Annotated in this window: 91 protein-coding genes, 1 tRNA gene and 1 pseudogene; 50 read left to right on the plus strand and 43 right to left on the minus strand. The window is 38.8% G+C overall.

Features of this window, described 5'->3' with window-relative positions; all coding sequences use genetic code 11:
- Positions 1-24: 24 nt before the first annotated feature.
- Positions 25-98, minus strand: a tRNA-Pro gene (locus tag B3H30_RS21090).
- A 342-nt stretch (positions 99-440) separates the two neighbouring features.
- Between B3H30_RS21090 and rplS the strand changes: the two genes are divergently transcribed.
- The 5 genes from rplS (at position 441) to B3H30_RS21115 (ending at position 6,673) form a co-directional block, all read left to right on the plus strand.
- Positions 441-788: a 50S ribosomal protein L19 gene (rplS, locus tag B3H30_RS21095; protein WP_046671854.1), complete on the plus strand. Its 348-nt coding sequence runs from the start codon at positions 441-443 to the stop codon at positions 786-788.
- A 295-nt stretch (positions 789-1,083) separates the two neighbouring features.
- Positions 1,084-2,169 carry a carbohydrate-binding family 9-like protein gene (locus B3H30_RS21100; protein WP_070563028.1) on the plus strand — a complete coding sequence of 362 codons (1,086 nt, stop codon included), beginning with the start codon at positions 1,084-1,086 and terminating at the stop codon, positions 2,167-2,169.
- A 123-nt stretch (positions 2,170-2,292) separates the two neighbouring features.
- On the plus strand, positions 2,293-3,903 hold the full coding sequence (locus B3H30_RS21105) for a CTP synthase (protein WP_070563031.1): 1,611 nt from the start codon (positions 2,293-2,295) through the stop codon (positions 3,901-3,903).
- Positions 3,904-3,942: 39 nt separating this feature from the next.
- The gene (gene yidC, locus B3H30_RS21110) at positions 3,943-5,769 is read left to right on the plus strand and encodes a membrane protein insertase YidC (RefSeq protein ID WP_070563034.1); all 1,827 of its coding nucleotides are present in this window, start codon (positions 3,943-3,945) and stop codon (positions 5,767-5,769) included.
- 118 nt (positions 5,770-5,887) lie between these two features.
- Positions 5,888-6,673 carry an META domain-containing protein gene (locus tag B3H30_RS21115; protein WP_115046679.1) on the plus strand — a complete coding sequence of 262 codons (786 nt, stop codon included), beginning with the start codon at positions 5,888-5,890 and terminating at the stop codon, positions 6,671-6,673.
- A 114-nt stretch (positions 6,674-6,787) separates the two neighbouring features.
- On the opposite strand, the gene B3H30_RS21120 is transcribed toward B3H30_RS21115, so the two are convergent.
- Positions 6,788-8,137, minus strand: coding sequence for an acyl-CoA dehydrogenase family protein (locus tag B3H30_RS21120; RefSeq protein ID WP_217493514.1), 1,350 nt, complete (start codon positions 8,135-8,137; stop codon positions 6,788-6,790).
- A 354-nt stretch (positions 8,138-8,491) separates the two neighbouring features.
- On the opposite strand from B3H30_RS21120, the gene B3H30_RS21125 reads away from it, so the two are divergent.
- From B3H30_RS21125 to B3H30_RS21140, 4 genes are all read left to right on the plus strand, one after another.
- Positions 8,492-8,716: a hypothetical protein gene (locus B3H30_RS21125; RefSeq protein WP_046671848.1), complete on the plus strand. Its 225-nt coding sequence runs from the start codon at positions 8,492-8,494 to the stop codon at positions 8,714-8,716.
- A 147-nt stretch (positions 8,717-8,863) separates the two neighbouring features.
- Positions 8,864-9,067, plus strand: coding sequence for a hypothetical protein (locus tag B3H30_RS21130; protein WP_070563040.1), 204 nt, complete (start codon positions 8,864-8,866; stop codon positions 9,065-9,067).
- Positions 9,068-9,192: 125 nt separating this feature from the next.
- Positions 9,193-10,542: an adenylosuccinate lyase gene (gene purB, locus B3H30_RS21135; RefSeq protein ID WP_070563043.1), complete on the plus strand. Its 1,350-nt coding sequence runs from the start codon at positions 9,193-9,195 to the stop codon at positions 10,540-10,542.
- A gap of 72 nt (positions 10,543-10,614) precedes the next feature.
- On the plus strand, positions 10,615-11,169 hold the full coding sequence (locus B3H30_RS21140; RefSeq protein WP_070563046.1) for a NifU family protein: 555 nt from the start codon (positions 10,615-10,617) through the stop codon (positions 11,167-11,169).
- Positions 11,170-11,293: 124 nt separating this feature from the next.
- Here the strand turns inward: B3H30_RS21140 and B3H30_RS21145 are convergent, their stop codons facing one another.
- Positions 11,294-13,711 carry a glycoside hydrolase family 3 N-terminal domain-containing protein gene (locus tag B3H30_RS21145; protein WP_083295827.1) on the minus strand — a complete coding sequence of 806 codons (2,418 nt, stop codon included), beginning with the start codon at positions 13,709-13,711 and terminating at the stop codon, positions 11,294-11,296.
- Positions 13,712-13,881: 170 nt separating this feature from the next.
- Here B3H30_RS21145 and B3H30_RS21150 point away from each other — a divergent pair, with 170 nt between their 5' ends.
- The 7 genes from B3H30_RS21150 (at position 13,882) to B3H30_RS21180 (ending at position 19,706) form a co-directional block, all read left to right on the plus strand.
- Positions 13,882-14,730 carry a transketolase gene (locus tag B3H30_RS21150; RefSeq protein ID WP_070563052.1) on the plus strand — a complete coding sequence of 283 codons (849 nt, stop codon included), beginning with the start codon at positions 13,882-13,884 and terminating at the stop codon, positions 14,728-14,730.
- A gap of 1 nt (position 14,731) precedes the next feature.
- Positions 14,732-15,685 (plus strand): transketolase family protein, encoded by a 954-nt coding sequence (locus B3H30_RS21155; RefSeq protein ID WP_046671842.1) that lies wholly within the window; start codon positions 14,732-14,734, stop codon positions 15,683-15,685.
- A 21-nt stretch (positions 15,686-15,706) separates the two neighbouring features.
- On the plus strand, positions 15,707-16,252 hold the full coding sequence (locus B3H30_RS21160) for an RNA polymerase sigma factor (RefSeq protein ID WP_046671841.1): 546 nt from the start codon (positions 15,707-15,709) through the stop codon (positions 16,250-16,252).
- Positions 16,253-16,285: 33 nt separating this feature from the next.
- On the plus strand, positions 16,286-17,242 hold the full coding sequence (locus tag B3H30_RS21165) for a hypothetical protein (RefSeq protein WP_070563055.1): 957 nt from the start codon (positions 16,286-16,288) through the stop codon (positions 17,240-17,242).
- A complete protein-coding gene (locus tag B3H30_RS21170; protein ID WP_231585177.1) occupies positions 17,242-17,661 on the plus strand; it encodes a hypothetical protein in 420 nt (139 codons plus the stop codon). Before B3H30_RS21165 ends, B3H30_RS21170 begins: the two co-directional genes overlap by 1 nt.
- Before the next feature lie 61 nt (positions 17,662-17,722).
- A complete protein-coding gene (locus B3H30_RS21175; protein WP_070563059.1) occupies positions 17,723-18,910 on the plus strand; it encodes an aspartate aminotransferase family protein in 1,188 nt (395 codons plus the stop codon).
- Between the two features lie 34 nt (positions 18,911-18,944).
- A complete protein-coding gene (locus B3H30_RS21180; protein WP_070563238.1) occupies positions 18,945-19,706 on the plus strand; it encodes an SGNH/GDSL hydrolase family protein in 762 nt (253 codons plus the stop codon).
- A 69-nt stretch (positions 19,707-19,775) separates the two neighbouring features.
- On the opposite strand, the gene B3H30_RS21185 is transcribed toward B3H30_RS21180, so the two are convergent.
- Both B3H30_RS21185 and B3H30_RS21190 read right to left on the minus strand, forming a co-directional pair.
- The gene (locus B3H30_RS21185; protein ID WP_070563062.1) at positions 19,776-20,972 is read right to left on the minus strand and encodes an MFS transporter; all 1,197 of its coding nucleotides are present in this window, start codon (positions 20,970-20,972) and stop codon (positions 19,776-19,778) included.
- Between the two features lie 65 nt (positions 20,973-21,037).
- On the minus strand, positions 21,038-22,225 hold the full coding sequence (locus tag B3H30_RS21190) for a class I SAM-dependent rRNA methyltransferase (RefSeq protein ID WP_070563065.1): 1,188 nt from the start codon (positions 22,223-22,225) through the stop codon (positions 21,038-21,040).
- Between the two features lie 226 nt (positions 22,226-22,451).
- On the opposite strand from B3H30_RS21190, the gene B3H30_RS21195 reads away from it, so the two are divergent.
- Positions 22,452-23,225, plus strand: a complete 774-nt coding sequence (locus tag B3H30_RS21195; protein WP_139144922.1) for a hypothetical protein — start codon at positions 22,452-22,454, stop codon at positions 23,223-23,225.
- A 15-nt stretch (positions 23,226-23,240) separates the two neighbouring features.
- On the opposite strand, the gene thrC is transcribed toward B3H30_RS21195, so the two are convergent.
- The 3 genes from thrC to thrA all read right to left on the minus strand — a co-directional run bounded on the left by thrC (position 23,241) and on the right by thrA (position 28,174).
- Positions 23,241-24,548: a threonine synthase gene (thrC, locus tag B3H30_RS21200; protein ID WP_070563071.1), complete on the minus strand. Its 1,308-nt coding sequence runs from the start codon at positions 24,546-24,548 to the stop codon at positions 23,241-23,243.
- Between the two features lie 152 nt (positions 24,549-24,700).
- Positions 24,701-25,639 (minus strand): homoserine kinase, encoded by a 939-nt coding sequence (locus B3H30_RS21205; protein WP_046672011.1) that lies wholly within the window; start codon positions 25,637-25,639, stop codon positions 24,701-24,703.
- Between the two features lie 87 nt (positions 25,640-25,726).
- Complete coding sequence (thrA, locus tag B3H30_RS21210) at positions 25,727-28,174, minus strand: bifunctional aspartate kinase/homoserine dehydrogenase I (RefSeq protein WP_070563074.1); 2,448 nt, start codon at positions 28,172-28,174, stop codon at positions 25,727-25,729.
- 536 nt (positions 28,175-28,710) lie between these two features.
- On the opposite strand from thrA, the gene B3H30_RS21215 reads away from it, so the two are divergent.
- Positions 28,711-29,292: a C40 family peptidase gene (locus B3H30_RS21215; RefSeq protein WP_046671999.1), complete on the plus strand. Its 582-nt coding sequence runs from the start codon at positions 28,711-28,713 to the stop codon at positions 29,290-29,292.
- 105 nt (positions 29,293-29,397) lie between these two features.
- Positions 29,398-29,910, plus strand: a complete 513-nt coding sequence (locus B3H30_RS21220) for a phosphoribosyltransferase family protein (RefSeq protein ID WP_070563077.1) — start codon at positions 29,398-29,400, stop codon at positions 29,908-29,910.
- 9 nt (positions 29,911-29,919) lie between these two features.
- Here B3H30_RS21220 and B3H30_RS21225 read toward each other — a convergent pair whose 3' ends face one another.
- The 5 genes from B3H30_RS21225 to B3H30_RS21245 form a co-directional block, all read right to left on the minus strand.
- A complete protein-coding gene (locus tag B3H30_RS21225; RefSeq protein ID WP_088162916.1) occupies positions 29,920-31,386 on the minus strand; it encodes a LysM peptidoglycan-binding domain-containing protein in 1,467 nt (488 codons plus the stop codon).
- 184 nt (positions 31,387-31,570) lie between these two features.
- Positions 31,571-31,768, minus strand: coding sequence for a twin-arginine translocase TatA/TatE family subunit (gene tatA / locus B3H30_RS21230; RefSeq protein ID WP_088162917.1), 198 nt, complete (start codon positions 31,766-31,768; stop codon positions 31,571-31,573).
- A 93-nt stretch (positions 31,769-31,861) separates the two neighbouring features.
- Positions 31,862-33,175, minus strand: coding sequence for a murein hydrolase activator EnvC family protein (locus B3H30_RS21235; RefSeq protein ID WP_088162918.1), 1,314 nt, complete (start codon positions 33,173-33,175; stop codon positions 31,862-31,864).
- Positions 33,176-33,283: 108 nt separating this feature from the next.
- Positions 33,284-34,087: a DUF4292 domain-containing protein gene (locus tag B3H30_RS21240; RefSeq protein WP_088162919.1), complete on the minus strand. Its 804-nt coding sequence runs from the start codon at positions 34,085-34,087 to the stop codon at positions 33,284-33,286.
- Positions 34,077-35,798: a tetratricopeptide repeat protein gene (locus B3H30_RS21245; RefSeq protein WP_088162920.1), complete on the minus strand. Its 1,722-nt coding sequence runs from the start codon at positions 35,796-35,798 to the stop codon at positions 34,077-34,079. Before B3H30_RS21245 ends, B3H30_RS21240 begins: the two co-directional genes overlap by 11 nt.
- A gap of 235 nt (positions 35,799-36,033) precedes the next feature.
- Between B3H30_RS21245 and rplM the strand changes: the two genes are divergently transcribed.
- The 6 genes from rplM to B3H30_RS21275 all read left to right on the plus strand — a co-directional run bounded on the left by rplM (position 36,034) and on the right by B3H30_RS21275 (position 40,738).
- Positions 36,034-36,477: a 50S ribosomal protein L13 gene (gene rplM, locus B3H30_RS21250; RefSeq protein WP_046671993.1), complete on the plus strand. Its 444-nt coding sequence runs from the start codon at positions 36,034-36,036 to the stop codon at positions 36,475-36,477.
- Between the two features lie 11 nt (positions 36,478-36,488).
- A complete protein-coding gene (rpsI, locus tag B3H30_RS21255) occupies positions 36,489-36,875 on the plus strand; it encodes a 30S ribosomal protein S9 (RefSeq protein ID WP_070563091.1) in 387 nt (128 codons plus the stop codon).
- 18 nt (positions 36,876-36,893) lie between these two features.
- Complete coding sequence (rpsB, locus tag B3H30_RS21260; RefSeq protein WP_075994149.1) at positions 36,894-37,691, plus strand: 30S ribosomal protein S2; 798 nt, start codon at positions 36,894-36,896, stop codon at positions 37,689-37,691.
- Between the two features lie 195 nt (positions 37,692-37,886).
- The gene (gene tsf, locus B3H30_RS21265; RefSeq protein ID WP_075994150.1) at positions 37,887-38,723 is read left to right on the plus strand and encodes a translation elongation factor Ts; all 837 of its coding nucleotides are present in this window, start codon (positions 37,887-37,889) and stop codon (positions 38,721-38,723) included.
- Positions 38,724-38,909: 186 nt separating this feature from the next.
- Complete coding sequence (locus B3H30_RS21270; RefSeq protein ID WP_286834850.1) at positions 38,910-39,773, plus strand: SDR family oxidoreductase; 864 nt, start codon at positions 38,910-38,912, stop codon at positions 39,771-39,773.
- 143 nt (positions 39,774-39,916) lie between these two features.
- Positions 39,917-40,738: a helix-turn-helix domain-containing protein gene (locus tag B3H30_RS21275; protein WP_286834843.1), complete on the plus strand. Its 822-nt coding sequence runs from the start codon at positions 39,917-39,919 to the stop codon at positions 40,736-40,738.
- Here the strand turns inward: B3H30_RS21275 and B3H30_RS21280 are convergent.
- Positions 40,735-40,995: a hypothetical protein gene (locus tag B3H30_RS21280; RefSeq protein ID WP_088162922.1), complete on the minus strand. Its 261-nt coding sequence runs from the start codon at positions 40,993-40,995 to the stop codon at positions 40,735-40,737. The two genes, B3H30_RS21275 and B3H30_RS21280, sit on opposite strands and share 4 nt — an antisense overlap.
- A gap of 194 nt (positions 40,996-41,189) precedes the next feature.
- Here B3H30_RS21280 and B3H30_RS21285 point away from each other — a divergent pair, with 194 nt between their 5' ends.
- The 3 genes from B3H30_RS21285 to B3H30_RS21295 all read left to right on the plus strand — a co-directional run bounded on the left by B3H30_RS21285 (position 41,190) and on the right by B3H30_RS21295 (position 44,188).
- Positions 41,190-41,573 (plus strand): hypothetical protein, encoded by a 384-nt coding sequence (locus B3H30_RS21285; protein ID WP_286834844.1) that lies wholly within the window; start codon positions 41,190-41,192, stop codon positions 41,571-41,573.
- A gap of 157 nt (positions 41,574-41,730) precedes the next feature.
- Positions 41,731-42,507: an ABC transporter ATP-binding protein gene (locus B3H30_RS21290; RefSeq protein ID WP_088162924.1), complete on the plus strand. Its 777-nt coding sequence runs from the start codon at positions 41,731-41,733 to the stop codon at positions 42,505-42,507.
- Position 42,508: 1 nt separating this feature from the next.
- The gene (locus tag B3H30_RS21295; protein ID WP_286834845.1) at positions 42,509-44,188 is read left to right on the plus strand and encodes a hypothetical protein; all 1,680 of its coding nucleotides are present in this window, start codon (positions 42,509-42,511) and stop codon (positions 44,186-44,188) included.
- 92 nt (positions 44,189-44,280) lie between these two features.
- On the opposite strand, the gene B3H30_RS21300 is transcribed toward B3H30_RS21295, so the two are convergent.
- The gene (locus B3H30_RS21300) at positions 44,281-46,197 is read right to left on the minus strand and encodes a peptide-N-glycosidase F-related protein (protein WP_286834846.1); all 1,917 of its coding nucleotides are present in this window, start codon (positions 46,195-46,197) and stop codon (positions 44,281-44,283) included.
- 578 nt (positions 46,198-46,775) lie between these two features.
- On the opposite strand from B3H30_RS21300, the gene B3H30_RS21305 reads away from it, so the two are divergent.
- The 5 genes from B3H30_RS21305 (at position 46,776) to B3H30_RS21320 (ending at position 52,075) form a co-directional block, all read left to right on the plus strand.
- Positions 46,776-47,153, plus strand: coding sequence for an START-like domain-containing protein (locus B3H30_RS21305; protein WP_046671984.1), 378 nt, complete (start codon positions 46,776-46,778; stop codon positions 47,151-47,153).
- 102 nt (positions 47,154-47,255) lie between these two features.
- Positions 47,256-48,740 (plus strand): LptF/LptG family permease, encoded by a 1,485-nt coding sequence (locus B3H30_RS21310; RefSeq protein WP_145327958.1) that lies wholly within the window; start codon positions 47,256-47,258, stop codon positions 48,738-48,740.
- 71 nt (positions 48,741-48,811) lie between these two features.
- Complete coding sequence (locus tag B3H30_RS21315; RefSeq protein ID WP_145327957.1) at positions 48,812-50,026, plus strand: bifunctional 3,4-dihydroxy-2-butanone-4-phosphate synthase/GTP cyclohydrolase II; 1,215 nt, start codon at positions 48,812-48,814, stop codon at positions 50,024-50,026.
- A gap of 142 nt (positions 50,027-50,168) precedes the next feature.
- Entirely contained in the window at positions 50,169-50,564 is a 396-nt protein-coding gene (locus tag B3H30_RS24935) for a thiol-disulfide oxidoreductase DCC family protein (protein ID WP_414713325.1), read from the plus strand.
- A 77-nt stretch (positions 50,565-50,641) separates the two neighbouring features.
- On the plus strand, positions 50,642-52,075 hold the full coding sequence (locus tag B3H30_RS21320) for an NAD-dependent succinate-semialdehyde dehydrogenase (RefSeq protein WP_145327956.1): 1,434 nt from the start codon (positions 50,642-50,644) through the stop codon (positions 52,073-52,075).
- Between the two features lie 21 nt (positions 52,076-52,096).
- Here the strand turns inward: B3H30_RS21320 and B3H30_RS21325 are convergent, their stop codons facing one another.
- The 6 genes from B3H30_RS21325 to B3H30_RS21350 form a co-directional block, all read right to left on the minus strand.
- Positions 52,097-52,978, minus strand: coding sequence for a DUF4476 domain-containing protein (locus B3H30_RS21325; protein ID WP_286834847.1), 882 nt, complete (start codon positions 52,976-52,978; stop codon positions 52,097-52,099).
- 75 nt (positions 52,979-53,053) lie between these two features.
- Positions 53,054-53,623, minus strand: a complete 570-nt coding sequence (locus B3H30_RS21330; RefSeq protein WP_312352403.1) for a CopD family protein — start codon at positions 53,621-53,623, stop codon at positions 53,054-53,056.
- A 141-nt stretch (positions 53,624-53,764) separates the two neighbouring features.
- A complete protein-coding gene (hemE, locus tag B3H30_RS21335) occupies positions 53,765-54,802 on the minus strand; it encodes a uroporphyrinogen decarboxylase (protein ID WP_088162929.1) in 1,038 nt (345 codons plus the stop codon).
- Positions 54,802-55,320, minus strand: a complete 519-nt coding sequence (locus B3H30_RS21340) for a hypothetical protein (protein WP_231585185.1) — start codon at positions 55,318-55,320, stop codon at positions 54,802-54,804. The genes hemE and B3H30_RS21340 overlap by 1 nt, the downstream gene beginning before the upstream one ends.
- Before the next feature lie 10 nt (positions 55,321-55,330).
- Positions 55,331-56,038: a response regulator transcription factor gene (locus B3H30_RS21345; protein WP_070563139.1), complete on the minus strand. Its 708-nt coding sequence runs from the start codon at positions 56,036-56,038 to the stop codon at positions 55,331-55,333.
- Positions 56,028-56,903, minus strand: coding sequence for a sensor histidine kinase (locus tag B3H30_RS21350; RefSeq protein ID WP_088162930.1), 876 nt, complete (start codon positions 56,901-56,903; stop codon positions 56,028-56,030). The genes B3H30_RS21345 and B3H30_RS21350 overlap by 11 nt, the downstream gene beginning before the upstream one ends.
- Before the next feature lie 211 nt (positions 56,904-57,114).
- Between B3H30_RS21350 and B3H30_RS21355 the strand changes: the two genes are divergently transcribed.
- Complete coding sequence (locus B3H30_RS21355; RefSeq protein ID WP_075994164.1) at positions 57,115-57,819, plus strand: YjjG family noncanonical pyrimidine nucleotidase; 705 nt, start codon at positions 57,115-57,117, stop codon at positions 57,817-57,819.
- 32 nt (positions 57,820-57,851) lie between these two features.
- Here the strand turns inward: B3H30_RS21355 and B3H30_RS21360 are convergent, their stop codons facing one another.
- The 3 genes from B3H30_RS21360 to B3H30_RS21370 all read right to left on the minus strand — a co-directional run bounded on the left by B3H30_RS21360 (position 57,852) and on the right by B3H30_RS21370 (position 61,551).
- Positions 57,852-58,661 (minus strand): 3-keto-disaccharide hydrolase, encoded by an 810-nt coding sequence (locus B3H30_RS21360; RefSeq protein ID WP_083663849.1) that lies wholly within the window; start codon positions 58,659-58,661, stop codon positions 57,852-57,854.
- A 67-nt stretch (positions 58,662-58,728) separates the two neighbouring features.
- Positions 58,729-61,170: a TonB-dependent receptor domain-containing protein gene (locus B3H30_RS21365; protein ID WP_286834848.1), complete on the minus strand. Its 2,442-nt coding sequence runs from the start codon at positions 61,168-61,170 to the stop codon at positions 58,729-58,731.
- 99 nt (positions 61,171-61,269) lie between these two features.
- Positions 61,270-61,551: an ATP-dependent Clp protease adaptor ClpS gene (locus B3H30_RS21370; RefSeq protein ID WP_046671971.1), complete on the minus strand. Its 282-nt coding sequence runs from the start codon at positions 61,549-61,551 to the stop codon at positions 61,270-61,272.
- 78 nt (positions 61,552-61,629) lie between these two features.
- Between B3H30_RS21370 and B3H30_RS21375 the strand changes: the two genes are divergently transcribed.
- Positions 61,630-62,676, plus strand: a complete 1,047-nt coding sequence (locus tag B3H30_RS21375) for a 3-oxoacyl-ACP synthase III family protein (RefSeq protein ID WP_286834849.1) — start codon at positions 61,630-61,632, stop codon at positions 62,674-62,676.
- A gap of 66 nt (positions 62,677-62,742) precedes the next feature.
- Here B3H30_RS21375 and atpG read toward each other — a convergent pair whose 3' ends face one another.
- The 9 genes from atpG to B3H30_RS21415 form a co-directional block, all read right to left on the minus strand.
- Positions 62,743-63,642: an ATP synthase F1 subunit gamma gene (gene atpG, locus B3H30_RS21380; protein WP_070563149.1), complete on the minus strand. Its 900-nt coding sequence runs from the start codon at positions 63,640-63,642 to the stop codon at positions 62,743-62,745.
- A gap of 77 nt (positions 63,643-63,719) precedes the next feature.
- The gene (gene atpA, locus B3H30_RS21385) at positions 63,720-65,294 is read right to left on the minus strand and encodes a F0F1 ATP synthase subunit alpha (RefSeq protein WP_070563151.1); all 1,575 of its coding nucleotides are present in this window, start codon (positions 65,292-65,294) and stop codon (positions 63,720-63,722) included.
- 54 nt (positions 65,295-65,348) lie between these two features.
- The gene (gene atpH / locus B3H30_RS21390; protein WP_112375496.1) at positions 65,349-65,891 is read right to left on the minus strand and encodes an ATP synthase F1 subunit delta; all 543 of its coding nucleotides are present in this window, start codon (positions 65,889-65,891) and stop codon (positions 65,349-65,351) included.
- A 29-nt stretch (positions 65,892-65,920) separates the two neighbouring features.
- Positions 65,921-66,421, minus strand: a complete 501-nt coding sequence (locus tag B3H30_RS21395; RefSeq protein ID WP_112375495.1) for a F0F1 ATP synthase subunit B — start codon at positions 66,419-66,421, stop codon at positions 65,921-65,923.
- 96 nt (positions 66,422-66,517) lie between these two features.
- Positions 66,518-66,706 carry an ATP synthase F0 subunit C gene (gene atpE, locus B3H30_RS21400; protein ID WP_021188666.1) on the minus strand — a complete coding sequence of 63 codons (189 nt, stop codon included), beginning with the start codon at positions 66,704-66,706 and terminating at the stop codon, positions 66,518-66,520.
- 34 nt (positions 66,707-66,740) lie between these two features.
- On the minus strand, positions 66,741-67,937 hold the full coding sequence (atpB, locus tag B3H30_RS21405; protein ID WP_239468755.1) for a F0F1 ATP synthase subunit A: 1,197 nt from the start codon (positions 67,935-67,937) through the stop codon (positions 66,741-66,743).
- A gap of 106 nt (positions 67,938-68,043) precedes the next feature.
- Positions 68,044-68,430 carry a hypothetical protein gene (locus B3H30_RS21410; protein ID WP_046671964.1) on the minus strand — a complete coding sequence of 129 codons (387 nt, stop codon included), beginning with the start codon at positions 68,428-68,430 and terminating at the stop codon, positions 68,044-68,046.
- A complete protein-coding gene (locus tag B3H30_RS24940; RefSeq protein WP_112375493.1) occupies positions 68,427-68,642 on the minus strand; it encodes an AtpZ/AtpI family protein in 216 nt (71 codons plus the stop codon). The genes B3H30_RS21410 and B3H30_RS24940 overlap by 4 nt, the downstream gene beginning before the upstream one ends.
- A gap of 83 nt (positions 68,643-68,725) precedes the next feature.
- Complete coding sequence (locus tag B3H30_RS21415; RefSeq protein WP_112375492.1) at positions 68,726-70,951, minus strand: helix-turn-helix domain-containing protein; 2,226 nt, start codon at positions 70,949-70,951, stop codon at positions 68,726-68,728.
- 197 nt (positions 70,952-71,148) lie between these two features.
- Between B3H30_RS21415 and B3H30_RS21420 the strand changes: the two genes are divergently transcribed.
- From B3H30_RS21420 to B3H30_RS21435, 4 genes are all read left to right on the plus strand, one after another.
- Complete coding sequence (locus tag B3H30_RS21420) at positions 71,149-71,646, plus strand: cupin domain-containing protein (protein ID WP_046671961.1); 498 nt, start codon at positions 71,149-71,151, stop codon at positions 71,644-71,646.
- Between the two features lie 238 nt (positions 71,647-71,884).
- Entirely contained in the window at positions 71,885-72,631 is a 747-nt protein-coding gene (locus tag B3H30_RS21425) for a hypothetical protein (protein ID WP_112375491.1), read from the plus strand.
- 10 nt (positions 72,632-72,641) lie between these two features.
- A complete protein-coding gene (locus B3H30_RS21430; RefSeq protein ID WP_112375490.1) occupies positions 72,642-73,751 on the plus strand; it encodes a hypothetical protein in 1,110 nt (369 codons plus the stop codon).
- 34 nt (positions 73,752-73,785) lie between these two features.
- A complete protein-coding gene (locus B3H30_RS21435) occupies positions 73,786-74,781 on the plus strand; it encodes a hypothetical protein (RefSeq protein ID WP_112375489.1) in 996 nt (331 codons plus the stop codon).
- A 71-nt stretch (positions 74,782-74,852) separates the two neighbouring features.
- On the opposite strand, the gene B3H30_RS21440 is transcribed toward B3H30_RS21435, so the two are convergent.
- Positions 74,853-75,962 carry a zinc finger domain-containing protein gene (locus B3H30_RS21440; protein WP_112375488.1) on the minus strand — a complete coding sequence of 370 codons (1,110 nt, stop codon included), beginning with the start codon at positions 75,960-75,962 and terminating at the stop codon, positions 74,853-74,855.
- A gap of 23 nt (positions 75,963-75,985) precedes the next feature.
- Positions 75,986-77,140 (minus strand): SPFH domain-containing protein, encoded by a 1,155-nt coding sequence (locus tag B3H30_RS21445; protein WP_112375487.1) that lies wholly within the window; start codon positions 77,138-77,140, stop codon positions 75,986-75,988.
- Between the two features lie 167 nt (positions 77,141-77,307).
- On the opposite strand from B3H30_RS21445, the gene B3H30_RS21450 reads away from it, so the two are divergent.
- The 3 genes from B3H30_RS21450 to B3H30_RS21460 all read left to right on the plus strand — a co-directional run bounded on the left by B3H30_RS21450 (position 77,308) and on the right by B3H30_RS21460 (position 81,903).
- Positions 77,308-79,161, plus strand: coding sequence for a DNA topoisomerase IV subunit B (locus B3H30_RS21450; protein WP_070563183.1), 1,854 nt, complete (start codon positions 77,308-77,310; stop codon positions 79,159-79,161).
- 37 nt (positions 79,162-79,198) lie between these two features.
- Complete coding sequence (purU, locus tag B3H30_RS21455; RefSeq protein WP_112375486.1) at positions 79,199-80,041, plus strand: formyltetrahydrofolate deformylase; 843 nt, start codon at positions 79,199-79,201, stop codon at positions 80,039-80,041.
- A gap of 83 nt (positions 80,042-80,124) precedes the next feature.
- The gene (locus tag B3H30_RS21460; RefSeq protein WP_112375485.1) at positions 80,125-81,903 is read left to right on the plus strand and encodes a hypothetical protein; all 1,779 of its coding nucleotides are present in this window, start codon (positions 80,125-80,127) and stop codon (positions 81,901-81,903) included.
- 79 nt (positions 81,904-81,982) lie between these two features.
- Here B3H30_RS21460 and B3H30_RS21465 read toward each other — a convergent pair whose 3' ends face one another.
- The 3 genes from B3H30_RS21465 to B3H30_RS21475 all read right to left on the minus strand — a co-directional run bounded on the left by B3H30_RS21465 (position 81,983) and on the right by B3H30_RS21475 (position 84,498).
- A complete protein-coding gene (locus B3H30_RS21465; RefSeq protein ID WP_112375484.1) occupies positions 81,983-82,888 on the minus strand; it encodes a class I SAM-dependent methyltransferase in 906 nt (301 codons plus the stop codon).
- A 107-nt stretch (positions 82,889-82,995) separates the two neighbouring features.
- On the minus strand, positions 82,996-83,754 hold the full coding sequence (locus tag B3H30_RS21470) for an ABC transporter ATP-binding protein (RefSeq protein ID WP_070563195.1): 759 nt from the start codon (positions 83,752-83,754) through the stop codon (positions 82,996-82,998).
- A 9-nt stretch (positions 83,755-83,763) separates the two neighbouring features.
- Entirely contained in the window at positions 83,764-84,498 is a 735-nt protein-coding gene (locus B3H30_RS21475) for an MlaE family ABC transporter permease (protein WP_112375483.1), read from the minus strand.
- A 246-nt stretch (positions 84,499-84,744) separates the two neighbouring features.
- Here B3H30_RS21475 and B3H30_RS21480 point away from each other — a divergent pair, with 246 nt between their 5' ends.
- Positions 84,745-85,692 (plus strand): LiaI-LiaF-like domain-containing protein, encoded by a 948-nt coding sequence (locus B3H30_RS21480; RefSeq protein ID WP_070563198.1) that lies wholly within the window; start codon positions 84,745-84,747, stop codon positions 85,690-85,692.
- A gap of 45 nt (positions 85,693-85,737) precedes the next feature.
- Positions 85,738-87,753, plus strand: a complete 2,016-nt coding sequence (gene ispG, locus B3H30_RS21485) for a (E)-4-hydroxy-3-methylbut-2-enyl-diphosphate synthase (RefSeq protein ID WP_175441961.1) — start codon at positions 85,738-85,740, stop codon at positions 87,751-87,753.
- A gap of 104 nt (positions 87,754-87,857) precedes the next feature.
- Here ispG and B3H30_RS21490 read toward each other — a convergent pair whose 3' ends face one another.
- The gene (locus B3H30_RS21490) at positions 87,858-88,292 is read right to left on the minus strand and encodes a T9SS type A sorting domain-containing protein (RefSeq protein ID WP_070563202.1); all 435 of its coding nucleotides are present in this window, start codon (positions 88,290-88,292) and stop codon (positions 87,858-87,860) included.
- Positions 88,293-88,551: 259 nt separating this feature from the next.
- Between B3H30_RS21490 and B3H30_RS21495 the strand changes: the two genes are divergently transcribed.
- Together B3H30_RS21495 and rlmF are read left to right on the plus strand one after the other, a co-directional pair.
- Positions 88,552-90,498: a KUP/HAK/KT family potassium transporter gene (locus B3H30_RS21495; RefSeq protein WP_046671947.1), complete on the plus strand. Its 1,947-nt coding sequence runs from the start codon at positions 88,552-88,554 to the stop codon at positions 90,496-90,498.
- A 77-nt stretch (positions 90,499-90,575) separates the two neighbouring features.
- Positions 90,576-91,487, plus strand: a complete 912-nt coding sequence (gene rlmF / locus B3H30_RS21500) for a 23S rRNA (adenine(1618)-N(6))-methyltransferase RlmF (RefSeq protein ID WP_070563205.1) — start codon at positions 90,576-90,578, stop codon at positions 91,485-91,487.
- Positions 91,488-91,575: 88 nt separating this feature from the next.
- Here rlmF and B3H30_RS21505 read toward each other — a convergent pair whose 3' ends face one another.
- Positions 91,576-93,270, minus strand: coding sequence for an amino acid permease (locus B3H30_RS21505; protein ID WP_070563207.1), 1,695 nt, complete (start codon positions 93,268-93,270; stop codon positions 91,576-91,578).
- Between the two features lie 80 nt (positions 93,271-93,350).
- Positions 93,351-94,034, minus strand: a complete 684-nt coding sequence (locus B3H30_RS21510) for an ACP phosphodiesterase (protein WP_070563210.1) — start codon at positions 94,032-94,034, stop codon at positions 93,351-93,353.
- A gap of 103 nt (positions 94,035-94,137) precedes the next feature.
- On the opposite strand from B3H30_RS21510, the gene tyrS reads away from it, so the two are divergent.
- Positions 94,138-95,421, plus strand: a complete 1,284-nt coding sequence (tyrS, locus tag B3H30_RS21515; protein ID WP_070563213.1) for a tyrosine--tRNA ligase — start codon at positions 94,138-94,140, stop codon at positions 95,419-95,421.
- Between the two features lie 121 nt (positions 95,422-95,542).
- On the opposite strand, the gene B3H30_RS21520 is transcribed toward tyrS, so the two are convergent.
- Entirely contained in the window at positions 95,543-96,052 is a 510-nt protein-coding gene (locus B3H30_RS21520) for a GNAT family N-acetyltransferase (RefSeq protein ID WP_070563216.1), read from the minus strand.
- Between the two features lie 275 nt (positions 96,053-96,327).
- Between B3H30_RS21520 and B3H30_RS21525 the strand changes: the two genes are divergently transcribed.
- Both B3H30_RS21525 and B3H30_RS21530 read left to right on the plus strand, forming a co-directional pair.
- A complete protein-coding gene (locus B3H30_RS21525; RefSeq protein WP_070563219.1) occupies positions 96,328-99,063 on the plus strand; it encodes an FtsK/SpoIIIE family DNA translocase in 2,736 nt (911 codons plus the stop codon).
- Between the two features lies 1 nt (position 99,064).
- Positions 99,065-99,718 carry a LolA family protein gene (locus tag B3H30_RS21530; protein WP_070563221.1) on the plus strand — a complete coding sequence of 218 codons (654 nt, stop codon included), beginning with the start codon at positions 99,065-99,067 and terminating at the stop codon, positions 99,716-99,718.
- A gap of 97 nt (positions 99,719-99,815) precedes the next feature.
- Here B3H30_RS21530 and B3H30_RS21535 read toward each other — a convergent pair whose 3' ends face one another.
- Positions 99,816-100,628 (minus strand): lytic transglycosylase domain-containing protein, encoded by an 813-nt coding sequence (locus B3H30_RS21535; protein WP_070563224.1) that lies wholly within the window; start codon positions 100,626-100,628, stop codon positions 99,816-99,818.
- Positions 100,629-100,870: 242 nt separating this feature from the next.
- Here B3H30_RS21535 and B3H30_RS21540 point away from each other — a divergent pair.
- A pseudogene (locus B3H30_RS21540) lies at positions 100,871-101,419 on the plus strand (hypothetical protein); the annotation flags it as partial.

Raw genomic sequence — 101,419 nt, forward strand, 5'->3', positions numbered from 1 at the left:
AAATTTGAGACAGCTTCTTTTAAGTCGGGGTGGCAGGATTCGAACCTACGACCTCCACATCCCAAATGTGGCGCGATACCGGGCTACGCTACACCCCGAAAAGGTATCACCTTTGTTTTGTGTGGCACAAATATCGAATCATTTTTTGACTTTGTCAACACCCTATAGAAAATTAATCACTAAACAGCTGATTGATTGCATAATATTTTTATCAAAAGAATATATTCTATTGAATTTAGCAATCAAAAACCCTTTCCATATAGCCTACAAAGGAATATTCAAAATATCTTTAGATTATCCATTTCATTTTCATATCTTTGCATCCGATTTGAATATCAGTCAATAGTTTTTTAAAAAAGTATTTTTATATTCAGAAAATAAGTCGTAATATTGCATTCCGATTTTTACAGGATATAAATCGTTAATAATTACTCGAAATCATGGATTTAGTAAAATTTGTAGAAGAACAAGCGGTAGTAAAGAATGAAATTCCCGCTTTCAAAGCTGGAGATACCATCAGCGTTCATTATAAAATTCGCGAAGGAAATAAGGAGCGTGTACAGGTGTACCAAGGTGTAGTAATTCAATTAAACAGCGAAGGTGCTAACGCTACTTTTACCGTTCGTAAAATCTCAAACGGTGTAGGTGTTGAACGTATTTTCCCTGTAAACTCACCAAACATTGAAAAAATTGAAGTAAACAGCTACGGTAAAGTTCGTCGCGCGAAATTATTCTATTTACGCGGCCTTACTGGTAAAGCTGCTCGTATTAAATCGAAAAGAATCTAATTACGACTACCACGGCATAAAAAAAGGCTTTGAAATCATTCAAAGCCTTTTTTTATACCCTACCACCCGTAGCTTCCAAAACGCAGGTCATACAAACCACTGCTTCTGTAATAAATTTAGGACAATTATATATTGTTTCCTAAAATCACACCCTCCTCTTTGCCGCGCTAAAACATTTTACTTACTTTTAGCTTCGTATCTGAAAGGTAGAATCGTAGATGATCACAATAGTTAAAAACATCCTAATTTTGTTCCATCTTCACTTTGCTGCCGTTAAAAATCAAACTGTATCTTGATGAGAATTATAGCTTTTATCCTTGCTTTTATAAGCTATCCGACCTTTACTTTTGCACAACGGAATCTGAATGAATTTCTTCAGTTACAGTCGCGCCCTGAAACCTATTATGTACACCCAGCAACAGATGCAATCACGATTGACGGAAAGGACGATGAGGCTTCCTGGTCAAAAGCGCCATGGACAGACTCTTTTAAGGATATTGAGGGATTAAATAAGCCTGTTCCTACTTTTAAGACGCAAGTCAAGATGCTTTGGGATAAAGAAAACCTTTATCTTTTTGCCAAGCTTCAAGAACCTCATATCAAAGGATATTTAAGACAGAAAGATACAATCATCTATCATGACAATGATTTTGAGATCTTTCTCAAGCCAAATCTATTCTCTCCGGAATATATAGAGATTGAAATAAATGCATTAAATACAGTTATGGATCTTTTGATGACTAAACCTTATCGCTTTGGCGGTAGGGCTAATCTAAATTGGGACACAAAAGATATTGAAACTGCAGTCTATCATGCCGGGTCCATCAACAATCCACAAGACAAGGATGAATTTTGGACTGTGGAAATGAAAATACCTGTAAAAAGTCTAAAATACTTTGGCGAAGGAAATCAGATCAAAGTAAATGAAACCTGGAAGATAAACTTCTCACGCGTTCAGTGGCATTATGACAACACCGAAACCACCTACAGCAAGAGAAAAGACAATACGGGTAAGACGCTCGCTGAAGAGAACTGGGTATGGTCTCCAATCGGCCTCGTTAATATGCATTACCCCGAGCGATGGGGACATATAAAATTTGTTGATGATGCAAACCATCAACCTATCGACCAGCAATTCCTCGCGCTCGAAAAAGTTACCTGGAATATCTTTTACCTGCAACAGATCTATAGAAACGATAAAAAACGTTATGCAACGTCAATTCAGGAGTTAAGCAAATTATATCCTGAAATTATAAATGAGCAAAAAAATTATGAGATTGTATTTTCAAACAGTATTAATTTCTATCGCATTGAAATCAAGTCAAAAGCACAGCCTACATTAAAGACGACAATCGATAGCCAAGGTAACATCTATTTTTAATTTAATTATTCGAGCGATCTTCAATTCTGATTTTGAATAAAAATTGCTATCTTTGTATCCCGTACATAAAGCAACTATTATTGGTCATTTTGACCACATAAAATTGAAAATCCTTTAATTGTTATGACTAAATATATTTTTGTTACGGGCGGCGTTACTTCGTCGTTGGGGAAAGGTATTATTGCTGCCTCCCTTGCTAAACTTCTCCAGGCGCGTGGCTATAAAGTTACCATTCAAAAATTCGACCCTTACATTAACATCGACCCAGGAACATTAAATCCATATGAGCATGGAGAATGCTATGTTACGGAAGATGGTGCTGAAACAGACCTTGACTTAGGTCATTACGAGCGCTTCCTGAACGTCCCTACTTCACAAGCAAATAACGTCACGACAGGCCGCATCTATCAACACGTTATCCAACAAGAACGTGAAGGTGCATATTTAGGAAAAACTGTTCAAGTGATTCCCCATATCACAGATGAGATAAAACGCAGAATGCAACTGTTGGGTGAGTCTGGTGAATATGACATTATCATCACTGAATTGGGCGGAACCGTGGGCGATATTGAGTCCTTACCTTTTGTGGAGGCCGTAAGACAACTTCGCTGGGAATTAGGAGCCAATAATTCGCTGGTTATCCATTTGACTTTAGTCCCTTACCTAGCTGCTGCAGGTGAGCTTAAAACTAAACCTACGCAACATTCAGTAAAAACATTATTGGAATATGGTGTACAACCAGATATTCTAGTGTGTCGTACTGAACATAAATTATCACAAGAAATCCGTAAAAAATTAGCGCAATTCTGTAATGTCAACATCAACGCCGTCGTAGAATCTATCGATGCGTCGACGATTTATGACGTTCCATTACTGATGCTAAAGGAGAATCTTGATAAAACAGCATTAACAAAGCTAAAACTTTCCAACAAAAATGAGCCTGATTTAGAAAATTGGAAGAACTTCCTTGGCAAACTCAAAAACCCAACTAGTGAAGTGAATATTGCTTTGGTTGGAAAATATGTAGAACTTCCAGATGCTTACAAGTCCATTATCGAAGGATTTATCCATGCAGGAGCAACAAACGAATGTAAAGTAAAAGTAAGCTATATTGCTGCTGAAAGTGTTACAAAAGAAAATGTTGCTGAAAAGCTAAAAGGTATGGATGGAGTTTTGGTTGCTCCAGGATTCGGCGAACGCGGTTTGGACGGCAAGCTAAATGCTATTCAGTATGTTCGTGAAAATAATATTCCGTTCTTTGGTATCTGTTTAGGTATGCAATGTTCGGTTATCGAATTCGGAAGAAACGTGTTGGGGTTAAAAGATGCCAACAGTTTTGAAATGGATGCCAACACCAGCAATCCGGTCATCAATTTGATGGAAGAACAGAAGAATATCACCAATATGGGCGGTACAATGCGTTTAGGTGCTTACGACTGCGAAATTAAAAAAGGAACTAAAGCCTTTGCCATCTATGGTAAAACAAAAATTTCTGAAAGACACCGTCACCGTTATGAATTTAACAATGACTATTTAAAACAATATGAAGCAGCTGGAATGATTGCTTCAGGATTCAACCCGGAGACTGGATTAGTTGAAATTGTCGAATTGAAAAACCATCCATTTTTCGTTGCCGGACAATTTCATCCAGAATTAAAGTCAACTGTTGCAAATCCTCACCCACTTTTTGTTAGCTTTGTAGCCGCTGCTTTGGCCAACAAAAAATCAAAGTAGTAATAGAAGGATACAATTAATTAAGTTTAATTATTAAAAATGGATAGAAATACCCTAATTGGTTTGGTCCTGATGTTTGCTATCATCACTGGTTCATTTTACCTGATGAAGCCTTCAGAATCAGAAATCAAACAAGAACAAGCGAGACAAGAGGCTAAAGCGCGTACAGAAAAAGGACTGCCTGCCGAAAGTGACTCTACCGCTAAAGCCAAAGCAGCACAAACAGCAGTGATTGCTGATTCGGCGGAATTGAAAAAACCTTTTGGCGCGACAAAATTTGGAACGGAGAAAGTCATTACGATTGAAAACGAGAAAATCATTGCCAAAATCAGTACAAAAGGTGGTAAGGTTAAATCCGTAGAACTAAAAGGCGAAAAGAATTTCAATGGAAAACCGTTGATGCTTTTTGATGGCGACGACAACAAGTTTGGTTTTCAATTTAACGCAGCTGGTCAAAATGTGTCAACAAATGATTTATACTTCAGTACAGAGTCTTCGGATATCCAAGTTTCTGCTGAAGGTAAACAATCTGTGAAATTCCGACTAAATTACAGTGCCGATCAATATATTGAATATGTATACTCGATTGCTGGCAAAGGTTATAATGTAGGACTGGACATTAACACAAAAGGGATACAGAATTTAATTCCGCAGAGTCAAAAAACGTTGACCCTGAACTGGAACACCACGTTGAGACAGAAAGAGCAAAACATAGAATCGGAAAGACAGAAATCTACCCTGTATTATAAAGAAGATAATAAAGTAGATCACCTTTCCGAATCAAAAGATGCTGATGAAGCATTGGAGAAAAAAGTACAATGGATTGCATTCAAGCAGCATTACTTCTCTAGTATCCTCAGCACTAAAGATGGCTTTGTCAACGCAAAAGTGGATGTAAAACATGCGTCAGAAACCGATATCGTTAAATTCTACAACACAAACGCGGAATTAGCATTTGATAACCACAAAGACAACAACTATTCCTTAAACTTCTTCTTTGGGCCAAATCAATACAATGTATTGAAGGCTGAAGGAAATGATTATCAATCGATTATCAATATGGGTTGGGGCCCTATGCGTTGGATCAACCAATGGATTACAGTACCTGTATTCAACTTCCTGGATGGTTTCCATATGAGCTACGGTATCGTTATCCTTTTATTGACATTGATGTTGAAGTTGATTCTTTCCCCAATGACCTACAAGTCTTATGTCTCTATGGCCAAAATGCGTGTTTTAAAACCGCAGCTGGATGAGATCAAAGCAAAAGTGGGTGAAGACAATCAAATGTTGATGCAGCAGGAGCAAATGAAATTGTACAAACAGGTTGGTGTGAATCCACTTGGCGGATGTCTTCCTCTTGTCTTACAAATGCCATTTACCATTGCGTTCTTCTACTTCTTTCCAAATTTATTTGAATTGAGAGGACAAAGCTTCTTGTTTATGAAGGACATGTCAACTTATGATACGCTATTCACATTTGCACCTATTTTTGGATCATTCAATCACATCTCTTTGATGTGTATCTTGATGACATTGACAACACTGTTAACGACCTGGTATAACAACGCTACATCTGGTGCTACAGGACAAATGAAATACATGGGCTATATCATGCCGTTGATTTTCTTCTTTGTTTTGAATAGCTTCCCAGCGGGTTTGAATTACTACTATTTCTTAAGTGCATTATTTACGTTCTTAACGCAGTTGGTTATTCGCACTATGGTGAATGATGAGAAAATCTTAGCTAAATTGGAGGAAAATAAAAAGAATCCAAAAGCAGATAAAAAATCGAGCTTCCAAACGAAAATGGAAGAAATGATGCGTGCACAACAACAGGCACAACAAAATAAAAACAAATCGTAAGATTTATCCTACTGATAAAGAAGGCTTCTAATTGGAAGCCTTTTTTTGTTTGTGAACTTTTGTAGCATTTTGTCAAACCAAACGTTAAAAAGGGTGTTAATAGGTTAAAATTTAGAATATGAACTTTAAAAACATCGCCATACTGGCCATCTTAATCGTTAGTCTTGGAAGTTGCTCTGTGATCAAGAAAAACGCGAATGAGCAGAACACAGACAGTAGCCTGTCGTCAGTAATTGGAAAAAAATGGCAATTGATTGAAATCAATGGACAGCCAGTAGCGGCTCAGATCAACGGCAAAATGCCTTACCTCCAGCTGGACGAAAAAAGTTACAGTGCAAGTGGGGGATGTAATGGCATCGGTGGAGAATTGACTTTATCAAAGAATGGAAAGGTTAAATTTGCTCAGGGTATGTCTACGATGATGGCCTGTCCGGATATGTCTATTGAACAAGCCTTATCCAAAAACCTTATTGCTGCAGATAATTATACGGTTAAGGATGGTATTCTTAGCTTAAACAAAGCGAAAATGGCTCCCCTGGCAAAATTTAAACTGATTCAGGACAATAAGCAACAACTTAGTGGAACTTGGGAACTTGATTATATATCCGGCCCACGGATTGCTTTCGACGGCCTATATCCCAATCGTAAACCAACCATGATCTTTGATGCTTCCAGTGGTAAAGTAAACGGAAATAGCAGCTGCAATAACTACAATATGACTTTTAAAACGAATGGAAACACCATCAATTTTGGCCCCATTATGTCGACAAAAATGGCCTGTGAAGGTAATGGTGAAGCAACCTTCTTTTCGACCTTAGAAAAGGTAAATACCTTTAGCATAAGCGAGAATACATTGACATTTATCATGGGAGATATTGCTATTATGCGATTCAAACGGAAATAGAAAATTAGATTTTTGCTCCAAATGAAGTAAAACTGGCGTTGTTACGGAACAACGCCAGTTTTATATATTAAGCGATATTTGGCAACAGAATGCCAAAGACCAGCCTGATAATCCCTAAACAAAGGCACTAAATCCAGTTATACTTCTACCAACAATAAGTGAATTGATTTCTTTTGTCCCCTCATAGGAATAAATGGCTTCAGCATCGGCCAAAAAGCGTGCGACATTATATTCCAACAGAATACCGTTTCCGCCCATGACCTCTCGAGCCTTGGAAACAATATCCCTCGTACGTAAAGAACAGAAGACTTTGGCCAGCGAGGCATGTTCATCTCTTAGCTCACCCTTATCCTGTAATTCAGATAATCTGAAGACAAGCGTTTGCATGGCCGTTAAATTGGACAACATTTCGACCAGGTGATTTTGAATAAGCTGAAAAGAGGCGATTGGTTTACCAAATTGCTTCCTTTTACGTGTATAATCCAAGGCATTTTCATAGGCACCTCTCGCACATCCAACGGCCATCCAAGCAACACCTGCTCGCGTCATCTGAAGAACCTTTCCTGTATCTTTAAAGGAATTTGCATTTTGCAGGCGATCACTTTCTGGAACGATGCAATTCGCTAAAGTAATAAGACCATTCTGTACAATACGCAAAGCCATCTTATCTTTAATTTTCTCAACTGAAAAACCTGGGTTATCTTTTCGTACGATAAAACCTTTAACTTCATCATCATCAAGATCCCTAGCCCAAACAATGGTTATATCCGAAAAGGTGGAGTTCCCGATCCATTTTTTCTGACCATTTAACACCCAACCTTCGGCGGTCTTCTTACAGGTTGTTGTCAATCCGCCCGCTGCTCCCGACCCTACTTCGGGCTCGGTTAGACCAAAAGCACCAATCACTTGCATTTTCTGCATTCTAGGCAACCACTCCTGTTTTTGTTCTTCGGATCCGCATATATAGATTGATCCCATAGCCAAACCACTCTGTACGCCAAAAAAAGTCGCTACAGAAGCATCAACACGTGCTATCTCAGCTGCTATGATCCCTTCCATTAAAGAACTCCCCCCCATACAGCCATACCCATCGTAGGTATAGCCACAAATATTTAAAGCGGCTAGTTTCGGTATAATTTCAAAAGGAAATTCATCTCTTAACCAATATTTATTGACAATTGGCTTGACTTCAGTCTCCATAAATTCCCGCACCTTCAATTGCAATGCACGATCTGAATCGTTTAATTTGCTATCCATAGCATAGAAATCACCATTGATAGGAGGTAATTCCTTTTTTTCTTTTCCTGCACTCAGCATTTTCATTAAGCCATGAAGCTGCTTATCATCCATTTTTGATACGGCATCCATTACTGCTCCCAAGTCCACTTTCTTCGATATTTCTTCCAATTTGCCAAAGTCTATTGATTTTGCCAAATCCATTATATTCTTTACTTTATCAAACATAATTGCAATTTCTTTTTAAGTGTTTACTTTTTAAAATAAGAAAAATAATCGAAAATTGTTTGTTATCAGTACCATCTTATCCCCAGATTGGCTAAAATACATTCACACAAGCTCAGCACAACAAACACACAAGAACGACACAACGATCACCCTTCCTTAGCCCTTGTTAAGCTAAAGGATGACACAAGCCGAGACTTGTGGGATACCATCTTATTCTAAACAAATTAAACAACTTAAATTCAGTCATTTATATATTATTTTAAAAAAAACATATTTTTTGGGTTACCTTTTTTGGTTACGTGTATTAAGAGATGAAAAAGAAAATTATTTCAATTTAAATTAGAAAATTAGAAAATGAAAAACGCATTAAAATTCGGTTTCTTAGGTTTAGCTTTAACTGTAGCTTTCGCATCTTGTAACAATTCAGAGAAAAAAGCTGAAGGTGCTGCAGATTCAGCTTCTGCTTTAGTTGATTCAGCTGCTAACACATTAGATTCAGCTGCTACTAAAGTTGATTCAGCTGCTGCTAAAGTTGATTCGGCTGCTGCTAAAGTTGATTCAGCTGCTACTAAAAAATAATTTAGGACTGAATAGAGCTTTTGGAAGGCCTTTTTTACGAAAGGCCTTTCTTTTTTTTTCAAAAAAAGAAATACAGGGGTTACCTTTTTTGTTTAATGGTATTAACTCCTAAATAACAAGATTTAAAAATATTTTAATTTTAATAAAATGAAAAACGCATTCAAATTCGGTTTCTTAGGTTTAGCTTTAACATTGGCTTTCGCATCATGTGGTGAAACTGCTAAAAAAACTGACGCTGCTACTGATTCAGCTAACGTTGCTTTAGATTCAGCTAACACTCAATTGGATTCAGCAAAATCTGCTGTAGATTCAGCTGCTGCTAAAGTTGATTCAACTAAAGCTGCTCACTAATTCTCTGAAAAGAATTTACACCGTATAGAAAGCTTCCTTCAGCAAGGAGGCTTTTTTTATATCTACACCAATTAAATTGCTAAGCTCCAAGCATTTTTTTACCTTTGCCAAAAATCATTCAATCTATGGCTTTATCATCTTTAACAGCAGTTACGCCTATTGACGGACGCTATTACAATAATACTAATGAACTTTCAGCATTTTTTTCCGAATTTGCCTTAATAAAATATCGTGTACGCGTAGAAGTCGAATATTTTATTGCATTAAGCGAGTCTGGTATCGCTCAATTGCAACAGTTTGACAAAACACTAAATGAAAAATTAAGGGATATCTATAGGAATTTTTCTGAAGAAGATGCCATTTGGATCAAAAACACGGAGAAAGTTACGAACCATGATGTTAAAGCTGTTGAGTATTTTCTAAAAGATCAATTTGAAAAATTAGGATTACAGGACTACCTTGAATTTATTCATTTTGGTTTGACTTCACAAGATATCAATAACACAGCCATTCCACTTTCCTGGAAAGAAGCAATTAAAGAGAGCTATACACCTGCAATCGAAGAATTGCTTCATGAATTGAAATCTTTGGCAACTTCGTGGTCAGAGATCCCGATGTTGGCACGTACCCATGGACAGCCAGCATCTCCAACTCGTTTGGGCAAAGAGTTCTATGTTTTCATTGAACGTATTGAACGTCAATTGCAACTATTACAGCAAGTACCGTATTCAGCTAAATTTGGTGGAGCGACTGGTAATTTTAATGCGCATCACGTTGCATATCCAGCGACAAATTGGATCGATTTTGGAAATAATTTCGTCAACAATATCTTGGGTTTAGACCGTTCACAAACGACCACGCAAATTGAGCACTACGATAACTTTGCGGCAAGTTGTGACGCCTTAAAACGGATCAACAATATTGTCATCGATTTATGCCGTGACATTTGGACATATATTTCGATGGAATATTTTAAACAAAAAATTACTGCCGGTCAAATCGGTTCTTCGGCTATGCCACATAAAGTCAACCCGATAGACTTTGAAAATGCAGAAGGAAATTTAGGTATTGCAAATGCAATTTTCGAGCACCTTGCAGCGAAGTTACCTGTTTCCCGTCTTCAACGGGATTTAACAGATTCTACGGTATTACGTAATATTGGTGTTCCATTTGCACATACCCTAATTGCTATTAAATCAACTTTGAGAGGGTTACGCAAATTGATCTTAAACGAACAGGCATTAGCCAATGATCTTGAAAATAATTGGGCTGTTGTTGCGGAGGCACTACAAACTATACTAAGAAGGGAAGGTTATCCTAAGCCGTATGAAGCTTTAAAAGACCTAACACGTACCAACACACATGTTACGAAAGAAACGATAGCGACATTTGTTGATAATCTAAATGTGTCAGCGGAAGTTAAGGCGGAACTAAAAGCAATCAGTCCTTCGAACTACACAGGTATTACTTTATAAGCTTTTACTTATAGATGACCTTAAGAAAGCTTCTTTTGACCTATATTTGCTTGGAATAAAAATAGATAATACATGGCTACGATTAACGTATATACAGAGTCTACACCCAATCCTTCTACAATGAAGTTCTTGGTCAACAAATTGTTGATCAACGGTAGTGTAGATTATCCAAATAAAGAAGCAGCACAAGATTCACCGTTTGCACTTGAATTATTCAAATTTAACTTTGTCAATGGGGTATTTTTTGCAAGTAACTTCGTGACCATTACCAAAACTGAAGATGCGGAATGGGAAGACATTGAAGCTTTGCTAAAAGACTTTGTAAAAGGTGCTGTAGAGTCTGAACTTGCTGTAAAAACGGTACACCACGATACAGAGGTTAATTTTGAAGGTACTGAAACTGAAGTGAAGATACAACAAGTATTACATGATTATGTGAGACCTGCTGTTGAACAAGATGGTGGAGCAATCCATTATAAATCCTTCAACGAAGGTATTGTGACAGTTGAACTAAAAGGTTCTTGCAGTGGTTGTCCATCCTCGACAATCACATTAAAAGCAGGAATTGAGGGATTGTTGAAACGCATGGTTCCAGAAGTGACTGAAGTAGTGGCAGAGGCCATGTAATCACAGCTATTCGATACAATAAAAAAAGGATTCAGTAGTTAATTTTGCTGAATCCTTTTTTTTATCCCCTAAGTCCTAAGGAATGATTGCCATCCGTCATCTATTTGGTCTGGCAATTTTAAACCTAATTGACCACTTCAAATGAATCCTTAAGCGGAAGATTAACAGAAGAATTACCGATAAATAGTTCAAATTTGCCAGGTTCAACTGTCCAGTTATTGTGCTGATCCAAAAGTTCCAGGTGGGCAGGTAGTATTGTAAACCGTATGGTCCTTTTCTCTCCTGGATTAAGTTCAATTTTTTCAAACCCACGCAAATCCATCTCATATGTCGTTACCGAAGACAGCACATCTTTGATATAAAGCTGAACAACTTCGGCGCCTTTCCTCTTCCCTATGTTTTCAATATCAACCGTAACTGTAAGGGAATCCGTTGGTCTGATCTGTTTCTTCGTGAGTTGTAAATTTGAAAAACTAAAATCTGTGTAGCTTAATCCATATCCAAAAGGGTATAAAAAGCCAACAACCCGACTATTTCCCCACCCATTGGGTCCGACCCCGGGTTGCCCCGCCTGTGCAGCGGGCTTGGTCGGAAAATTCATCTCAACCTGTCCTACAGACTTTGGAAATGAAATGGGCAATTTTCCACTAGGGCTATACCCTCCAAACAGCATTTCGGCAAGAACATTTCCCGACTGATTACTAAGAAACCAACTCTCCACAATTGCAGGTAGATACTTATTTTCCCAATTGACAGTAAGTGGACGACCATTGACAAGTACCAGCACAATAGGTTTACCTGTTTCTTTCAATTTCATTAAATAGTCGCGTTGCTTGCCTGGCAAATTTAGATCTGACCTCGATCGACTTTCACCGACTTCCCGTTCCGACTCGCCCATTACTGCTATGATTAGGTCTGATTCTTTACCGAGACGGACACCTTCGGCCATCTTTTCCAGCTCCTCACTTGACAAGTCTGTTGGAATAATCTCACTCTCAGGCCAGTTTTTATCCACGACATCTACCCCTTTTGCATAATCAACCCGAAGTGCCTTTGTTTTTCCATAGTTTATAATCCCATCTTTGATGGTTGTGATTGGGTTATTGGATGGCCCGTATCGACTTGTCGTATAATTTGTTGCTTCTGCCATTGGTCCCGTAACCAAAATTCGTTTGTATTTATTCACGTCTATTGGAAGAAGATTCTGTTCATTTTTCAACAGAACAATAGACTCCTTATTCATTTGAAGTGATACTTCTTCATCTGCGGGGGTATGCACCTTTTTATCGGCTATCGCTATATCTTCTCTCAATGGATGATCAAATAATCCCAATTTAAATTTCACCGTCAGGACTTCGCGAACCCGCTGATCCAATATTTTGGTATCCAGCCCCCCTTCCTCTATTAGTTCCATTAACGGTGTTAGATAGGTACTCGGTGGATCAAAATTTGTCCGCACATTCAAACCCGCCTCCAATGCCTGTTTAATAGCCTCTTTATAGTTTGCAGCAACATGGTGTTTGTTGTAAATAAACTCTAGGGCCTCGCTATCAGAAACTACATATCCTTCAAACCCATATTCTTTGCGGAGTAAGTCCTGCAAAAAATAACTACTGGCAGATACCGGCACGCCATCATAATCATTATAACTACTCATGACTCCTAAAGGTTTGGCTTCCTTTATGACCCTTTTAAATGGATAGAGGTGAAGCGAATGCATCTCACGAAAGCCAACATGCGGATCCGTTCGTGCATTGCCATCTCTCCCCCCTTTGGGCACAGAATAGACCGCATAATGTTTCAATGTGGATGCGACGCCATTTTTTTGAATCCCCAAAACAACTTGTTTTCCCATTTCGGCAATATGAAACGGATCTTCTCCATAGGTTTCAACCACTCTTCCCCATCGTGGATCTCTAGAAACGTCAAGAATAGGCGTATAAACATTTGTATAGCCAAGATACTTGGCTTCCCTACCAATTATATCACCAGCTTTACGTACCAGCGCAGTATTCCATGTACTTCCAATATTGATTGGTGCCGGCAAGGAGGTAGCCCGATCATGGTTGAGTCCATGAATTCCTTCATTGGTAAAATCAACCGGAATACCAAGTCGTGTATTTTCCACAAACCATCGTTGAACATTATTTAAGGCTTGCGCGTGGCGGCTAAAGGGATACGAAAATGAACTTTTTGCCGACTTATTATAAGCTAAGCTATTCAACATTTCGTCAATATTGGCCAAGCCGTATTTCCAAATCTCTTTGTCCCAAGCGGCAGTGGGCTGTTCATCCTTCAAAACCCGCCCATAACCGTAAAGTGTGACAGTCTGATTGGCCTTTTCTTGAACAGTCATTTGGCGCAACAAATCTTCCACGCGACTGGCTATTTTCTGATTGGGGTCTTCATAAATATCCTTTTTTCCATTTTTGTTAAAATCGATCCAATCCTTATGATAAATGTTGCTGTGCTGGGCAGAAGAATGCAAATATAGGACTGAGAGCGCTGAAATAAAAACGCAGCTTTTGAGTTGATTAAGCATTATGCTGAAAATTGTTGGTTTTATAAAGTGAAGCAAGGTACAAAAAAAATAAAAATCTGCAGGCCAAATACATTGTCAGTCTGGAATAAGTCAATATAAATTCATTTTTTAACAAGCATCTAGCTTAAAAATAGTTAACTTTACGACCAATTGTGAAACCAACAAAAAAAATGAGTGCAGATATTAACAAACTAGAACAAATTGCATCACAGGTAAGACGTGATATCGTACGTATGGTACACGCTTGTCAATCAGGACACCCAGGTGGTTCGTTAGGTTGTACAGATTACTTTGTGGCGCTTTATTTCAATGCAATGAAACGCAATCCTTCCTTTGACATGGATGGAAAAGGAGAAGATTTATTCTTCCTGTCAAACGGACATATCTCTCCTGTATTTTACAGTACATTGGCACGTGCGGGATATTTTGAAGTGAGCGAATTAGCAACGTTCAGAAAAATCAATTCCAGACTTCAAGGTCACCCAACAACGCACGAAGGTCTTCCAGGTATTCGTATTGCGTCGGGATCATTGGGACAAGGATTATCTGTTGCAATTGGAGCCGCACAAGCAAAAAAATTGAATAAAGACAATAATCTAGTTTATGTATTAATGGGTGATGGCGAATTGCAGGAGGGCCAAGTTTGGGAAGCTGCGATGTATGCACCACACAATAAGATTGACAATTTAATTGCTACTGTTGACTATAACAAAGCACAAATTGACGGATCTACAGATCAAGTATTATCTCTTGGGGATCTTCGTGCAAAATGGGAAGCATTTGGCTGGGATGTGATGGAAATTGCTAAAGGCAATGATATGAATGCTGTTGTTGCAGGTTTAGCAGAAGCTAAGTCACGCACAGGAAAAGGTAAACCAGTCATTATTCTGATGCATACTGAAATGGGTAACGGTGTTGATTTTATGATGGGTTCTCATAAATGGCATGGTGTTGCTCCAAATGACGAACAATTGGCGTCGGCATTGAATCAGCTTACAGAAACTTTAGGAGATTACTAGAATGAAAAAATATACTTATACAGAGTCAAAAGATACACGTTCAGGATTTGGTGCGGGATTACTAGAAGCAGGAAAGCAAGATGAGAATGTAGTTGCATTATGTGCTGATTTAATTGGTTCGTTAAAAATGAACGATTTTATCAAAGAATTTCCAGAACGTTTTTTCCAAATCGGTATCGCGGAAGCTAATATGATGGGAATTGCTGCCGGACTTACGATCGGTGGTAAAATACCATTCACTGGTACATTCGCAAATTTCTCAACAGGACGTGTTTATGATCAGATTCGCCAATCGATTGCATACTCGGACAAAAATGTAAAAATTGCAGCGTCGCATGCCGGCCTAACCTTAGGTGAAGATGGTGCAACTCACCAAATCTTAGAAGATATCGGCTTGATGAAAATGTTGCCAGGAATGACAGTGATCAATCCTTGTGATTTCAATCAAACAAAAGCCGCTACGATTGCAGCAGCAAAATATGAGGGACCAGTTTATTTGCGTTTTGGCCGTCCCGTAGTTCCTAACTTCACTCCTGCTGATCAAGAATTTGTGATTGGTAAGGCGGTATTATTAAATGAAGGAACGGATGTTACGATCATTGCTACAGGTCATTTAGTATGGGAAGCTATCCAAGCTGGCGAGAAATTAGCTGAGTTGGGTATCAACGCTGAGATTATCAATATCCATACCATCAAACCTTTGGATGAAGAAGCTATTTTAAAATCTGTTGCGAAAACCAAATGTGTCGTAACGGCAGAAGAGCATAATCGTCTTGGCGGTTTGGGTGATAGCGTTGCTCAAGTGTTAACAAGAGAGTTACCTACTCCACAAGAGTACGTTGCCGTAAATGATAGTTTTGGAGAATCAGGTACTCCTGCTCAATTGATGGAAAAATACGGTTTGAATGCTGCGGCTATTGTGGCTGCGGTTCAAAAAGTAATCAAAAGAAAATAACAAAACTACGCAAGTCAATATATGGATGACGCTTTAATTATAGCAAAATTCGCCGAAGAGAGTACGCGAGAAGAAGCTTTCCGTTTATTGTTGAAGAAATATCAACAGAAGATTTATTGGCATGTGCGAAGAATGGTCATCGATCATGACGATGCGGACGATGTTGTTCAAGATATCTTTGTCAAAGTATGGAAAAACCTTGGGAATTTCCGTGAAGACTCACAATTATACACTTGGCTTTATCGTATCGCAACAAATGAATGTATTACCTTCTTAAATAAGAAAAAGCAAAAGCAGAACGTGTCGTTGGATGACGACACGACTGCTTATTTGGCAGAAACGCTTGCTGATGGCAATTATTTTAACGGTGATAAAGCTCAAATGAAATTACAACAGGCTTTGTTGACTTTGCCAGAAAAGCAAAAATTGGTCTTCAATATGAAATATTTTGAAGATATGAAATACGAAGAAATTTCAGAAGTACTCGGAACAAGTGTCGGAGCGCTTAAAGCCTCTTATCATTTAGCTGTCAAAAAAATAGAGGCATTTTTTAACAACAACGATTAAACCTTTTAGCGAAATTAGGTTCTAACAGATACTATGAAGGAAAATGGCACATATCATGATGGGCTGGAGCCTACAAATCTTCCAGCATCGTTGCGTGAAAATCCATTTGGCTTACCTGAAAATTATTTCAGTGATTTAGAATCAAAAATAATTACGCAAGTCAAATTGGTTGAATGCAAGGAAGAATCCATCTTTGAGGTTCCAGAAGGATATTTTAATAGCTTATCTGACGCCATAATGTGTAAGGTTGCGGAAGATAGTTTAAAAAATCAGGTTACTACAGACGGCTTTGAAATTCCTGAAAATTATGCTTCTGAACTATCTTCAACTATCTTCAACCGAATTTTAGAAGACAAATTAAAAGAAACGATTGCATCGGATGGCTTTACCATGCCTTCTGCTTATAATCAAACCCTTGAAGACTCCATCTTCGCCCGTTTAGCGGCGGAGAAATTGAAGGAAACAGTTCCGACAGATGGTTTTACAGCTCCTGTTGGCTACGAAGAAATAGTTGAATCGACAATTTTTGCTCGTATTGCTGAAGAAAAACTAAAAGAAACGATTGTGACTGCAGGTTTTGATGTACCACAACATTATTTTGAGATTCTTTCGGACAGCATCATTGATCGTGTTCAAATGCTTGAAAAGGATAATACACCGATCCGTCAGATTGGGAAACCTAAAAAATGGTACGCTCGTTATGCGGTTGCGGCATCCTTTGCGGCTATGTTGAGTATAGGCGGATATTGGGGTTATCAATATCAACAGCAAAATACGACTCCTGTAGAAGCTGTTGCAGAAGAGCAGTTAAGCCAGCATTTGTCAGAAATTCCTAAGCAGGAAATCATTAATTACCTTGCGGAGTCGGCTTCTGGTGACGATATGATCTATATGGCCCAGTATACTGACGAAGCAAATCTCCCTACTAAGGGATTTGGAAGTAATATATCTAAACAAGAAATAGAAGATTATCTAAATTATACCTTATAATGATGTTCAATAAAAAATACATATGGATAACATTGTTCTTTAGTATATTTTCTATTGCCTTGGGCTTTGCGCAAGACAAAAATCGATTTCAAGCTATAGAAAATGAAAAAATAGCTTACATTACTAAAGAACTGGATTTAACTCCGAGAGAGGCTCAGCAATTCTTCCCGCTCTATAATGAATACAGCCAAACGCTTTGGGATATCAGGAAAGAAAAATTGAATGGTGCTCCAAAAAATAGTTTTAGAGGTGGCTCCAGAGACGTCTTACAGTATGATGCTAAGGAAGTGGAGATCAAAAAAGAATATCGGGCCAAATTTGCCAAAGTTATTGGCAATGCGCGAGCATCGCAATTTTTTGAAGTAGAACAGGAATTCAGGGAACATCTATACAAATCCCTGCAGAATAGAAGAAAATAATCTCGAAAATAAAAAAGAAGTCTTGAAGACTTCTTTTTTATTTTCGGACATTTGTAAGATCATGTTAAGCAACAGAGAATTATTTTTAATGAATACCGCTCAAACATCTAGCTCACCTAGATTGGTTGAAGTAGTTAAGGCTGAAGGTGTCTACCTTTATGGCCCAAATGGAGAAGAATACATGGATTTGGTCTCTGGCTTCAATGTCAGCAATATAGGCCATCGTCACCCGAAGGTTTTGGAAGCTATAAAATCACAATTGGACCAGTACCTACATGTCACCGTTTATGGTGAATTTGTGCAGGCCCCACAGGTGCAATTTGCTACAGAATTATTAGCAGAACTTCCTCCTAATTTTCAATCGGTTTACCTCACCAACAGTGGAACGGAAGCCGTAGAGGGATCAATGAAAATAGCAAAGAAATATACCGGTCGCAGGCAGATTATCGCTGCAAAAAAGGCGTACCACGGCAGTACACAAGGCGCGCTCAGTCTTATCGGAAACGATGCGTACCGTAAAGCGTATGCCCCCCTCCTTCCCGAAATAGATTTTATCAAGTTTAATGATCTGGACGATCTAACAAAGATTACGGAACAAACTGCTGCTGTCATCCTCGAAGCTATTCAGGGGGAAGCGGGTGTCCGAGTCCCGGATATCGCTTACATGCAAGCCGTCAGAAAACGCTGTAATGAAACAGGTACCCTACTGATCTTTGATGAAATCCAAACTGGTTTTGGCCGCACAGGCCGTCTCTTTGCTTTTGAGCATTTTGCTATCGTCCCAGATGTCCTGATGCTTGCCAAAGGAATCGGTGGTGGCATGCCCCTAGGCGCATTTGTTGCAGCCAAAGAAGTGATGGATGTTATTAAGGATAATCCCATGCTTGGACATATCACGACTTTTGGGGGCCACCCCGTAAGTTGTGCCGCAGCACGGGCTTCACTGGCTGTTATCAAGGAAGAAAAATTGGTAGAACAGGTCGAGCGAAAATCGCTTTTATTTAAAGAAAAACTCCGACACCCTGCAATTAAAGAAATTCGAGGATTAGGTCTTATGATGTGTCTGCAATTGGATTCCTTTGATCAGGTTTACAACGTGAGTAAGTATTGTGCTGAAAACGGGGTTATGATCGATTGGTATCTGCATTGTGAAACAGCACTGCGTGTCGCTCCTCCATTGACTATTACAGATCTGGAAATTGAAAAAGCGTGTAACATCATTATAAAAGGTTTGGAAAAGTATGCTTAAAGTATGTAACTTTAAACATAACAAAAACCTAATAATGAACACAAACCGCAGATCATTTATCAAAAAAAGCATTATTGGTTCCGGTCTATTGACTGGTGCCAATATACTGGGAAACGATGTATTCGCTCACGAATCCACCGCCAGTTCCTCAAAAATCAGTTTAAATAACGACGACATCATTTTATTTCAGGGCGATTCCATTACGGATGTGGGCCGAGATAGAAACAATAGAAATGCCAATGATACCGCAGCACTTGGACATGGTTATGCTCTATTGGCTGCCAGCCAGCTCTTAAATAAATATTCGGCAAAAAAACTAAAGGTATATAATACAGGTATTAGTGGAAATCGTGTGCCCGATCTTCAAAAGCGCTGGCAGGAGGATACACTGGAAATAAAACCCACTGTATTGAGTATTTTGATCGGTGTGAACGATTTCTGGCGAACAATCGACCGCGGAGCACAGACAACGGTTGAGGAGTATAAATCCCAATACCAACAGTTACTACAGGAGACATTACAAAAGCTTCCAAACGTCAAATTGATCATTGGAGAACCTTTTGCAGTAAAGGGCGTAGGTCACATTACTGAAGCGTGGTATCCAAAATTTTTGGCCTACCAAGAATCCGCTCGTGAGGTCGCCAAAGAATTTGGCGCAATTCTAATTCCCTATCAAAAAATATTCGACAATGCCCAAAAGAATGCTCCTGGTGCCTACTGGGCAGCAGATGGTGTACACCCTACCCTTGCCGGCGCACAGATGATGGCCTCAGCCTGGATGGACTGCATCAAATAATAACAAAAAAGAGCGGATATTTTATTGAAATCCGCTCTTTCGTGTTTAACATGCGCCTATATGCCAAATCTAGATTTCTTTGTAAGGTGTTTTTTGTAGATTGGGAAGAAAATAAGCCACAATACCCATCAATGGCAGGTAGGAACATAGGTGATAAATAAACTCGATGGACGTATGATCTGCCTGCCAGCCAAGTACAGCGGATCCAATCCCTCCCATTCCAAATGCAAAGCCGTAAAATAAACCTGAAACCATGCCCAACTTCTTAGGCAATAGTTCTTGTGCATAAACAATAATTGCTGGAAAAGCTGATGATAAAATCAATCCAATAATCACGATTAGTATTCCCGTCATCGTAAGTCCGACATAGGGTAATGCTAATGCAAATGGTGCAACGCCCAAGACGGAGAACCAAATGACATATTTGCGACCAAATCGGTCCCCGAATACTCCGCCCAGTAATGTTCCCACCGCAACAGCTATCAGAAAATAAAATAGATAGACTTGTGCTTCCACTTCATTAATCCCAAATTTCTTGATGGTATAAAACTGGAAATAGTTTGTAATACTTGCTATATAGAAGTATTTTGAAACAATCAGTAAGAGGAGTATAACAACGGTCACGACGATTCGGCTATTGGGTAGATCAGGCACGCGTATTGTTTTCTTCGTTGATTTGGCAAAGCTTTGAAGTCTCTTTTTATACCAACTACCAATATAATAAGATATAAATTGGCCAAGAATCGTAAATAAGCACATCCAGGCGATCGCCTGCTGCCCTCTCGGTAATACCAAAAAAGCGACAATGATTGGGGCCATTGCGGTCCCTCCATTTCCTCCAATCTGAAAAATAGATTGTGCCATACTTCTTCTCCCTCCCGATGCCATATAAGCTACACGAGAAGATTCAGGGTGAAAGATTGAAGAACCAATCCCGACCAGAAAAACAGAAAATAAGATCCATTCATAACTATGTGCTTTCGAAAACAAAAGCATACCGAGAAGGGAAAAAGACATCCCAATGATCTGAGAGTATGGTACAGGATGTTTGTCCGTAAATGAGCCTACAACGGGCTGGAATATTGAAGCTGCTATCTGATAAACCATTGTAATCATCCCAACCTGAGAAAAGCTTAGATGATGCTCTTCTTTGAGCAAGGGATAGGTCGCCGGTATCACTCCCTGAATCATATCGTTCAAAAGATGCACCATGCTCACGGCAAACAAAATAGAAAAAATAGGTCTACTCGTCTTCTCTTGTATCATGACGTTGTTCAAAAATTAAAAAGGTTGATTTGTTAAAATCAACCTAAACTATCTTCATATAATAATTACAATACGCGCACCAACAATCCTTTCAGATACTCGCCTTCTGGGAACGAAGCCCGGACAGGATGATCTTCAGGCTGATGAAATTGTCTGATAAACTGAATTTCCTTACCGGCATCCAGTGCAGCCCAAGCGAGCACCTGTTTGAAGGTATCCATGTCCATCGCACCTGAGCAAGAAAATGTCGCTAATAAACCACCACTATTTAACAACATCAATCCGCGGCGATTGAGGTCTTTATACGCCCTTGATGCTCTTTCCAATGCAGATCGAGAGGGCGCATATTTCGGTGGATCCAAGACAATAAGATCAAATTTTTCCCCTTCATCAATGAATTTACGCAATTGCTTGTTTACATCAGACAATATTGCGCTATGTCGACTAAGTTCAAAACCATTTTCAATAATATTCTTTTCCAGGGTTTCAATAGCCAGTGCAGAACTATCTACAGATATAACTTCTGCCGCCCCACTTTTCAAGCTATTTAACGTAAAACCACCGGAATAGCAAAAACAATCTAGGACGCGTTTATTTGAAACGTAATTGGCCGTCAGCTGGCGATTTTCACGTTGGTCGCAATAAAATCCCGATTTTTGTCCATCAATAATGTTCACCTTATAATGAATGCCATTTTCGATAACGTCGACAAATTCAGATGGAAGTTCTCCAAACAAAAGCCCATTGGTATCAGGTAAACCTTCATGTTCGCGAGATTTCAGATCACTACGCTCATAAATTCCTTTGGGTTGCAGCAAAGCATTCAATTCATCGATAATAACTGATTTGACTTTTTCCACCCCAACTGAATGAACCTGAATGGATATAAAATCCGCGTATTTGTCTGCAATAAGTCCAGGAAGAAAATCTGCTTCAGCAAAGATTAAACGAACCGTATTGGTGACACCTTCTTGCAACAGATGCTGTCTTGCTGCTACAGCCTTCTGAACGCGTGCACGCCACCAATCTGCATCAATCTGTGCTTGAGGGTTCCATTCCAATAAACGAATGGCTACACGCGAGCTATTGTGAAATAGACCATAGGCAATAAATTCACGTTCAGCATTGTAAACGCCAACAACTTCGCCATCTTCAATCTTATCGGACAATGATTTAATTGCTCCAGAAAATACCCAAGGATGCAATTGCCAGGCAGCTTTATCCTTACCCTTATTCAAATAAACTGATTTCATTGTTGCAAAATTAACGTATTAATTGTAAAACCCTGCTTCTTTATTTGTCAAAAAATAAATGAAACAATTATTCTTGTATATTTACAAAATGAATTTAAAACACTTATTATTAACCACAACATTTATTTGTTCGCTTTTTTCGTGTAAAAAATCAGATTCTGAACTCACAATTAAAAATGAGGAGGATCTTGAGCTTGTCGAGTTGTCTAGATTTGAAAAAACAGAAATGAAAGTCAGCCAAGCAATTAAAGCTGAACCATATTTTATGGTAGGCTATGGATATGATGCAAAAGAAAACCTACTTTTTGTCAATAAGGGGCTACGTGCAAAAATCATTGATACCGAAAAATTAAAGGAGTCTTCCTATATTTCTAGAACAACGGGCTTTTCAAGTGGTGGTGCATTTAGCGAAGATATTAATAAGGAGGGACTATTGAGAAGTCTGAGAATACAATTTGATCATTACGGGGAGCAACTCGTTACAACGGAAACAGATGCATTGGCACGCATTCCCTCGGACCAGAAAATGCAACTAACCAACTATTATTCTGAAGGATTTCAATACAGCATGCTTTTCTTTGCAGTAAAAGATCCGAAATTTCAAAATCAAGACTTCATTAATTTTGTTCAGAACAACAGTCCAGAACTTATTGTAAAAAAGTATGGCACACATCTCATTTTGAGTTGCACCAAGGGGGCGTCCGTAAATCTTATAAAATACCTGGACAAAAAAACTGTGCTTGATGACAAAGTCATAAAAGATTGGAAAATTGTAGCGTTTGTTTCAGGTGCCAATCTCCGATTATTTGATATGCACCCGATAAAAAATACCATTGATGTCAGTGCATGGTTAAGTTCATTGACGGAAGAAAATGGAGATTTCATAAGATTTGGGCGAGAGCAACCTATCCCCATCTATGACTTAATCTTAGATAAGGATAAAAAACTTGAATTAAAGAATTATATTGATACTTATCTTGGTATAAAAAAGGGCTCCTAAAGGAGCCCTCAACGTTTAGTTATGGTTGATTAAATATTTTTTGAAGGCTTCGAAATCAACTTTTAAAAGTTCCGCTAATTTTTCTTTTCCTTGCAATGTTTCTGCACCGGCAGGCAACACTATTTTTCCAAATACATCTGCTGCTATTGCGTCGGGGAATTTGCAGGGATGTGCTGTCGATAAGAAAACCGAAGCGTAATGACCTGGATGCTCCTTTGCATAAGCACGAGCGCCAAGCCAGGCGATTGCTGTATGCGGACAGGCGATATAGTTCGATTCTTCATATAATTTTTGCATTCCTTCTTTTGTTTCTTCATCTGTAAATGTATAAGAAGAGAGCATATTTTTTAATTCCTCCACATTTCCGCCAAAAAGATCCTGTATACGCACCCAGTTGCTGGGATTCCCAACATCCATGGCATTGCTTAAGGTTTGAACAGAAGGCAATGGTTCATATTTGCCGGAAGAAAGGAATCGAGGAACGGTATCATTGACGTTTGTTGCAGCTACAAAATGCTTCACTGGAAGTCCCATTTTATAGGACAATAAACCAGCCCCGATATTACCAAAATTACCACTCGGCACTGTAAACACGACCTCATTGATTCCTTGTGACTTCAATTGTGCATACGCATAAAAATAATAAAATGTCTGTGGGATCAGCCGTGCTATATTGATTGAATTAGCGGAGGTCAAACGCAATACAGCATTGAGTTCTGCATCACTAAAAGCTTGCTTTACTAATGCCTGACAATCATCAAAAGTTCCTTCAACTTCAATAGCACGAATATTTTGTCCATTGGTGGTCAATTGTAGTTCCTGAACTTCCGAGACTTTACCTTTAGGATATAAGATCGTCACACGTGTTCCTTCTACGCCCAAAAAGCCCAATGCAACAGCTCCTCCTGTATCGCCTGACGTCGCAACAAGCACGTCCAGTAATTTATCGTCAGTCTTTGAAAAATAGCCCATAACCCTGCTCATAAACCGAGCTCCGAAATCTTTAAAAGCATAAGACGGCCCATGAAATAGTTCGAGCACAGCCGTGCTGTCGGTCAAGAATCTTACAGGAGCATCAAAATTGATGGCATCGTTCACAATCTGTTTTAAATCGCCTTTGGGAATATCTTTTCCCAATAGTGTAGAAGCTACTTCGAAAGCAATCTCCTGCAAGGAATACTGTTGAATATTCTTAATGAATAGCGGGTCCAATTGTGGAATCTCTTCAGGCATATACAATCCTTTGTCTGCAGGGAGAGAATTGAAGACCGCATCTTTAAAGGAGACTTCTAATGTTTTATTATTTGTACTATAAAATTTCATATGTAAATAATTTTGTCAAGGCCATATAAAATATCCTGTTATTTTGATTCGTATTCACTTTAGAATGCGGATATTTCATTTTATTATCTTTTCTGAGCCAATTATCAATTGACCTGAGATTTATAAACCTCGTTTCTGTCCGTAAATAATTTTTAATCTAAAACCCTGGGTCCTTCGACATTGACACGGGAAACATAGCCAAAACTGTCAATTTCATTTTCTTTGAGATGAGTTTGAATTTTGTCGGCGATATCCTTTGCTATTTTTTCGTCCCGTGTTATTGCAACGACAGAGGGGCCTGAGCCAGAAATACCAAAACTCAAGGCACCATTTTTCAAAGCAATCTCCTTCATTTCATAAAACTGGGGAATTAAAATTGCACGTGTTGGTTCAATGAGGATATCTTTCATGCTTCGTGCAATGAGATCGTAATCTTCTTTGAACAATGCAGCGACCAATCCCGCGATATTTCCCCATTGTGTCACGGCGTCTTTCAACAGCACTTTATCCTTTATGAGTTGTCTTGCGTCACGTGTGGGAACATCGACCTGTGGAAAAACCACTGCTGCTACGAGTTCTTTTGGGGAAGGTATAGAAATAACATCCAAAGGTTCATTTCCCCGGATTAATGTGATGCCTCCATAAAGCGCTGGAGCAACATTATCGGCGTGGCCTGTACCGCAAGCCAAACGCTCACCTTCAACACAAAATGGTAATAATTCTTCTTTTGTCAAAGGGTTTCCGAGCATGGTATTGATGGCAAAAAGCCCAGCTACGGTGCTTGCTGCGCTGGAACCTAGCCCAGATCCAATTGGCATATGTTTATGCAATTCGATTTCGACACCTACCTTTGATGAGATATTCAGGGCTTGTAATAGATATTGCACACAGGCAGATACGGTGTTCTTACCGGGATCGAGCGGCAGTCTTCCATCGTCACCAGTTATTTCCCGAATCGTTACTCCAGGTTGTTGCGTACGTCGCATCACCACCTCATCACCGGGTTGCTCAACAGCAAAACCCAATATATCAAAACCGCAGATCATATTTGCGACAGTTGCAGGTGCAAAAACACGAACTTCCGACAGCATGCTGTCTAAATTTATCACCTTATCTTTCAGATACTCCACATTTAAATTATTGGCCATCACGTAATTTTTATTTTCCTTGAATAGTTTTTATGCTCCGACATTTACCAAATCTGCAAATACACCGGCAGCTGTCACCTCAGCTCCCGCACCAGGACCTTTTACGACAAGGGGACGTTCTTTATAACGCTCTGTTGTAAACGATATAATGTTATCGCTGCCTGATAAAGCATAAAAAGGATGGTTTTCATCAACAAACTGAATCGCAATGGATACCTTTCCATTTTCCAATTTCCCGATGTAGCGGATTACTTTATTTTCATTGGCTGCTTTCTTCTTCATTGCTTCGAAATATTCATTTTCCTGTTGCAATTCTGTATAAAAAGAATCTACTGTATCTGCTTTCAAACATGCTGGAGGTAATATTGCACCGAGGTCTACATCTTCGGCCTCAACAGCATACCCCGCATCTCTCGCCAGGATGAGCATTTTACGCATAAAATCTACACCACCTAAATCATCCCTTGGATCTGGCTCGGTGTATCCCAGCTCCTGAGCCTGTTTGACGATATCATAAAAAGAAGCATCTGCTTTAAAATTGTTGAAAATATACGAGATTGTCCCTGAAAGAATAGCCTCTATCTTCAGAATACGGTCACCGCTCAGCATCAAGTCTTTGAGCACCCTGACGATAGGCAATCCTGCACCTACATTTGTTTCATAAAAGAAATCTACACCGTGTCGATGAGCAGTATCGCGTAATGTTTTATATTGCTCGAATTTACCTGAATTCGCAATTTTATTGCAGGTGACGATTGAAATATTGGATTTAAAGATATCTTCGTAGTAGGTTGCAGGTAATTTGCTTGCAGTATTATCGATAAATACACAGTTCGGCAAATTCAGCGCTTTCATTCGATCTATAAACAATGCCAGGTCTGATTCAGTTCCATTTTTAGCAAGTTCATCCGACCAATTATTTAAATCAACACCTTCGGTATTGAAAAGCATTTTACGGCTATTGGAAATTCCAACAACTTTAATTTCAATATCATTTTTATCCAATAGGAAGTCATGTTGATTTTCCAATTGTTTAAATAAAGTTGCACCAATGTTACCGGTACCGATATTAAATACATGCAGCGTTTTCTTTAGCTCTGCAAAAAACGCATCATGTACGGCATTAAGTGCCTTCGCTAAATCTTCTTTACCAATAATTACAGATATATTGTATTCGGATGATCCCTGTGCAATAGCACGGACGTTGATACCGTTGCGTCCTAATGCTGCAAATAATCGACCGGCCATGCCGGGAGTTTTTTTCATATTTTCACCAACGATAGCTAAGACCGACAGGTTTTCTTCGATCGCAGGAACGACCAGTTTATTTGCCTGGATTTCAAGCTCAAACTCCACTTCGATCAATTGTATAGCGCGTTTGGCATCCGATGGATTGACAGCAAATGTGATGCTGTGTTCGGAAGATGATTGCGTGATTAGCACAACATTGATCTGCTCTCGAGCCAATAGCGTAAAAAGCCGCCCGCTAAAACCCGATTTACCGATCATCCCTGATCCACTCAGGTTGATGACAGAAATATCCGAGATCGAAGAAATCCCCTTGATTGGCAGCGCAGTTTTTCCACTATCAAACTGAATCACTGTCCCTGAAAAATCAGGCTCAAAAGTATTTCGAATAACTATCGGTATTTTCTTTAAGAAAGCCGGAATCATCGTTGGAGGATAAATCACCTTAGCACCGAAGTAAGATAACTCCATTGCCTCTGTGTATGATAATACAGGCAAGGAAAACGCTTTCTTCACAATACGTGGATCGGCAGTTAACATCCCATTCACATCTGTCCAAATTTCAATGGCTGTTGCGTCCAGTATCGACCCGAAGATCGCTGCGGTATAATCTGATCCACCTCTTCCCAAGGTGGTAATACGTCCATTTTCATTACTTCCGATAAAACCGGTGACAAACAGTAGTTTATCACCATGCGTGATATACAATGATTTCACCAATTGCTCCGTTAGCATTTCATTTAAATGTGCATTACCAAAATTTGAATCAGTTTTCACATAATGGGATGCATCTACAAATAGAGACTCGGGAATATATTGTTCCATCACCTTAGATACCATATAATTTGAGCAACGCTCACCGTAGCTAAGGATCAAATCTTTACTTTGATTACTCAGCTCCTTTAGTGCAGAAATTCCTTGCAGGAGATCTTCTATCTCATTAAAAAACAACTTTAGCTTTGTAAATACAGGATTTTGATATTTCACAGCCAAGAGCTCTTTGACAACCGTAAAATGCTTATCTTCCAAGGACTTTAGACCATCCGAAAAGGACTTTCCTTCGGCAGCGTCCTCCGCCAGTTGGGTAAGTAAGTTTGTTACACCTGACATAGCTGACAACACAACCAATGGTTTTTCCTTTGCATCGTAAGATTTTTTTACAATGCTTAAGACCGCCTTTAGACTTTCTACCGTCCCGACCGATGTGCCTCCAAATTTTAAAACTTTCATACTGTTTTATACTGTTTGTTTAGATTGATGATTTTTATGCTAAAAAAAGAAGCGCTTTCCTTTGTCGAGGAAAGCGCTTCTAAATATTGTGTCTACAATTATATACAACGAAACTACTTCCTCCTGAGTTTTATCCCGGTGGTAATAATAATCGATGTAATAATTGTATTTGTGTTCATTGCTATTGCTTATGTTTTGTAAATATAGAACAAATATTATCACTTTACCAAAGAAAATTAATATTTTTTTTTAGATTCACAATGAGAGCCCAAATAGAGTGGCATTCTATCAGATAGACATTTTTTTTAAGTGTAGCAAACAATCTACTTTATGTAGCCGACGATTGACAGAACCATTAATTTTCAATAAGTCTAGGTGGGTCCGATAAAGATGTTAAAATTGTTAAAATTTCGTTAAATACCTTAAAATAAATTTGACCTTAAACTGATATTGTATTATATTCGCAACAGTGCTGTCCAAAATAGATGACAGTGTTGAATTTTTAAAAGTTAAATGTTGTACAAAAAAGCGATTTAATGAAAACAAAGAAATTTATAGCGTCAATGCTATTTATCGGCTTATGTCTAGTGTCGCAGGCACAAACCAACAGAAACTCCAAACCAGAATCAGATCCTGATAACCTAGCGAAAGAATACTTTTCACAAATTATGGGAGTTGCAGTCTCAGCAACAACAAATACCAAACTTTATCAATTTGTTTACGAATGGTTGGGTACTCCATACCGTCTAGGAGGAGATTCAAAAAGAGGCATTGATTGTTCTAAATTTTCTTATGAATTATACGACAAAGTATTTAATACTTCGTTAGGATATAATAGCAGAAATCAATATTCTCAAGTCAAAACTGTCGAAAAAAATGAGCTAAAAGCAGGTGATTTGGTATTCTTTAAAATTAGAAGTAAAAGTATCACCCATGTTGGTGTTTATATTGGCGACAATAAATTTGCACATGCCTCATCTAGCAAAGGAGTTATGATCAGCAATTTAGATGAACCATACTGGAGACGTTATTATTACAATGGCGGTCGCTTACCAGAAGATAATAGATCGCTTACTGCAGAAATATTAAAAGCAGAAAAAGATAATAAATTGAATTAATAAGATCGGTTCGATCTAGGAAAGTCCAAAGCGTTTAACTCGTTTTGGACTTTTTTTATACAATATAATATCCTATTTTTACCCTATAATCATTGGAATACTATTATGTCTTCAAAGAAAACGCTCATCTTAAATAAAGAACAAATAAAACAAAAATCTATTCGGATTGCCTATCAAATTTTGGAAGACAATTTTGAAGATGAAACACTTGTATTAGTAGGAATTGCCGACCGGGGTTATGTATTTGCGCAACGCCTTCAAGCAATTTTACAGGAGATTTCAACGAAAGAAATTCTGCTGATTAAAGTTACCATGAAGAAAACGAGTAGATCACTGAGTGCAAGCACAGACATACCTGTTGATATTGCAAAAGACAAGACCATCATCTTGGTTGATGATGTGTTGAATAGTGGTAGAGCCTTAGCTTATGGACTGGGTGTATTTTTGAACGTTCCACTGAAGAAAATGAGAACGGCTGTATTAATTGATAGAAGCCACCATAAGTTCCCTATATTTAGTGACTACTATGGCACGAAGCTTTCAACGATATTAAGAGAACATGTTACCGTTACTCTTGAAGAATTTGATAAAGAAGAAGATGCAGCATGGTTAATTTAAACCATGCTGTTATTTCTTTGAGACTTTCAATTTCATCCCCGGTTTTATCCGGCTTCCGTTTAAATCATTTTCACTTTTAAGTCGACCGACTGATGTACCATTTTTATCTGCGATATCAGATAAAGTATCGCCTTTCTTCACGACATAGTAAGCTGTACGTGTAGCGCTAGCGGCATGCTGTTGATTCTTCTTTGAAGATCTTTCTGTATTACGAGCTAATTTCGCGTTTACGAAATCATCCTCCTTTTTTATCAGTAAGTTTTGTCCAGGGACAATTTGATTGCCGCGCAGGTTATTCCACGATTTTATATCCTGTACTGTTACTTCAAACTTGTCAGCAATGGAAGCGAATGTCTCACCAACTTTCACTTTATATTTGCCATTTTGTAAAGGTTCACTCAAATTTTCCGTCTGACTAAGAGTTGCGGAAGATATTGGTGTGTTGAGAGCTGCATACAATTCTTCTGAGGCAATCTTTTTATCCAAAACAGGTAACACCAATCGCAATGGAGACTCTTCGGTACCATTTAATACATTTCTTTTAAAACTAGGATTCAATGCACGTAATGTCTCTTTTGAGACATGTAAAGCATCCGCTATTTGGTTCAATGAAATCCGTTTATTGATATCTAATGCTTGAGTTCTTAGTGAAAGTTCAGTATCCGCAGCATTGATATCATTTTCGTCCGCGTATTTCATCGCATATGTCATTGCGATGAACTTAGGGATATAGTTTTGGGTCTGTTGTGTTAGATATGGTGCGATATCCCAAAAAGTAGCATTCTCTTTTCCGGAACGTTGGATCGCACGGCTAACCGCTCCTTTACCACCATTATAGGATGCTATCGCTAATAGCCAATCGCCATATTCATCGTAAGCTTCTTTTAAGATTTTTGCGATGGCATAACTAGAAGCAATCGGATCCATACGTTGGTCGGTATAACTGTCCACTGTAAGATGATAAGTTTTGGCTTCATAATACATCAATTGCCATAAGCCTGTTGCTCCGGCACTGGAGATATCGCGTGGATTTAATGATGATTCGACTACACTTAGATATTTGAGTTCCCGTGGCACTCCAACTTCATCCATGATTTTATCAAACAATGGGAAATAGTATTGCCCTAGTCCCATCATCCTACACATATAAGGGTTATAATTATCCGACGTATATTTAGCAACCAGATCTTTCACTCGCGGTGAGTAGTCCAATGGAACCTCACGTTCTATTGCTTTCAGTTTCCGCACGAGCTGTATATCTTCATCTGTAATTTCAGCATCATGCTTCCCGTTATTTCCGGAAGATTTTATACTGTCAAGGTATTGGTAAATCTCTTGTTTTTCTTTTTCGATACTTTTTTGAAAGAAGGTATGGGCGGCTTCTTTCATGCCTTCTACAGCGCTTTCTTGGGCCATGAGTGGTAGTACATAGCATACCCCTCCTAGTATTGAAATTAACGTCTGTTTTCCGATCATAAATTTACTGTTAAATCCGAGTTTGATTCATCTGCTGAAAAATCAACAATAATCTAAACGTTTAGAAATGGATTTTAGTATAAAAATGGTTTTCGCCCTATTTAGCTGTAGGTCGAGTATAAAACAAAATACGATTTTGTTCCTCACAAAATCGTATCCATGCTATATGGGATCAAAACCTCCCTTATTTGTTATCTTCTATTTCAGATTTTTTTTCAGGTGAAGACTCATCTTTTTGGCCTTCTTTAAATTCCTTAACTCCTTTACCCAATCCGCGCATCAATTCAGGAATCTTCTTGCCACCAAATAATAGTAACAATATTACTACAATGACAATTAACTCTTGCCCCCCGATTCCCATGATTAATAATGATGTTGACATAACTATAATTTCTTGTTTTTCAATTCTTTTAAACTAAAACTTTTCTCTCTCTTTACAAATGTAATGATAATTATTAAATATAGTAATTATTTCTTATCTCGCCAACCATGACATCGGATTCAGCGGTGTTGTTCCTTGTAGCACAGAAAATTCTACCATCGGAACTCCCGTATCCGAGTCCACATCAGCCGTTCCTATAGTTTGGCCCGTGCTTACTTTTTGCCCTTTTGAAACACTTACACCAGCCAAATTCATATACACAGTAAAGTATTCACCGTGTTTAATCATGACAATACGCTGCCCCATCATCGATACTATACTCAAAACTTCTCCATTAAATACTGCTTTCACAGCCGAACCGCTTGATGTTTGTATTTTAACAGTTTCGTGATCCCAATTGACATTTCTACCGACACTTTCCGAACCAAACTCTTGCATAATCTTCGCATTAGAAACAGGCCAAGGTAAACTACCGCGATTAGATCTGAAGTCATTTGAAAGTTTGACTGCTTCCGGTGTGCTACGTAAGACTTCAGAATCTGATTTTCGAGTAGTATTACTGCCTTTCGAACTTGTATTGTTCTTACCTTTTGTAGTTGATGTAGACTCATTCGCTTTGCGGTTACGCTCAGCAGCCGCTTCTGCCGCACGACGTGCCGCCTCAGCCCGTCGACGTTCAGCCTCAATTTCTCTTCTAATGATCTCCTTAATGGCCGCATTAATACGACGCTCCTCTTTTTGCTTTTGGGTAATATCTTTCTTGACACCGCGCTCTGTAACAATCAATTCACTCAATTGTCCAGAATAAACAGATCGCTGTTGAGATATTGTTCTTTTCTCATTTTCCTGCTCTTTCATCAAGGCAACCTGTTTGTTTCGGTCCGCCTGCAATTGAGCTATTTTTTGTTCAATCTGTTTCTTGGTATTTTCGATATCAGCAGCTTTCAGCTTTCTAGAATCATTAAACTGTTGTAAGTACTTAACCCGTCGGAACCCCTGATTAAAATCCTTTGATGCAAAAATAAACATCAATTTATTATAGGCATTTCGGTTTCTGAACGCAAACATCACCATCTTTTCATAGTCACGTTTCATCTTCTCCAATTCAGCCTTCAACTTATTTACGGCAGCGGTATTGGCATTGATATGTTTGTTGATTACAGCGACTTCCGAAGTAATGGTATTTATCTTCTGCTCGCGCAAATTAATCTGCTTACTCAATGCTGTCACTTGTTGTTGGGTCAGTGATTTTTCCTTTGCAATCTCTTTGACCGTATTTTGTAATTCAGCAATTTCGCGGTTGAGTTTCTCACGCTGTTTTTCAAGTTCAGCCCTAGTCTGCGCCGATGAAATCCCAATCATGAATAGGAAAGCAGCTATACCAAGTATTGTCTTTTTAAAGTTCATTTACAGTACTATTTTTTTGTGTTTGCCATCTTTCTATCCTATCAATTCACCCTATACTTTAGCAAACTAATTGCGAAAGTAATAAATCTAAAGGAAATAGACAGCTTCTCATCGGATTACTTTATAACGTGACGATACTGAAAAAGGCATTTCGACCGGTTCATTAAAAGTCACTTTGTTAAAATTTATCTCTGTTTTTATCTCTTGACGACCATCAGAAATGATCATTTTTAAAAGCATCGGAAATTCCTGCCCAGAAGCCATGGCATATTCGCCGTAATTGGCTTCCAACAACTGTTTCTTTGAAAGTTGCGCTAATCTAAATTGATAAGGCCTATTGTTATTATTTAATTTATATAAAAAATCTAGTTCATTCAGTTTGCCATCTAACTGGACAGACATCGAATCCTGCTTAAAATTAACCTGATCAATATCGGACAATAGATTCACCGAAAGATTTGCAAGCAACAAATCTTGTAGGTTCCCGAAAGTTAAATCCGGGCTGGCAAAACGATATAGATAGTCAAATGGCTTAACCATATATTCGCTCTGAAATTTATTTAAGATTTGTACACTGTCTGGAGTTATCAATACCCGGGCAACTTCTATACCCAGTGTGGCAGAAATGGAAATCCAAATCCTTTTATCTTTCTCTATTCTAATAGTGGAAGTGACATCATAATTATCCTTCCCAAGATCGAGACGCATTTTTGCTTTTCCAGAAAAAGTAGAATAATTCAAATTAGTCAAAAAAAGATTACGTAAGCTATTTTTCTTTGCTTCCCTTGTATTATCTTTTATCGTCAACTCATTTTCAGCTTTCAGATCAGCACCTTTTAGTAGCTTCTTCTTAGAACTACAAGAAGAAAGCAGCAACACAACAGCACTAACCCAAACAATTTTATTCCACATAGCTTTTAGTCTCAATCTTCTTTTTCAATTTCAGCTTACTCTCCTCCGTATCAGTCCCCTTTTCTAAAGCCAGGTTCCACTGCTTAACGGCATCTGTTGTTTTCCCTAACTTACTAAGAATGTCGCCGTAATGCTCCAGCAATACAGACGTTTGCGGATTTGTATTTTTTAACGCTTTTTGAATCCACACCAGCGCATCATCATATTTTCCGTTTGCGAAAAGTACCCAAGCATAGGTATCTTCAAAAGTTCCATTATTGGGCTGCAATTTCGTCGCCATTGCTGCATACTTTGTAGCATCATCAAGTCGTTCTTTTCTTAACGACAAATAGTATGCTAAATTGTTCATGGCCGTCACATTTGTACTATCCAATCGAATAGCTTCGATATAAGCCGCATCAGAGGCTTTATACATCTTAAGTGAATTATAAATATCACCTAATCCGCCATAAATATTTGCCTGTAGAAAAGGTGATTCATCCTGTGCATTATTAAGTGCGGCTTCCATAAACTTCCGGCTATTCTCCATGTCTTTCTTCATCAAATAGGCCATGCTTGTAAAATAGAGTATGGTTGCATTATTGGCCACATAGTGTAGCGCTTCCCCACCATGTGCAATGGCTTGATCAAATTCGCCTTTGTCCATATCCAAACTCATCAGCATCCGCCAAGCATCAATTTGATAAGGGTTCATACTCACTGCAACTGCTAGCGAACTTTGAGCGGCTGACTTATCGTCTCTCAACCATAACACTTGTCCCTTTGCCATATGGCTTTCGGCAATACGTGGATGAACTTCAACCAAGATATTGACCAGTTCCAAAAGTTGGTCTTTTGAATAGGGGCCCTTCGGATTCAACAAGGTCATTATAATCCGATTCTTATCTGCAAAGTCAACTTTCTTAGATTGAAATCCTTGTTTAAGTGCATCGAAAGATAATTTCATCTTTTTATCAAATCGATAGAGATCAGCCAAATCGAAATAAAGAAAATCCTCTTTTGTTGTCTGAATTCCTTTATTAATATAGTCCAATGCAAGCTTCGAGTTTTTGGAAAGATTATAAGCTTGTGCTAATTGACCATATACTTGAGCCAGCGAAGTTCCTTTGTCTGCCCAGGGTTTCAAAAGATCAATGACCGCTTTATAATTACCAGCATCATTTAACAAGACACTACCAACCATGTCCAATGTATCAGAAGCGACTGCAATCTCTTTGGTTTTATAGAAATACTCCAAAGCCACATCCTTGTATCCGCCATTGAAAAGGAGCATGATACGCTCCCGTTTTAGTGAGGCTGTATTATTGTCATCTTGATCTATCAACTTATCGAGATAGATTAAAGCACTATCCGCCTCGTTTTTACTTTTAAACGCATCTACGGCAAAACTTAGATATTCAGGCTTAGACTGAATATTCAACGCTTCTTTTATGGCTTCGATTGCTCCATCTTGATTTCTCATCTGTGCAAGAAGGATTGCCTTTGTAAAATAGATATCATCTGCTTGTGGGTAATCCGCGAGTATGGCGTCCAAAGAATCCATCCCTGGACCAATTTTCCCTTGCTTCAATATTTCCTGTACGTTTTTGAATCGTGCATCGTAAGGTTTAGGTTTTTTATCCGAAGATTGTGCCTTTAATGAACCCAGTGCTATTAGAAATACACCAATAAAACTTAAAAAAAATCGTTTATCTAAAAAATTCAATCTCATCTACTTCCGCTATAATAATTTAAAAATTCTTCCTGCAATATACTAACTAATGTAACAATATTCATTCGAGGAAGTTGTAAAAATATTGAGATTAGTGGGGCTCGTTTGAAATTCAACTCGTTTTCAACAAAATAAGCAAAATAGATTTTAAAATATAGAATAATAGATGTACCTTTGCAGACCCTTGAGATAAGGGAAGGAAAAATATTTTAATAAATTATTTAAACAAAAGCAAGTGAATACGTTAAGTTACAAAACTGTCTCTGCCAACAAGAACACCGTTAACAAAGAGTGGATCGTTGTTGACGCTGAAGGAGAGATTTTGGGGCGCTTGGCGAGCAACATCGCGAAAGTAATTCGTGGTAAGCATAAGCCTACATTCACCCCTCACGTAGACTGCGGAGATAACGTGATCGTTATCAATGCGGACAAAATCAAATTGACAGGAAACAAATTAGGCGACAAAGTTTACGTTCGCTACACTGGATACCCAGGTGGTCAACGCTTTGTTTCTCCAAAAGAGTTAATGGCTAAATTCCCTGAACGCATCATTGAAAAAGCTGTTCGTGGTATGCTTCCTAAAAACCGTTTAGGTCGTCAATTGTTTAAAAACCTTTACGTTTATGCTGGTACTGAGCACAAGCATGAAGCACAAAATCCAAAACCAGTTAAATTTTAAGGAGAATCGTCATGTCAACAACTAACACTTCAGGAAGAAGAAAAACTGCTGTTGCCCGCATTTACTTAACTGCTGGTAGCGGAAACATTATCATAAACGGTAAAGACTACAAAGAGTATTTCCCAACATTACCTTTGCAATACATCGCTACACAGTCATTGAACGTAGCTGGTGAATTAGCAAACTTTGATGTAAAAGTAAACGTTAACGGAGGTGGTGTTAAAGGTCAAGCAGAAGCTGTTCGCTTAGCGATCGCAAAAGCTTTGGTTGAACTTAACCCAGAAGTTAAACCTGCATTACGCGCTAAAGGTTTAGTAACACGTGATGACCGTATGGTTGAACGTAAGAAACCAGGACGTCGTAAAGCTCGTAGAAGATTCCAATTCAGTAAACGTTAATCAAAGGAGGATCAAAAAATGGCAAGAACTACTTATCAAGATTTATTGGATGCAGGTGTGCACTTTGGTCACCTTACACGTAAATGGGATCCGAAAATGGCTAAGTACATTTTCATGGAACGTAACGGTATCCACATCATTGACTTGAACAAAACTCTTACGAAATTAGAAGAAGCTGCTTCAGCTATCAAACAAATCGTAAAATCAGGTCGCAAAGTTTTATTCGTTGCAACGAAAAAACAAGCAAAAGAGATCATCGCACAACAAGCAAAAGAGGTTAATATGCCTTTTGTAACTGAGCGTTGGTTAGGTGGTATGCTTACAAACTTCGCTACAGTTCGTAAGTCTATCAAAAAAATGTCTAACATTGACAAAATGCAAAAAGATGGTACATACGATGTATTGTCTAAAAAAGAGAAGTTGATGATTCAACGTGAGCGTATCAAATTAGAAAACCTTTTAGGAGGTATCGCTGATTTGAACCGTTTACCAGCTGCTTTATTCATCATCGATGTGAAAAAAGAACACATCGCTGTTTCTGAAGCAATGAAATTGAACATCCCTACTTTTGCAATGGTAGATACAAACTCTGATCCTTCAAATATTGATTTCCCAATCCCAGCAAATGATGACGCTAGTAAATCTATTAGCTTAATCGCCGGTATCATTGGTCAAGCAATCCAAGAAGGTTTGGACGAGCGCAAACGCGACAAAGAAGAAGAAGCTGAAAAAGATGCTGCTGCTGCTAAAGCAAAAGCTGATAATGGTGAAGCTTCAGAAGCTAAACGTCCTCGCAAAGCGAAAGACGGAGAATAATATTTTTATTCCAAACCGGATGGCGTAGCGTTAGTTTCTGGAAAAGTTTACTTTTCTTGAACTAGCCTCTCTGTCCGGTTTTTTGGTTTAACAACACTTGTTTATCAAGGAATGTTAAACTTCATATTAGCTTAACATGTTTTAAGTTAATATTGTACAAATTTCAGTCGTAAATAATAATAAAAAGAAATAAACATGTCAGTACAAATTTCTGCATCAGATGTAAACAAATTGCGTCAACAAACTGGCGCTGGTATGATGGATTGTAAAAAAGCTTTGGTTGAGTCTAATGGTGACTTTGAAGCTGCTGTAGATTACTTGCGTAAAAAAGGCGCTAAAGTAGCTGCTAGCCGTCAAGATCGCGACTCTAACGAAGGTGTTATCATCGCTAAAGCGACTGCTGATGGTAAATCAGGTATCGTAGTTGAAGTTAACTGTGAAACTGACTTCGTAGCTAAAAACGCAGACTTCGTAGCTTTCGCTGAAAAAATTGCAGATCTTGCATTAAACAATAAACCTGCTTCTTTGGAAGAATTAAAAGGTTTGGAACTTGATGGCAAAAACATCGCTGATTCTTTAATCGAGCAAACTGGTGTAATTGGTGAGAAAATTGACGTTTCTAAATACGAAACTATCACTGCTGAAAAAGTTATTGCTTATATCCACGGGAACTACCGTCTAGGTGTATTAGTAGGTCTTTCTGCTGATGCAGCTGGCGCTGAAGAAGCTGGTAAAGATGTAGCAATGCAAATTGCTGCAATGAACCCAATTGCAATTGACAAAGATGGTGTTGATCAAAACACAATCGAGCGTGAAATTGCCATTGCTAAAGAACAAATCATCGCTGAAGGAAAACCAGCTGAAATGGCTGAGAAAATTGCGCAAGGTAAATTGAACAAATTCTTCAAAGATACAACTTTGTTAAATCAAGAATTCGTAAAAGATTCTTCTAAAAACATCGCTCAATTCTTAGATTCTGTTTCTAAAGGATTGACTGTAACTGCTTTCAAACGCGTACAATTAGGCGCATAAGCATACTTCCATTCCATTCAGAATGGAAATTTTAAAGCAGGAGCTATTCGATGAATAGCTCCTGCTTTTGTTTATATCTCTACCTCCATTTATTCCTGAACTATTTTTATCCGCTCCACCGTGGCTTTTATTTTATCCCAAATTTGTGTAACTTAAGGATACATAAAAACTGGACAGTATATGGGCATGTTAAAGGAAAACGCGTTAAAAGGAAAACGAATTTTGATTACGGGTGGTGGTACAGGTCTAGGGAAAGCCATGACAGATTACTTTCTCGAGCTTGGCGCCTCTTGCCTGATCACAAGCCGTAAAGATGATGTTATACAATATACAGCAAACGAATTATCGGAAAAACATCAGGCAAAATGTCTTGCAGTAGCTGGAGACGTGCGAAATTATGAAAATGTCGAACGCGTCGTTTCCTATGGATATGAACATTTTGGGGGGATAGATATCCTCATAAACAATGCTGCTGGAAATTTTATCTCGCCTACCGAACGTTTAAGCCACCGAGCTTTCGAATCTGTTATTGGTATCGTGCTCCAAGGGAGTATAAACTATACCCTAGCGCTGGGCAAACGATGGATTGAGGCAAATGAACAGAATAAAGCTATACTCAGTATCGTAACAACTTATGCTTGGACGGGTTCGGGATATGTTGTTCCTTCTGCAACTGCTAAAGCCGGAGTTCTTGCGCTAACCAGATCTCTAGCTGTAGAATGGGGAAAAAAAGGAATAAGACTCAACGCTATAGCTCCTGGTCCATTCCAAACTTCGGGTGCCATGGAACGGTTACTCCCGGGCGAGTTAGGCGAACTCCTCTCACCTACCAAACGTATCCCCTTAGGCCGCTTGGGCAAACTGGAGGAATTAGCTAACCTCGCGGCCTATCTAGTATCCGATTATGCGAGTTATATCAACGGAGATGTTATCACGATAGATGGTGGCGAATGGCTTAAGGGGGCTGGAGAGTTCAATGGATTAGATATTATTCCTGAAGATCAATGGGATACTATTGAAAAAATGACCAGAAATGCAAAAAGCACTTGATAACCGTTTAAAACAACGAATGATTTATATTTTATTGTGAATACATAACTGTAATCCATGTAGATTTAAGCGAGGAAAAAGTAAAGTCTTTAATTCATTTTTCTTAGGTTTGTAGCGATTATTTTCCAATAGGGTCTGTACATATGATGAATTTATCTTTCGAATCTCAAAAAATCAAACACAAACAAAAATTAGAACTAAACAAAACAGGTTTTGATTTTGCGTTAGTTTATATATCCGAAGGCACACTCGTATCGAAAGGAAATAACTTAAAATTTTCAAAAGAGAATTTACTTTTTTTGAATAAAGATTTCGAAACACTTGAGACAAAAAAAGATACAACTGCATTTGTACTCTATTTCTCCAACTCCTACTTTAAAGATCTGCACTTTATACAACAAAATTTTAGACTTACTCACAACCCGGTTGATATCTTTAACTCGAAGACATTGTTAAATAAGAGCCTATCCCTTAAAAAGGAAAATAAAAAACTGATCGAGCGGGTAATTTCGCTAATTCAACAATATGAGTGTGAAGATACAGCAGAATCAATTTTTATATTCCACCAGATAATGTCCCTCTTCGCTTTAGTCGAAAATATATTGAAGGATCTGGAGCTACCTATTAACGAGTCATATGAAATGTCTCAAGAAATCGATCAATACATACAGCAAAATATTTATTTCCCGGATAAATTACAAATCAGGTCTATCGCAGATCAGTTCCAAATTTCAGCAAATTATTTTGGGGCATTTTTTAAAAAAAGATATTCAAAAAGCTACAAAGTATATATAGATGATATTCGTATTAAACTAATTGAAGAGAGATTAGCATCCAACAGATACACAATGAAACAAATTGTAGAAGAATTAGGATTTAATGATGAAAGTCACCTAACCAATTTCTATAAGAAGAAAAGAAACATTACACCCAGCTCTTATAAAAGAACTAAAAATAGTGCTTAATTGTCAAGCTGGATTATACCATTAAGATCATGATTTAAGGAGCGTTGAATGGCCTCATCCAAAATAAGAATCTTTTTTCCTTGAAAGGTATCTGCATCATCACTTTCAAAATTTGAGGTACTGGAATTAAAAGAATCCAATTTCATCGGGAAATAAATTGGGTTCTCGTCTTCAGCTCGACCAATGGTCAATAAAATATTGTAGCCTTGTAGGCGTAAACTCTGTAAAGTCTGATAATTTAAACGCTTGAAGATCATAGTCCCTATTTTAAGATAGAACAAACATATAATTACATTGTTTTAATGCTTTAATCATTTTTTGTGTTTTTATCTTTCAGAAGGATATTCGAACCCAGAATCTCTTAATACTTTTGGAATAATAGTTTTGCCGAATAAATTCAAAACTTTTTTTTTTGAGAACTGTTTTACAAATGAATAACATGAGTAGGATTATGTCAAAAAAAGAGCATAAAAATGGGAAAGTCGAAGAAGACTATTCCGATATGGATCAGGACCTTGCTTTCAATGAAGAGCTTGACAGTTATGAAATGGATGTCGATGATAATGACCCAGATTATGACCACCCCGCCGACTATGATACAGTAGCTGAGGGCTCAATTGATGATGATTCAACATACGATGATTCTAATCCATTTGTCGGAGATGAATATGCAACACAAGATGAGCTCGAAGAAGAAGATCTAGATAAAGCTAACATGCGAATTGAGACTTTTAAACATGAACGGCTATCCCCTTTGGACAAGAAATTAGCCGAGAACGAAGAAGATCTGAGAGATGATCTTGATGAAGAGGGATATCCCAAAAACAACAGGTAGTTTTTCCGAAAATAACATAGTTTTGAAGGGACCAAAAGGTCCCTTTTCTATTGATTAAAATAGAGATATTCTTCTCAAGAGTATTAAATATATACTTTTCAATTGGAAACTATAACTCCAATTTTTTATGTAAGTTTACTTTGAAGATTATAATCATATGGAAAGTATATTACCTCTCATCCGTATTGTTGACCTAAAAAAATCATACGGAGTAAAAGAAATATTGAAAGGAATCAACCTTGACATATTCCCAGGTCAAGTTATCGGGTATATTGGCCCAAATGGTGCTGGCAAATCCACTACCGTTAAAATATTAACAGGACTAATCGAAGATTTCACAGGCACTGTAGAAGTTAATGGCATCAATATTCAAGAAGATCCACTTGCAGTAAAAGCACTATTGGGATATGTTCCCGAGAACGCAGAATTATATGACGTCCTGACTCCCATGGAATACTTGGATTTTATAGGTAAACTCTATGGAATGGAAGATAATTTGATTTTAGAACGTTCCTTAAAACTGCTAACAGCCTTCGGTCTTGAATCTAATGCAAATAATAGGATGGATACCTTCTCCAAAGGAATGCGTCAAAAAGTACTTTTAATTTCAGGAATTATTCATAACCCACAAATCATCGTACTGGATGAACCATTGTCTGGACTCGATGCCAATGCTGTTATCTTTGTCAAAGAACTTATCTCATTACTTGCAAAAGAAGGGAAAACAATTTTCTATTGTTCACATATGATGGACGTTGTTGAAAAAGTATCTGATCGGATTTTACTGATAAATCAGGGCAGCATCATTGCGGATGGTACGATTGAGGAACTAAAAACAGATCCTAACGAATCATTGGAGCATATATTTGCTAAATTAACCAATACAGGCAACAGTGCATTAGACGCTTCCAATATCATTACAGCAATTCAATAACATGGAAAAATTTATCTTAAAATTTATCCTTCTTTTTCGTGGGGTTTGGAAAGGCTTGGGCATCAATTATGAACAGTTTAAGATCATCTTAGAAACCAAAGTAATCTTAGAGAACAGAAAGCCGATTAGCTTTAGGAAACGTAGCTCAGGGAAATCCTCTTCTTCGTCATCGATTTTACAATTCTTATTGTATCTCATCTTTGGCCTGATATTCATGGTAATTATTTTTTCTATTCCAGATAGGTACTTAGCCGTTTCGATTATGCTACTCAGTTTCATTAGCATGTTAAGCATTACGTTGGTATCCGATTTTTCTCCCATATTATTAGATACCCGGGATCAGTATATCATTATGCCTAGACCAGTTAATGACAAGACTTTAGCTATTTCCCGAATAACTTTTATTGCAATCAAGCTTTTTAATCAAGTAATTGCGTTGACCTTACCTGTGCTTATTTATGCATTATTCAATTGGGATATCGTCTCCGTCTTTCTTTTATGCCTGCAGCTTATACTAAGCACTTTAATCGCGCTGATATTTGTCAATGGATTTTATCTGATTAGCATCAAATATCTCCCCATCCAAAAGTTTAAAGATGTAATTACTTATATACAGATCGGTCTCTCACTGGTTCTTTTTCTATCCTATTATGTTGGCCCAAATTTGATCCAATCTATTGTGGAATCTCATTTAACGATGGAACAGCTCAGATTTCTTTGGATATTCCCAAGTACCTGGATTGCATCATTCCAACCATTACTCTTTGGTAACCACAATGTACATTTAGTCATCTTATCAACACTGGGAATACTAACTCCCTTTGCTGGTATCTACGCTTGTACTAAGCTGTTTTCACGTGGATTTAATGCAAAAATAGCGGCACTAGCAAGTGCCGACAACCTCCCTAGTGAAACTTCACAATTAACCCGAGATAATCCCTCCAAATTACCGCTATATAAAAGGATCTCTTCGAGCGTTTGCTCATCCCCTGTTGAAGAGGCTGGATTTGGCATTGTATGGCTGATAAGTTCTAAAACGAGAGAATTTAAGCAACAGCTATACCCTTCGTTGGCTTATCTACCTATTTATTTTGTCTTTTTATTTCTACGTACAGGAGATGATCTCCCAATAGCTGGCAAAATCGCGAAACTTCGGGATTCAGGCTTGTATATCATTATGTTTTATCTTTCGTTATTGACCATATTAACCGTTTTCCAGCTTATCACGCAAAGTAATAAATATAAAGCGGCCTGGGTCTACCATGTGACGCCGATACAAAAACCGGGACAACTGATGACTGGAGTTCTCAAAGCATGTCTTATTAAATATGTTTTACCGTTCAACATACTGTTTCTTTCTATCTGTGTACCGCTATTTGGTCTCAGTTCTATTAATGATCTGCTATTATCTTCCGCAGTCGGCGGTATCGAAAGTATTCTGATTATGCTTTTTATTGTCAAAAACTATCCGTTTTCTAAGGCTAGTCAATCCAATTCAAAAGCAATAAATAATCTACTGATATTAGGCCTATTAGGTATTTTGGGATACTTACATAAAACAATTTTCCACTATGAAACTCTAATTTGGATCTTAGCCGGACTTGCATGGGTCGTATTCTTTTTTATGCTGAAGTACCTACAGAGAGAAGACTGGAAAGGCTTAGCTTACGACGACAATTGATTAAACAGATAAAAAAGCTCCATTAATGGAGCTTTTTTATCTGTTTAATCAAAATCTAAGCACAAAATATCTTCGTGCTTTTCTTTATCCGCTTATCTTTTATTTATCCGTCCTTTAAATCGGCTCATACCATCCATCAGAACTTCAACGATTATTCTTCCTGGAGGTAGGTGGCTCAGATCAAAGCTCAGGACAGCTTGTTGAATGGATTTGTATTCATGTTTTTGCCACAAAACGCCATCAACCATAAAAAGCACTATCATCTCACTCTGTTTATTGGACAATACGCTCAGTTGCGTCTTATCCACAACCGACCTTGGATAAAGTGAGAAGGCATATTGCGTTGAAATTGTGTTCATCTCAAATTCACTTTTGGCATTGAAACTAAACATTTCGCCATTTCCACAATCGCTTTCAAAAGCATGAATAAGGTTTCCTTTCAGATCGAAAATCCGTAAATGACCATCACCATTTTCAGGTTGTGCCCAAAACTGCAGTCCGTTACCTGCAGTATCAACCAAAGAGAGTGAGTGATTTCCCTCATTAAGATGTAAAGTATCTCTATACATTGTTGCCGCAGCCAGTTGAGAGCCTGTCTTACAAAAGACCGTATCCTGCTTTGCATTAATTAGAAATATACGATTATCCGCTGGTTTATTATTGGTCGTAAACTCCAAAATAAAATCAGTGGGAAATTTCTGCAGAGCTGTAAAGACGCTTTCCGCCTTATTGTCTGTGGGCCATGCATCCGGCTTTCCATTAGGCTTAAGAAGTGACACCGTGAATACATTCTCCCGATCTTTTTCCTGTATTTCTCCGGGTAGTATAACTTCTGCAACTTGATTAAAAGAAAGATTACCTTTCCAATGGAAAGTTTTGACAGGAAATCCCTTCGTGCCATAAACAATTTCTAGGGATCGAATCGGGTCAGCACCTAAATTTCTGAAAGAGATCCTTGGGCCAGCACTCGCCGGATTTAATCTAGAGAAACGCTGTTCATCACTTGGAACCATTATTGACTCGACTGCAACATCTACCTTTTGTTTAGGGGCTGAATATTGAAACAAGTAAGCCGATATATTTTCGACAGCCTGTACATTGTCTGTCGCTGTATAGGGTTCCATCTGTAAGGCAACTTGATGAGTGCCAACTCTAGTAAATACATCAATAAAATCAGGCTGCTGTAAATCTCCAGGACACCAATATGCGCGGTCATGTACCCAGGTACCGCCTTGTGGATAAAGTGGATTACCTCCACATTTCTTCCACATATCACGTCTGTCTACAGTCTTTCCATCGAAGGTGAGTTCGCGCCATCGGCTACAGAATTCACTACAGCCACGTGGTTTATCCATACCATGCCCTGTATGCTGAATACGTATTCGGCTCAATGCTGCTCCCGGACTCGAGGTATATGTTATTGGTAGTAGATTTTCTGCTATCTTTTCGTTAACATCCCCATATTTATATGCTTTATTCCACAGCGCTGTTATTCCCAATGGGGTAACGACTGGTGGACCTGATAAAATTTCAAAATCTACAGTAAGTGCCCACCCTACAGTCTTGTCCTCAAAACCAGAATGAGTATAGACAATTTCCACGCTATCCCTTAAGAAAGGAGCAAAATCAGTTACATCGACCTGCCATTTCCAACTCCATCCTTTATTGTAGATACTACCATATGGCGTAAGCATTCTTCCTAATTCATAATTTAGCACAGCTCCATTTTTTCCTCCTTTACGACGCAATACGATGTGATCCAAATAATCCCAATGCGCTGTGCGCAAACTATCTGGGCTCCCAAGGGTAACAAACATAGTAACCTTTCTTACAGGATCGTTTTCTTTCGGAAATACCCCCCAAGCTGGATAGGAATTCTCGCCTTTCTGTGCATCACATAGAATGGTTTTCCGTTGATGTGTAACGACATGGCCTATTGTGCCTTCTTGTGCAAAAACGTGATAGCAGATAAAAAAGTAGAATAGGGTTAGTATAGGTCTTATATTCATTATTTAAATATTATCCATAAAACAATACAAAGATAGATGTACTCTTGTGGGCGGCGAAAAAAAGGTAATGCGATAAAAAGGAAATACATACAATCATAAAAAAAGCATCAATCTTAACAGACTGATGCTTTTGGTAGCGGGGAGCAGAATCGAANNAACCATCTGAGCTACCCCGCCGTTTCGGTATGCAAATATACCACTTCGTATGTCAATTCAAAAGATTTTTTTATTTTTTTACCAATTCTGACCTATTTAAAACTCGCATTAAACGCAACAAACTCATTTTTAACTCAATAAATTTATCATTAAAAAATAGAAACAGTAGTTGAAAAAATTGATAGTCCTAAAAACAACATGTTTATCAAAAAACAGGGGCAACTTTTTACAAAAAAACTTGCAATAACAAAATAAATATGTATTATTACAAATAATAAGTTGATGCAGTAAAAAGCAATTTTGGAAGAGATTTGTAGCGGGGAGCAGAATCGAANNAACCATCTGAGCTACCCCGCCATTTTGGGAATGCAAATATAGCTTATTTTTGATTTAAACAAACTAAAATTTAAAAAAACATTTTTATGGCAGATAAAATAAAATTCCAACTAGAATATATCATCAACTCTTCACCTAGAATTTTATTTCCGTATTTGCAAGAACCAAACGAATTGGCACAATGGTTTGCAGATGATGTAAACTATAAAGACACCGTTTATACTTTCATTTGGGATGATGAACCTCACCGAGCAAAAATTGTAGCATCGAGAGAAAATAAATCTGTACGCTTTAAATGGCTCGATGATGATCCCTATTATTTCGATCTGGAGATCGATCAAGACGAGCTAACAAATGATGTTGCTCTTAAAATAACAGATTACGCTAAAGAAGAAGACCTTGAAAATAGAAAGTTAATTTGGAAAAATTCAATAGTCTATCTTCAAAGTGTTATAGGTGCATAAAAAAGCCTATCTTTGCAATATATTTCCACTAAGAGCTCCAGCTGGAGCTCCTTAGTTGGAAGATGCCTTAATGTAAAGGCATCAATTTGCTTTGCGTCACGGATGAAAAAGGTTCATTTACTTATTCTTCAAGCTTTCATAAAACCATTTATTGTCACATTCTTTATTGTGATGTTTGTCTTATTGATGCTTTTCCTATTCAAGTACATTGATGATTTGATTGGAAAAGGATTTGAATGGTATACGATCATGGAGCTAATTGGATATCAATGCGTTGTTCAAATCCAAATGGCAATGCCTTTATCCATGCTCCTTTCCTCCATTATGACTTTCGGAAATCTGGGTGAAAGCTATGAATTAGTTGCGATCAAAGCTGCGGGCGTATCTTTACGTAAAGCGATGACCCCACTATTTATACTCGTTGCAATTTTCGCAACAAGTTCTTTTCTGTTCTCCGACTATATTCTCCCCGTAGTGAATCTAAAAATGGGTACGCTACTTACTGATGTACGTAATAAAAAGGCAGATTTCCTCATCAAACCCGGAATCTTTAACAACACCATCCCAGGTTACTCAATCCGCGCTAAAGGAAAAAATAAAGCGGGAACAATTCTCTATGACTTGATGATTTATGATCATCGTGGCGGTAACACAGCCAATAATGTACTTATGGCGAAAGAAGGGTATATCTATAACTCTCCTGACAACAATTATATGATCCTAAAACTTAAGGATGGTATCCGCTATGAGGAAGCACGGACTAAAAACTCCAAAACCTACGATCCACGTCAGCAATTTACGCGATTTAAGTTCAAGGAAACAGAGCAAAAGTTTGATATGGGAAGTTTTCAACAAGGTAAAACGGATGAAAATCTCTTCAAGAGCCACCACGCCATGTTAAACCTGAAACAGTTAGACATGTACATCGATTCCAACCATATTAAGATAGACAGTATGGGAAAAGCGATCGTCCGTACATTAGACACCCGATATAATATCTATTCGAAATATTTTAGTGCGAATCAACCTGGACAGCCAAAGGTCAAAGAAACTAAGATCAAACCTTTTAAAAATTTGCTTACCGATCTGGTTCCCCAAGAACAACGGGCACAGATCACCATGAATGCATTAAACCAATTGAATTATTTAAAGGAAGATCTGAATGGACGTACACTTGAGTTTAAAGATTACAAATCGAAAGATATACGCTATCGGATTGAATGGCATCGCAAGTTTACCCTAGCTGTCTCCTGTCTTTTACTATTTGCAATCGGAGCTCCACTAGGAGCCATTATCAGAAAAGGTGGACTTGGTCTTCCGGTCGTGATGGCCATCATTTTCTTTCTGATCTATCACATTATCTCCACAGTAGCAGAAAAAACAGCGAAAGATGGTGCCATATCATCAGCCGTAGGCATGTGGATGGCCATTATTGTCTTAACACCATTAGCCGCTTTTCTAACGTACAAGTCGACAACTGATTCTGCCTTATTTGATATTGATCAATATAAATTAAAAGTAGAAGCCGCTTGGAAGTGGATTAAGGAAAAGCTTGCAAAAAAGAATAAATTAAAAGAATCACATTAGATTGTGACAACGCTATTATAAATAAATTTAGATTCTACACTAACTTTGTACCAATTACAATATATCAATAAATGGATTTCAAATTAAACACGATCGAAGAAGCGATCGCTGATATACAGGCAGGAAAAGTAGTAATCGTCGTGGATGACGAAGATCGCGAAAATGAAGGAGACTTTGTCACTGCTGCCCGCAATGCAACTCCCGAAATCATCAACTTTATGGCGACTCACGGTCGTGGACTAGTATGTGCCCCAATTACTAAAGAAAGAGCAGATGCATTACACCTTGACTTAATGGTGGGACAGAATACAGCGGTATATGAAACGAACTTTACAGTTTCCATTGACTTACAGGGATATGGTTGTACAACCGGTATTTCTGCATCGGACCGTTCGAAAACAATTAAAGCAATGATCGATCCTAATATCCATTATGAAGAATTAGGTAGACCAGGACATATTTTCCCGCTCATAGCGAAAGATGGTGGTGTATTACGTCGTACAGGACACACTGAAGCTACAGTTGACCTCGCTCGATTAGCAGGATTTGAACCAGCAGGTGTATTGGTTGAGATTTTAAAAGAAGATGGTGAAATGGCCAGACTTCCGGAACTAATGGAAGTTGCTAAAAAATTTGATTTAAAGATCATTAGTATTGAAGATCTAATTGAATACCGTCTTAAGCACGACTCTTTAATCAATGAAGAAGTCACTGTTAATATGCCAACGCAATATGGTGATTTTAAAATGAAAGCCTTTACACAAAAAGACACTGGCGAACAACATTTAGCGCTTTACAAAGGCGAGTGGAATGAAGATGAACCTATTTTAGTACGGGTGCACAGCTCTTGTGTTACGGGTGATATTTTTGGTTCTTGCCGTTGTGACTGTGGCCCTCAATTGCACAAAGCAATGGAAATGATCCAGCAAGAGGGTAAAGGTGTTATTGTCTATATGAATCAAGAAGGTCGCGGTATTGGACTGATCAATAAGCTACATGCTTACAAATTACAAGAAAATGGTTTGGATACGGTAGACGCCAATGTACAGTTAGGGTTCAAGGCAGATTTAAGAGACTACGGTGTAGGAGCCCAGATTCTTAGAAACCTTGGTGTCACAAAAATGCGTCTTATGTCAAATAATCCGACAAAACGTGCTGGCCTAGTAGGTTATGGTCTTGAAATCATAGAAAATGTACCTATTGAAATAACGGCAAATCCCTTTAATGAAGAGTACTTAAAAACTAAAAGAGATCGTATGGGACATACAATCATGAAAAATCTATAAAAAGGAAGTAAAAAAGGCGGTGTTTCTATTGGAAACACCGCCTTTTTTAACATAGAGAATTAAACCCCAATGATGATAAAATCGCTTCCATTTATGATCTTGTTATGGCAGTACTTTCAATAAATAGAAGTAACTTTATAATATGGAACAACAAGGGAGATATATCATCTTTTTCGATGGTGATTGCTTGATCTGTAATCACTTTGTTCAACTATTATTAAGGATCGATCGCAGAAAGAAATTCTTATTTAGTTCCTTGCAGTCTGAATTTGCCCGGACGGCGCTAACAAATATTCCCAAAAATACTGATTCCATCGTTTTCCTATCTCCAGCTGGTACCTATCTCAAAAGTGAAGCTATTTTAAAGATTTGTAAGCAATTGGGCTTCCCTTACATGACATGTTATTTACTAAAGATTTTACCACTTTCGTGGAGAGATGCGCTTTATGATTATTTTGCTAAAAACCGCTATCGATGGTTTGGAAAAAATGAATTTTGTACGATACCTTCAAAATCTGAGCGAGAAAGATTCATTTGAACAAACAGTAATCTTATTGAAGTGAAGTTTAGTTCAGAAATCTTCTAATTATACTTGTGACAATTAAATTTACATCGATGAAAAATACACTTTTAATTGACAGTGCCTATATCAATGGGAAATTTATCAAGTCAAAACACACATTTGATGTGGTAAATCCTGCAACAGGAAAAGTTATTGCTTCGTTGCCAGATTTAAAAGTAGTTGACTGTACTAAAGCCATAATTGATGCTGACAAGGCATGGAAAAGCTGGAAAAACACAACGGTACTGGAACGTTGCAACATTGTCCGCAAATGGTACGATCTTATTCAACACTATAAAGACGATCTTGCGGAAATCATGACCCTAGAAAGCGGCAAACCGCTAAGCGAATCGAGGGTAGAGGTTGACTACGGTAGTTCTTTCGTAGAATGGTTTTCAGAAGAAGGAAAAAGAGCCTATGGTGAAACCATACCTACCCATAAAAAAGGAAGTAGAATGATAACGATTAGGCAAGGTGTAGGTGTCGTAGCCGCAATTACACCCTGGAATTTTCCTTTAGCGATGATCACCCGAAAGGTTGCTCCAGCTTTGGTGGCTGGTTGTACCGTTGTGCTAAAACCGGCCTCCCAAACCCCATTTTCTGCTATAGCATTGGCTAAACTGGCTGAAGATGCAGGGATTCCGAAGGGTGTTTTTAACGTAATTACAGGAAAAGATAGTGTTGGTATCGGCAAAGAACTAGCTACAAACGACCTGATAAGAAAACTATCTTTCACAGGCTCTACCGAAGTCGGAAAAACACTCATAGAACAATCAGCCTCTAACATTAAAAAAGTATCTATGGAGCTCGGTGGTAATGCTCCCTTTTTGGTTTTTAACGATGCGGATATTGATGCTGCTGTCGAAGGAGCGCTTGCCGGAAAATTTAGAAACTCAGGGCAAACTTGCGTTTCCATCAATAGATTTCTAATACAAGAAGATGTCTATGATGAGTTTTCATTGAAACTTAGCCATGCTGTCAGCAAATTGAAAGTTGGTAATGGACTTGACAAAGGCGTCCAGGTAGGTCCTTTAATCAATGCAAAAGGGCTAGAAAAAGTACAGCATCATGTACAAGACGCATTAAATCATGGTGCCGAATTGGCTACTGGAGGAAAGGTCATCAAAGATCTATTTTTCCAGCCAACTGTGCTGACCAACGTCCCGAAAGAAGCGCTTATATTCCGCGAGGAGACTTTTGGTCCAATTTGCGCCCTTTTCAGTTTCAAGACAGAAGAAGAAGGAATAGCAATGGCCAATACGACTGAATTTGGGCTAGCCTCCTATTTTTATAGTACAAATATAAATCGCTGTTTTCGTGTTGCTGAACAGCTAGAAGCTGGCATGGTAGGTATCAATACAGGCCTTATTTCAAATGCAGCAGCTCCTTTTGGTGGAGTAAAACAATCTGGTGTAGGTCGTGAAGGATCTAAATACGGTTTGGATGAATATATGGAATTAAAATATATCTGCTTTGGCGGTGAATAAAAAAGGAGCAAAATGCTCCTTTTATTTTTTCAAAAAATCCACTAGCTTTTCCCTTGTTGAACTGAACGATAAGGCGTCCCCTACTCTCTCATAATGCTGTTTATCCACACAGGTTGGATAAGCATATTTGGCAAAGGCCAGTTTATTATCATCTCGTATAAAAAGTTCCATTAAATCAACAATTTCACTAACACTTAGATGCATACTTTTTAATTCCTGAGCAGCTACAGCAAGTCTATCCTGATCGTTTTCCTTCTGATTTAATAGATCGTTCAATCGATTGGAATTCGTCTTATTCATTACTCCGGCATCAGACAGATCATTATCTTCATTTTCAGCATATCCTCCTTGATTCGCTACACCGTTACGATAAACCTTAGCGTCTTCGGACTGCCTATATTGATCATTATTATATCCCCCACGATTATTGTTTGGCAAATCATCACGATCTTCCGATTGTCTGTATCGCTCATTACCTTGTTCATTACTATATCCATCCCGGTTATTATACGGTAAATCCTCACGATAATTACCGTTGTTATACCGATCTACAGGATTCATGGATTCCAGGATAATCCCCCTATTTCCGCCTCTGCTACTGACAGAAAATACCACATTCATATACTGTCCATTTCTATTGACAAGTTGCACACCACTGCCATTCAATGTGCGTTGCTGTCTGTCAGCAAATACAATACGCAAATCATAACGACGACTCGTCAAATTGGATACCCTAATATCCGTGGAAGCCCTATTATTATACAAAACGTTGTTGATATAAAGAAAAAATGGGACATCTGTAGAATAGATGTTTAATGCCCCTCCAAAAGGTCTGTATCGCTGCGCAAACCCAGCCGTTGCGACAATAAGCAACGAGACCATAACCAAAATTTTCCTGTACATAATCCGATTCAATTTATAATCCTTCGACTACACAGAATAAAAAAGGATTAAGAAACCAAAGAATTTAACATTTTGTTATGCTTTCTTGTTCCGGTACTTCTTATAAAGTTTTACGGCCATCATTAAAGCAATGGATAAAATTAAGAGTCCCAAAACGCCAAATATCCAGTTCAGTGCCGATTTTAAGACAACAGTAAAAACAATAGCGAATAATAAAACTGTTGCGACTTCATTAAACAAACGGAGATTTGTTGAAGTTAATTTGGATTCTTGACGACTCAATTTGAACATAATCTTCTGGCAGGTAAAATGATAGATAATCATTCCCAGAACGAATGTCAGTTTTACATGCATCCACCCCATGGATAATAAACCAGGAGAATAGCATAACATAACTAGTGCAGAAAAGACAGTGATGTACATCGCAGGAGTAGTAATAACCCACCACAGTAATTTTTCCATCTTACTGAATTCTTTATGCAAAACATCAAACGCTTCTTGACTCTTGTCCTTAGCTTCTGTATGATATATAAAGAGTCGAGGCATATAAAACAGACCTGACATCCAACAAATCACAAAGATAATATGAACTGCTTTTGCATATAAATAGACCATAGTTACAAAAATAAGAAAAGTTAATAGCATTCAATACGTCCAAACATCAATTGCGCAAATCTTACATCCAATATACAAAAGTGCTATATCAACCGAAATAGATTAAATATAGGGCAAACAAAAACGACCTGCGAAAGGCAAGTCGTTTTTGTTTTTGAAGTAGATAGCAAACTAATAGCTAAATTCCTTTACAACCTCAATGGCATATTTTACATTATCAAAAGGAATATCTGGCATGATACCATGTCCCAAGTTAAAGATAAAACCATTTTCACCTCTCATGCGCTCAAATAATTCGATAATCTTCTTCTTGATAACAGGTTTATCTGCATACAAAACAAATGGATCCAAATTTCCTTGAACAGCAATACCCTGTGGCAGAGATTGTTTAATATTTTTTAAATCTGCATTCCAATCGATAGAAACAACATCAGGTTGCGCTTCGACCATCATTGGTGCAAAAACAGAAGATCCTTTACAAAAGGAAATGACAGGAATATCCTTACGGTTCAACTTAGCGATAATCTGCTTATTATAATAATGCGAAAAATCACGGTAATCATTCCAGGATAAAGCCAGGGCCCAGCTATCAAATAATTGAATTGCATTTACTCCAGCTGCGATCTGCATGTTAAGATATTCAACCGTTACATCTGCGATCTTTTGAAGGATCATATGTGCCAACTCAGGCTGATTATTCAACATCAACTTCGTTAACTTAAAATCTTTTGAAGATCCACCTTCAACCAAATAACTTAAAATTGTAAATGGTGCTCCCGCGAAACCAATCAAAGGGATACGGCTGTCAAGACGTTGTTGAATGACCTTGATTGCATCAGCAACATACTGTAATTTATCCAAACAGTTGGTAGACAAATCTTCAGCATCCTTTACAGAACGAACAGGATTAGAAAAACGAGGCCCTACACCTTGTTCAAAGGACAAATCCCCTCCCATGGCTTCAGCTGTAACTAAAATATCAGAAAATAAAATAGCTGCATCAATGCCTAACAAATCTACCGGAAGCATAGTGACATCCGCAGCAATTTCTGGTGTTTTGCACATCTCCAAAAAGGAATATTTATTCTTGATATCCCAATATTCCTTCATAAAGCGTCCAGCTTGACGCATCATCCACACAGGAGGTCTTTCCGTTTGCTGCGAAAATGCAGCTTTAATCAATAAGTCGTTTTGTAAAGTAGTACTCACTATAAATGTTTTGAAATTTCGTTTTCTATTTTTGTAATAATGCTGTTCTGTCTAGCCGTCAGATGTAACTTATTGGCAACATCTGTATAAGCTCTCGCTCTTTCATAATCCAACTTTCGCAGCGCTATATTTGCCAGATTAATCATCACCATACCCTTTTCATTATCTTTTTTCCAAGGCAGACGTGAAGCTAGCTGAAAATGATATTCGGCCTCATCGACACGTTCCTCTTTAAGCGCAATATTTCCCATCATAAATTCATAGAAATTACGTCTGCCTTTACGAAGTGCGTCCGGATTCTTTATCTCAGCTAGCAAATTTTTTGTCTTTTCATAATCTTGCCTATGAAAAGCCTGCGTTGCCAAAAAAACGGACCCTTCTCTAAAATGACTCCAAATCAAGTAGCCTATTCCGCCTGCTATCAGTACAGCAGTTTGATAATGCCCTTGGTATAAGCCATAGCCCAAAAATAATGCAGCAATAAAAATAACGGCTATTCTAGCCCTGATTGTCATCATCTCTTTCTACCTATGCGTTATTGTCGGTAAACTTATAACCAACACCTCTGATAGAATGGAAATAAATCGGATGCTTTTGATCTGGTTCGAAATATTTCCGGAAGGTTAAGATAAAATTGTCGATGGTACGTGTAGATGGGTAAACATCGTAATTCCATACGGTCTCCAATATTTGTTCCCGGGATACGGCCTCATTCCGTCGTTCAATCAACAGTTTCAACAGCATGGTTTCCTTCTTTGTCAACGAAGTGATCGTGCCATCTGCATGATGTAGCTCATACGAATTAAAATAGATCGTTTTATCACCAATTTGATAAGAATTTAGTTCTTTCAAATCGTCTGGTTTCATGCCACGACGCACCAAATTTCCAACACGAAGAATCAATTCTTCTAAGTTGAAAGGTTTTACCAAATAATCATCCGCCCCTTTCTTAAGACCCGTAATTCGATCCTCACTGCTATTTTTCGCAGTTAAAAACATGATAGGAACCTCAGTGTTTTGCAGTCGAATAGTTTCAGCCACTTGGAATCCATCAATTTCGGGAATCATCACATCCAAAACCACCAAGTTGAAACGTTCCTCCTTGAAGACTTTTAGTGCTTTTTTTCCATCAGTAGCCGTAGTAACACGGTAGCCTTCCATTTCGAGATTCAACTTGATAGCTTCTAACAAGTGTTCTTCATCTTCGACAAGTAATATTCTTTGTTTACTTTGCATTTCTTTCAAATGTTACTTCAAAAATACTCCCTTTAGGAGTGTTATCTTTAACTTTTATGGTCGCGTCGTGCTTCTGCAATACGGTTTTCACGATATATAACCCCAAACCTGTGCCTTTGGTTTTTCGTGTTGCCTCACTTCCCACGCGATAAAACTTATTAAAGATAAGTTTTTTCTCTTCATCACTGATACCGATACCATGGTCAGCAACAGAAAAAATTATTTTATTATTCTCCGTATATAATTTCACATCCACCATAGCACATGCCGGCGAATACTTAATTGCATTTTCTATCAGATTAGTAACCACATTACTAATCGCAAACTTATCTGCATGAATAATGATATCCGCTTCCAAATAAGGTTTCAAAACTTGTGAACTACAGGAATTCTTCTGAAGCCTATCTACAACCTGTTCTACCAAAGCAGTAAAATTAAAATCCTCCTTCGGCATACTGTAATTTCGGCTGTCCAACTTGGTTGTCATCAATACATTTTCCACCAGATCATCCAAACGCTCGATATCCTTCAGCGAGTTTCTCAAGAACGTTTGTTGTTGCTCTTTGTCAAGATCACGCCTCAAAATAGTTTGAATATACAATTTGACGGAAGCCAATGGCGATTTAAGTTCATGCGTAATAGCCAAAAGAAAGTTCTGCTGTTGTTGAAGCAGTTTCTGCTCCCTCTCAACCAGCCGCTTCAACCGCCATGCACCCCACAAGAAAATAATCAAGAAGAATATTCCCTCTCCTATGATCATGTTCTTTTTACTCGGATCAAAACGGATAAACATCACCCCCCACCATATCAGTTGCATAACCGCATAGAACAATAGAAAATAAAAGAGTAACAGCGCTTTCTTCATGTGACAAAAATAGGTATTCACCCATGTATTCGGAAATATCCGAAGGATTATGACACAAAGAAGAAAATTAACCGATTCGCAATAAGACTAAAATCACCAAACAGTCATATAAACCATCGGAGACCCGATATCGATAAAAGTGACTTTTAATTTCATCACTAGATAACCTAACTGACTTGGAATTTCAGGTTAATTTGTTTTAATTTTGCATATGTTTAATCACGAGAAAAAAGACATTTTCTTCGACCTAGATCATACCATATGGGATTTTGATAAAAATGCCGAAGAAAGTCTGCACGAGCTATATTTTAAATACAAGTTTGATCACTTGTTTAATCAAGAGTCATCCACTCGTTTTATAGAAACTTATACAGTTAACAATCATCGACTTTGGGGACTCTATCATCACGGAAAGATTTCAAAACCAGAACTCAGGAAAGCTCGCTTTGCAGATACCTTTACCGAGCTCGGTGTGGATCCAGAGTTGTTTCCTGAAGAATTCGAACTGGAGTATCTCGCTATCTGTCCAAAAAAAACAAACCTGTTTCCCCATGCACATGAAACCTTGGCTTATTTGGGTGACAGATACAATCTTCACCTGATATCGAATGGTTTTAAAGAGGCCTGTGAGACCAAACTGGAAAAGAGCAACCTAAACAAATACTTCAAACATATTTTTATTTCAGAAGTCATCGGTGTGAATAAACCGGATCCCCGAATATTTGAGTTTGCTATGACGACTGCTCAAGCGCAAGCCCAGCAATCACTGATGATCGGAGATAACCTGGATGCCGACATCCGTGGAGCCGTAAATGTAGGCATGGACGCCATTTTCTTTAACCCAAATGTTATTGAAAAACCAGACGATGTATCACATATGATTATCGACTTGAAAGAATTACAATCGATACTATAGAAAATAGAAAAAGCAGCTTAAAGCTACTTTTTCTATTTTAGAACCTTAACGGTAATATTCTTAAACCATACATCATTTCCATGATCCTGAAGACCGATAAGCCCCGATTTGCTATCGCCACCAACATGGCTCAACAATTCAAAAGCCAAAGGCCATTTTTCCTCACTGAATTTACTTTTTTGCAATAAATCAATCCAGGACTTATCCCATAATGTATATTCAACAACCTTTACACCATTTTGAAAATGCTCTACCTTGCCATTGTTTACTCTGATCTTAACTTTATTCCACTCGCCATACGGTTTACCATTCTGAGGCTTAGCAGGGATCATATCGTACAATGATGTCGATTTACGGTTTCCATCTACACCCATTTTAGCATCAGGATGGTTCTCATTGTCCAAAACCTGACATTCTGGAGACGAGATATAAATCGGTTGTCCTTCCACTTCCTTCGCTAAAAAGAAGATACCTGAATTTGCTCCTTTAGCAACTTTCCATTCCATCTCCAATTCGAAATTCTTGAAATCATGAGCAAAGACCAAGTCACCACCTTCTTCTTTACCAACATTGGCTTGACTATCAAATTTGATCGCTCCCTCATTAATTACCCATCTTTTTGGCACTACGGTCTTATCATATCCTCTCCAGCCTTCCATGGAAGTACCATCAAAAATAACATAGGCCCCAGCTTTATTCTTTTTAAATTTCTTGATATCTACACGGGGTAAATCTAAGATTTTGTAAGCAGGAACCTCTTTTTTTGCTTGCGCTACGGCAGTATTAAGATGTGCTGAAAAAGCAATCACCGATACCGCAAGAACTGTTTTTAATAACTTCATTCTTTTTAGTTTTAGGTTTGTTTTAAAATTAAATTTAAGCATTTGAGTGTATAAAGAGGAATATTTTTTAATATTCCTCTCCGCCACCCATTTCATTTGTATTCGACACTTTTTTCTTTGATTTGTTTAAATCTTGGCTACCAAACCGATAGGAAAGTGATAAGGTTACCATCCTCTTCATCCAACGGTGCTCAAAATTGGATATAAGTTGAGCAGTCTCCGTCACACCATTCATTTTTCGCGAATTAAATACATCTCTCACATTCAACATAATTGAAGCTTTCTTCTTGAACACATCTTTTTTTAAGGCTAGATCCATACCTTTCATGGCATTCATCTGCCCCTGAGCCATTACACGCGAAGAATTATACTCGCCTCTCATTTGAGCAGAAAACGTTGGTGTAAAACGATAATTAGCGGTCAGATTAGCATTATAAGCGAAATCCTTTCGTTCTTTAATATCGTAGTCCGGGTTTGCATTATACTGAATGTGGATCAAATTGAGATTAAATGTAAAGTCAAAATCCTTCGTTGCGTTGACTTTTGAAATAAACTCAAAACCCGAAAGATTACGACTGGTCATATTCTCCCATCTACTGTATGTTCTTCCATCCTCTATCTTGTAAACAAATGGCTGAATAACCTCACTTGCGTGATTGAAATAGGCAGAAGATATGAGGTTTACTTTACCAAAGGTTTTGGCAAAGCTCATTTCCAAACTGTGTACATCTTCCGGTTTCAGATTCGGATTTCCCTGACGATAATTCAAATCATCGGATACGTTTAAAAATGGGTTAACTTGCCAACCACGAGCCCGTTGAACACGGCGCGAGTAGCTAAATTGAACTTTATCCCCATTTTCACCAACATCGTAGGTTAAAAACAGTGTTGGATATAACCTGAAAAATTTCTGTTTAGCATTGGATTCCGTTTCCACTGCAGCTGGATCCTTGGAGAAATAGGTGGACTTGAGTTCAAATTGCTCTCCCCGGAGTCCAATTTGATAGCCAATTTTATCTGTTAATTTATTTTGATAATTCGCATAAATCGCATGGACAGTACTCGTAAAATCAAAATCGTTGCTGATTCTATAATCCGGCACATAATTACCTAAAGAATCGAGTGATCTGGAAAATTGTGTATCAAATGACTTTCTGATTTGAGACCTGTAGCCTGCCTCGAATTTGCTTACCTCGGAGAAAGGTAAAACATAATCCAATTGAAGATTGATATTCTTACCATCCTCAGACGTAACATTCTTCCGTGAGGTGGCCTTCCGCCCATCGGTGTAATTTTGAGAAAAATCATTTGTACCATCTTCCTTATCTCTCCCATAACTTGCATTCCCCGTCAACTCCTCTCCTTCTCGCTTAAATTGATGTCTAAAATCGGCGTTTAATTCATAACCAAGATCATCTTCAAATTGTGTTGAATTTCGAACACTCGTTCCTGTCATCTGCGATTGCTTAAAGAACTCGTAATTCAAGTCTTCTATTCGCTTGTTATCACGTATACTTAAATTACCCGAAAAACTCAATGAAGTACGGTCTGTCATATTATAATCAAACCCAGCTTTTACCGTATGGCTATTGCCCTTTCTTGACGATTCGGATTCGCTATAATTACGCGTGCTATCCCAAAAAAACCTGTTGTCCGTTTTCCCACTTCCCAACATGTTTCGTTTATTGAAGTTATAGGATCCGAAGTAATTGAATTTCCGATCACGATAATTCAATGTTATACCAGCCATATAATTATCATAAGAACCAGCGGATGTATTTATCGATCCGTTCAGCCCTGTTCGAATATTTTTCTTTAAAACGATATTGATAATCCCAGTTTGGCCCTCTGCATCATATTTAGAGGATGGATTTGTGATGACTTCAACTTTTTCAATTGAATTGGCAGGTAGACTCTGAAGCAAAGAAGTTACATCATTTCCTGCTAAGGCAGACTCCCGTCCGTCGATTAAAATCTTCACACTACTTGATCCACGCAAACTGACCGATCCATCCTGATCAACTTGCAAAGTGGGGACATTCGCAAGCACATCGGTCGCTGTTCCACCCGCGCTGACCAAACTCTCGCCAACATTGAAGGTTTTACGGTCTATACCAATTTGCATGGCAGGAGCTCTTCCTTCAATAACAACTTCGTTCAACATATTACCTGTAGATTTCAAAGCAATTCGACCTAAGTCCTTGCTTTTACTTCCTAAGACCTCTATACTATCAATGGTTTGTGTCTCGTAGCCAACATAAGTAATACGGACATTATATTTACCAGGTTTAATATCAGACAACAAAAGGAATCCTTGGGATACAGACTGTCCCCCCTTAACAAAGACGTTACTATAGGCGTCCAAGAGCGCGACACTAGCCGATGAAATAGGTTTAGAAGTTTCGCTATCGACTAAAATAGCTTTGATTTGACCTGTTTGAGCAAAAAGAACAACAGGTAAAAAGAATACAAATAAGAAAGATTTAAACGATTTAGCGTAAAAAAACATGCTTCAGCTTAGTTTATAAGTTATAGTGCAAAGAAAACTAAAACTTACAGACAAAATTGAAGCGTAACCATATTATTACGGTAACAAAAGAATAGCAAATTACTCCACAGAAACAGTCAATCCCTCGGCTTTCAGAATTTTACGATAGATCTCCATCTCCGTATAAGTACCCTCCAGTACAGCACATTTCCCCTCAGTATGTACTTTCCAGGCAATCTTCTCAGCTTGCTTCTCGGTATATTGTAAATGATAGATGAGACAATGAATCACATGTTCAAACGTATTGGTTTCATCATTCCACAAAATGAGGCGATTAGACTCTTTCACAGAGGCTAATATCTCTTCTAACGTAAAGGTTTCTTCAGCAGTTTGGGTACCCATGCTGCAAAAATAGAATATTTTTTTCTAAATTAACGATAATATAAAAGGGAAGAATACAATCAATTAGAGGAATTTATTATGTTACAGTCAAAAATTGCAGGAATTGGCTATTACGTCCCAAAAAACGTATATACCAATAATGACCTAACACGCTTTATGGATACCAGTGACGAATGGATTCAAGAACGAACTGGCATTAAAGAACGTAGATATGCAGACCGAATAGGCGAAACCACCACCACTATGGGGGTCGAAGCAGCTAAAATTGCCATCGAACGAGCCCATATTACACCTGAAGATGTCGACTTCATCATCTTTGCCACCTTATCGCCAGATTATTATTTCCCGGGCTGCGCCGTTCTACTGCAACGGGAAATGAAGATGAAGGAGATCGGGGCACTGGATATTAGAAACCAATGTTCTGGTTTTATATATGCGCTTTCTATTGCCGATCAATTTGTCAAAACAGGGATGTACAAAAATGTGCTAGTGGTTGGTTCGGAGAAACACTCTTTTGCGCTTGACTTTTCTACGAGAGGACGAGCCGTTTCCGTGATTTTCGGAGATGGTGCCGGAGCAGTAGTTGTGCAGCCTACAACCGAAAATGGCAAAGGAATCCTGAGCACGCACTTACATTCAGATGGAGCCGAAGCCGAAAAGCTAGCGATGTATTACCCCGGAGCTTCCAGTGGAATTTGGTTAGATAAAATGCCCAATTGGCCGGATCAGGAATTGGGCGGATTATTAATGACCAAAGAGATGCTCGAAGATGGGACTGCGTTTCCAAATATGGATGGACAGGCCGTCTTCAAAAAAGCTGTTATCAAATTCCCTGAGGTTATTCATGAAGCGCTAGCAAAAAATAATTTAAAAACTAATGATATCGATTTACTAATTCCACATCAGGCCAATCTTCGCATTTCGCAATTTGTACAGAAAACACTTGGATTAAGGGAGGATCAGGTATTCAACAATATTCAGAAATATGGTAATACCACTGCAGCCTCTGTACCGATAGCACTATGCGAGGCTTGGGAAGAAGGAAAGATTAAAGACGGTGATCTCGTATGTTTGGCAGCTTTTGGAGCAGGATTTACGTGGGGTTCAGCCTTAATTCGATGGTAAAAAATAGCATATATAAAAAAGGTGATAATNNATTATCACCTTTTTTATATATTTCCGAATAAAGGATTATCCGTTTGATAATGCTGCTGCACCAGATACGATCTCCGTCAATTCTGTTGTAATTGCAGCTTGACGTGCCTGGTTGTAAGATAGCTTCAGTGATTTGATTAAGTCACCGGCATTCTCTGTAGCTTTATCCATTGCCGTCATACGTGCTCCATGCTCAGAAGCATTCGAGTCTAAAACAGCTTTGTATAATTGAATCTTGATTGCTTTAGGAATCAATTCCTCGATAATCTTCTCTTTGGAAGGCTCGATGATATAATCCACCTCAGCTTCTATTTTTGCTTTATGCGTATGTTGTTTGTTTTCCTCCGCAGGTAATAAGGGTAAAATCTGTTCTGCAGTCAACTCTTGAACTGCAGCATTTTTGAACTGATTATAAACCACTTCAACACGATCAAAATTACCTTCTTTGAATTGCTCCATGATAAATTCAGTCACCACAGATACAGAACCAAAATTTAAATCAGAAAACAAATCAGAGTGATTAGCTACCACATTGAAGTTACGTTTCGAGTAGAAGTCATAACCCTTTTTACCAATACCAATGATACTCAAATTGCCCTTAGCATGTTGCTCAGCATATTTGTTAAAGATCAAGTTATTAGTCGTTTTGATAACATTTGCGTTGAATGCTCCAGCCAAACCTCTATTAGAAGAAACAACAACGATTAATACCTTATTTGGCTCGCGATCCACTGTAAAAGGAGAGTTACTTCCCTCAACACTCGCAGAAACATCAGCCAAAATATCTCTTAGTTTATTCGCATATGGGCGCAATTGTAAGATAGCGTTAGTAGCGCGCTTCAATTTAGCAGCCGAAACCATTTTCATAGCTTTCGTGATCTGCTGTGTTGATGATACCGAGGTAATCCGGTTTCTTACTTCTTTTAAATTTGCCATATTTGTTTTAAGTATTAAGTACCTAGTATTGAGTATTGAGCCTAGTCAATAGACTCAATACCAAATACTCATTACTATTAATATTTTGATGCTAAATCCTTAGCTACTGTTTCTAACACTGCAGTTAATTCATCGGAGAACTTATTAGCTTTGAAAGCTGACAATACTTCTGGATGACGTTGTTCCAATTGAGTCAAGAATTCTTCTTCAAATTCTCTCACTTTATTTACAGGAACATTACGCAATAAACCTTTAGTTCCGATATAAATAATCGCAACTTGTTTCTCTACAGAAACTGGAGAATATTGACCTTGTTTCAAGATCTCAACGTTACGAACACCTTTATCTAAGACAGATTTAGTAGCAGCATCTAGATCAGAACCGAATTTCGCAAAAGCTTCCAATTCACGGTACTGAGCTTGATCTAACTTTAATGTACCAGATACCTTTTTCATCGGTTTGATCTGCGCATTACCACCTACACGAGATACAGAAATACCTACGTTGATCGCTGGACGAATACCTGCGTTAAACAAGTTAGACTCCAAGAAAATCTGACCGTCTGTAATTGAAATTACGTTGGTTGGGATATATGCAGAAACGTCACCAGCTTGGGTTTCAATGATCGGAAGGGCAGTTAATGAGCCACCGCCTTTCACCAAGTGTTTGATCGATTCAGGTAGATCATTCATGTTGCGCGCGATATCATCTGAAGAGTTGATTTTCGCTGCACGCTCCAACAAACGGCTGTGTAGATAAAATACGTCACCTGGGTATGCTTCGCGGCCCGGTGGACGACGTAACAATAAAGAAACCTCACGGTAAGCTACAGCTTGCTTAGACAAATCATCATAAACGATCAATGCTGGACGACCTGTATCACGGAAAAACTCACCGATAGCAGCACCTGACATTGGTGCATAAAACTGAAGTGGAGCTGGATCAGCAGCAGATGCAGCCACAACTACTGTATAAGCCATAGCGCCTCTCTCCTCCAATGTACGCACGATATTCGCAACTGTAGAATTCTTTTGACCTACGGCAACGTAGATACAAAATACAGGTTCTCCTGCATCATAGAATTCTTTTTGGTTCAAGATTGTATCGATACAAACAGCTGTTTTACCTGTCTGACGGTCACCAATAACCAACTCACGTTGACCACGACCTACTGGAATCATTGCATCGATCGCTTTAATACCTGTTTGTAATGGTTCAGTTACCGGTTGACGGTAGATAACACCCGGAGCTTTACGCTCGATAGGCATTTCATACAAATCACCTTGAATAGGTCCTTTACCATCGATTGGTTGACCTAAAGTATTTACAACACGTCCCAACAAGCCTTCACCAACTTTGATGGATGCAATACGGTTGGTACGTTTAATAGTATCTCCTTCTTTGATCTCATCCGAAGGACCTAAAAGTACAACACCAACGTTGTCTTCTTCTAAGTTTAATACAATACCTTGTAATCCGTTATCAAATTCAACCAACTCACCGGACTGAACTTTAGTTAAGCCGTAAATACGAGCAATACCGTCACCTACAGCAAGTACGGTACCCACTTCCTCTAGTTCGGCTTCTGATTTAAAGCCCGACAATTGCTCTCTTAGAATTGCCGAAACTTCATCTGGTCTTACCTCTATCATTTTAATTATTATAAGGGGTTTTTTGATTTATTTTACTTCAAGTATCAGAACAAATTAATTATTCTGATTCAAATATCTTTCCAATTTATTCAACTTACCAGCAATACTTGCATCAATTTGGCGATCGCCGATATTGACTACAAATCCACCGATCAAACTATGATCAACTTTATTGATCAATATCACTTGAGCGTTGGTTTCCTTCGCAAGTACATCTTTCATCGCTGCCAAATTAGCTTCAGAAAGTGGCGCTGCAGATGTAACTGTAGCTTTCACAATTCCTTTTACCTCGTTATACTCACGAATAAATTCCTGAGCAGTGGCATACACAATCTCGCCACGACCTTTGTTGATCATGATCTTAAAGAATGCCACGATATTGGGATTGATCTTATCTTTAAATAGCGCATCCAATATGTTTTTCTTCTTGTCCAAAGGAACAATAGGATTGGCAAAAACAGCTTGCAATTCTGTACTGGATTTTAAAACAGCAATGAATGAATCCATATCCGCCTTGACTGTCTCCAGTGAGCCTTGCTCGCTAGCCAAGTCAATTAATGACTTAGCGTATCTTGATGCTACTTTAAATACTGACATAATTCTATTTCGTAATTTGAGTGACCGGATTAGTTCAATTTAACGTCATTAAGCAAATCTGCTACTAGAGCTTCTTGCTTTCCTTGGTCCTCAAATTCTTTGTTTAACACTTTACGAGCAATATCCAAAGACAAAGAAGAAACCTGAGACTTAACCTCAGCCAAAGCTTTGTTCTTTTGTTCGTTGATCTCGATTTTTGCTTGTGCAATCAATTTTGCACCTTCAGCCTGTGCCTGCGTTTTTGCCTCAGCTACAATCTTATCTTTAAGTTCTTTTGCTTCCTTAAGGATAACATCGCGTTCTGCGCGAGCTTCTTTTAGTAATTGTTCGTTCTCATTTGTTAAACGAGCCATTTCTAATTTCGCTTTTTCAGCAGCCTCTAAAGCACCTGCAATACCTTTTTCACGTTCGTCTAGGGCATCAACAATTGGTTTCCAAGCGAATTTACCTAATAAAAAGATAATAACCACAAGGACGATGACCATCCAAAAAAACAAACCGTACGAAAACGAATGTATTAATTTATCCATTGTTATACTATATAATGATAATTCTTATTTTTTAAGATTCAGGAATAATATAACCTGCAACCAACCGTTGCAGGTTATATTATAAAACCGTTGTGACTATTTACCTAATAATAAAGCACCGAATGCTAAACCTTCAAGTAAGGCACCAATGATAATCATTGCAGTTTGGATTTTAGATGCTGCTTCTGGTTGACGAGCGATAGCTTCCATTGCAGAACCACCAATTTTACCTAAACCTAAACCTGCACCGATAACGATTAAACCGGCTCCAATTAAATTGTACATAATGTATGATTTGAATAATTAAAAAATTTACTAATTAATGATCGTGATGTTCTTCAACAGCCATACCGATAAATAAGGATGACAACATCGTAAAAATAAATGCTTGTAAGAATGCTACCAATAATTCGATAACCATCAAGAAGATTGTCAAGAACATGGAAACACCGATACTACCCACTACAGTCAATTGGTGTTGCAATAAATAAACAATTGCAATCAGTCCCATTACGACAGTGTGACCAGCTGTAATATTTGCAAACAAACGTACCATCAACGAAAATGGTTTTGTAAACAATCCCAATACTTCAATTGGTGCTAAAACAAATTTAAATGGAACCGGAACACCTGGCATCCAAAAAATATGCTTCCAGTAGTTTGCGTTTGCTTTGATATTGACAATTAAGAATGTAAAAAGAGCCAAACATAAAGTTACTGTGATGTTTCCTGTAACGTTAAACCCTAGTGGTGTCAAACCAACCAAATTCAAAATCCAGATCAAAAAGAATACAGACAATAAATAAGGCATGAATTCCTTGTAACGATGACCAATGTTTGGAATAGCCATCTCATCACGTACATAGATAACCAAAGGCTCCAATACACGTCCAACACCTTTTGGCAAATTGTTAGCACCTTTTTTATACGTTTTAGCCAAACTAATAAATGCCCAAAACATTAAAAATGCAGCCAAAAACAAACCGACAACATTTTTAGTGATCGAGAAATCTAAAGGCATCGCTACAGATGGATGAAAATCAACAGCATCATGAATTTCATGAGAACCAATCACATAAGAAGTTTCAAATTCCTTTTTCTCTTCTTTTCCATCTTCATTTATAGTCATAACATAACTACCATCAGCATTTTTACGATACTCATGACCAGCCAAATTACCGGCAGCATCAGTCTTATAAATTTTTCCGTGGTACAATGCATAATACTGACCGTCAACCTCAGCAACTTTATTACCGTGATCGAATGCCGAAGCCATAAAAACTTTCAAGCCATTATCGATCAAAATAACGGGCAATGAAAAGCCATAATGTTTACCTGTCTCTTCATCCGAAAAGAAGCTAAAATAATAATCATCTTGTAAGTGATGCTCAATATGGCTATTGATTTCCTCAGCCTGCGATTTTTCTCCGTGTGCATTCTCATTCGCCTTTGTTAAAAATGGCGCAACTGCAAACAGAATAACTGCTAAAAATTGAAGTGTTCTTTTAAGACTCACGATACTACTATTATGTTATTTAAAATTTTTTGCGAAAATACTATATATAAAGCACAAAAGCTACTTTAATATTACATTTTTTTGAAAAAACTATCGTTTTTCTCCCTTAGGATTTGTTTAAAGCCTTGTAAGCAAATATAACATCGTAAAAAAGGAATAAAACGACAACGATCAAATAGTTATATTTTAAAATATCAGCCTGCGGTTTTGCCAACCCATTATGGATGTATACATAATTTAGGACAAACTTTAAAGTCAATAATCCCAAGAAAACAAAACCAACATACTGCGGAAATTTCTGCGAACAGTAACTTATCCCCACCATGATGATCACGGATAATATCAGTTGAAAAATATAAATTTCATACAATGGAAAATGTAGATCTTCCAAGGAATGAATACCATCAAAAGATTTTAATAAAAAGAAATGAACGGCAAAAATCAAAACCGCAACAAAAAATAAAATAAGGGTCTGCTTTATATATACTATCATCTATCGTTTAATCGATTCACTTGTCTAATGACTTGATATAGAGAAAATCCAATCCCGCCAAGGGTACAGATCTTCATCCATAGTTGGTTCTCCGCATGAAACTTACCGTCCAGCCAATCCCCTAATAAATAAAATACATAAATGGTAAAAACCATCTGGGTTGAAATAGTCGTCAGCACAAGCCACTTGTTAGGATCTTTCTTGTCTTCCATAAGCAATCTTAAGGTTATCAATGGGCTTTCAACAAACTATATCACACAATTTGTTACAAATATACGCTATAAATTTTTATTGCCTACAATCCCAAAACTTTTTGTCCAATTTTAATATCCGGATAATCAATATCCACGCCCAAAAGCATCTTAAGTTCCGAAGAGGATTTATCCGGATTTGCACGAATAACACCAAGAATACGATCCAACTTCTCCTGCTCGATCAACTCTGTTGCTTCCACTTCCGTACCAACAAAATTAATTAAATGTCCATATATCGTACCTGCGACCATCCCGCGCTTAACCGCTATATCAGCAATGCTCATACCATCTTTAAACATTTCTAAGGAAATCTCCTTTGTATCCAACTTCTTCGGCCCTTCTTCATCTGCACTTTGCGCAGCCAATTCATCTTTTTCTTTGGTCTTCACACTAGCAGCAACATCGAGCATCGCTGTTTGAAAATCTTCCCGTTTTGAAAGCGTATCAGCAATAAGTAGACAATGTTGCAACTGCTCGCGTTTTCGCTTGTAATCAAGCAATAATGCTTTTAACTCATCAATATATTTCTTCGTACGTTTTCGTATCTGGTACTCCTCAATATGTTTGGTTAAAGCCTCAATCAGATCTACATCCATTTTCGGTAAAAACCAATTGACCGCAGCAGTAGAACGTTCACAGATGACATCATAATCGATTGCGTTTTTATCCCGCAACAAATCATACAGTACAACAATAAATTTATGTGCAACTTTCTCTTGGGTCTGAAGGTGCTTGACCAATTGTTGGAAAAATAATACGGCTTGTTCCTTTCCATCAATATTACGCTCTTCAAGTGATTTCAGCAGCTCCGAAGTCTCGGCCAATAGTCCGTCCCAACGGAAACCGTGCATTAAAATCTGGCCAAGATAATTCCGTTGGCATTGCTCCAAAATCTCATTGACGTCAGCCTGCCCCTGAGCACGCTGTGCAAATTCGACCACTTGGTAATCGGTACGGATGGCATAAGAAGGGATAATGGATTTTAATACAAGTCCATCTAAACTCGTTAAACGGCTCAATGCAACGTACACCTGTCCCGCGGCAAACGAGGTCCCTGCGTCAATGATCGCTTTTTGAAAAGTTAAACCCTGACTTTTATGAATAGTGATAGCCCAAGCCAATCGAAGTGGAAATTGCGAAAATGTACCCAATATCTCCTCTTTAATCTGATCTTGCCCCTTATCGTAATTATACCGAATATTCTCCCAGGTCTCCCTTTTTACCGTTACAGATTCCGACCCATCAGGAAATGTAACCGTTACCGTGCCCTGCACCGTATCGATGTCCTTTACCGTACCGATCTTTCCATTGTAATATTTACGTTCATCACCGGAATCGTTTCGAATAAACATCACCTGAGCCCCTATCTTTAAGGACAACGTTTCTTCAGCAGGATAGGAGCCCTGCGCAAAATCGTCCTTTACAACTGCTTTAAGATTTAACATTTTACCCGATAATGATGCCAGCTTGGCTCCATTTATTTCATCCGCATTTCGATTATGGGAGGTCAATGTAATATACTGTTCCTCTTCATTTGGAACAAAGTCCTGTTGATAATAACCATTTAAGGTCGTGAGCATGTCACTTGTACACTGATTGTTTCGTATGGCATTCAAAATTGAAATAAAACCTTCATCTTGTTGACGATAGATTTTATTGAGCTCTAACATCACCAGCGGATTATCCCTCAAAATTTTAGCATTAAAGAAGAAAACAGAAGAATAATGATCCCGCAAAACATTCCATTCGGCATCTTTCACAACTGGCGGCAACTGGTACAAATCTCCGATAAACAGCACTTGTAATCCACCAAAAGGCCGCATATCGCGACGAACAGATTGCAGAATTACATTAATCGCATCTAATGTATCTGCACGGACCATCGAAACCTCATCAATCACCAAAAGCTCTAGCTCCTGCAAGATGGCCCGACGCTGCTTGGTCAATTTAATCGTGCTGAATAAACGTGATTTATTGTAGATATGACTATCCTGTTCGTCCCAACGTAACTCATAATCTTCAATAAAAGTCCCAAAAGGAAGCCAAAATAAAGAATGTAAAGTTGTTCCGCCCGCATTCATCGCCGCAACACCTGTAGGTGCAGTAATAGCCATCTTTTTGTAGCTATGCTCACGGATATACTTCAAGAAAGTCGTTTTTCCGGTACCCGCCTTTCCTGTAATAAATACATTCTGGTTCGTTTGGTTAACAAAAGCAACAGCCTGCATAAATGCAGTATTTTCCCGATCGACTTGAAAGTTTGACATATCCTGAAATTAGATTGATCACAAAATTAGCAATTTCATTTTTAACTTTACGCGATATAGTATAGCTTAGGGTATCTAACGCAGCTCCATTATAAAGGATTTAGATTAAGCTAAAACGGTTAATTTAAAATATTAAATGGATTTTTTTTATATTTAGCAACTGAATTAACGAATAACAAATTTTTAGAATTTTTAATATGGCTATAGATAAAATCGCATTGTTTGAAAAAGTACAGGAAATGCTGACATCCAAAGGTTTTCGTATTGATAAATCAGATGCTGCACGCCCTTGGGGAGGATTTTTCGTAATCGACGAATCCCAAGCGCAAGAATTTGCCGATGAGTACTTCGGCGGAATGGATGTACAAGAATTAAGAATCTCAGGAAAATTAAGTCCAAAAATTTTAATTGTTGCACCAGAAAAAAGACTTTCATGGCAATATCACCACCGTCGTGCCGAAATATGGCGTGTTATCCAAGGTAACGTAGGTGTTATGGTTTCTGACACCGATGAAGAATCGGTTGTTTCAACCTTGAAAGAAGGCGAAACAATTAGATTACGCCAAGGACAGCGTCACCGTTTAATTGGATTGGATGGCTTCGGTATTCTAGCCGAGATCTGGCAACACACCGATGCCAACAACCCTTCTGATGAAGACGATATTGTTCGCGTACAAGATGATTTTGGCAGATAGTAGTCCCACAGGACCATGACCACCAAAACAAAGATTCCCAATCAACAATTGGGAATCTTTGTTTTTATCCCTAACATAAAATGCGATAGCAGCTGATTCACTCGCCCTACAGGTCCATTTCATCGCTTCTATCCAAGCTCCTATACCTCCTGTATCCATTTCAGGTATTCCATAGCGCAATTCATTAGAAGAGAATATTAATTTTTATTATTTTAGTACAGATATAATCAACTATGATATGATGAGTAACGACGATACTAAAAGAGGATCCAGTATATTAAACAGTCTAAAGAAATTAATTTTTGAGGACGATCAGCCGCAGCAAACGCCACCGGCACAAGCCCCTCCAGCACCAGCTACTAACGCTGCTCCAGAAAGACCCCATGTACCACCGGCATATACATCGCCCACGGCCCAGGCTCCAACTGGAAAAACACCTCCCCCAATCCCCCTAACAGCCAATGACGGAACAACCGACCTCAAAGAAATGAAATTAAAGGTCTATGCCATTCTTGAAAAACTCAACGAGCAGGGTGTCGATTTTTTCGAAGTATGGAACGCTGCTGCCGCAATGGGAAAAGTAGAGGAAAACACATTAAAAGCGGCCTATACTTCATTGAAATTTGTAGACAGTTCGTTAACCAAGGATAAACTGGTAGCAACTGGCACAAATTATGCTAATAAATTGAAAGAAACCATTGCCAAAGAATCGGAACAAAAACAGGCTGAAAAGAAAAAGACTGAACAGGACCGAACCATGGAGATTGCAAATCTGAACACTGAAATCAAAACAATAACGGAGAATATCGCCAAATTGCAAGATGATCTACAGAAAAAACAACTCGCTTTGGCACAAATTAATGAAAAGTACGAACCAAGGATTAAAGATATCGAACAAAAAATAAACATCGGCAACGCGGCCGTTGATGAAGTGGTCACCGAAATCAACACTGCATTGCGTATGATTAATCAATCAATAACATAAAAACAAATCAATGGAAAGAAAAGATCAGTATGTTAATATTCCCGCTGAGATAAAAACGCAACTTCCGATATTTCAAGTACTGGGCGATCATTTGCCTGCACAATTAAAATCACCAGAAGCGAAGAAGACAGCTTCGTCGATCTTCTTTTGGGCGCTTTTACTTGGCGGAGCCTTTGCTTTTTTCAAATACTTACCGATTATGCTGGAATATGCCGGAAAAAGTATACTTTTTGTGCTATTCAGTATAATCCTAATTACCTTATTATTGCTAGCGCCAAAGATCATTGCGCTATTGCACAGATTGGGAACCGTCCTACTTTTTAAAGGTGAAAAATCCATCATTAGAAATAACCCCATAGAAACCTTACAACTGTTATCAAGAGATGCAAAAGACACCCTGAAACGTGTGAAGGAAAAAATCAGCAATGTAGACGGTGTCCGCATCGACATGATTCAAAGCGGTGAAACTGCTCAAAAAACAGCCGAAGAGAAGTACACCTATGCGAAACGTTTCACCGCAGAAGCGGCTAATCTCGACGAGAAATCAAAGGAGGAAACGAGCAAAAATAATGCAGAGAAGGCCAATGCTTATGCAAGAGATGCCAAAGAAACACGCACCAAAGCATTTCTATTGGGAAAAGAAGGTGAATCTGAAGAGCAAAATGCGCGCAGTTATGTACAATATGCCAATCAATTTGCAAAAGTATTGGAAGTCCTAAAAGATAATGAAAGCGCAGCACGTATCTATGTCAGCACCTTGGATAGCAGCATTTCCATTATTTCCAAGAAGCTGGAAGCAACGCAAAAGATGAAAAATGCCACCGATGGCCTAGCCGATGTGTTCAATATTAAAGATGGCTGGGCATTTCAAGAGGCCATGAATGCAGCAACAGGTGCCATCAGTCAAAATATTGCCTCTATCCGATCCAATCTTGATTTCTTGGATCAAAACAACAATATCACAGTGGGTGGTACGCCTACTCAAGGTGAACTGGAAGAGTTTATCCGAAAAGTTGACGAACGTAATCTAAATGTATTAAACGTAACGCAAATGGCCGATGCCAGCTATGAACTCAAACCCGAAGAAAAAGTAGATAAAGGATTTACATTACTCGATTAATATTAACTAAAATCAAACTTACTATACGAACATTATGGAAGAAAAATCAACATGGGCAAGATTAAGATGGCCAATCAAAGCAATTATCATCGCCTTACCTATTCTCGCAATCGGTTATTGGGCCATTCAATCAGGCAAATTTGATGCTAATTCGACAGTCCAAACAACAGATTCAACAAGCAATAATGGTCATGCGGCCGCACCTTCATCAGGCTCAGAAACGACTCGTTCATTCAACTATCAACCCGAAAAACCAGTCGACGGCGAATACAAGGGTGTCGTTGAAGTCGGCGCTTCGGGTTTCAATTCCTTTGTCGTCAATATGGACAAAGAAAATCGCTGGGAGATCATTTCCAAAGACTTCGGAAAGTCATTTGCCTACGAAGGATTGGCAAATACGGAAGACATCCGTAAAGGATTAAAAGATTATATAGGCATGATGCTCGATAAAGGCGTCAAATCCAAAAACATACATTTCGTTATTAGCTCCGGAGCTCAAAAAGAACCTAAAACTTCAGTTATCAGTGCTGAACTTAGAAAAATGGGCTTTGTGGTCAACCTAGTTACAGCAGAGCAGGAAGGAAAATTAGCGTTAAAATCGGTTCTTCCGAAAGCTTACGAAGACAATTCATTTGTTGTTGACATTGGCTCCGGTAACACCAAAATTTCCTGGATTGACGGTGACACAAAATCGGTAGAAGCACCTGGTGCGAAATATTATGAAAAAGACCTTAAAGATGATGCGGTCTATACAGAAGTAAAAAAATTAGGCGAAAAAATTCCGGCAAATAAAAGAGAGGTTTGTTTTATTATTGGCGGGGTTCCTTTTGAATTAGCATCGCAGACACGCCAAGGTGAAGAGCGTTTTACAGTTTTGAACGATCCAGCATCTTACAAAGCAGATAAAGTAAAAACAAAGAGCGGTGTCAACATCTATAAAGCAATTAAAGATGCAACCAATTGCGACACCTTCGTATTTGATTGGGATGCCAATTTCACGATCGGATTCCTACTTTCACTAAACAAATAGTCAAGACGATTAGCATAAAAAAGCGCTGTTCTCTTTTATTGAGAACAGCGCTTTTTTTATAACCGTTTTTGTTATACCATAAAACTCAATAGATACAACACAACAATGATCGCCAATACCAAAAAAGCAATTTTCCAAAAGCTATAAGGTCGTTGTCCATAAACTTTACCGTTAAAAGCATTGACCATGATCTGATAACTCTTTCCTTTGTACTGATAAGCAGATAACCATACAGGTAAAAGAATGTACTTCAATTTAATGGATTTAAAATCGCTATCAATAGAATCAATATCCTGTGTATCACCACCGATGTCATGCTCAACCTGACGTTCGATTTCCCGATCCATAATAGTCCGGGCAGTCTCCGCCGCTTTTACATGATCCACGCTAAAAGTTTCAGCGATAAAGCCACTTAAATATTGCTCATTGAAAGGTTTTAGGTAACCCAAATTCCAAGGTCCAATTTTATCAGAAAACTTTTCGGGAAGAGATGTTGATCCCGATATAACAATATCCTTAAATTGGCTATAGATACTTCCTGAAGCCGGATACCAGTTTGTGCGTCTTTCTTCGTATTCTTCCGTCTCGCCATCCGAATTGCGTCTTGTACGCGTCACATAATAATATTCTCCACGTGATCCTACGTAATCAGATTGTACATCTGCATCATAGGACCAAAATGGCACATACACCCCTTTTAAACGATCATTTCTTGAATTAAAAATTCGCTTAAAGTCATTCGGAGCGAACCATATCTTACCCGCCCATTGTGTCAATAGCCTAAAAGCATTTTTGTAATCAACGGAAAAGGGAACAAGACCATGTGGCTTCAAAATACGCTTTTGCTGATGGTCAATTACCAATGGTGAAGCACAAAAAGCACATAAATCTGCCGTAACATGAGGATTCAAACGCGAGTTTGCCCCACAGTTACTACAATGCACAACTTCAGCCAAATAGCTATAGCGCTCATCGGCGAGCCCCTCCATTGCTTGTCCAAAAACTTTATAATCTGTAGATTCAATATGCCCATCTTCCGGTAGCTGATCCGCTATTTCATTCCTGGTTCCACAATAGGAACACGCTAAATAGGACGTACCGGGCTGATAAGTCAAAATAGCACCACAGCCCTGACATTTTAACCCCTGCTCTATTTCGGAGGTTTTTTCTTCAAAACTCATAAAACTCGGTAATGCATTTTACCCTAAACTCCTGGTATCGGTGGCGGGTTCTGCGAAAACAGATCCTTTAATTCGACTACCTTTTCAGCCTCAATCCAGTTTTCAAGTCCCTCTTTCCAGACCAAGGTAGCAAGTGTCATCGTCCCCTCTTTTATCAGAGCGCGCAGCTGTTCCGAATCAAAGGGCCCTTCCTGTTTGCCTTTAACGGCCAGGTAATAAGCGACCGCTTTGGGCAATGGAGGAGGTCCAACGGCCCCTGCAGATGAAGCCGCAGCAGCTGATCCCGTACCAGTAGGATTATTCCCATCAAAACTGTTTTGCTGAAATACATTACCCATTTGACCAACCATTCCTGCTCCCAACCCAGCACCAAATCCAGCACCTACAATCCCTCCACTACTGGGATTCTCAGCAGCTTTCTCCATTGAATTTGCGGCTTGGAATTGGGCATAGGCCCCCAGATTACCAACGACCCCCATACTGCTTCGCTTATCAAGGGCTTTCTCGACTTCTTCTGGGAATGAAATATTTTCAATTAAGAACTTCGTTAAGCTCAAACCCAACTCATCAAAATCAACCCCAATTTTTTGCTGTATCAAGGCCGAAACTTCATCATAGTTGGATGCAAGATCCAAGGCCGGTATCTTCGACTCAGCAATAGCATCCATCCCCCGCGATACCGCAATGTTTCGAAGCTGCTCTGTGATATCCTCAACTGTAAATACAGGCGTCGTCGCAACAAGCTGTTTCATAAAAACAGTAACGTCCTTCACCTGAAAAGAGAAATTACCGAAAGCCCGAAGTCGAATGGGACCAAATTCAGGATCCCGCAACATAATCGGATTTTTAGTTCCCCATTTCTGATTGACAAATTGTCGAAGGTTGACAAAATAAACATCGGCTTTGAATGGACTATTGAACCCATATTTCCAACCTCTGAGGGTTGTCATGGTCGGCATATTTTGGGTCGTCAGTTCGTAACGACCAGGCTGAAAGACGTCCGCAACCACGCCTTCATTCAAAAATACCGCAGCCTGCCCTTCTCGCACAGTCAACTGTGCCCCCATTTTTATTTCATTCTGATATCGTGGAAACTTCCACACAATCGTATCTGTGCTATTATCGACCCATTCGATAATATCGACAAACTCATTCCTGATTTTATCAAATAATCCCATAAATTATTCTCTTTACAATTACTTACACTAAATGTAAACATTTCCCCGCAAACCGGCAATTTTCTCCAGCAGTACGCAAACTAGCGATATCTAAAAAATTTAGCCTTTTAAACTACTTATCGTAGTTTATTTTTTTTACTTTTGTTAGCTAAGTTCTACATTAATTTATGAGTACATATAACGAAGACAGCATTAGGTCCCTGGATTGGAAAGAGCATATCCGCCTCCGTCCGGGAATGTACATTGGAAAGTTGGGGGACGGTTCGGCCTATGATGATGGTATCTATGTTTTATTGAAAGAGGTCGTTGACAACTCAATTGATGAGTTTGTTATGGGTGCCGGTAAAACTATTGATATCACGGTAAACGAAAATAAAGTTTCCGTACGCGATTATGGACGTGGTATCCCAATTGGTTCTGTGGTTGATGTTGTTTCTAAAATCAATACGGGTGGTAAATATGATAGTAAGGCTTTCCAAAAGTCCGTCGGTTTAAATGGTGTCGGTACAAAAGCCGTAAATGCTTTGTCCAGTCAGTTTACCGTCCAGTCATACCGTCAAAATATAACACGCATTGCCCAATTCTCTAAAGGGGAATTAGTCAATGATGAACAAAAAGATACGACGCAACGGAATGGTACATCTGTAACATTCTATCCAGACGATTCTATTTTCAGAAACTACAAATACCGTCCCGAATTTGTAGAGAATATGATCTGGAACTATGTTTTTCTAAACTCAGGTCTTACGATCAACTTTAATGGGCAAAAGTTTATTTCTGAGCACGGACTAAAAGATCTACTGGAACGAAATATTGATGCCGAGTCCATGCGCTATCCAATTATCCACTTACGGGGGGATGATATTGAAATCGCGATGACTCACGGCCAGCAATATGGAGAAGAATATTATTCTTTTGTCAACGGTCAGCACACCACACAGGGTGGAACACACCAGGCAGCCTTCCGTGAAGCACTAGTCAAAACAATCCGCGATTTTTACAGAAAAGAATTTGACGCATCGGATATTCGTTCATCAATTATCGGTGCCATCGCCATCAAAGTGCAGGAACCCGTTTTTGAATCACAGACCAAAACAAAGCTAGGATCTCAAAGTGTAGGCCCAGAAGGCCCTACGGTAAGAGGATTTATCAATGACTTTGTTAAAAAAGCATTGGATGATTACTTACATAAAAATCCGGCTACGGCAGATGCTCTTCAAAAACGTATTCTTCAATCGGAACGTGAACGTAAGGATATCGCCGGTATCAAAAAACTCGCCAACGAAAGAGCGAAGAAAGCCTCTTTGCACAACCGTAAACTACGTGACTGTAAAGTGCACTTCAGCGATAAAAATGAACGTAACCAAGAAACAACGTTGTTTATCACCGAGGGGGATTCTGCATCTGGTTCTATTACCAAATCGCGGGATGTGCAGACTCAAGCTGTTTTCAGTCTGAAAGGAAAACCGTTAAACTCCTACGGTATGTCCAAAAAGATTGTTTATGAAAACGAGGAATTTAACCTCTTACAACATGCGCTTAATATTGAAGACGGTCTCGATGGATTACGCTACAACAATATCGTAATTGCTACCGATGCCGATGTCGACGGCATGCACATCCGCCTGTTGCTATTGACATTTTTCTTGCAGTTTTTCCCAGACCTTGTCAAAGCTGGCCACGTTTCCATCTTACAGACACCACTTTTCCGTGTCCGCAACAAAAAGGAAACGATCTATTGCTATTCCGATGAAGAACGACAAAAAGCAATCGCAAAATTAGGCGCTAAACCTGAAATTACCCGATTCAAAGGTTTGGGTGAGATATCACCTTCCGAATTTGGATTATTTATCGGAAAAGATATCCGTCTTGACCCGGTTATCTTGTCCAAAGACAATAAAATTCAACAGTTATTAGAATATTACATGGGCAAAAACACACCAGATCGACAAAAGCATATTGTCGAAAATCTGCGTGTTGAAGTTGACCTTGAAGAAGAACTAACAAAAAAAGCGGGTTAAAATAACCCGCTTTTTTAGCAACCTACAACCACCTTTCATGCACAACCAAACCTTAATTCTGATCCAATGTCAAGATGCCGTTGGATTGGTCGCCAACATTTCAAATACGCTGGCAAAATATCAACTCAATATTGTCACCATGCGTGAATATGTGGATGAAGAAGCCAACAAATTCTTCGTGCGTGTCGTGTGTAACGGTATCGTGCCTGAGCAGAAACAGCTTTCGGATTCCCTTGCCGAAGTACTTCCCCCATCTGCTCAGATACAGATAAATCCCAATAACCGCAAAAAAATCGTCGTCCTCGTGACCAAAGAGCATCACTGCCTTGCCGATATCCTGGTACGTCAACACTTCGAAACATGGGGAGCCGAAGTACAGGCCGTAATTGGTAATTATGAATCATTACGCTCCTTTACGGAAAAGTTTGATATTCCTTTTCATTGCATCTCACATGAAAACCTAACAAAGGAAACATTCGAAAAACAACTGATCGCACAAATCCAAAACTATAATTTCGATTACATCATTCTGGCGAAGTTCATGCGAATCTTGTCTCCTCAGTTTGTCAGTACCTTTGAAAATAAACTGGTCAACATACACCATTCATTTCTACCCGCTTTTATTGGTGCCAACCCGTACAAGCAGGCTCATGCAAGAGGCGTTAAGATCATCGGTGCCACAGCGCATTTCGTTACCGACCAACTCGATGAAGGCCCCATCATCGTACAGGATATACGACATGTCAATCACACCTATACTGTAAAAGATATGGTAACTGCCGGCAAAGAAATAGAAAAGGCTGTTCTGAGCAGAGCAATTCGTCTGCTTAGTGAAGATCGTGTGATGCGCAACGATTACAAGACAATTGTATTTGAATAGTGATTACAATCATGTCCAGATAAAACAATCATTACTTTTTTTCAGCGTTATTCTCTATTATTTCGTAAAAGAAATATTTAAGAATGACGCATACTTTTCATATCCCCGTATTAGGCTTAGCTTTCTCCATCGACTCCGCACTTAAGGTCGCACAATATGGTATCTCCACCGTAATGTCTATTGTTGACGATGAACTCATCGAGCGCATGCGCCGCTATTACTGCGGACAATATCAAATCGTCTATCATCCGATCACTAAAACAGAAGAAGATTACCGGGCAAAAAGAATTACGGCCTATCTCAATCTCGTACAGTTTGTGGTCAAGAAGCAAGTCGTGGCCTTGAAGCGTCAGCCCTTTACCGAAAATTCAGAACTTACCAAATATTTTCAGCTTTTACCCGAGTCACATCCTTCAAAACCGATTTATCACGCGATGGAAATGGAAACCAATCGCGCGATTAAAACCGAGCTGCAAGATCTATTGATCAATTATCTCAAACCGGGAGACATCGATGTTAATATTATGTCCAAAGTAGATAAAATGAATTACCAGGATGGTAACCTATTGGATCAGCGTTATTCTGATGCTTCAGCAGCCTTACGTGGTTTTGCAAATTCCAACTTGCATTCCTCCCTTATCCTTTCCGCAGGGATGAATCCACACCTATACGCTTACCTCGCTGAATTACCGGCTTTCTTCCCCAATAGTGAAGGTCTATTTGACAAAAAAGTCGTTTTGAAAGTAAGTGACTTTCGATCGGCGCTCATCCAGGCAAAATATCTCGCTAAGCGTGGTGTATGGGTATCTGAATTCAGAATAGAATCCGGTTTGAACTGCGGTGGTCATGCTTTCGCAACCGATGGTCTTCTTCTGGGACCAATCCTTCAAGAGTTTAAAGAGAAAAAAGAAAGTTTGAAAACCGAACTTTTCGAGATATACCACGCATATTGGGTTTCCCAGGAGCGCTCATTAACAACTCCTCCCAGCATCAAATATACAGTTCAAGGAGGCGTGGGAACAGCTTCAGAACATCAGTTCTTATTAGACTATTATGGATTCGATGCCGTAGGATGGGGATCCCCATTCCTGATGGTTCCCGAAGCAACCACAGTAGATCAAGAAACCCTGAAAGCATTGGAACTTGCCAAGAAAGAAGACTTCTACTGTAGTGGAGCATCTCCATTGGGAATTCCCTTTAACAATTTCAGACAAAGTGGCGCAGAGTACCTACGGTTGGAACGTATAAAAAAAGGGCGCCCCGGTAGCCCTTGTAAAAAAGAATACCTTATTTCGAACACCGAGTTTGGTGATAAACCGATCTGCACTGCATCACGCGTCTATCAACATCAAAAGATCCAGGAACTACAAAAACAAAATCTGTCCGCTGCGGAATACGATAAATCCTTTGACGACATTACAGAAAAAACCTGTCTTTGTGAAGGGCTCGCAGCACCAGCTTATCTTAAGTACAATATCCAAAAGAGCAAAGAACAGACCGCTGTATCCATCTGCCCAGGCCCGAATCTTGTCTGGTTCAAAAAACAATATTCTTTGCGGGAAATGATCGACCACATCTATGGCCGTATATCAGTTTTTGAAAATGACAACAGACCTTTTGTTATGATCAACGAACTCAACCTGTATATCGATCATATTCAAAAATATGTAACAGACAATAAAAATATCATGAACGATAAAAAGATAAAATATGTAGCTAGATTCAAAGCACAATTACAAGCTGGAATAGCTTATTACAACGAACTTACCCAGCACTTATCGCTTATTCCACAAAATATCAGCACAGCGATACCCAGACAGCTTGAACTGGCATCACTACGTTTAAAAGACATCCATATGTAACCTCCTAATATAACTTTAAACAAACACGGGGCGCTTCAATAAGCGCCCCGTGTTATTATCAGGAATCTTTTGACAAGCCTTACTTCGCTATTTTGCGAAATTTACCGAATACCCCAAGTGGAAGTTTCGGTCCTGCTGTTGCTTGTAAGAACAACTCGCCTATTTCCAAGTTTTCCACTTTTGGGAAAGCTGTCTTAATTAAATTTTCAACAATAACAGAGGAAAACCCTAATGAATACGTATTCAAAATCAAGAAATGCTCTTTAGGATCCAATAGTTGAACGACTTCAGTCATCATTTCCATAATGTGATCTTCCAATTTCCATTTCTCGCCCTTTGGCCCATGCCCATATGCGGGTGGATCCAAAATAATCCCATTATATGTATTACCTCTTTTCAGCTCACGCTTTACAAATTTCAAAGCATCTTCAACCACCCAACGAATGTTATCCAAATTGGAAATTTCCATATTTTCATTTGCCCAGGTAACAACCTGTTTAATCGAATCTACGTGAGTCGTATCCGCGCCCGCAGCCTTTGCTATTAAAGATGCTCCACCAGTGTATGCAAAAAGATTTAGGACCTTCGGTCTTTCCGTCTTAAATGAACGTACAGATTCCGAAATATAGTCCCAATTTACAGCCTGTTCCGGAAATATCCCGACGTGTTTAAAAGATGTCAAGCCCAATCTAAATTTGATGGCCACATCCTTATTTTTATATTCGATATGCCAACGGTCTTGGGCTTGAGGATTTTTCTTCAACCATTCTCCTGAAGTAGCCGAACGACCTTTGAATTTGATATGATAACGCTTGTTCCACTCCGCATCAGTCAATGCCTTAGGCCATACAGCCTGAGGTTCTGGTCTGATTAAAATTAAATCACCAAAACGTTCCAGTTTTTCAAAATCACCACAATCAATGAGTTCATAGTCCTTCCAATGCTGTGGGGTCAATAGTTGTATATTTGTTGCTGCCAAAATCAAAATTTTCCGACAAAACTAAGCTAAATTTCAATATAAAAGAAATCTGCATGATGCTAACACAGATCAAACACATAAAATTACGCGCAATAAAGCCACGTTCCCAGCCCTTATTGCCCCATAGAAGCTTTCGCACTTTTCATTAATGGGCTTGCAAAAACAAAGTTGTTCAATTCCTCCACATCTGACCGCATCATATCCTTATTGGAACCTTCCCAGAATTTCTCTCCTTTATAGAGAAACAAAATATACTCACCAATTCCCATCACAGAATTCATATCATGTGTAACAACGACTGTCGTACATTTCAACTCTTGCGTAATTTTTAGTACCAATTCATCAATAACAATCGAAGTCTCCGGATCCAATCCCGAATTGGGTTCATCACAAAATAGATATTTAGGGTTCATACTAATTGCACGTGCAATTCCAACCCGCTTTTTCATCCCCCCCGAAAGCTCCGCAGGGAACAGTTTATTTCGTCCCTCCAGATTAACCTGTTCCAAACAATGATTTGCACGGTCTAATTTTTCCGCTTTGGACATATCCGTAAACATGTCCAACGAAAACATGATATTCTGCTCTACCGTCATCGAATCAAACAGCGCTGAATTTTGAAAAAGCATACCTATTTCTTTTCGAATAGGAACACGCTCTTCAAAATTCATCCGAGTAAAATCCTTGCCATCAAAAATTACCTTTCCTTTTTCCGGTTGGTGCAGGCCTACGATACATTTCAATAAAGTACTCTTTCCCGAACCCGACCCTCCAATAATCAGACTCACCTTTCCGGGTTCGAAATTTGCACTAATTCCTTTCAGAACATGGTTGTCACCAAACGATTTGTTAATATCTTCGATTTGAATCATAAAATCTTTTTAAAGCATTAATGCGGTTATCACATAATCCGCCGCAAGAATAGTTATACAGCCAACGACAACTGCTTCTGTGCTAGCTTGCCCAACTTCCAACGCTCCGCCCTTTACATTATACCCTTTATAAGCAGATATCGAGGTAATAATAAACCCAAACAAAACAGCTTTAACAAGGGCAACTGTCACCGTGAAGCCGTTGAAGCCATCTTGAATTCCTAAAATATAATCCGCCTGTGTCACAGCGCCCGAAAGGGATCCACCTAACAAACCGCCCACTAAAGCGCACACGATAGAAATAATCACCAACATCGGAATCATGGTGATACCCGCCAATATTTTGGGTAATATCAAATAACCAGGAGCATTGATCCCCATAATTTCCAAAGCATCAATCTGCTCTGTAACACGCATGGATCCGATCTGTGAAGATATAGACGACCCAATTTTCCCCATTAAGACCAATCCCGAGATCGTCGGTCCTAATTCCAAAATATTTGAATCCCGGTTGATCGAACCTATAATTGAATTTGGGATCAAGTCGGATACCATCTGAAAGGCAATTTGCATGGTCATAACAGCGCCAATGAAGGTGGAAATAATAACGATAAGTCCTAGAGATCCTATACCAATATCGGTCATTGCCAATACGGTTTCCTTCCAATAAATTCGCCCTTTCTCCGGTCTTTTAAAAACTGATTTCAGGAGTATGAGATATGCACCAATGTGATGAAAGATCATATTATCTATTTAATTTCAATGTATTACGCCAATTTAACGGCTATACTGAGCCAAGCTATCCATTAAAGGTAATTAATTCCAGCAAATATATAAACAAGCAAAAACCCAAAAAGTATACGAAAAACGAAATTACTTACCGATCAATTAGTCACATTTACCGATTTTTTATGTATAATAGCCTAAACATTCATACGGTATCTCCCAAAGCGACTTACTTTTGAGATATATTAACAAACGGAATTAGTTATGAATACACGAAGAATAACAACTGGTATCACCATTCTCTTTATAGGAGTTGTCTTATTATTATCACAGCTCAACACAATTTCTTTCAACTGGGTAGGTATTTTTAGATACTGGCCGCTGTTTATTGTGCTTGCCGGAATTCGTATGCTGGTACCCAAAGACCAACAGATTGGACAGTTTGTCGCCATCGGTTCTACCGTCGTAATTTTAGGTTTTTTGACTTACATAGGGCTGTCGACACCAAAGGAACCACTTTTAACACAGCTTTTAAAAAGTAAAGGCGTCAACATCAATGTCGACGATCCCAACGATAAAACAAATTATACAACAGAAAAATTAAACGTCCCGCTGGATGATAAAATCCATAGTGCTACCCTAAACCTCGATTTGGGGGCCACTTCATTAAGAAATGATAGTAGCACTACTTCAGAAATCTTCTCGGCATTTAACACATCAAAAGAATATCTACTGGGCATAACTGTGCATGGAGAATCTGCAGACAAATTAGATATCAACCTAAAGGGAAAATACAAAAACAAGGATTTTAACAGCAAAAACAACAATACGTTTATCGCATTAAACCCCAACATCCTATGGAATCTGAATTTTGATGTAGGTGCAATTGATGCCAGGTTAGATCTTTCACCCTACAAGATAGAAACATTGGATATCGATGCTGGAGCGACTAGTCTAAAGTTAAAATTAGGTCAACCGCTGGCAACAACTAAAATTTCTATGGATGCTGGAGCCTCCTCTATTGAAATCTCCATCCCCAAAAACGCGGCCTGTCGTATTACAAGCGACAATGCATTATCCTCGACAGATTATGAGGGCGATTTCCTAAAAAGTGAAGGCGAAGTAAAATCGACAAATTACGACTCTGCCGCTCAAAAATTCGATTTCGATATCAACGGTGGCATCGCGTCAATAAAAATTAGAAGATATTAATTGACACCCGATTTTTAGTCAAGAAAAGCTAACTTTGTGTTAGATATGGACACAAGTAATATGTTGACATTACCTGGAATCTATTGCAATTCCAAGGTAGATTATTCGAGATGGAAAACAAGGGAAATTCAGATCGGTGATATTCCCATGGGTGGCGATAATCCCATTCGTATTCAAAGTATGACTACGGTAGATACAATGGATACGATGGGCTCAGTTGAGCAGACCATTCGAATGGTAGAGGCGGGCTGCGAATACGTTCGTATTACCGCTCCAAGTATTAAAGAAGCACAAAATTTAGCTAACATAAAAGATGAACTTCGCAGAAGAGGCTATAAAGTCCCTTTAGTCGCTGATATTCATTTTACACCAAATGCTGCCGAGGTCGCTGCGCGCATCGTCGAGAAAGTAAGGGTCAATCCCGGTAACTATGCAGACAAGAAGAAATTTGATCAGCTATCTTATACCGATGCTGAATACAAGCGCGAGTTAGATCGCATCTATCAAAAATTCACTCCGCTCGTAAATATCTGTAAGGAAAATGGTACCGCCATGCGTATTGGTACCAACCACGGCTCACTTTCGGATAGGATCATGAGTCATTATGGTGACACTCCGGAAGGGATGGTCGAATCTGCCATGGAGTTTATCCGGATGTGTGAAGATCTGAGTTTCTACAATCTCTGTATCTCCATGAAATCTTCCAACCCGCAGGTCATGGTCAAAGCCTATCGATTGCTGGTCGAAAAAATGGTTTCCGAAAACATGAACTATCCCCTACATCTCGGTGTAACTGAAGCTGGAGACGGTGAAGATGGTCGTGTAAAATCTGCCGTCGGTATCGGAACACTGTTGGAAGATGGATTGGGCGATACGGTACGTGTATCGCTAACCGAAGAGCCTGAACGGGAAGCTCCGGTCGCTATAGCACTTGTCAATAGATATAGCAAAAGAAAGGCAAACATCGCGAGTCAGCCCAAACAAAAGATTGTTCAGCTCTCTCCGGAGACACCACATATTCCTTATGCCAGCCAAGAAGTAAATACTTTCATCGGCGGCTCTTTGGTACCTAGGGTTGTGGTCGACATTTCTAAGGAAAATCTAAAGGACGCTCAGATCCTTACCAAAGTAGGTTATCGCTACGATATCCTATTAGATAAATACCACATGGGTGAGCAGTCTGTAGACTTTGTTTATCTCGCAGACAGTTTACCATCCTTTACGATGCCGGCAAATCTGAAGCAAGTATATAACTATAATACCTGGTCAAAACTTACCGATCAAACCAATATTCATCCGCTCTTTACCTTAGAAGAATTCGTAAAGTCAGACAATAAGGATAAAGTCCTGAATATGGTCAAAATCTGTAATTCAGATTTATTAACCCCATTGTTTGAATCCTTACAGCTAGACAAAACAGTCGTATTTATCGTAGAAACCGATTACTTGCACGGTATGGCAGATCAAAGACAGTTCTTTCGAAATCTGCAGGAAATCGGTATTGACAATCCTGTCATTATCAAGCGTTCTTATTTGGCGGAAGAATTCTCAGGACCCATTGGTGATTTTATGAATCCCGAAGAACCGATATCAAAAATACAGCTGTACGCTTCTACAGATCTAGGCGCATTATTAATCGATGGTTTAGGTTCAGGAATTTGGATTGACTCTCCGGCAACGGCATTGGAAAATATCGCCTCACTTTCGTTCGGAATTTTACAGGCGACACGATCCAGAATATCCAAGACAGAATATATTTCCTGTCCAAGCTGTGGCAGAACCTTATTTGATCTCCAAGAAACCACGCAAATGATCCGAAGCCGTACCAATCACTTAAAAGGCTTAAAAATTGGAATCATGGGCTGTATTGTTAATGGCCCTGGAGAAATGGCAGATGCAGACTATGGTTATGTTGGGGCGGGCCCTGATAAAGTGACATTATATAGAGGTCAGCAGGTGGTTAAGAAAAATGTGAGTTCAGCCCATGCCTTAGATGAATTGATCAAGATCATTCAAGATGATGGATTGTGGATCGAAGAACTACAACAAGACCAAAATTAACAAATCAAGCTATACATAAAACAGCAAAGGGNNCCCTTTGCTGTTTTATGTATACGAATGAACGTACATTACAAATTACCTTTTTATCGAAAAATGTTACTTTCTTATCGAATAGAAAATCTTTTCACCACAGTTTCCGAACCTGCAACTACGCGTACAAAGTAAAATCCTGTCGTTAATTTTCCACCATGCTCAAAGGAAAGATTTTGAATTCCTGAATCCAGATTACCATTCATTAATTGGAGAATCTCATTGCCCAATGCATCCATTACTTTGATAGACACACTCGACGATTTTGCCAATTTAAAAGAAAGATTTATTTGTTCAGCAATCGGATTGTAGAAAACCTTCACATTATTGATAAGTTTCTCTGTCTCCTTGATGTTATTATCTTCTCCGAATGCCTCACTGCCGTCCCAAATATGTTGCGAAATAGTATGGTCATAAGGAGACTTTGCATACACCCGAGTCAACCCGCTACACAATGTCAGTGCGGATAAAAGTGTTAAACAAGCTGCTTTAAGTAGATTTCTCCCCATAGTGTTAAATTAGACTTCAAATACTGGTTACGGTTTAATCAAATATAACGCTAACTATTTGAATTATCAACAACAAAGTTAGTATTTTGTTTAAAAGTTTTTCAGCAAATAGATTCATTCTAAGTTTCTTTTAACAAATTTTAACAGCTCTTGCGCATGTCAAAGTAAATGCTAAAATTTGGCGCAGGAAATGTACCTACTTAAAGTACAGGCAAAAAGTATATTTTTGCAGTATATTTTGAAATAAAATAATTGATAAATGGCAGACAACAGTCATCACAACAGTATCAATAAGGTGAGTTTCGCCGGATTATTGATCAGTTTAGGGATCGTTTTTGGAGATATCGGAACTTCTCCATTGTATGTTTTCAAAGCAATCATGGGACAAGGAGCCATTCAAAAGGACTTAGTCTTGGGCGGGCTATCCTGTGTTTTTTGGACACTGACGCTCCAGACAACAGTAAAGTATGTTTGGATCACACTCCGGGCAGACAATAAAGGTGAAGGCGGTATCCTATCCCTCTATTCATTGGTACGCAAACGAGCCCCTTGGTTAATTTTCCCGGCGATGATCGGTGCAGCGACCTTGTTAGCGGACGGAATGATCACCCCTGCCATCACAATATCCTCGGCTATTGAAGGTTTGGATCTCAAATTCCCAGGATTACCTACAGTACCTATTGTAGTTACAATTATTTCCTTATTGTTTATTATCCAACGATTTGGAACATCTGTTGTAGGAAAGGTTTTCGGCCCATTGATGACCATCTGGTTTACAATCATTGGTGTAATCGGTTTATCTCATCTTCACCTCGCACCAGAAGTGATGAAAGCGATCAACCCCTATTATGCTTTCCATATTTTGATTACCTACCCCCATTCGCTATTACTGATCGGTGCCGTGTTTTTATGTACTACAGGTGCCGAAGCATTGTATTCGGATATGGGGCACTGTGGTAAAAACAATATCCGCATCAGCTGGATCTACGTAAAAATCACACTTATACTAAATTATTTCGGACAAGGAGCCTGGTTATTGACACAGGAAGGACGTGTCCTTGGAGGTGAAAATCCGTTCTACTCAATCATGCCCGATTGGTTTATAGGCTACGGTATCGCCATCGCGACGATTGCAGCGGTCATCGCCAGTCAAGCCATGATATCCGGATCATATACTCTAATTTCGGAAGCAGTACGGTTGAATATATGGCCTAAGGTGGCTATCCGCTACCCCAGTGAACATAAAGGTCAGTTGTATGTACCATCCATCAATTTAATTTTATGGGTCGGCTGTATGATTGTCATCTGGGTTTTTGAAGAATCAAGCCGAATGGATGCAGCCTATGGTCTTGCGATCAATTTAACGGTATTGATGACCACGATTTTAATGGGATACTTCCTCGCCATGAAAAAAGTCAACCGTGTACTAATTGCGGTATTTTTGATTGCTTATTTTGTTATTGAACTAACTTTCTTAATAGGAAATGGTGTTAAAATAGCCCATGGCGGTTGGTTGACTCTTCTGCTTGCCACTGCGCTATATATAACAATGTATTGCTGGTACACAGCGCGAAAAATTAAAAATCGTTTTGTTAACTTCATTAACATCAATAAATATTACCCCATTATCTCCGAATTGAGCGAGGACAAATCGGTCCCTCCCTATGCGTCGCATTTGGTCTATCTGACAAGTGCAAATTTCAAATCCGAGATAGAGGCTAAAATTATTTATTCAATTATTAATAAAAAGCCAAAGCGTGCGGATGTATATTGGCTCGTCCACGTTGATGTGATGGATCATCCACATACAAAAGAATATTCAATCGATCAGCTTATCCCGGGTAAGTTAATACGGGTTGATTTTAAACTTGGCTTTAGAGAGGAACAGCGCATCAGTCTACTGTTCAGAAAAGTAGTTGAGGAAATGGTGAAAAAAGGTGAAATTGACATCACCAGTCAATACGACACCCTACGTAAACACAATATTCCTGGTGACTTTAAGTTTGTTGTTTTAGAAAAAGTACTCTCCAAAACCAACCAGATGACATGGATAGAAAAAGTAATTATGGACATCTATGGTTACCTCAAAAAAATGAGTTTGTCCGAAGAAAAAGGTTTTGGTTTAGATTCCAGCTTTGTTACAATTGAACGGGTTCCGCTCAATTTTCCACAGACTTCAGAGGTCCATCTCATACGGAAAGATTAAGACTCCTCAAGGTGATGCTCAAGCATCACCTTTTTTATTCAATAGAATTGCATTACTTTTGTTGCAAATAATACATCATGGCAGACGCTAATCCAAAAAAGAAATTACATCCTAGAAATAGACATCTCGATAACTACAATTTTGAAGAATTGAGCAAAGTGGAACCTTCGCTCAAAGATTTTGTTATAGAAAATGCGTATAAAGTAAAGTCCATCGATTTTAACAACCCCGATGCTGTTAAAACGTTAAACAAGGCACTTCTAAAAAAATATTACCACATTCAACACTGGGATATCCCCAAAGAGAATCTTTGCCCTCCTATTCCGGGCCGGGCAGATTATATTCATTATATCGCAGACGTTCTTGCAAGGGACAATAATGGTGAAATTCCAAAAGGCGGAAACATCCACGTCCTCGACATCGGTGTTGGTGCAAATTGTATCTACCCCATCATCGGACATCAGGAGTATGGATGGAGCTTTGTAGGGTCTGAAATCATCAAGAGCGCATACAAAAACGCCATCGAGATAACACGGACAAATATGAGCTTAAAAAAGAGCATACAGATCCGCCTCCAAAATAATCCGAAGGCCATATTCAAAGACATTATTCTTCCAGGGGAAAAATATGATGTGGTGATCTGTAATCCCCCATTTTTTAGCTCTCAGACCGAGGCTTTACAGCAGTCCATCCGTAAGACCACAGGTATCAAAGACGCTAAAATAGACGAAAAACCGGTCACACAGGCATTTTCTGGACAAGGAAGCGAGTTATGGTGCGATGGTGGTGAAAAAGCGTTCTTGTCACGCATGATCTTTGAAAGCCAATTTCACAAAGATCAAGTAAAATGGTTCACAACATTAGTTGCCCACCGCGAAGACATTCGCTTTCTACAACACAAACTAAAGAAAATAAACGTAAAAGAGACCGAAGTGATCCGCATGGAACAAGGTAATAAGGTAAGCCGGATCCTTTTATGGAGATTCTAATAAGTCCATGATATTAAAAAAAAGGAGCTATCTTTTATGCAGATAGCTCCTTTTCTTTGATTCATTACTGTACGACGCTTCTCCTATACTAGGCTTGCGCCTGTTTATTTAACTTTGAATGTTTATAGCCATACATAAAATATACAGCCAATCCAATCACGAGCCAGATCACAAATATTATCCAGTTACTTGCCCCCAGCTCCGTCATTAAATACAGATTGATCAGAATACCAACGACAGGCAATAGGGAAAAGTTCATTTTAAAGCTATAAATCCCCAGTCCAAGCCAAGTTAACCAAAATATGATGACCAACATTTTATGTTCTAGAATTTCAAGGATGGTAAGCGATTTCCACTCCTGTATCGTTTCTTGCGCATAGCTAAAAATAAACACAATAGCAATCAGTAGCCCTGCACCAACCAAATACTTACCGTTGATGTAAGGAACTTTAAATTTGGATTTTGCCGATAAACCCGAATAATCCATATACAATACACCGGCGCACACAAGTATAAAGGCAAAAAAGGTACCGACGCTCGTTAAATCCACAAAGAAATCCATTTTAAAAAATAACGAAGGGATAGCAACCACCAAACCCGTTACAATAGTTGCAAACGAAGGTGTTTTATATTTTGGGTGAATGGTCGCAAACTTCTTCCACAACAAACCATCCCGACTCATCGTCATCCAGATTCTTGGTTGCGCCAATTGATACACCAGCAAGGCACTGGTGATGGCAATCACAGAGGTCACCGATATAATTCCGGCCATATGGTCAAAGCCCACATATTTAAACACGAAAGCAAGCGGATCCTTCACATTTAATTCGGTGTAATTAACCATCCCCGTCAAGACTAAGGTAATAGCAACATACAATACAGTACAAATCAATAGGCAATAGATCATCGCCTTAGGTAGATCGCGCTGCGGGTTTTTACACTCTTCGGCAGTTGTGGAGATCGAATCGAATCCGATAAAGGCAAAGAAAACCGCGGCCACACTTCCGAGTACACCTTTGAGGCCGTTCGGCGCAAAAGGTGTCCAATTTTCAGGTTTAATGAAAAATATACCCCCAAAAATTACGGCCAGGATAATCGCTACCTTGATCATAACCATAATCATACTCGCTTTCTGGGACTCTTTGATTCCGATATAAACCAACCAAGTAACCAAAAATGTAATGACACCTGCTGGTAAATCGAAAATAATAGGCAGTCCTCCTATTCGTGGTGCATTATTAAAAGCATCCAGACCATGTTGGTCGATTGCGGTCAGTGCAGCCGCACCATGTTGGTTCATCTTCTCTACAGCATCATAAGCATAGCCTGGCGCCATGGACAACCAAGCCGGTATGTGGAGTCCAAAGCCCTCCAGCATGGAGACAAAATACTGCGACCAGGAAATGGCAATAACCGTATTGGAAACAGCATACTCCAAGACCAATGCCCAACCTATAATCCATGCAAACAACTCACCAAAGGCCACATAAGCGTATGTATATGCTGAGCCAGACACAGGAACCGTACTGGCAAATTGCGCATAGGCCAATGCCGTAAAAACACAGGCAAAAGCCGTAAAAACGAAGAGGAGTGATACCGCTGGTCCACCTTCATAACTCGCCAATCCAATTGTGCTGAAGATTCCAGCCCCTACAATAGCGGCGATACCCAACGAAACCAGATCTGTTACCCCCAATACCTTTGCAAGGCCCGTCCCCTCCTCTTTTTGAGTGTCATGCAGAATCTGATCAACACTTTTCTTCCGAAAAAGTCTATGTGACATGTAAATTTAGTTTTTGATACTTAAAATTATGCGAAAATAAATATTTTCAAGGTCTTATACTATTGGTATTTTCTGACAGACTAATTAAAGTCCACCAGCTCATATTGAATATACTGGTAAATTTCTTGATAATCGGTCATCTGCGTATGTAAATAGGAAATCAGCTGTTCTGTCAGAAGCTGTCTTTGCTCCACTGAAACTTCAAATTTCCACAATCGCTTACAAATATTGAAAAGCGCACCTGCGATTTTTTCTACCTGTGCATAGTCATAAATATACGCCCACTCAATAAACTGATGATAGAACTTTTCAAACTTAGGAATATCACTCAGCTGATTAATTTTCAAAAACTTCCGAACAGCATCTTCATTGACATGTACCAGTGCAGCGTAGAATTTATCGATGGAGACCGCTTTATTTTGTGTTAGGATATGATCCAACAATAGCTCCAACGCAATATGGGCCATAAAGGACGGACGGATAGGCAGCCCGGCTAAACTAGACTGGATTTTTAGTTTCAGCTGATGTGTATGATGAAAAAAGTAAGGTGAATTGTGAAATAGACGATCGACCTCGATATGACGGTTCCAGCCTATGTACAATTGTTCCAGTAAAGGATTGTCCAAGAGCTCATCTTCATACTGACGCGGTTTTAGCATAAAGGATTTATCCGCATTTTTTAATAGATCGGGTAACAATCCACCCACCATACGTTCGGGATTAGTTGCAAACCGTTCAAAATAGAAATGTGATAAAAAATTCATACCAGCTTATTAGCGTGTGCTTTTATGGGAAATTATTCGCTCAATATACGCTTAATCTCCTATCTTTGCATCTTGTAAATTAAAAAATTAAATCCATTTAACAATGAGCTTTGTAGAAGAATTACGTTGGAGAGGCATGTTGCAAGATATTATGCCAGGCACTGAAGACTTACTGAATAAAGAAAAAGTCGCTGGTTATATCGGCTTTGATCCCACAGGCGACTCTCTACACGTAGGACACTTGACGCAAATCATGACGTTGATCCATTTCCAAAATGCAGGCCACAAACCAGTTGCCCTGGTTGGAGGAGCAACAGGCATGATCGGAGACCCTTCTTTCAAATCTGCAGAGCGTAACTTGTTGGACGAAGCTACCTTACAGCATAATGTCGCTTGTCTGAAAAAGCAGTTAGGCAAATTTCTTGAATTTGGAGAAGGGGAAAATGACGCCCAAATGGTTAATAATTACGACTGGTTTAAAGATTTTAAATTTTTGGATTTTATTCGTGATATCGGTAAAATGATTACCGTTAACTATATGATGTCAAAAGATTCTGTAAAAAAACGTCTGGAAGGCGACAATGGTCTCTCATTTACAGAGTTTACCTATCAATTGATTCAAGGATATGACTTCTACTATCTTTGGAAGCACCACAACTGTAAAGTTCAAATGGGCGGGTCGGACCAATGGGGTAACATCGTAACAGGAAGCGAAATGATCCGTCGCCAAGATCAGGGAACAGCCTATGCCATCACGACGCAATTAATCAAAAAAGCCGACGGCCAGAAATTTGGAAAGACCGAATCTGGTGCCATATGGTTAGATCCAAAAAAAACTTCTCCGTATAAGTACTACCAATTTTGGTTGAATACGTCAGATGATGATGCTAAAAACTGGATCAAAATTTTTACACTCAAACCTCAGGAAGAAATTGAGTCCATTATTGCAGAACATGATGCAGCGCCACACTTACGTTTAGTTCAAAAAGCACTGGCAAAAGATATCACCATTCGTACCCACTCCGAAGAAGCGTACGAAACTGCGATCAAAACTTCTGAATTTCTTTTTGGAAATGGCTCTTTAGAATTCTTAAACAACTTAGATCACGACGCAGTTTTAGAGGTATTTGAAGGCATTCCGCAGTTTCAGGTCGCTAAAGCAGATCTCGCAGCAGGCATCAATATTCTTGATTTACTAGCTGTTCAGACACAGGTATTTCCGTCAAAAGGTGAAGCCCGCAAAATGCTTCAGGGCGGCGGCGTTTCTATCAACCGAGAAAAAGCAACCGATATTGAAGATTCGATTACGGACAATCACCTTGTAAACAATAAATATATTGTTGCACAACGCGGTAAAAAGAATTACTACTTGATTATTGCAGATTAATGATCAGCAGTATCCTGATTTAATAATCCATAAACATAAAAAAGTCCCTTTTGAACAAAGTAAAAGGGACTTTTTTATGAAATCCAATGTTATTCTTCCTCCGCAGAAGAAATCGGTTCGGTTATTTTAATAGTTTTTCAAATGCTTTGCGTGACGCTCCCCTAAAATGTACTTCCCCGCAATAGCGGTACCCTAACTTTTCGAACACATGCAGCATACCCCCATTGTCAAAATTAGTATCCACCTTAATACTATAAACGCCATGATCGATGGCTATCTCTTCCACCCCGGACATAATAGCCGTCCCCACACCTTTCATATGCGGATCCTGCGCCGAGGCCAGTCGGTGTATACCGACATAAGAACCATCACTTAACCATTTTCCGTCAATATCATTATATGCAGGTTCGACATCAAAAATAATAGCAACATAACCTACAATCCTACGCTCCACTTCAACGACATGCCCGTAGCCCTTATCAATATCCGACTGAACCACATCTTCATTCGGATAACCATCTTGCCATTGTCGGCTACCTTGTTCTTTCCTGAGGGCAATTGCTTGTTGTATAATTTCCCAAATCCGTCCTTTATCAGCTAATGTCGCTTTTCGTATTTCAAACTTGTTCATGCTATCTCTTATTTTATTCGTAAAACTACATATTTTAGAGCAACTCTAAAGAATAGGCAAAAACAGAAACAATCTTTAGCCATATCCCATATTCTTTAGCCCACCCCACTTGCAGGGCATAGTATTTGCTAGCCATTATACCTATCAAGCTTTTTAGCTACATCTAAATTTATTCATTCATAAAAAACGACAAACTTAAAATAATAGGCGATCAGCATCTTTAAAATACTATCAAAATAACTAAGTTTGTAAGCAGTATAATTGTGAGCTTTTCAATGTCAAATAAAGGAAATACATTTAGGCAGACAGGGAATTCAGTTTCCGGCAAACGTGCCCCTCAAAAGGAATCGACAACATTTAAAAAAGAAAAAAGTCAAAAAAACAGTGTACCAAGAGATTATTCTGATGCACAGCAAAAGGCTGTCAAGATATTAGGGATTTTATTGATCTTACTTTCATTGGCATTTGCTACAGCTTTCGTCTCCTACTTATTCACTTGGGAAGACGATCAAAGTTATATTGCAAAAACCAATGGTGGATGGTCGACATTATTCCGATCCGCAGAAGAAATTCATGATGAAGCTGTTGATCTACCCGTTGTCGATAATAAACTAGGGAAATTTGGCGCATTGCTAGCCAACCAATTCATGTACGAATGGTTTGGCGTCGCATCTTTTCTTTTTATCCCCGTATTATTCATTTTAGGATATCGCTTGTTGTTCAAGAAATCATTACTTCCTTTGTACCGTACTGTAGTCTATTCTTTTGTTGCTATCGTTTTTATCTCGGTAACTTTAGGCTTCCTGCATGGATTTATGGCCGATACACCGCATATGCTCGAGGGTAAATTTGGCTTTTGGACCAATAAATTACTGGAAGCACAAGTTGGCATTGTCGGCGTTGGCTGTATATTGGCTTTTGCCTACCTGACGACATTGATCTTACTTTACAACCTCGATTTTAAATTTGTCCTATTCAGTAACAGGAAATCCAAGTCATTCTCTGAAGATACGGACGAAGAGGATGAGGATGAATACGCTCCACAAAATCTTAGAAACAAAATTCATATTGAAGATGATTCCATCCAGTCGGTGCGAGAATCTTTCCAACGGTCAACGTCAATCAATGAGCGATTTCAATCTGCTCGGGACAAAGAGGTACAGGAAGAACTTCAGCGTCCTGCCTTTACGCATCACCCTGTACCCGAAGTACAAATTGATCCGAAGGACAAAGTGGTGCTCACCTTCGACGATAGTCCGCTTGAAAGAACAGAGAATACACCTTCAATCAGTTTTACAATTGATCAGCCAAATGAAGAATTTGAAGCCGAAGACTTACCGTTAATCCAGGAATATCAAGCGCCGAAAATCGAAGCAGAACCCCAACGAGAGCCAGAAGCTATTATTGAACCCGATGCAGTACCCGGTCTGGTGGTCGAAGATATCAAAGAGGAAAAAGAAATTACCGCCAGTGATCTTGTGGCCCAATTCGGACAGTATGACCCAAAATTGGATCTTTCTGGCTACCAACATCCGGCATTGGATTTATTGAAGGACTATGGTGGTGGTAAAATTACCATCAATCAACAGGAACTCGAAGCGAACAAAAATAGGATTGTTGATACACTGAGAAACTATAGCATCGAGATCGAAAGCATCAAGGCAACGATAGGACCAACGGTGACTTTGTATGAAATTATACCAAAACCAGGTGTACGGATTTCAAAAATCAAAAATCTGGAAGATGACATTGCCTTAAGTCTTGCGGCCTTAGGTATCCGGATCATTGCACCGATGCCCGGAAAAGGAACTATTGGTATTGAGGTACCAAACTCCAGTCCGGAAATGGTGTCCATGCGATCGGTCCTTGCTACGGAGAAGTTTCAGAAAACAGATATGGATCTCCCGATCGCTTTAGGTAAGACAATTTCAAATGAAGTGTATATTGCCGATTTAGCTAAAATGCCTCACCTTCTGGTTGCGGGGGCTACCGGGCAAGGTAAATCAGTAGGTATTAACGCGATTCTGACCTCTCTACTGTATAAAAAACATCCAGCCGAACTAAAATTTGTCCTTGTTGACCCTAAGAAAGTGGAACTTTCTCTATTCAAAAAAGTAGAGCGCCACTTCCTTGCAAAATTGCCTGACGACGGAGATGCGATTATCACCGATACGAAGAAAGTAATCAACACCTTAAATTCCCTCTGTATAGAAATGGATCAACGTTATGATTTGTTAAAAAATGCGCAGGTACGGAATTTAAAGGAATATAATGCAAAATTTATCAATCGCAGATTAAACCCTGAGGAGGGTCATCGATTCTTACCATATATCGTTCTTATTGTTGATGAGTTTGCCGACTTGATGATGACAGCAGGAAAAGAGGTCGAAACACCGATTGCACGATTGGCACAATTGGCCCGTGCGGTAGGAATTCACCTGGTTATTGCAACCCAGCGTCCTTCTGTCAATATCATTACCGGTACAATCAAGGCCAACTTCCCTGCACGTCTGGCATTCCGTGTGTTGTCGAAAGTCGATTCACGGACCATTCTAGATACAGGCGGTGCAGATCAGTTGATCGGTCGGGGTGACATGCTTCTAGCGACTGGAAGTGATTTGATACGTATTCAATGTGCTTTTGTGGATACGCCTGAGGTTGAACAAATTTCCGATTACATCGGTGCGCAACGAGGCTATCCTTCGGCATTTATGCTTCCGGAGTACGTAGACGAAAACGGAGATGGTTCTGGTAGTGTAGATTTTGATCCCAAAGACCGCGATCAGTTGTTCGAAGAAGCTGCCCGATTGATTGTCATGCATCAGCAAGGCTCTACGTCATTAATCCAACGTAAATTAAAATTGGGTTATAACAGAGCAGGACGAATCATCGATCAATTGGAAGCTGCAGGAATTGTAGGTCCATTTGAAGGAAGTAAGGCCCGCGAAGTGCTTTATCCAGATGAGTATTCATTAGAACAATTTTTGGAGACGTTAAGAAAGGACAACTAAGATGAAAAAACAAGTATGGTTTATTGTAGGTCTGCTAATCATGGCATACAGCCAAAACAGTTATGCACAAAATGACGCTGCTGCCAAGGCGCTACTGACGAAAGTAAGCCAAAAGTACAATGCATACAAAACAATACAGGCCAATTTCTCATTAGATATTAAACAAGCTAATGGCGGCTCGCATACTGATGCCGGAACAATATACCTGGACAAGAGTAACAACAAGTACCAGGTCAATACCAAAAATCAAGTATTGATATCGGATTCCAAGACACAGTGGAATATCATGAAAGCGGAAAAAGAAGTTGAAATCTCAGAAGCAAGCAATTCGACCAACGAGATCAATCCAACAAATATATTCAGCTTTTATACCACCGGTTTTAAATATACCTTGACCAATACAGAAAAGGTAAAAGGGCTTACACTAAGTGTTGTTGAATTAAGTCCTCTTGATAGCAAAAAAAACTATTCAAAGATCAAGCTGCGCATTAACAAAGCAAGCAGTCTGATCTATGATACCACCGTATTTGATAAAAGTGGTAATCGCTATACGTATACATTAACTTCTCAGGAAGGTAATAAGGCGCTTTCCGGTAGTCTATTCGTATTCAACAAAAATGATTATAAAGGCTTCGACATCGTCGATCTGAGGTAAAAATAGAACAATACTACAGGTCTGATTAAAGACAGTACAATAAAAAGGGCTTTCCACTATGCAGTGGAAAGCCCTTTTTATTGTGAAGTACACTATTTTACAGCATGTTCGGTTCCTTATCCAACGTCTCACTTTCTTTATTGGCATAACGTGAATAGCCATGCTTCTGTGGATGTTCGATAATTTCCTTCATAGAAACAAGTTTGTACACATACGAACCCGTTTCATTATTCAATTTCAAGGCAAAATAGTCGTCCTTTTTTTGTCTTCTTATAGAACCTCTTAAACTGCCATCACCAACATTATACGCCGCAGCAACCAAGGTCCAGTTACCAAATTGGCCATAGAGGTATTTGAGGTATCTCGCTGCAGCATGCGTAGATTTAACAAGATCCTTTCGGTCGTCTACCGTACCATTGACTTTTAATCCATACAAACGGGCTGTTGCCGGCATAAATTGCCAATAGCCACCAGCTCCCTTCGATGAAACAACAGCTTTACTAAGGCCACTTTCCACCAATGGAATGTACTTGAAATCTTCCGGAATACCATGTGATTTAAGGATCTTTGCAATCATAGGCAAGTAGGTCTCTGCCTTTTTGTGCATATCGTACGATCCTGTTTTTTTAAACGAGAATCGACTGAAAAATTTACGCAATTTACTTTCCACAAGCGGACGATCCATCGGTAATGAATCTTCGGCAAATGTCAATGAATTCATATACGATTCAAAGGAATTGCTTTTTTCTTTTTTTTCTTCTTCATCCCCATGATGAACGGGAACTACTACGAGCTTCGGTTCAACGATCTTATCGCCGTTTGAAGCATTGTTGTGTGGGGTTGAGTATAACTTTGACAGCAATAAAGCAAACAAAATCAAACTACTACATAAAACTCTCTTTCTTATCATTCACTCCCTTAATGCTACCCTATCCACGACTGCAATCGATCAAAAAATAGCTTGGTTCAAATTCAAGGGTACAAAGGTAAACACTATTTATTTAAAAAACAAATAGTTACATTCTAGACAACTTAAAGCGGCTTTGTTATCGTAAAAACGCAGCAAATTCAAGAAAAGACAAAAAGATAAGGATTTTTTCGCAAAACCCAAAATTATACCTAACTTTGTCGTTCACATTTTAGCAAAACACAATGCCATTCAGCAATAAAAGGAACAGTCGTGATGACAACTCCAGAAAGTCACGAGGCAACTCAGATAGTTTCAAATCTAGAGGCGATAAGAACAATAGTTTCGGAAAAAAATCATATGGGTCGAATGACCAATCTGAAAGAGGCTCTTTCAGAAAAGATGATAATCGTGAGAACAGATCATTCGGATCTAAAAAATTCTCAGACAAACCTTCCTTCCGAGGAGATAACAATTCCTTCCGTTCAAAAGATAATTCAGAAAAATCCTTTGGTAGAGGAGGCCGCTCATTTGATAAAAATGATTCTTCAAGATCTTTTGACAAAAAAGATTCCTTCAATAAATTTGATAGATCAGAACGTTCTTTTGACAAAAAAGATAACTTCAAACGTTCCGATAGAAATGACTCTTCAAGATCTTTTGACCGTTCAGAACGTTCTTTTGATAAAAGAGATAGTTTCAAACGTACAGATAGAAATGATTCCTCAAGATCTTTTGACCGTTCAGAGCGTTCTTTTGATAAAAGAGATAGTTTCAAACGTTCAGACAGAAAT

Origin of the sequence: Sphingobacterium sp. UBA7038 (genome assembly GCF_002494055.1) — a bacterium.
GTDB classification, from domain to species: domain Bacteria; phylum Bacteroidota; class Bacteroidia; order Sphingobacteriales; family Sphingobacteriaceae; genus Sphingobacterium; species Sphingobacterium multivorum.

Coding starts and splice junctions, on each gene's coding strand:
- B3H30_RS21215 (WP_046671999.1), top strand. CDS start 28,711: ATGAAAACAAAGAAATTTATAGCGTCAATGCTATTTATCGGCTTATGT.
- B3H30_RS21220 (WP_070563077.1), top strand. CDS start 29,398: ATGTCTTCAAAGAAAACGCTCATCTTAAATAAAGAACAAATAAAACAA.
- B3H30_RS21350 (WP_088162930.1), bottom strand. CDS start 56,903: ATGAAGAAAGCGCTGTTACTCTTTTATTTTCTATTGTTCTATGCGGTT.
- B3H30_RS21180 (WP_070563238.1), top strand. CDS start 18,945: ATGAACACAAACCGCAGATCATTTATCAAAAAAAGCATTATTGGTTCC.
- B3H30_RS21490 (WP_070563202.1), bottom strand. CDS start 88,292: ATGGGGAGAAATCTACTTAAAGCAGCTTGTTTAACACTTTTATCCGCA.
- B3H30_RS21425 (WP_112375491.1), top strand. CDS start 71,885: ATGATGAGTAACGACGATACTAAAAGAGGATCCAGTATATTAAACAGT.
- B3H30_RS21470 (WP_070563195.1), bottom strand. CDS start 83,754: ATGATTCAAATCGAAGATATTAACAAATCGTTTGGTGACAACCATGTT.
- B3H30_RS21235 (WP_088162918.1), bottom strand. CDS start 33,175: ATGAACTTTAAAAAGACAATACTTGGTATAGCTGCTTTCCTATTCATG.
- B3H30_RS24940 (WP_112375493.1), bottom strand. CDS start 68,642: ATGGAAGACAAGAAAGATCCTAACAAGTGGCTTGTGCTGACGACTATT.
- B3H30_RS21290 (WP_088162924.1), top strand. CDS start 41,731: ATGGAAAGTATATTACCTCTCATCCGTATTGTTGACCTAAAAAAATCA.
- B3H30_RS21160 (WP_046671841.1), top strand. CDS start 15,707: ATGGATGACGCTTTAATTATAGCAAAATTCGCCGAAGAGAGTACGCGA.
- B3H30_RS21310 (WP_145327958.1), top strand. CDS start 47,256: ATGAAAAAGGTTCATTTACTTATTCTTCAAGCTTTCATAAAACCATTT.
- B3H30_RS21170 (WP_231585177.1), top strand. CDS start 17,242: ATGATGTTCAATAAAAAATACATATGGATAACATTGTTCTTTAGTATA.
- tsf (WP_075994150.1), top strand. CDS start 37,887: ATGTCAGTACAAATTTCTGCATCAGATGTAAACAAATTGCGTCAACAA.
- B3H30_RS21185 (WP_070563062.1), bottom strand. CDS start 20,972: ATGATACAAGAGAAGACGAGTAGACCTATTTTTTCTATTTTGTTTGCC.
- B3H30_RS21475 (WP_112375483.1), bottom strand. CDS start 84,498: ATGATCTTTCATCACATTGGTGCATATCTCATACTCCTGAAATCAGTT.
- rpsB (WP_075994149.1), top strand. CDS start 36,894: ATGGCAAGAACTACTTATCAAGATTTATTGGATGCAGGTGTGCACTTT.
- B3H30_RS21105 (WP_070563031.1), top strand. CDS start 2,293: ATGACTAAATATATTTTTGTTACGGGCGGCGTTACTTCGTCGTTGGGG.
- B3H30_RS21125 (WP_046671848.1), top strand. CDS start 8,492: ATGAAAAACGCATTAAAATTCGGTTTCTTAGGTTTAGCTTTAACTGTA.
- atpG (WP_070563149.1), bottom strand. CDS start 63,642: ATGGCAAATTTAAAAGAAGTAAGAAACCGGATTACCTCGGTATCATCA.
- B3H30_RS21415 (WP_112375492.1), bottom strand. CDS start 70,951: ATGTCAAACTTTCAAGTCGATCGGGAAAATACTGCATTTATGCAGGCT.
- B3H30_RS21270 (WP_286834850.1), top strand. CDS start 38,910: ATGTTAAAGGAAAACGCGTTAAAAGGAAAACGAATTTTGATTACGGGT.
- B3H30_RS21145 (WP_083295827.1), bottom strand. CDS start 13,711: ATGCTTAATCAACTCAAAAGCTGCGTTTTTATTTCAGCGCTCTCAGTC.
- thrA (WP_070563074.1), bottom strand. CDS start 28,174: ATGAAAGTTTTAAAATTTGGAGGCACATCGGTCGGGACGGTAGAAAGT.
- B3H30_RS21155 (WP_046671842.1), top strand. CDS start 14,732: ATGAAAAAATATACTTATACAGAGTCAAAAGATACACGTTCAGGATTT.
- B3H30_RS21295 (WP_286834845.1), top strand. CDS start 42,509: ATGGAAAAATTTATCTTAAAATTTATCCTTCTTTTTCGTGGGGTTTGG.
- B3H30_RS21115 (WP_115046679.1), top strand. CDS start 5,888: ATGAACTTTAAAAACATCGCCATACTGGCCATCTTAATCGTTAGTCTT.
- B3H30_RS21420 (WP_046671961.1), top strand. CDS start 71,149: ATGGCTATAGATAAAATCGCATTGTTTGAAAAAGTACAGGAAATGCTG.
- B3H30_RS21150 (WP_070563052.1), top strand. CDS start 13,882: ATGAGTGCAGATATTAACAAACTAGAACAAATTGCATCACAGGTAAGA.
- B3H30_RS21205 (WP_046672011.1), bottom strand. CDS start 25,639: ATGCTGTCGGAAGTTCGTGTTTTTGCACCTGCAACTGTCGCAAATATG.
- B3H30_RS21450 (WP_070563183.1), top strand. CDS start 77,308: ATGAGTACATATAACGAAGACAGCATTAGGTCCCTGGATTGGAAAGAG.
- B3H30_RS21120 (WP_217493514.1), bottom strand. CDS start 8,137: ATGTTTGATAAAGTAAAGAATATAATGGATTTGGCAAAATCAATAGAC.
- B3H30_RS21305 (WP_046671984.1), top strand. CDS start 46,776: ATGGCAGATAAAATAAAATTCCAACTAGAATATATCATCAACTCTTCA.
- B3H30_RS21195 (WP_139144922.1), top strand. CDS start 22,452: ATGAAAGTCAGCCAAGCAATTAAAGCTGAACCATATTTTATGGTAGGC.
- B3H30_RS21480 (WP_070563198.1), top strand. CDS start 84,745: ATGAATACACGAAGAATAACAACTGGTATCACCATTCTCTTTATAGGA.
- B3H30_RS21140 (WP_070563046.1), top strand. CDS start 10,615: ATGGCTACGATTAACGTATATACAGAGTCTACACCCAATCCTTCTACA.
- B3H30_RS21410 (WP_046671964.1), bottom strand. CDS start 68,430: ATGATAGTATATATAAAGCAGACCCTTATTTTATTTTTTGTTGCGGTT.
- B3H30_RS21315 (WP_145327957.1), top strand. CDS start 48,812: ATGGATTTCAAATTAAACACGATCGAAGAAGCGATCGCTGATATACAG.
- B3H30_RS21505 (WP_070563207.1), bottom strand. CDS start 93,270: ATGTCACATAGACTTTTTCGGAAGAAAAGTGTTGATCAGATTCTGCAT.
- B3H30_RS21440 (WP_112375488.1), bottom strand. CDS start 75,962: ATGAGTTTTGAAGAAAAAACCTCCGAAATAGAGCAGGGGTTAAAATGT.
- B3H30_RS21175 (WP_070563059.1), top strand. CDS start 17,723: ATGTTAAGCAACAGAGAATTATTTTTAATGAATACCGCTCAAACATCT.
- B3H30_RS21535 (WP_070563224.1), bottom strand. CDS start 100,628: ATGATAAGAAAGAGAGTTTTATGTAGTAGTTTGATTTTGTTTGCTTTA.
- B3H30_RS21355 (WP_075994164.1), top strand. CDS start 57,115: ATGTTTAATCACGAGAAAAAAGACATTTTCTTCGACCTAGATCATACC.
- B3H30_RS21460 (WP_112375485.1), top strand. CDS start 80,125: ATGACGCATACTTTTCATATCCCCGTATTAGGCTTAGCTTTCTCCATC.
- B3H30_RS21345 (WP_070563139.1), bottom strand. CDS start 56,038: ATGCAAAGTAAACAAAGAATATTACTTGTCGAAGATGAAGAACACTTG.
- tatA (WP_088162917.1), bottom strand. CDS start 31,768: ATGTCAACATCATTATTAATCATGGGAATCGGGGGGCAAGAGTTAATT.
- B3H30_RS21130 (WP_070563040.1), top strand. CDS start 8,864: ATGAAAAACGCATTCAAATTCGGTTTCTTAGGTTTAGCTTTAACATTG.
- B3H30_RS21225 (WP_088162916.1), bottom strand. CDS start 31,386: ATGATCGGAAAACAGACGTTAATTTCAATACTAGGAGGGGTATGCTAT.
- B3H30_RS21320 (WP_145327956.1), top strand. CDS start 50,642: ATGAAAAATACACTTTTAATTGACAGTGCCTATATCAATGGGAAATTT.
- B3H30_RS21365 (WP_286834848.1), bottom strand. CDS start 61,170: ATGTTTTTTTACGCTAAATCGTTTAAATCTTTCTTATTTGTATTCTTT.
- rpsI (WP_070563091.1), top strand. CDS start 36,489: ATGTCAACAACTAACACTTCAGGAAGAAGAAAAACTGCTGTTGCCCGC.
- atpH (WP_112375496.1), bottom strand. CDS start 65,891: ATGTCAGTATTTAAAGTAGCATCAAGATACGCTAAGTCATTAATTGAC.
- yidC (WP_070563034.1), top strand. CDS start 3,943: ATGGATAGAAATACCCTAATTGGTTTGGTCCTGATGTTTGCTATCATC.
- B3H30_RS21360 (WP_083663849.1), bottom strand. CDS start 58,661: ATGAAGTTATTAAAAACAGTTCTTGCGGTATCGGTGATTGCTTTTTCA.
- B3H30_RS21285 (WP_286834844.1), top strand. CDS start 41,190: ATGTCAAAAAAAGAGCATAAAAATGGGAAAGTCGAAGAAGACTATTCC.
- B3H30_RS21190 (WP_070563065.1), bottom strand. CDS start 22,225: ATGAAATCAGTTTATTTGAATAAGGGTAAGGATAAAGCTGCCTGGCAA.
- B3H30_RS21370 (WP_046671971.1), bottom strand. CDS start 61,551: ATGGGTACCCAAACTGCTGAAGAAACCTTTACGTTAGAAGAGATATTA.
- B3H30_RS21375 (WP_286834849.1), top strand. CDS start 61,630: ATGTTACAGTCAAAAATTGCAGGAATTGGCTATTACGTCCCAAAAAAC.
- B3H30_RS21275 (WP_286834843.1), top strand. CDS start 39,917: ATGATGAATTTATCTTTCGAATCTCAAAAAATCAAACACAAACAAAAA.
- purB (WP_070563043.1), top strand. CDS start 9,193: ATGGCTTTATCATCTTTAACAGCAGTTACGCCTATTGACGGACGCTAT.
- B3H30_RS21530 (WP_070563221.1), top strand. CDS start 99,065: ATGAAAAAACAAGTATGGTTTATTGTAGGTCTGCTAATCATGGCATAC.
- B3H30_RS24935 (WP_414713325.1), top strand. CDS start 50,169: ATGGAACAACAAGGGAGATATATCATCTTTTTCGATGGTGATTGCTTG.
- B3H30_RS21445 (WP_112375487.1), bottom strand. CDS start 77,140: ATGGGATTATTTGATAAAATCAGGAATGAGTTTGTCGATATTATCGAA.
- B3H30_RS21325 (WP_286834847.1), bottom strand. CDS start 52,978: ATGTACAGGAAAATTTTGGTTATGGTCTCGTTGCTTATTGTCGCAACG.
- rlmF (WP_070563205.1), top strand. CDS start 90,576: ATGGCAGACGCTAATCCAAAAAAGAAATTACATCCTAGAAATAGACAT.
- rplS (WP_046671854.1), top strand. CDS start 441: ATGGATTTAGTAAAATTTGTAGAAGAACAAGCGGTAGTAAAGAATGAA.
- B3H30_RS21100 (WP_070563028.1), top strand. CDS start 1,084: ATGAGAATTATAGCTTTTATCCTTGCTTTTATAAGCTATCCGACCTTT.
- B3H30_RS21430 (WP_112375490.1), top strand. CDS start 72,642: ATGGAAAGAAAAGATCAGTATGTTAATATTCCCGCTGAGATAAAAACG.
- thrC (WP_070563071.1), bottom strand. CDS start 24,548: ATGAAATTTTATAGTACAAATAATAAAACATTAGAAGTCTCCTTTAAA.
- B3H30_RS21245 (WP_088162920.1), bottom strand. CDS start 35,798: ATGAGATTGAATTTTTTAGATAAACGATTTTTTTTAAGTTTTATTGGT.
- B3H30_RS21435 (WP_112375489.1), top strand. CDS start 73,786: ATGGAAGAAAAATCAACATGGGCAAGATTAAGATGGCCAATCAAAGCA.
- B3H30_RS21300 (WP_286834846.1), bottom strand. CDS start 46,197: ATGAATATAAGACCTATACTAACCCTATTCTACTTTTTTATCTGCTAT.
- B3H30_RS21495 (WP_046671947.1), top strand. CDS start 88,552: ATGGCAGACAACAGTCATCACAACAGTATCAATAAGGTGAGTTTCGCC.
- B3H30_RS21395 (WP_112375495.1), bottom strand. CDS start 66,421: ATGGATAAATTAATACATTCGTTTTCGTACGGTTTGTTTTTTTGGATG.
- ispG (WP_175441961.1), top strand. CDS start 85,738: ATGGACACAAGTAATATGTTGACATTACCTGGAATCTATTGCAATTCC.
- B3H30_RS21340 (WP_231585185.1), bottom strand. CDS start 55,320: ATGATGACAATCAGGGCTAGAATAGCCGTTATTTTTATTGCTGCATTA.
- purU (WP_112375486.1), top strand. CDS start 79,199: ATGCACAACCAAACCTTAATTCTGATCCAATGTCAAGATGCCGTTGGA.
- atpA (WP_070563151.1), bottom strand. CDS start 65,294: ATGATAGAGGTAAGACCAGATGAAGTTTCGGCAATTCTAAGAGAGCAA.
- B3H30_RS21240 (WP_088162919.1), bottom strand. CDS start 34,087: ATGTGGAATAAAATTGTTTGGGTTAGTGCTGTTGTGTTGCTGCTTTCT.
- B3H30_RS21330 (WP_312352403.1), bottom strand. CDS start 53,623: ATGCTATTAACTTTTCTTATTTTTGTAACTATGGTCTATTTATATGCA.
- tyrS (WP_070563213.1), top strand. CDS start 94,138: ATGAGCTTTGTAGAAGAATTACGTTGGAGAGGCATGTTGCAAGATATT.
- atpE (WP_021188666.1), bottom strand. CDS start 66,706: ATGTACAATTTAATTGGAGCCGGTTTAATCGTTATCGGTGCAGGTTTA.
- B3H30_RS21165 (WP_070563055.1), top strand. CDS start 16,286: ATGAAGGAAAATGGCACATATCATGATGGGCTGGAGCCTACAAATCTT.
- B3H30_RS21280 (WP_088162922.1), bottom strand. CDS start 40,995: ATGATCTTCAAGCGTTTAAATTATCAGACTTTACAGAGTTTACGCCTA.
- B3H30_RS21510 (WP_070563210.1), bottom strand. CDS start 94,034: ATGAATTTTTTATCACATTTCTATTTTGAACGGTTTGCAACTAATCCC.
- B3H30_RS21525 (WP_070563219.1), top strand. CDS start 96,328: ATGTCAAATAAAGGAAATACATTTAGGCAGACAGGGAATTCAGTTTCC.
- B3H30_RS21520 (WP_070563216.1), bottom strand. CDS start 96,052: ATGAACAAGTTTGAAATACGAAAAGCGACATTAGCTGATAAAGGACGG.